This is a genomic window from Pseudomonas syringae group sp. J248-6 (assembly GCF_032586995.1).
Lineage (GTDB): Bacteria > Pseudomonadota > Gammaproteobacteria > Pseudomonadales > Pseudomonadaceae > Aquipseudomonas > Aquipseudomonas amygdali.
The window spans coordinates 490,641-582,636 of the sequence record NZ_JAWHOP010000001.1; the positions used below are offsets into that span (position 1 = coordinate 490,641).

Here is a 91,996-nt window from a genome sequence, read left to right on the forward strand (position 1 = left end):
GCGCGCAGCATCCAGGGGCCGAAACTGCGTTTGCGCGGCAGGCCGTTGTGCGGATCGCGTTTTGCCAGCCATGACGGTGCCAAGTGGAATTCCAGTCGATAATCGCCTTCAAACTGCGCTTCCAACTGACGGGTGAACTCGCCGTTGCTGTACAGCCGCGCTACTTCGTACTCGTCCTTATAGGCCAGCAATTTGAAGTAGTTGAACGCAACCGCCTCAGAGAGCATCGGCTGCTGACCGGGGAACACCCGTGATTCGGTATCGCGCACACGTTGCACCAGCTCCACATAGCGCTTGGCATAGGCGCCGTTCTGATACGCCTTCAAGGTTTCGACATTGCTCTGAATACGCTGATCCAGGTCCATTGGCTGCGGCTCGCTGACCTTCTGCTGCGGATTGACGAAGGCTTCGACCGCCGCAGGATCATGGGCGGTACGACGGCCCCAGAGAAACGCCTGCTGGTTGAGATTGACTGCCACCCCGTTGAGTTCGATCGCCTTTTCGATGGCCGCCGAGGTCAGCGGAATCAGGCCTAGCTGAAACGCGTAACCGAGCATGAACAGGTTACTGGCGATGCTGTCACCCATCAGCCGGGTGGCCAGCGATGTGGCTTCGACAAAGTGGGTTTTCGCAGCGCCGACCGCCTCGATGATGGTCTGCTTCATGGCCTCGGCCGGAAACACCGCATCCGGGTTGCGCGTGAACTCGGCGGTCGGCGTTTGCTGGCTGTTGACCACTGCGTGGGAAATCTTGCTGTCGAGCTTGGCGATTGCATCCGGACCGGCAGCCACCAGTAAGTCACAGCCGAGCAGCAGATGCGCCTCGCCGGCTGCGATACGCACCGCGAACAAGTCCTGCTGGCGCGCTGCAATACGGATATGGCTGACCACCGGGCCGAACTTCTGTGCCAAACCGGCCTGATCCAGCACGCTGCAACCCTTGCCTTCCAGATTAGCGGCATAACCCAGCATTGCACCGACGGTGGTCACGCCTGTGCCGCCAACCCCCGGCAACAGAATATTGAACGGCCGCTCCAGCGACGGCAGTACTGGTTCGGGCAAGCGAGCGAACGCCTCGACCTGCGTGGGCAATGCAGGCTTGCGCAGCTTGCCGCCATGCACGGTGACGAAGCTTGGGCAGAAACCTTCGACGCAGCTGAAATCCTTGTTGCAGGCGCTCTGATCGATTTCGCGCTTGCGGCCCTGCGCCGTTTCCTTGGGCAGCACGGACAGGCAACCGGATTTGACCCCGCAGTCGCCGCAGCCCTCACATACGGCCGGGTTGATCAACGCACGCTTTTCCAGATCAGGCATGGTGCCGCGTTTGCGACGGCGACGCTTTTCAGTCGCACAGGTCTGGTCGTAGATGATCACCGACACTCCTTTGAACTCACGCAGCTCGCGCTGCACGCTGTCCAGATCACGCCGATGATGAAAGGTAGTAATCGGCGCGAAATCCTGTCGACTCGGGTACTTGTCCGGCTCGTCGGAGACCAGCGCAATACGCTGCACGCCCTCGTTGAACACCTGGCGGCTCAGTTGATCGACGCGCAGTACTCCGTCGATTGGCTGGCCACCGGTCATGGCAACGGCATCGTTGTAGAGGATCTTGTAGGTGATATTGACCTTGGAGGCCACGGCTGCACGCAGCGCCAGATGCCCGGAATGAAAGTAAGTACCGTCGCCCAGATTCTGGAAGACGTGAGGTGTTTCGGTGAACGGTGCCTGACCGATCCAGGTCACGCCCTCGCCGCCCATCTGGGTGAAGGTATCGGTTTCCCGATCCATCCAGATGGTCATGTAATGGCAACCGATCCCGGCCAGGGCGCGACTGCCTTCCGGCACACGCGTCGACGTGTTGTGCGGGCAGCCGGAACAGAAATGCGGGGTGCGCTGGGTGTTGAACAGCGGTGCCTGAAGCGCCTGTTCCTTGTCGCTGAGAAACTGCAGACGTGCCTCGATCTGCGGGCTGCTGTAGAACGGCGCAAGACGCTTGGCGATGACCCTGGCGATCATCGCCGGGGTCAGCTCGCTGAGGTTTGGCAGCAGTGAGCGGCCCTGTTCATCGAACTCACCGACCACCACCGGGCGGCGGTCCACGGGCCAGTTGTAGAGCTGCCCGGTCAGTTGATCTTCGATGACACTGCGTTTTTCCTCGACCACCAGAATTTCGTCCAGCCCTTCGGCAAAGTCGTGCACCGACACCGGCTCCAGCGGCCAGCTCATGCCGACCTTGAGCACGCGAATCCCGACCCGGTCGCACAGCTCCTGATCGATACCCAGCTCTTCAAGTGCCTGACGCACATCCAGATAGGACTTGCCGGTAGTAATGATGCCCAGCCTGGGCTGTGCTGAATCGATAACCACCTTGTTAAGCTGATTGGCGCGGGCGAAGGCCCTGGCCGCATAGATCTTGTAGGTGTTGAGCCGCGCTTCCTGGGCCAGCGGCGGGTCCGGCCAGCGGATGTGCAAACCGCCTTCCGGCAGTGCGAAATCTTCCGGAATGCGCGTTTTGACCCGCAACGGGTCAACCTCGACCACGGCCGAAGAATCCACGTTTTCGGCAATGGTCTTCATCGCCACCCAGCAACCGCTGTAACGCGACAATTCCCAGCCGATGATGCCGTAGTCGAGAATTTCCTGAACGTTGCTGGGGTTGAGTACCGGAATCATCGAAGCAATAAAAGCATGTTCGCTCTGATGGGCAATGGTCGATGATTTGCAGCCGTGGTCATCGCCCGCAAGAATCAGCACACCGCCATTGGCTGCAACGCCTGCCGAGTTGCCGTGCTTGAAGACATCCCCGCAACGGTCCACGCCCGGGCCTTTGCCGTACCAGAGGGCAAACACGCCATCGTATTTACCGTGGGGGAACAGGTTGACCTGCTGACTGCCCCAGACGGCCGTAGCCGCCAGTTCTTCGTTGATGCCCGGCTGAAAATGGATGGCGTTTTGTTGCAGGTAGTCCTTGGCGTCCCAAAGGCTTTTGTCCAGATTGCCCAACGGCGAGCCGCGGTAGCCGGAAATAAAACCGGCGGTATTCAGGCCCTGCGCTTCATCACGTTGTTTTTGCAGCATCGGCAGGCGAGTCAGGGCCTGTGTGCCGGTCAGGTACAGATTACCGGTGGCAAGCCGGTATTTATCATCCAGACGAATATCAGCCAGAGACATGCGGATACCTCTCTTGTTCTTATAAGTCAGGTCATTTGCACCGGGACGGTCCTGCCCGGCAGCCTTGCAACTAGACTGCCAGCAGCAAAGAGGCTTTTTCTTTCTAAATGCGTGCAAATCTGCTGATATTGAGCATGCTTTTTTCGACCAGAACAAAAAACAAGGTCAATTCATGCAGCCTAAATTGAGCCCCATCGATCGCAAGATTCTTCGTCTTCTGCAACATGACGCCAGCCTGTCTGCGGCAGAAATCGCCGAACGGGTCGAGTTATCGCAATCGCCCTGCTGGCGGCGCATTCACCGGCTTCAGGAAGACGGAGTGATAGAACGCACTGTCGCCCTGCTCAGCACTCAGAAGCTCGGCCTGAGCATGACCGTGTTCGTCGAGGTCAAGCTGTCGGGCCATGGCCGGCGCTATCTGGCCGAATTCGAAGAGGCAATCATCGGCCACCCGGAGGTGCTGGAGTGCTACACCATGGCCGGAGGGATGGATTTCATGCTCAAGGTGGTTGCTCAGGACATCGCCAGCTATGAGCGCTTCCTGCGCGATCATTTGCTGCAGTTACCGCACGTACATGAGGCCCATTCGAACATTGCCATGAGCACGGTTAAACGCACCACGGAGTTGCCGCTGGACTAGAGGGTGTCGGGTGGGAACGAAAAAGAAAAATCCGCCGAGCAGGCGCTGGCGGATTATCTGGGTCGATGAGGGCAATAAAAACATTTGACTTGCAAATGATAATGATTATTATTGCATCAGCGGGTCGCGAGATCCGCTGGATAACCTGGAAGTCTTAGGTCGGCTTCCTGATTATCTCCTCATCAGGCTAATCACGGTTTTTGACCCGGCTTTTTGCCGGGTCTTTTTTTGGTTCTTTCTTTTGGTTTCGCTGCTTCAGGCTAATGAAGTCTGGGTGCTGCGCAGGTGTGTAGCAATGCCGCAGATCATAGCAAAGCAACCCTGATACGGGTCATGTTTTTGCAGCGAAAATGCCCGAATAAGGCATATAAAAAGTAAATGCTGCAACTTTTCACTTGAGAATGATTCTCGTATTCACTAGTCTACCCTTGTCACGGACGATGCCTGTCATTGCAAGGAACAATCCCCATGGAAGATCAGCGAGCGATACATCATGAGTAATCAGCTCCCTTCTTTGCTGCACCTCCCCGCCCGCCTGCCTGAGCCGCAAGCCACGCCGCAGGTCATCGAACTCGGCCACCGGCTGGGCAAGCTTTCGCGCCGTACCCGGCAAATATTCCTGCTCAGCCGGCTTGATGGTCTGGCGTATGCCGACATCGCTCGCTTCATGGATGTCGATATCGCCCGGGTAGAGCGCGCGATGCTTCGCGCACTGGGCAAGGCGTATCTTCAGAGCACCGATGACAGCCGTGCCATTCAGGATCAGGCCAGCCGCTGGTACGTGCACTTGCAGAGCCCTGCTGCAACGGCCAGCGAACGCATCGAATTTCGCCACTGGCTGGACGCCGATGCCGCACACCTTTCAGCATTCCAGAACAGCGAGCGCATGTGGCGCCAGTTGCAGGCCCCCGCCTTGTTGCTCGGAGCGTCCGGCTGGCATCGGCGCAAGCGTCGTGCCTATCTGGTGTGGTGCCTGCTGACGGCATTCATCTGCAGCCTGATGGTCACCGCCGAGGCTATTTCCTGACACGGGATGACCGTTGCGATGAAGTTTACGTCGCAAGGTGCCCGGTTGATCGGTGTACAGTAGCTGCCTGAAAAGGCATCTACGTACGCAGGCACCCATCTTGACCCTCACGATCAGTTCAGATTTCGACAGCGGCAATATTCAGGTTCTCAACTCCAGCGACCCGGCGCATATAAGCCTGGCGATCCGGCCAGACACGCAAAGTGCGCATTTCCAGTGGTTTCATTTCAAGACAGAAGGCCTGAACGTCGGCCAGACCTATGGTTTCAGCCTGACCAATGCCAGCGAGTCCACCTTCAACAGTGCCTGGACCGGCTACCACGCCGTGGCGTCCTACGACCATGAGAACTGGTTTCGGGTAGCGTCTGATTTCGACGGCAAGGCACTGAACTTCAGCCTTGCGCCTGATCAACCGCAGGTCTGGTTTGCGTACTTCGAACCCTACAGCCGTGAACGCCATGACTGGCTGATCGGGCAGGCCCAGCAAAAGGCCGGCGCACACTTGCTGGCTGTCGGCAAAAGTGTCGAAGGTCGTGATATTCAGTTGCTGCGCAAAGGTGACGGCGCCGAAGGCAAGCGCAAGATCTGGATGATTGCCCAGCAGCATCCCGGCGAGCACATGGCTGAATGGTTCATGGAAGGCGTGATCGAACGCCTTCAGCAAAAAGACGACGCAGTGCTGCAGCAATTACTCGCCAATGCGGACCTGTATCTGGTGCCCAACGTCAACCCGGACGGCGCCTTTCATGGCCACTTGCGTACCAATGCCAACGGCAAGGATCTCAACCGCGCTTGGCAGGACAGCACTGAAGAACAAAGCCCGGAAGTCTTCTTCATCAAGCAGCAGATGGAAAAATACGGCGTGGACATGTTCCTCGATGTGCATGGTGACGAGGAAATCCCGTACGTATTCACCGCCGCGTGTGAGGGCAACCCGGGGTATACCGCGCATCAACGCCAGCTTGAAGAGCGCTTCCGCAGCCGTCTGTGCGAGGTCAGCGAGAACTTCCAGACGGTCTACGGCTACCCGCGCAGCGCGCCCGGCCAGGCCAATATGAACCTGGCGGCAAATGCAGTGGGCGAACGCTATAAATGCCTGGCGCTGACGCTGGAGATGCCGTTCAAGGACCACGATAACGCGCCGGACACGGTGACAGGCTGGTCGGGCAAACGCTCCGCGCAACTGGCCGGGGATGTATTGACCGTACTGGCCGAGATGGTTAACGACCTGCGCTGAGGGCTCCTGCCTGTCGGCGAACCGAAATGCCCACTCAAACGTGGGCATTTTTGTTTTTGCTGGCCGTACGGCGCACGATCAAACTCGCCAAGGCGATCAATGCCAGCGTGATCACCACTGCTCCGTAGACATTGCTGGTCATCACCAGCCCTGCCGAGTGGGCAAAGAACCCGGCAACCAGTGCAGGTATGCAGAAGGCCAGGTAGCTAAGCACCAGAAAGGCCGACATCAGCCCTCCCCGCTCATGGGCATGCGCGGTTGGCATGAGCATCCGCAGTGCACCGAGAAAACTTGATCCGAAACCGATGCCCGCCACCACCGCACCGACGAAGAACAGCCACAACATGCCCAGGTTCACCGCCAGCAGAATGACCGCCACACCGAGCGGCAAAAAGCTTGCACCTACCCACAAGCCCAACACCGGCTCGCGCTGACGCAAGCTCAGAATTGCCAGTGCGCCGCTGAGCGTCAGCGCCGCAACCGCCAGGCCACCGTTGAGTGGCGAGTTCGAGCCAGTCGCCGCTGCCAGCAAGGATGGGCTCAGCGACAGAAAAAAGCCGCCCAGTGCCCAGGCTGCTATATCCACCGGCAGTACCAGCCATAACATGCGCCGCGACTGCTGCGGAACGTGCAGCGATGGCTTGAGGGATTGCCAGACGCCTGGCTGGCGGCTGACGGTTTCTTCCACTCGGCCAAGGTAAATCGCTTGCGCCACAAAGGCGGCCAACAGGAAGCAGTAACCCAGCACCAGTGGTAACGGCGCGAACTGCACCAGCAGTGCCGTGCCCAGCGCCCCCACCGCCATGCCGAGCATGGGCGAGATGCTGTTGATCAGCGGCCCTTTGACTGAATCGCTGTCCAGCAAGGCAGCCCCCAATGCACTGGCAGCAAGTCCTGTAGCAAACCCCTGCAACAGACGCGCGGCCATCAGCCAGCTAACATCGCTGGCAAAAATGAACAGCAACATCGAAACGATTTGCAGCAGCAAGGCACCGAAAATCACCGGACGCCGCCCCAGGTAATCAGACAACGAGCCACCGATCAGCAAGGCGGCCAGCAGGCTGAATGCATACACTGCAAAAATCAGGGTGAGCACGCCGGACGAGAAGCCCCATGCCTCCTGATACAGATGATAAAGCGGCGTGGGTGTGCTGGACGCAGCAAAGAAGCACAGTGTGGTGAAGGCCAGAAACCCGAGATGGCTTCGCGCCCGGCTATCAGACTTGAGGTCTGATAGCGTCGAACCTTGTGAAGGAAGGGACATGAATACGCTCTCCGCCAATGCAACCTGTTAAAGCCATAAATTAGCTTTTGTGGAGTGTGCGACGCAGGAGCGCTTAAAGCAAATACTTTGTGTTAAGGTCCGCCGTATGGCTATCAAAGAAGCAGTACGCACCGGAGGCCGCAGCGCCCGAGTGCAGGAATCCATTCATCGCGCGGTCCGCGACTTGTTGCTGGAGCATGATCGTTCGGCGCTCAGCGTGCCAATGATCGCGCTCCGGGCGGGCGTTACGCCGTCGACCATTTATCGCCGCTGGGGTGACTTGACCACCTTGCTGGCAGACGCCGCCATTGAACATCTGCGCCCTGATGCGCCAATAGATCAAGGCAGTCTGCACCAGGACCTGCTGACCTGGAGCGAAATGTATCTCGACGAAATGTCTTCGACCCCAGGTCGCGCCCTGATGCGTGATGTGGTTGCCAGCACCTCTGGCTGTGTCGGCAGGTGCGCGGCAATGGTCCGTGAGCAATTGCAGGTCATGATTGACCGTGCGACTGCTCGCGGCGAAGCCTCGCCAACCGCCGACGACCTGATTGATGCCATTGTTGCGCCGATGATCTACCGGATTCTTTACTCCGAATCGGCCCCCACGCCCGAACGCGTGCGTCAATGGGTGGAGCGCTGCCTGAGCTGAGGCAACGCTTGCAGCAGTCAGTGGCTGAAACACCCGTTATGATGCGCGCCTTGTACGATATCCATGACCGAGCCTATTCATGCACACCCTCGCAGATCTACGCGCCGGCAAGCTGGCAGGTATCAAACGGCTTGACCTTTCCTGCGGCCTGAGCGAATTCCCGGTCGAGGTATTCGACCTGGCGGACACCCTGGAAGTATTGAACCTCAGCGGCAACTCGTTGACTTCGCTGCCTGACGACCTGTGCCGCCTTACCCGGCTGCGCGTGCTGTTCGCTTCAGACAACGCCTTCACGCACCTGCCGGAAAGCATCGGCCAATGCCAGCAGCTGCAGATTGTCGGCCTCAAGGCCAATCGCATTGAGCAGGTCAGCGCCGCAGCACTGCCGCCGCGCCTGCGCTGGCTGATACTGACCGATAACTGTATCGAGTACCTGCCTGATGAACTGGGCCGTCGCCCGGACCTGCAAAAGCTCATGCTCGCTGGCAACCGCTTGCGTACGTTGCCCGCGACCCTCGCTGATTGCCACAACCTGGAGCTGATCCGCATTGCGGCCAATCGCCTGACCGAGCTGCCGGACTGGCTGCTGAGCCTGCCTGCCCTGGCATGGCTTGCCTATGCCGACAATCCACTGTGCGCCGAGCACCGGCCCGAGCCGATCCGTCAGATCCCGTGGCATCAGTTGAGCATCGGTCAGCGCCTGGGCGAAGGCGCTTCCGGGATCATTCAGCAGGCGCTCTGGCAGGATGTAAACGATGAGCGAATGACGGCGGTCAAGCTGTACAAGGGCAATGTCACCAGCGATGGCTCACCGCTCAATGAAATGGCCGCCTGCATCGCCGCTGGCCGTCACGCCAACCTGATCGAGGTGCTCGGGCAAATCAGCGGGCATCCCGATCAACAGCGTGGCCTGGTCATGGAACTGATAGCGCCTAACTTCGGCAATCTTGCCGGGCCGCCGAGCCTGGAATCCTGTACCCGCGATGTCTATGCCCGCGAAACACGCTTTTCGCTGCCGGTGCTGTTACGTATTGCCGAAGGCATCGGGTCGGCCACTGCGCACCTGCATGCCAACGGCATCACGCATGGCGACCTTTATGGCCACAACATTCTTGTGCAAGAGGATGGCAACTGCCTGCTGAGCGACTTCGGCGCGGCGTCGTTTCACCCGTCAGCGGTACAGGGAAAGGCGCTGGAGCGCATCGAAACACGGGCATTCGGTATCTTGCTGGGAGAATTGCTGGAGCGCTGCGATGTAGATGAGCAGAACCAGAACGTCATCAAGGGGCTAAAGGCGCTTCAGGCGAGTTGCGTGCAGCCTGATTGCCAGCGACGACCGTCACTGGCGGAGATTCTTCTACAGATAAAAGCATGGAGCGCATAACGCGCTCCATTACACAGTGATCAGCCTGCAAGACCCACGTAAACGTTCTGCACGTCATCGTGATTGTCGATGGCTTCGAGAAACGCTTCGACTTCGGCCATCTGCTCCTCGGTCAGGCCGTCCACGGTGCTTTTCGGGCGATAACCCAATTGCGCCGACTGCACGGTGAAACCAAACTCAGGGAGCGCCTTGCAGACCGCATCCATGTCCGTGGATTCGGTGAGGAACAGCGTTGCGCCCTCTTCACCTGGCTCGAAATCCTGGGCACCGGCTTCGATTGCCGCCAGCTCTGAATCTGCGTCCGGTGAAGCCGGTACGGCCTCGATCATGCCCTGGTACAGAAAGTCCCACGATACCGAGCCCGCAGCACCCAACTGGCCCTTGCGGAACAGCACGCGAATTTCCGAGACCGTACGATTGATGTTATCGGTCAGGCACTCGACGATCACCGGCACGCGATGCGGCGCAAAGCCTTCGTAGGTCAGACGCTCGAAGTTGACGCTCTCACCCAGCAGGCCTGCGCCTTTCTTGATGGCACGCTCCAGGGTTTCGCGCGGCATCGAAGCCTTTTTGGCCTGTTCCACTACCAGCCGCAGACGCGAGTTCATGTCCGGGTCTGCGCCAGCCCGTGCGGCGATCATGATCTCCTTGGACAGCTTGCCAAACGTGCGTCCCTTGGCATTGGCTGCCGCTTCTTTATGCTTGACCTTCCACTGTGCGCCCATGTCTGCTCTCTTGATTCGCTAGGCACCTCGCCGCCTGCGTCTGCACGACTGACAGAACGCGGCGCTGGCAAGGCGCTGAAAAAGGGTCACCGGCAAATACCCTGTCCGGCGCGGCGCATTTTATACGCGATCACGGCAGATGAAACCCCCGCCGCGCACATTGCTCGAACGAACTCGCCAAGATGGCTGCCAATCGGGCCGACGGCAATCATCCGCTTTCCATCACTGCTTGTAGTCTTTTTCCGAAAAACCTTGCAGCAATGCTTTTAGGCCAAGGTATTCCGTAACCTGCGCACCCTGATTTTGAAGGTAGAGAGCCCCGCAGATGCGCAAGGACCTGCAAATGCCAATCATACTGGCGATTACCGACTGCCAGACGGATCTGCATGTCATCAGCTTCACCGGCCGTGACGCTCTCAATGAAGCGTATCGCTTCGACATCTGGCTGATCGGCGACCCTCTTCTGGATGTGCGCAGCCTGCTGCACCGAGAAGCGTTTTTGAGGTTCGGTGAGCTGCGCAGCGGCGTGCATGGCCAGATCTGCCATGCGGCCCGAATCCACAACGGGGCTCGCGTGAGCCTTTATCACCTGATCCTGATGCCCAGCCTTGGCAAGCTTGCAGCCCATCGGCACCGGCGCATCTATCAGGATATTGCGCCTCCTCAGTTGATCGCTCAGTTGCTTGAAACACACGGTATTGGCGCAAACGCTTACTGCTTCGAGCACATGAACGGTCTTTACCCGGCCAGACCGCTGCATATCCAGTACGACGAAAGCGATCTGCACCTGCTGCAACGCCTGTGCGAAGAAGAAGGCATTCATTTCCGTTTCGAACATCGTCAGAGCGGCCATCGGCTGGTGTTCTCGGATGACTCTGCAAGCTTTCCGGCACAGCCCGTACCCTTTCGCTTCAAGCCCCAGGAACAGTCAGGCGCATCGACCGGGACGCTCTTGCACATGGCAGAAGTACTGACGCTTCCAGACGTTTCGCGACAACCCGCCCCAGGCCTGAAGCAGACGCAGCCCCCCTCGTCAAAGCACGACGAGAACGCCACAACGCCCGCAGCCAATCATGCATTTCAACCGTCAGGCGTTCGCGGCCCAATCAGCCAGGAAGAGGCGCTGGGTCGCCAGCGCGGCATGCGCGAGCTGGAGCGCCTGCGCTGCGAACGGCGCGACGTCAGCGGGCGCAGCAACCGGTCTGGCTTGCGCAGTGGCGAAGTCATACAGGTGCTTGATCACCCGGAGCCATTGCTTAACGATCAATGGTTGCTGACCGAAGTGCTGCACGCAGGTCGGCAATTACAGGTGCTCAGAGGTGCAGTCGCCCATGATGCCCTGGCAATCCTGCGCATCCTCACCGACGAGCAGCGCACATCGCCCGCAGCCGCACAGCTATCAGGCAATGGCTATGGCAACCGTTTCAAAGCCATCCCCTGGGCGATGCCGTTTCGCCCCTCAGCCAGACATCCTCGACCGGCCGCCACAGGCGATCATATAGCCACGCTGCAAGACAACGACACGCACGCAAAGCAGCCCGGTTATCGACCGGTTCGTTTCGACTGGCAAGCACAACACCACGCAGACCGACCCAACCCGCGCTGGGCGATGGCGCTGGTCGCCTGCCGCGAGATTCATCAGTTGCTGCCTGGCTCACGCGTACTGGTCCGTTACCTGGACAATAATCCCGAGCGCCCGGTCATCTGCGCAGCCCTGTCACCAGCTGAACACGCGTCGCAAGAAAGTCTGTGGCACGGCGACCAGTCTGCAAAACCAGCCGATTGCATTCGACTTGCGAGCGGCGAGGACCTGCGCGTTACAACAGATAGCGAGTTGATTGTTCGCGGGCAGACGGCCGAGCTGCATATTGATGCGCAGCACATCCAGATTCTGGGTCGCGTAGATCAGCAGTCCTTGAAATCCGGCTGGCGCTTGTCGATAAACGCGTTCATGCCCTCCTTCTGATCGTGACTGGCGAAGGCTGCGTGAAACACCCGGCGCTCGAACCGGATGCCTTCGGCCAGACTGACCTCGAACGCGCGGTTGACGCTCTCCTTGACCATCATCGCCACCGGCAGGGACTTGCCGGCGATCACCGCCGCTACCGCGAGGGCTTCCGGCAGCAACTGTTCAAGTGGCACTACCCGCGCAACCAGCCCGGCACGTTCGGCTTCGTGAGCATCGATCAGGCGACCGGTCAGGCACATTTCCATGGCTTTGGCCTTGCCGACGGCGCGAGTCAGACGCTGCGTCCCGCCCATGCCCGGCAATACACCGAGATTGATCTCCGGCTGCCCGAATCTGGCGTTTTCAGCCGCCAGAATGAAATCGCACATCAACGCCAGCTCACAACCGCCACCCAACGCAAAACCGGCCACTGCCGCCACGATGGGTTTGCGACGCGCGGCCACCCGGTCACTTTCACGAAACAGGTCGTCAAGGTAGATCTGCGGGTAGGACAGGTCGACCATTTCCTTGATATCTGCACCGGCAGCAAAGGCTTTTTCCGAACCGGTCAGCACGATGCAGCCGATGGCACTGTCTGCTTCGAACTGGTCGAGTGCATGGTTCAGCTCGTCAATCAATTGAGCATTCAATGCATTCAGTGCCTTGGGACGGTTCAGCGTGATCACGCCAACCTTACCTATAATCTCACTTAGAATTGTCTCGTAAGACATTGATAAATATCCTTTTAAATTAATAACCACGCACAGCCATAAAATCTAGAATCTACATTTAAAAAACTCGTAAGTCTTTGAATAAATTACCTAATCAATGATTTCTATGGCGACAGCAGTGGCCTCTCCGCCACCGATACAAATAGCCGCCATCCCGCGCTTGAGCTGCCTGCGCTGCAGGGCCGCCAATAGCGTCACAATGATCCGCGCGCCCGAAGCGCCTATCGGATGCCCCAGCGCGCACGCCCCGCCGTTGACGTTGACCTTCTCGTGCGCAAGGCCCAGCTCACTCATCGCTACCAGCGGCACAACTGCAAACGCTTCGTTGATCTCGAACAGATCGACGTCGTCAAGCGCCCAGCCTGTCTTGCTCAGCAGACGCTGAATGGCACCTATCGGTGCGGTTGGAAACAGGCCCGGCTGGTCGGCAAATGCCGCGTGTGCGTAAAACACTGCCAAGGGCCGCAACCCTCGCCGCTGCGCTTCGGACTGACGCATCAACAGCAGTGCTGCGGCGCCATCGGAAATTGAGCTGGAGTTTGCTGCCGTAACCGTACCGCCCTCGCGAAAAGCGGGTTTGAGCGTCGGGATCTTGTCCGGACGCGCCTTGGGCGGTTGTTCATCGTGAATGATCTGCCTGGACTCTTTACCCACGGTGACCTGCACCGGAACGATTTCGGCGTCGAAATGACCGTCAGCAATGGCCTCCTGCGCGCGGGCCAGTGACGCCAGAGCGAAGGCATCCTGCGCCTCGCGACTGAAACCGTTCAACCCGGCACAGTCTTCGGCGAAGGTACCCATCAGCCGACCCGGTTCATAGGCATCCTCAAGGCCATCCAGAAACATATGGTCCAGCACCTTGCCGTGCCCCATGCGGTAGCCATTGCGCGCGCGGTCCAGCAGGTAAGGTGCATTGGACATGCTCTCCATCCCACCAGCCACTACCACCGCCGTGCTGTCTGCCATCAACAGGTCATGGGCCATGATTGCGGTCTGCATACCGGAACCGCACATCTTGTTGACCGTGCTGCACAGCGTCGCATTGCCTAGCCCGGCCCCCAGTGCAGCTTGTCGAGCGGGCGCTTGACCGAGGCCCGCCGGCAGCACACAACCAAACAGCACATGCTGCACGTCTGCACTTTCAATGCCTGCCCGCTCGACGGCTGCGCGGATGGCGATCGAACCCAGTTCTGTGGCACTTAGGCTCTGCAGATCACCCTGAAAACCGCCCATGGGCGTGCGCGCAACGCTGACAATGACCACTGGGTCTTGATGAAGAGGTGTCCTTTCGATGGACATGATTATCTCCAGTCTTGTTTTTATAGGAACGGTCGAATCATCAACCTGCGGCCTTGCGGACGCAATGGTTGAAACAGGCAGATTAGCGGGTATCCCGGCATTGCGCCCGACAGGACGAATCTCTCATGGCAGACGAGGTCTGAAGATGACTGAACCCGACGCTGGAGCACACGAATGTCGCTACGCCCGATCCGCGCCCTGCTCTCAGGCCTGCTTATCCTTGGTCTGAGCGCGTGTGCACTCATCCCCCATCGAGACCCGCTGACGATCAACGTCGTCGGTATCGAACCCGTCCCCGGGCAAGGACTTGAACTGCGCATGGCGGTCACATTGCGGGTGCAGAACCCGAACGAAACCGAGATCAACTACACCGGTGTGGCGTTGGATCTGGACGTGAACGGCAAGCTGCTCGCCTCTGGTGTGAGCAACCAGAAAGGCACCGTAGGACGCTTCTCCGAGGCAGTGCTGGTGGTGCCGGTCAGCGTGTCGGCGTTCGCCGCCTTGCGCCAGGCGCTGGGGCTCAGTCAGAGCCAGCGTCTGGACAATCTGCCCTATACGCTTCGCGGCAAACTGGCTGGCGGCCTGTTCGGCACGATGCGTTTCAGTGACAGCGGCACGCTGGATTTGCGCCAGGCCGAGGGAGATCCCTGGTAACAAGTGATTATGGGTGGCAATGCCTGTCCGGGTTCTGGCAGGGTAAACGGGAAGATACAGATGGCATGCTTTCTGCTGGCTGACTGCTGCGCATGCCCTGCGTCTCCCCACCCTCAAGGAAGATTTGCCAATGACTCCGCAGAACCCGTCAGCACGCTTTTTCCCGACCTTTCTGGCCCTTGTGATGCTGATGCTCAGCCTGTGCACGGCACCGACATGGGCTGCAGAAAAAAGCGCCAAGCGCGGCATTGCCTACGACGTCGCCCTGCCCGCCGACCTGAGTGCATTATCTTCGGGCGTGAGCTGGTGGTACAACTGGAGTCCCAGACCCCATGACCGGCTGGCATCGTACGATTATGCGTCGATGTACGGTGTGGATTTCATCCCGATGGTATGGAACGGCAACGTTGACGACGGTCAGTTGAAGCAATACCTGCTGGCCCATCCCGCCATCCGCTATTTGCTGGTGATCAATGAGCCGAATCTGCTCGACCAGGCCAACATGACGCCCGAAGCGGCGGCCAGCTTCTGGCCGAGGCTGGAACAGATCGCGGCTCAGACCGGCGTGAAACTGGTGGGGCCAGCGATGAACTGGGGAACCATGCCGGGCTACGGCGACCCGGTGGTGTGGCTCGATGCCTTCTACACAGCCTATAGATCAATGAATCAGAATCGGGACCCGCGCATCGATTACCTGGCTTTTCACTGGTACGACTATGGTTTACCGGGAATGCTCGATCGGCTGTCGAAGTACGGAAAACCCTTCTGGGTAACCGAGTTTGCCAATTGGCACGCCCTGGATGACGGTGCGCAGATTGATACGGTCGAAAAGCAGAAGCAGCAGATGGCCGAGATGGTCGCCACGCTTGAACAGCGCCCGGACGTGTTCAGGTACGCCTGGTTCACCGGCCGGATGAACCCGGACCCGCACTTTTCCAGCTTGCTGGACGCTGAGGGCAAGCTGACCGAACTGGGCCAGTACTATCTCTCGCTGCCGTATAGCGAGTGACACTGCGCTGATTGACTACAGGGTCTTCACAGCTGGCAAGCGAGGCTGCGCCGATCTCGGTCAGGCCGCTGATGATGTGCTGGGTATAAGGAAATGACTGATCGGGCTCCAGGACTCTTGCCGAGATCAGAAGCCCCTCCCTGACCAGCGTGTCGACCGCTCCAACACAAACGTGGATGGCCGGCGCACGAGCGTACGCGCGCACCAGCTCCCGGTAGATCTGACCAAACGTAAGTTTTTGAGGTTTGTTCGAGCACGATCGCTTGACGATGCTCAAGATCGCGAGGTCAACGCGTGGACATTCGTAACTCACCGCATTTGCCTTTAACGTAATGAAGCCTGACGCGCAAAACAGTGGACACCCGATACCGTTCTTCCCGACCTGCACAATACACGCTTAACCCTAAATAAAGCTGTTCACAAAGCGTCATTTCTTGCGCACTTCGCAGAACACTCTATTTATTGAAACGCATTAAAAAACAACCATTGAGCCCATCAATAGTTTATAGGAACGACCTGAACAGACTGTAAGTCGCTTATGTTTGACGCACGCAAAAGCGTTAGATTGCAAAGCTTACCAGATCACTAAACCTAACGACAGTTAGGTTTATTAAAAAGCAATTAAAACCTAAAAATCATGATATTTATAACCAATAAAACCAGTTTAAACGACAAAATAGCTATTTATCCCTATAAAAATCGTCAACCCACTTGCTTTTCCTCAAGAAAACTCTTATGAGGGCCAACTGACATCATTTAATAAAAACAGGGTTAGTAATACTTTATCCACCGGTGAACTTTTTACTGTCTCGCTGGACTTACTGTTCAGCCAAGCGATGTGTCATTGCGACAGCCGTCTGTTTTTCTCCTGCAAACCATTAATCGAGATGCAATCGATGACTAGAACCATGCTGTCTGTTTTCAGTGCAGTACTTTTGTGCGCGCACAGTGTCTGCGCACTGTCAGCGGACTCAACTTCCAGCACAAATACCGCTGTGTCCGATCAACAGATCCGGACGCAGGTGGAAGCCAAGCGCGACCAGTTATCAGGCGCCGACAAGATCAACCCGGCTCAACAACAGAGTTCGTCGTCCCTGCTCGAAGCGCCGGTGGACACTGACGACGCCCCTGCCCAGGCACAACGACCATGAACAACCTCAATCAACCGATCACATCGACCGGAAGGACACTTGCCTTGTCAGCCTTCAAACAGACCCTGGGCCTGAGCCTGCTGACGTTCAGCGTCATGCAGGCCAACCTTGCGCTCGCCGCCGTGACCCCGGCGACCGGTAATGCAGTCGAAGCGCGCGTCAGCTCGATTCTCGACAACATGAACCAGTCGGAAAAGATCAACTTCACCCGCGTCGATGACGGCCACATGATCCCTTCCCTGCTCAAGTGGGGCATCAAGGGCACAGTGGCGTATGACTCGTCCATGGGCGTGCACGTCAACAATGCCACGTTCGGTGCTCAGTACCCTTCGCAGTCCGCGCTCGCAGCGACCTGGAGCATCAACCGGGCCAAGGAATTCGGCCTGGCCATCGCTTATGAGACACGCATTTCCGGCGGCCAGCAGATGCTTTCGCCAGGCGTCAACCTGTACCGCACGCCCTACAACGGTCGTTCGGCAGAGTATGTCAGCGGTGAGGACCCGTTCCTCGGCGCGGTACTGGCACCGGCCATTGTCAACGGCATTCAGGCCCAGGGTATCCAGGCCAGCGGCAAGCATTACCTGGCCAACGAGCAGGAAGCCAATCGTCAGGCAGTCGACATAAAGGTCGATGAGCGCACCCTGCGTGAACTGTACTTGCCGGGCTTCGAGTCGATGGTGAAGAACGCCAATGTCGCCTCGATCATGTGCGGTTTCAACAAGGTCAACGGCGACTATGCCTGTGAAAACCATCACCTGATCACTGAAGTGCTCAAGGGCGAATGGGGCTATCAGGGCATGGTCATCAGTGACTTCAACGCCATTCACGATGCGTTCAAGGGCGCATGGGCCGGTACTGACATCGACATGCCATCCGGCCTGCAATTTACCGAAGCCAAACTGCTGCCTTACCTGTGGAGCGGGCAACTGACCCAGAACGTGATCGACGACAAGGTCAAACGTAACCTGCGCGCCATCGTCAGCTACGACCTCCAGGAAAACCTCAACACCGCCAAGACCCTGGAACATCCCGAGTACGGCATGCGTGCTGCGCTGAATACCGCGCGCGAATCCATCGTATTGCTGCGCAACGAAAACACCGCGGCAGGCAAACCGCTGCTGCCGCTGGCGCGCTCGGCGAAAATCGCCGTCATCGGCAACTGGGCCCACGATGTCCCGGCATCCCCTTTCGGCACCGCTAACTCGCCGCCCAACAGCTATGTAACCGAGCTGAGCGGCCTGCAGCAACTGGCGTCCAGCAGCTCCGATGTCACCTACCTCTCGGAAATGAGCCTGAATCCGGCCAGTTCAGTGTGGTATCAGCCGGCAACCGGCGACAACGGAATCAGCAACACCGGGGTAAAAGCCGAGTACTTCTCCAACACCAGTTTTTCCGGCGACCCGGTGCTGACGCGCGTGGAACCAGGCTTGAACCTGAACTGGACCACCGGCAGCAACGTCACCAACGCAGGCAGTACTGCGGTGTCTGGCTTCAGCCCGTCACCCGGCGCATTCTCGGCGCGGTTTACCACCACCATCAAACCAACCGTCTCGGGCGCTCAGGTGTTCAAGGTGCGGGCAGACGGCCCGTACAAGCTGTGGGTCAACGATGAACTCGTGCTGCAGAGCGACGGCGTGCCTTACTCCGGTGACGTAGTGAACGCGCTGACAACGTCGGGGAAAACCGCAGCATTGTCGGCTGGCAAGACCTACAGCGTGAAGCTGGAATACCAGCGAGTACAAGGCAACTTCATCCCGGTACTGGGTAGCCTGACGGGCGTGCAGATGAGCTGGGCGTCGTTGCGTCCGCCAAAAGACCTGTCGAAATACGATGCGGTCGTGGTTGCTACAGGGAACACGTCCGAGAACGAAGGCGAAGGCTCTGACCACGGCTTCGATCTGCCCGATCAACAGGCTGAACTGATCAGCTTCGTCGCCAAGGCCAACCCCAACACCATCGTCGTCATGCATGGCGGCGGCGTGGCCAATATGCAGCCTTGGGCAAACAAGGTGGGCGCTACGCTGCAAGCCTGGTTCCCGGGCCAGCAAGGCGGTCAGGCGCTGGCCGAGATCCTCTATGGCAAGGTCAACCCGTCGGGCAAGTTGCCGGTCACGATCGACAAAAAAATCGAGGATAACCCAAGCTACGCCTCCTATCCGGATCCGGCTGCCTATCGCGGCAGCAACCCGTTGACCGAAATGACCTACAGCGAAGGCCTGTACATGGGTTATCGCGGCTATGACAAGAAACACGCCAAGCCGCTCTACCCGTTCGGTTATGGCCTGTCCTACACCACGTTCAGCTACAGCGACCTGAAACTGTCGACCAACGTGCTGACGCCGGGCTCGACAATCGACGTTAAATTCACCGTGACCAATACGGGTGACAAGGCAGGCTTCGAAGTGGCACAGCTGTATGTGCAGCCGGTCAAACCTGCGGTGGACCGTCCGGAGAAAGAGCTCAAGGGCTTCACCAAGGTGTACCTGCAACCCGGCGAGAGCAAGACTGTCAGCGTACCGATAGACTCCCGCTCGCTGGCCTACTACGTCGACAAGACGGCAAGCTGGGACGTGGACGCCGGGAAGTTCAAGATTCTCGTGGGTGCAGACTCGGAGAACCTGACCCTCAACAGGACGCTGATCACCCTGTACCCGGAAAAACTGACCACCCGTGACAGCAACCCGCTGCCACTGCCACTGCGCAAGGCAGTCCAGGTCAGCGCGGCACAGACTTACTGATGCACCCCGTCAAGGCTCAGGGATGAGCCTTGATATCCCTGCCCAGACGCTGAACGTAGATATCAAAAACCGCCATGACGTCGACGTCTTGCGGGCTTCTCAGCCACTGAATCTGCAAACCGTCCATGACCGAGAAGATTTCCTGGGCCAGGGCTTTGACATTGATGTCGGCACGCACTTCCCCCGCCTCTATCAACGCCTGCAAATGGCCGCGTGCATGCTCATGGGTCAGCTGGAATCGCTCGCGATGCCATTCCCATGCGGGATGCGACTTCGACAGGCTCTCGGTATTCATCAGCAGTGCCGCCTGACACTCGTCGGCATTCTCGATACTGAAGCTCATGCTCAGCTTCAGAAATTTCAAAAACCCTTCAAGCGTCGGTTCGGTCACCAGATCCTGAAAGCGTGACGTAACCCGCTGATCCCTGCGCTCCAGCAACGCAGCGAGCAAGGCTTCCTTGTTGGGGAAATGGTGCAGCAAGCCGACGGTGGTGATGCCGGCAAGCAATGCAACCTCGCGCATTGATGCACTCGAATAGCCGTCCCTGGCGAAAACAACCGTGGCGGCATCCAGCAAGGCCTTTCTGCGCATGTCACCCTTGGGCGCACGACGGCGCTTGGGCGCAGCTGTTTCTTCGGATTCATTCCCTGATTCTTCGATAACCATAAAAACCTGATAACGCCTTGATTCAATGTACCCCGATGCTGGTTACCGGGGCCCTGCTGGTAAAAAACCGCTTCGCTGTCAGTGAAGCTGTGGTGATGGAGATCAGCGCAATGATCGCATTACCGGTAAACATGCCAGGCAATGCACCACTGCTGCCGAACCAGTGAATACCGGCGAATACGAAGGGCACTGTACCCGCTGTTGCCCTGAGCCAGGCAAACACCGCCACCCACCATGACTTGTTCATGGTTATGAATACGGCGATGGCGACGAAATCCAGACCAATCAAAACCCAGAGGCCGCCGCCCCACAAGCAAAAGGCCATGAACACAGCGCGGGCCTCGGCTCCCAACTGGTAGAGATCGGCAATCATGCCGCTACACAGCACCAGCATCAACCAGACTACCAGCCCGTAACAGACCACCAGCCGCCGGGTAAAGATGACCGCAGAACGTACGCGATCATCGCGGTTCGCACCAATATTCTGGCCAAGCACCGGGGCCAGCGCGCCGGGCAAAGCAAAAAAGGCGCAATACGAAAACTGCAGGACCCGATCCAGCACTGCCATGGCGGCCAGGGCGGAGGTGCCGAATGCCGAAAGCGAGGCGACAAGATAAGCCAAACCGACCGGTGTCGCCAGATTCGCCGCCATGGCAGGAAGCGCAAGCCTGAAGGTACGCACGGCATGCAGGCGCAGCAGTTTCAGATTGCGTGTGAAGACCATCCCTATGCGGCTGCGCACCCAATACAGGCCGATGGAAGCGGACACCGCTGCCGATATGGCAAAGGCGATGCCTGCGCCGTTCAGCCCCAGGTCCAGCACAAAGATGAACAGCGGGTCTGCGACCGCCAGCGTGGCGGCCGCTGAGAGCACCACTGCCAGCGCCCGACGGTTATCACCGGTGGTTCTGAGCATCTGCGCCGACATCTGCATCACGGCCTGTAGCACGGTAAAAGGCAGTGTCAGCCAGATGAAACTGCGCGCCGCCTCGTAAGTGGCTGCCTCGGCCCCCAGCCAGTGGGTAATCGGCACCACCAGCGCCAACTGCGTGACAGACGCCAGAGCGGCGACCGTGACTACCATCAGCATGAGGCTGCCGGTCAATCGAGGGATGGACTTCACCGCACGATGACCGATGCGCTCCGACAATACTGAAGTCGCAGCGATGATCACGCCGGTCACCAGCGCGCTGTTGAAAAAAATCAGCACCTTGGCGATGCCGACCGCAGCCAGAAGCACAGGGTCATGCAGCATCGAGACATAGACCAGCGTCAGTATGTCAACGAGAAAAACCGCAAACAGGCTCAAGGCACTGGTACTGGCGGTGACGACGATGTGGCGCGCTACGCTGCCCTGGGTGAATCTTGCGCTGGCTTGGGCCATCAATGTTCTCAAAAGGCCTGGTCAGCCCGGCATGCAAGGCATTCCCATGCAAGTGCATGAGGAACGGAAGTTTGTAACCGTCATGCCAACGCTGGCACGAGCAACGATCACCGCCAAATGCGAGGGTCGCTGTCGCGGGCTACTTGCTCGCCGCCACCAGACGATTCACTTCACTGCGAACCATGTTGGCGTATTCCGGCGGGCTCATCGTGTCCAGTTCGGAACGTACCCATTCGGACCACTTGCCCTTGCGCTTGGCGCGCTCGCCCATCAAGCGTGCAGCCTCACTCTTGGCCTTGCCCAGATTGCTCTGCCAGAGGTCGAACAAACGGGATTTCTCGTCTTCAAGAGCGGTACGTTCGGGGAGCGGCCGATTGGCCAGATTGAAACTCATCACAGTCACCTACGGCTAAAAACGGCTGCATCTTACACCCGTAAGGGGCGTTACCTGCAGAGTCTTGCGTCGGGTCATTCAAGCAATTGCAACTTTTCAGGATGCGCGAGACTCCATTGATCACTGTTGCCATCACTTGAAAGGAAGATACCCATGGCTCGTAAGACCCCTGCTCAACAAGCTGCCGATCAAATCAAGGATCAGGCATTCAGTGACCTGCAGGCACTGATCGAAGAATCCGACAAATTGCTCAAGGAAAGCGCTGCGCTGGTTGGCGAAGAAGCAGAAACACTGCGCGCACAACTGAGCCTCAAGCTGAAGCAGGCACTGGATTCGATGGCCAGCGTGCGCGACCGCACCAAACCAGTCGTTGAAGCGACCGAAACCTACATCGGTGGTCACCCGTGGCAAACCGTGGCTATTTCTGCAGGCTTCGGCCTGGTAGTCGGCCTGCTGCTGGGTCGTCGTTGATCGACAGCCGCTGATGAGACGCATCGCGGGCCTGGACACGGGCCCGCAATGCCTGATGCTGCTGCAACGATGGTGTAGGTCTGATGAATTACCTTAAGCGGGCGTGCTGTACCACCGACGGCTCGGCAAACCGGTGGGATTTGCTCACTTTGGCCTGCAACAACACGCGCTGTTCCTCGGCCTGGGCCTGGCTTTCATAAGGTCCGATCAATAATTGCTGTTTACCGTCGATATCCACGATGACGGGGGCGTAGCTGCGTTCCAGCAGCCAGGCGCTGGTATCGCTCACCGCCTCGCGCGAATTCATCTGAATGAACCACTGTGGCGTGGAGACCGGAGCAGTAAGAGCCGCATCCTGGGCTTTTTCCCTGGCGGGCGCACGCGAGCTGCCTGCATCGCATCCGGCCAGAGCCAGTACCACTATCATCATTACCGTCTTGCGCACGTAGGTCTGCTCCTCGTCTGAAGTGGCGCGAGTCTAACATTCCCGCAACGCCCGTTGATGGACTGTGTCGAGGTGTCGCATGCCCGACCAAAGGGCATTGGGCACTGGCCATGCGCTGTTCTCGCAACAATCAGTTATATTTTTTGCGATCACTGGTCATGTGATCAGCTATTTCTTTGCATATAAACGCAACATGAAGTGTCAAACGCCTGCGACCATGTTGACCGATGGCTTGCCGCCGTTGGTGCATTAGAACAGGAGTTCATCATGTGCGACGACCGTAACCCCCTGCATTGCTTCATTCCGCCTTATATGCTCGAGCGTATGGCGCAGTCCCCCAAGACTCTGGTCAGCGCCCGGGCCATTGCCAATCTGACGAGCAGCTCGGCGTTCCTGGCATCAAGACTTTCAGCCCGAACCATGCCCTCCATGCACGCGATCAAATCGCCTGACGGTCGAAAGCACCGCGTGATTCACGATGCCAAGGGAACCGACGATCTTCCCGGCGCTGTGGCTCGCAAGGAGGGCCAAGCCCCGACTGGCGACAAGGCAACCGATGAAGCCTACGACGGTTCCGGCGATGTCTACGATTTCTACGCGGAACTGTTCGAGCGCAATTCGCTGGACGACAGTGGCATGTCCCTGGTGTCTACGGTGCACGTCGCCGAGGTGGACTTCAATGGCGACCATGTACCGCTGAGCAACGCCTACTGGAATGGCAGCCAGATGGCGTATGGCGACGGTGATGATCTGGTCTTCAAGCGCTTCACCGGCAGCCTGGAAGTAATAGGCCATGAACTGACCCACGGGGTGCAGAGTTTCACCTCGAACCTGGACTACCGCGGACAGTCCGGAGCCCTCAACGAGCATTTCGCCGATGTCTTCGGCATGCTGGTGCGTCAATGGAAACAGGGCACCAGCGCCGCCGAGTCGGACTGGGTAGTCGGCAAGGAATTGTTAGTTCCTGCCCCTACACGACGGGGCATTCGCGATATGGAAAAACCGGGCACCGCCTACTCCAACGATCCAGACCTGGGCGATGACCCGCAACCGGCAACGATGGCCGACCTGTACACTGGCGCCAAGGATCGCGGCGGCGTACACATCAATTCGGGCATCCCCAATCGGGCGTTCGTGCTGGTTGCCAAGGCGCTGGGCGGAAATGCCTGGGAAGTGGCGGGCAGAATCTGGTATGAAACGATGCTGGAGCTGGCGTCTGACAGTCAGTTTGTCGACTGCGCCAGAGCCAGCATAAAAATCGCCTCGGACTCACGCTTCGGCCCAAAAGCCAAAAAAGCCGTACAAGCGGCCTGGAAGGAAGTCGGGGTCAAGGTTTAGCCGAAGTGCAACCACCACAAAGGTGCTTGAAATGAAGGTCTGTCTAGTGCAATCCGGCGGCTTTGCGGGTGCCGTCAAACGCTGTGAAGTCGATACGTCCACCCTTGAGCAGCCAGAAGCCGAGCAACTGCAGCGGCTGGTCAGTGACAGCGGCCTGAATCAGTCCAGCAGCGCGTTCAATGATCAGGCGCGGGATCTGAATCAGTACGAGATCACCATTGAGGATGAGGCCAGAGAAATCTGCCTCACGTTCGACGAACACAACGTGCCAGCGTCCGCCCGCCAGTTGCTCGGGTTCCTCAAGCAACGCGTAAAGCCCGGCAAGCTCTAGGACAGGCCTGCCCGAAAAAAATCCGGCGACCGATGCCTTGCAGATGACTGTCAAAGGCATCGGTTGCCGACATATTCGCCAGCCTTGTTCCTGCATGTGCTCCTGCATGGAATAATGGCGCTATGACATGTGAACCACCCACCGCCGCCGCGGTCAATGACGTGTACCGATTCGTTGGCGTGGACTGTACAAAAAAAAACGCTTCACACTGCCATTAACGAGGTATCTTTTCGTGCTTCGCGTTCTCACCCCTTACCTCTGCAGCAATGGCGTCGATGAGCACTGTGCATCCTACTGAACACTCTTCTGGCCTGATCATTTGCGAGCATTGCGACTCGCTGTACGAAGCGCAACCGCTGAAGCCCGGTGAAGCAGCGTTCTGCCTGCGTTGCGAGGCACTGCTCGGTCGCGGCCACCGAATGACCATCGAGCAGCTACTGGCGCTGACCGTCGCTGCGGCCATGCTTTTTGTGTTCGCCAACCTGTTTCCCGTGATCAGCATCAGCATGAAAGGCCTGACCAACGAGGTCACGCTCTGGCAATCGGTTGAAGCCCTTGCTCAAGGGCGGATCACAATCATTGCGCTGGTCGCCGGCCTTTCGATTATCTTTGCGCCGCTTTTACAGATCGCTCTGCTGTTCTGGGTACTGGTACACGCGCACAAAGGCGTCATCGCCCCCGGCTTCAGGGCCTGCATGCGCGCGCTGGAACACCTGCGGCCGTGGAGCATGCTCGAAGTGTGCATGCTCGGTATTCTGGTGGCGATCATCAAGCTGTCCGGAATGCTCGACGTGCACCCCGGCGTCGGCCTGTGGGCCATGGCCATGCTGATGGTGCTGATTCTGCTGATCGCCAACAAGGACATCCGCAGGTTGTGGGATGAACTGGGAGTGCCGCCGCAATGAACGGCATTCCCTTCGCCCATGAACACAAGCTCTGCCTGTGCCACACCTGCGGTTACGCCTGCCAGGAGGACGCTACGCGCTGCCCGCGCTGCGACTCACCGGTGCACAAACGCAAGCCCAACAGTATCAGCCGCACCTGGGCCTACCTGATTGCCGCACTGATCTTCTATATCCCGGCCAATGTGCTGCCGGTGATGTACACCAATCTGCTGGGCAACCGCAGTGAAAGCACCATCATGAGCGGCGTACTGGAGTTCTTTGAAAGCGGCTCCTGGGACATTGCCATCCTGATCTTTGTCGCCAGCGTTCTGGTGCCCTGTCTCAAATTTCTGGTGCTGGGCATGCTGCTGATCACGTGTCAGCGCCGCAGCACCTGGGCGATGCGCGAACGCGCACGTCTTTACCGTTTCATCGAGCTGATCGGCTACTGGTCGATGCTCGATGTGCTGGTTGTGGCCCTCGTGGCGTCTCTGGTTCAGTTTCGCGAGCTCAGCACCATCGAGCCGCGGATCGGTATTCTGTTTTTTGGCTTGGTAGTGGTGATGACGATGTTCGCCGCCATGAGTTTCGATCCCCGGCTTATCTGGGACGCAGAGGTTGAAGATGTCTGACAATACCCTCCCCCCGTCTGCTTCAGTGCCACGCCCTGAAGTCAAACGTCGTCGCCTGCGCGTCTCGCTGATCTGGCTGGTGCCGATCGTTGCCGCGATCATTGGTGTATCCATGGCCTTGCATGACTGGATGAACATCGGCCCTAAAATCACCGTGAGCTTCCTGACCGCAGAAGGCCTTGAGGCCAACAAGACCCAGGTCAAATACAAGAACGTGATTATCGGCATGGTCACCGATATCACCCTCAGTGAAGACCGTACTCATGTACTGGCCAGCATCGACCTGAACACCAGCGCCGCGCCGTTCACGAGAATCGACAGCCAGTTCTGGGTGGTGCGACCACGCATCGGCGCACATGGCGTATCGGGCGTCGACACGTTGCTGTCAGGCGCTTTCATTGGTGCCGACGCGGGCAGCTCCGAAGAGACCAAAACCAGCTTTACCGGTCTGGAAACGCCGCCACCGGTCACTTTTGGTGAAAAAGGCAAGCGCTTCAAACTGCATACCGATGACCTGGGCTCTCTGGACATTGGCTCACCGATCTACTATCGACGCATTCAGGTCGGTCAGGTGGTTGGCTACGAGTTGTCCAAGGATGGTCGCGGGGTCGATATTCAGATCTTCATCAACGCACCAAATGATCAGTACATCACCACCGACACACGCTTCTGGAACGCCAGCGGGGTCGACATCACGGTTGGCGCGTCAGGGGTGAAGGTCAATACCCAGTCGCTGACCTCGATCATCTCCGGCGGCATTGCCTTCCGCGAGCCCAACTGGAGCCCGGACTCGAAACTCGCCGATGAGAACGCCGAGTTCAAGATATTCGATGATCAGGCCACCGCACTGGCACCTCCCGATGGGGAGCCACGCTACATCCGCATGCGCTTCAATCAGTCGCTTCGCGGGTTGACGGTCAACGCAGCGGTGGACTTCCTGGGCGTCAATATCGGCAAGGTGGTGTCGGTCGATCTGGATTACGACCCGGCGACCAAGACCTTCCCTGGTATCGTGGGCGCAGTGATTTACCCCAAGCGCCTGGGTGCGGCCGAGTCGAAACTGCAGGAACTCGGCGGCAAGGGCGATGAAGAAGAACAATCCGCCAGAGTGCTGGGAGCGTTTGTCGCCAATGGCCTTCGCGCTCAGGTGCGCAACGGCAACCTGTTGACCGGCCAGTTGTACATCGCCATGGAATTCGATCCAAAGGCACCGAAAGTGGCATTCAATGCCAAGGCCCGTCCGCTGGAAATCCCGACCGTACCGGGCAGCTTCGACAAGTTGCAGGAGCAATTGCAGGCGTTCGTCGAGAAGCTCAGCAAACTGCCGATCGACGACCTTGCGAAGAACCTGAATGGCAGCCTCAGCGAACTGCAGAAAACCCTCAAACAGGTGAACGGCAGCGTGCTGCCGCAGATGCGTGGCACCTTGCAGCAGGCTGAAAAAACGCTGGGCACCGCCAACGATTCATTCGCTGAAGATTCGCCTGCGCGTCAACAGCTGGGCCAGACGCTGGATGAAGTGCAGCGCACCGCTCGTTCGGTACGGGTATTGACCGACTTCCTCAGCCGCCATCCAGAATCGCTGATTCGCGGTCGCACGGGCGATGCAGCCCCACGCTCGTTCAACGCCCCGTCCTCTTCCCGAGCCATTGATCTGGAGCCAAAACAATGACCTTGCGCCTGAAACTGGCGGTACTTGCCGCAGCCCTGGGCCTGGGTGCCTGCACATCGACGCAGACCCACTATTACACCCTGATTGCGCCCATGGGCGCGGCCAGCAGCGTAGCGGCCAGACCCATGCCGTTCCAGTTCGAGATGCTGCCGGTACTGATGCCGGTTCAGGTTGACCAGCCGCCACTGGTGGTTCGCCAGGGCAACGGCAGCCTCGCGATTCTGGACACCGAACGCTGGGGCTCGCCGCTGGGCGACGAGTTTCATGATGCGCTGACCCCGCAACTTGAACGTCATTTCGGCAGTCGCGACATGGCTGGCCTGCCGAAAAACAGCGATCAGCCGGTGCTTTCGATCCGTACAGATGTACGCCGCTTCGAATCGATGCCTGGCAATTATGCGTTGATCGATGTGGTCTGGACGCTCGGGCTTCGCGATGCAGGCGCTACCGCCGGGAGCAAGCGCAAGAGCCTGACTTGCAGCAGCGTGATTCGTGAACAGGCCGGGGAAGGCATGGAAAGTCTCATTATCGCCCACCAGAAAGCCGTGTCCCGACTGGCTGACAAGATCGCCGCCACTGCCGCGAGCTGGACCGCACAGCCCGCCTCTCACTGCCTGTAAGCCTATCGGGAGGTCCATTAAAGACCTCCCGGTTTCAGGCAGCATCGCTGCAGAAAGCCTTGCAAAACCGCCGCTTAAAAGCGTTCAAGTCCGTACAAAAATGTATCACCCTGTTTAATTCCTACGTACACTCCGAGGTCTGTCTGGCACGTTAGTACCTGATCGACCCGAATGCTCGGTTTCCGGGTCTGTTGGAATGCCTTATCGGTCAATGCCAGTAACGCTTGTTAACCCTGATGTGTGGCAACAAGCCTTTGGCTTGCAGCGGACAGTCTATCGAGGACAAACGGATGACAGGGATCGGACCACGGCTGAAAAAGGAGCGCCTGCGCCTCAAACTTTCGCAAAGCGCACTGGGTGCGATAGGCGGCGTGGAGACCAACGCTCAGGGCAACTACGAAAATGGTATTCGCTCTCCCCGGGCAGACTACCTTTCAAGTATCTCGAATGCGGGCGTAGATGTAGCCTACGTGGTGACCGGCCTTGGCTCACCCGCCGTAGCGGCTCAGAACAGTCAGGCCTGCGCGCCGCTCAACCGTGTTGTTGCGCGTTTGCACGGCAACCTGCACGAAGTGACTCAGAACCTGTACCACGTGACCCGTTTGATTGAATCAAACGCAGGCGACAGCAACGTGGACAGCGATCAGTTGGAAAACATCAAGAACGACGCAGAAGCCATTACCGTCGCGACGGTCCGGCTGATCTACATGACCTCGAAATTGAAATGACCCAGAGCATGCAATGTGCCGCCACGGCGGCTCATTGCGCGGGAAACGCCTTGTCCCTGAGTTTCTCCATCACCAACGCTATGAATGCCGACACCGCAGGCGGCAGATGTTGCCGACTGGGATAAAGCACATGCAGACCATGACTGGTACGCTGGTACTGCGTCAGTACTTGGACCAGTCGCCCATCACGCAGATCCGAGCGGATAAGCGTCGCGGGCAACAGCGCAATACCGAGCCCCGCCAGGGTCGCTTTACGCAATGCCTGCGCGGTGTTGGCATTGAATCGGCTGGCAATCTGCACCTCATGCATCTTCGCGTCCGGCCCGAGCAAGCGCCAGACAGTGCTCCCGCCGGGATGCGCCGGGCTGACGCAGTAATGCCCGTGCAGGCTCGGCAGGGAATCAGGCATGCCGTGAGCAGCGATATAAGCCGGGCTGGCGACCATAGTGTCATGCCCCTCTTCGATCAGTTGTCGCCCTACGTAGCCCGAATCCTGCAAGGGGCCGCCGCGGAACGCGATGTCCAGCCGGTCAGCGATCAGGTCGGCGCGCTCATCGCTGAGCACGAACTCCACCTGAACCCGTGGGTATTTGGCAAGAAAATCAGCCACCCACTCCATCGAAAAGAAATCGAAAAAATCCGCCATCGCGGCGATGCGCAGTCGGCCGCCAGGCTCTTCACGGCCTGAAACAAGCTGCTCTGCGGCATCCATCAAACCATCGACAGCGCCCACACAGCGTTCGTGGAAGTCTTCTCCTGCCTGGGTAAGGACCAGCTTGCGTGTCGACCGCTGCAACAATCGAGTGCCCAGCTGTATTTCCAACTGCTGAACCCTGCGGCTGACCGTATTGGAAGGCATGCCCAGGTGCCTTGCCGCCTGCGCAAAGCTGCCGCTGCGCACGACCTGCACAAACAGAGCGACATCATTGAGATCAAGCGCCACGAGACTGATTCCTTCTATTTATGGATGAGTCCAAACCAACTATACCGGCTAATCAAGTAATCCACAGAGGCTTATTCTTTGTGCTCAGGCATCAAGGCCCAGAGGACAACGCTATGAACACCATCGTCAACATTCAGCCACGCGCCATCACCCATCGCACCAGCGGCAAAAGCCGAGGGCCTATTACTCGCCTGATGAGCCCGGGCGATCTGGGTCAGTTATTGAAGCCTTTCGTATTTCTTGATCAATTCGGCTTCAAACCCGAGCCGGGGAAAAAAGGTTTCGGCATGCACCCACACTCAGGGATTGCAACGCTGACCTATATGATCGAAGGCGAACTGGCCTACGAAGACACCACCGGTAAATCAGGCATATTGCCCAATGGCGGTGTGGAATGGATGAGCGCAGGCAATGGCGTGTGGCATGACGCCCAGCCGGTCAGCGATGCGCCGATTACAGGCTTCCAGCTATGGATAGCCCTGCCCGCAGCGCAAGAGAACGGCCCCGCAAACAGCGTTTATCTGGCGGCGTCCCAGGTAGCCCAGCAAGGCCCGGCAAAGGTGCTGCTGGGGCGTTACGGTGCAGCACAAAGCAGCATACCTGCACCACAGGGCATGAATTATCTGGCCGTAAAGCTGAAAGACGGCGAGCACTGGCGCTACACGCCGCCAGCAGGTCATAGCGTCGCCTGGCTGGCGATCAACACCGGACACCTCGATGCAGGTGGCCCGATCAGCGCTGGCGAACTGGCGATTTTCGAGGAATCGGATCGCCCTATCGACTTCGTCGCAAAAGGCGATACCCATTTCGTGCTGGGGTCGGCAGTCAAGCACCCGCATGATCTGGTCACCGGCTACTATTCGGTGCACACCAGTAAGGCCGCGCTCATTCAGGGCGAACTGGAGATAGAGCGAATCGGCGCATTGCTGCGCGAACAAGGCCGGCTCTGACTGCGCAGCACGGCAGTGCGCTACGCCACGCTATCAAGCTCGGCAAGCAGCTCAGGCGCGATGACCAGTTCACTGGCGTTAAGGTTTTCGCGCAAATGAGCCAGCGAGGACGTACCGGGGATCAGCAGAATATTCGCTGCGCGCTGCAGCAACCACGCCAGGGCGACACACAGTGGCGAAGCATTCAGGCGACCAGCCACTCGGGTCAGGGTTTGCGATTGCAGGGGTGAAAATCCGCCCATCGGGAAGAACGGTACATAGGCAATGCCCTGCTCGCCCAGCTCTGCAATCAGCGCTTCGTCAGTGCGGTGGGAAAGGTTGTAATGATTCTGTACGCAAACAATGTCAGCGATTTCCTGCGCCTGTCTGACTTGTCTTGCAGTGACGTTACTCACCCCAAGGTGCCGGATCAAACCCTGGCGCTGCAAGTCGGCCAGCACGGTCAAGGGTTCTTCGATGGATCCTTCTGCCGGCGAGTGCTGGTCTCCCCATGCCCGAAAGTTGACGACATCAAGTACATCGAGGCCGAGGTTGTTCAAATTGTCATGCACCGCCCCGGTCAATTGCGCCGGGCTGAACGCAGGATTCCATGAAGCATCCGGGCCACGTACCGCGCCAACCTTGGTGACGATCAGCAGGTCCTTTGCATAAGGATGCAGTGCCTCACGAATCAGCTTATTGGTGACATGCGGGCCGTAGAAGTCTGCCGTATCGATATGGTTAACCCCCTGCGCGAGGGCTTCACGCAATACCGCAACGGCTGCCTGGGGGTCCTTCGCAGGGCCGAACACGCCAGGCCCTGCCAGTTGCATCGCCCCATAGCCCATGCGATTGACGCGATGGCTGCCCAATAGAAATGTACCCGCCTTGCTTGCATGACTCATTGTGTGCCCCTTGATCCCAATGTGTGTACCTCACTATAGGCATTGAGCACTGCGCTGATAATCAGGTGTAATCGGCACAACCTGTACGGCTCACAGAACACTGAACAGGACATGATGGGGAAGGAAGAATGACTACCGATATTCAGGACCTGCTGGCATTCGTCGCAGTGGTCAATGCCGGAGGGTTTCGCGAGGCAGCGCGGACCAGCGGCAAATCCGCCTCCAGCCTGAGCGACGCCATACGCCGCATGGAGGCGCGGCTTGGGGTGAGGCTACTCAACCGCACCACCCGCAGCGTGGCCCCGACCGAGGCTGGCGCCAAACTGATGGAGCGCATCGTGCCCGCGCTTGGCGCGGTTGAGTCGGCCCTGGATGTGGTCAACGACTTTCGTGATCGCCCGTCAGGAACGCTGAGATTGAACGTCCCCGTCAGCGCCGCCAGGCTGGTGCTGCCGTCGATCATCACGCCATTCCTGCAAACCTACCCCGACATTCGCCTGGAGGTGGTCACCGAAGAAAGCTTTGTCGATATGCTCGCCGCCGGCTGTGATGCGGGCATCCGCTACGATGAGCGTCTGGAGCAGGACATGATTGCCGTCCCCATCGGCCCGAGGTTTCAGCGCTTTGCTACGGCCGCGTCACCCGCGTACCTGAACGCCAGAGGACGTCCTGTACACCCGAAAGACTTGCTGGAACACGCCTGCCTGCGAGGCAAATTCCCCAGCGGGGTAATACCGCTGTGGGAATACGAACGCGATGGTGAAACCGTCAAGGTCGACCCGGCAGGCCCGTTGACCGTAAGAATAGGCGGAGCCTTTGATCTGACGGTGCAGGCCGCCATCGACGGGCTGGGTGTTGTCCACCTGTTCGAGGACTGGTTACGGCCTCATCTGGACAGCGGCGCACTGGAACCGATACTTGAGCCCTGGTGGCAGCGCTTCACCGGGCCGTATCTGTACTATCCAGGACGCCGCTACCTGCCCTCGCCGCTCAGGGCCTTCATCGACTTTATCAATGCCCGCGACATCAGCCCATAGCCGCAATCGGGCCTACGCCATGACGCGCCGGTGCTGCCATGGCGAACAGCTCATCAACGCGTCTGGCCTCCTCCGCACTCGGCTTGATTGCAATGGCGCACGCGACAAAAATGCCCGCATTGAAGATCAGGCCGATGATGCCGCTGGTCAACGACCCCAGTGCCGGAATGTCATCGGGGTAGATGGTGGTCAGCACAATGGCGATCACAATGCCCACCAGCATGCCGGCAATCGCGCCTTGCTTGTTGCCACGACGGCTGAAGACCCCGAAGAACAGCGGCACGGCCAGCTGGATGATGCCCTGATAGGAAATCTGCGCCAGCAGTTGCAGGCGCGCGTAATCGAAGGTCAGGTACGCCAGCAGCGACGCCGCCGCGATGAAAACCACCATGCCCACCTTGGCGAGAACGGTCTTCTCGCGATCACTGCGCGGCTTGCTCCAGGTCGCCAGGTCATTGGCAAACTGTGTACCGCACACCTGAACGCAGCCGTCGACATGGCCGATGCTGGCCGCCAGGACAATCATGATTGCCAGCCCAAGCAACCACGGCCCGCCGATATCGAACAGTGACAGGAACCAGCCATGCTGCGGATGCGCGGCCACGTTGGGGTCCTGACTGATTGCCGCGGCGAACAGCATCAGAATGCCGTAGAAGCCACCCACCAGCATGATGGTCAGGAGTGTGCCCTTCTTCACCGAACGCACACCGCTGGCGGTATAGATACGCTGAAAGCTCATGGGCCAGCACATCGAGCCGATCACCCCGGTAAAGATCAGGCTGAACATGTACATCGGGCCATACGTGCTGCCTGCGCCGCCCGGAATCACCAGCATGCTGGCGGGCAGTTGCGACAGGTTGGCGAACGACGCCTGAGCACCGAACAGCAGGAAAATGCACAGCGCGGCACACAGCACGTAGGCAATCAGCCCCTGATACATGTCGGTCATGATCAGGCCGCGCATGCCCATGCTCACCGTCCAGTACTGCCGAATCAGGATCACCACCACCCCGACCAGCAGGCAAGTGGTCACGCCCCAACGGCAAAGCTGGCGAACTGAAAAAGCGTCGCGAGGGCCTGAATGCCCATCACCACCCAGGGAAATACCGAGATGATGCCAATGATCGAGGCAATGCGTTTGACCACCGGGCTATTGAAGCGCATGCCCAGCAGATCCGGCTGGGTGGTCAGGTTGAAACGCTTGCCCCAGGTCCAGGCACGATTGGCCATCAGGTACATGGCGGTCACGCCGAGCGTGGCGTAGACCATGCCGTAAAAGCCCAGCGCGCCACCGACAGACAAGGCAAAGAATGCGGTAAAGGTTGCACCCGGCCACCACGAGTTGGTGTAGCACATGGCGATGAACCAGGGGCCGTAGGAACGACCGCCCACCGCGTAGTCGGAAAAGCTCTCGCTCTTGCGATTGGTCCCGTACAACACGGCAATCATGCCCGCCAGGAACACGCCGATCAGGCCGAAGGTGATGTAAAGGTCCGAAACCGTAGTCGTGCTGATCATTGCCCGTCCCCCTCTTGTGGAATTTCACCCAGCAGAGACTCGACCACGTACAGCATCCACAGGCCCAGCCCCATGAGCACGGCGATCAGAATCCAGTAGAAGATCGGCAGTGGCACACCGAGCACCAGCGCGGTGCTGCCACTGACCTTGAGGTAGAACGGCGGAAACAGCGCCATCATCAACAGCGCGAAGAAGTACAGGGCAAACACCAGATTTTTCAGGCGGCCGGGATTTTCAGAAGACGGAACGTTACTCATGGAGTGCTCCTTGAATTTCAGGATCTGGCTATGGATAAGTGATCGGATAAAACTCAAGCAGGAAAAGGAACACGCGGTCACCCGCTACTTTTTTATTATTGGAGTGCTTGTTACAGGTATGCCTGGAGAGGACGGGTCATGCCTGTCGCAACCAGGTTTCCCATTGCGAATCATTGATGATGCTGCGCGCGCGCATGTGCTTCCAGGTGCCGTACTTGTAGAAGTCGAAGTCCAGTTGCGACACGGCGTGCTGGACCATTGCCCAGGTTGACCATTTGATATCTGCCAACGCCTTGTTCAGCTTGATCCGCGCTACGGTTTGCGCGCTGACCTGACCGAAGTAGTCCTCGATGAGCGCCAGCTCCATCTCGTCACTGAAAAACATCTCGCCGAACCACAGCGCCAGTTCGTAATGGCGATCGTTATTGGAGGCGTACTCGAAATCCACCAGGCGAATCTGACGCTCCGCGTTGAGCATGAAGTTGCCTGCCAGCGTGTCATTCATGCACGGTGCCAGATCAATTCCGGAAGCTTGCAGCGCAGCTTTTGCGCGCTGATATTGCAGGCACAACCAGTCGTCATCCTGAGGCTTGATGCCCTTGAGCTCGGCCACCTGGCTCTGGTGCTCGGCAATCATGTCGAACACGGTCTTGGTCTGTTTCAGCAACGGCTGATCGTTGAACGCCTTGAGCCCGTGCAGAGCGCCGTGGCGTATGTCGCGCTGCAGGAAGTCATGATTGGACGATGCCCGCCAGCCCTCCATGAACTCGAACACTTCGACACCGAACGCTTCGAGGAACGCAAACACCGGCGCGCCGTAGCCGGTTTGCGCCGCTTTCACACTGGCCTCGTGGGCCGTGTGGCGGTCGATGAACATCTCTGTGCCGGCGCCCGGCACCTTGAAGAAGTACGCCGTGTCGGCTCCCTCGACCTCGACCCGCCAATTGGTGTTTGAGATGCCGCCGCTGACCGGCTCGTAGCCGACGCGCCGCCCCTGCCAACTGTCGATACTGCGCACCGCAGCTTCAAGTTGTCGTTCCTGGGTACTGACAGACTGCCCTAACGTTTTCATGCTCTACCCTCCTGAACCTGACGCATCCAGCCTTCCAGGCGCGGGTCCTGAACACACTGCCGACAACGCAGCAACGTCCATTGCCCGACCTTGGAAAACTCCAGTGGCCGCACGGACGTCGTACCCGCCCAAAGCCCCCACAATGTCCAGTACCAGTCGTTGATCAGCGCATACAAGCGGCAGACGGCATAGTCGACTTCCAGACACTGCCCCGCCCATGCGCTGATCCCTTCGCGCCACTGGCTTTCAAACGAATAAAGCTCATTGAGGGTAATCGCAACGTCGTACCACGGGTCCATGCAGCCGCCGTAGTCGAAATCCACCAGGCGCAACCGGCCATCGCGTGACACCATGACATTGCTGGCCACGCCGTCACCGTGCAGCGGCACCGCCTGCACAGAGCGGGTCTCCAATGCCTGCCAGACCATGTCAACGCAGCGGTCAATCCATTGGTGCTCTGCCGGCAGTGCAACGTTGTCACGTTCGCAGAGCGTGCGAAGGCGCTCGATATCCATCATCGGCGAGCGCACAACATCAGGCACAGGCCCGGCATGCACCAGCCGCTTGAGCGCCCACAGCGCCTGAAGACGGCCCGGCGCGAGCAGGTCATCAAGCCGGGCAGCACGCCAGTCCAGACCCAGGTCCTCGAAAATCAGCACACTGCAGGCCGCGTCTGCGCCAAGCAAGCGCGGTGCCGCGCCGCTGCGGCCTGCGCATTCACTGGCCTGCGCCGCCTGTTCGAAATCAATCAGTTGCGCCATGTCGGCATGCAGCACCTTGGCGTAAACAGCGCCCTGTGCAGCGACCACTCGAAACCCCGTCCACTCGGTCGACAGCCTGGAAGGCGATGCCACACCCTGCGTAACGACCTCAGTGGGCGCGTTCGCATCCAGCCCGCAGCTTGCCAATGCACCGCGCAGGCGTGTGGTCAGGTCGTCGGCATATGACATGGTCAGTCCTCAACGAAACGAAGCGGATGAGGTGCAAGCCCGATACAACAGCCCGGTCAGCATGCGCAAACCGTTGCGCATGTCCTGATCGCTGGTGTATTCGGCCTCGTTATGGGAAACGCCATTGCTGCTGGGGATGAACAGCAGGCACACCGGGTAATGGCGGTTGATGCTGATTGCGTCATGGCCAGCGACCGTCATGCTGTCGGCGGTCGACAGGCCCAGTTCGCCGCCTACTGCGTGCGCCAGCTCCGCAAAAACGTCATGCAGCCTGGCGGGCGGGCGCAGTACGCTGCTTTCCACCTCAAACTCCGTCATGGTCCTGTCGGCGATGGTGTGCAGCGTTGCGTCCAGTCGTTCACCTGCCGCGCTCAGCAGACCGACATCGCGGGAGCGGTACTCGATAAGCAGGGAGACCCGGGAAGGCACGACATTGGGTGAATTGGGATACACCTCGATACGCCCTACCGAGCTGTGCATCTGCAAGCCATGTTGCCCGGCCTCGTCGCGCACCGCCGTGATGGTGTGTGCGGCAGCCAGCAACGCGTCACGGCGGGCGGCCATGGGCGTAGGGCCGGTATGATTCTGCTCGCCATCGAAGCGCACCCGGCGTTTCAACGCGGCCCAGGTTTCCCGGACTACGCCGATTGCCGTCTGGCTGCTCTCCAGACCAGTGCCTTGCTCGACATGAATTTCGACGTACCCGGCAATGTTCAAATCAACCTGATCATTACCCAGATAACCTATCGCCTGCAGCGCATCCTTCAAACGGATGCCATCGCCATCACGGCTTTCCCAGGCATTTTCCAGGGCCAGTGCCCCGGTAAATACACCACTGCCGATCAGGCTCGGCTGAAAGCGGGCGCCCTCCTCGTTGGTCCAGTTGACGACGGCCAGATTGCAGGCAGGTATTTCACCGCGTTCACGCAGTTGTCTCGCCAGACTGGACACCGCCACGGCACCGGCAAGCACGCCGTATACACCGTCGAAACGACCCGCGCTCGGCTGGCTGTCCAGATGTGAACCGCACAGCAGATAAGGTGCCTGGGGATCAAACGTCATGAGGCCGAACAGGTTGCCGATCGAATCGACACGCACTTCAAAGCCGTGCTCTTTCAGCCAGTCCCGAAACAGGTCGCGTACCCGACCGTCTTCAGCCGATGCTGCCAGCCGGTGCAAGCCACCCGCAGGTGTTGCACCAATGGCCGAGCTTTGCCGAAACAGTGCTTCGAATGCCGCCAGATCAATTGCACCTGGCTCGATCAGTTCAGGGATAGAGGGTGTCGACATGATCTTTCTCCAGGCGTGTCACAAACTCGTCGGATAACGCGCGATTGGTGACCAGGGTGGTGATCGCGGCGAACGGAAGAGTATTGATAAAGGTGCGATGACCGAACTTGCCATCATCAGCCAGCACAACACTGCGCGTGCAGTGCCTGACCAGCGTTCTGCGCAACATGGCTTCCGGCTCCTGGTAATCCATCAGCCCCAGGTCCAGATCAATGCCGCCGATCCCCATGAAGGCGATGTCGTAATGGAACTGTCGGGCGAACTCCAGCGTATGCGGCCCGATCAAGGCGTTGTCGGTACGCCGCACATCGCCGGGCGCAACCAGCACCTGATTGTCGCTCTGGTGCGATATCAACTGAGCGATGTCCAGCGAGTTGGTGATGATCTTCAGCTGGCTGAACCGCGTCAGTTGCTGGGCCAGCGCCAGCGTCGAAGTACCGGTGTCGAGGAAGATCGCCATGCCTTCGCTGACCAGTTGCGCAGCGCGGGCAGCAATACCCGCCTTGGCGCGGGGCTTGAGCCTGCTGCGCTCCTGCAAAGGCAGTTCTTCGCTGGATCTGGGCAGAATCGCGCCACCGTGAATTCGCCTTAATCGGCCCTCTTCTTCCAGATACTTGAAGTCACGGCGGATGGTCTCTTCGGACACGAACAGCAATTGTGCAAGGTCCGACGCCTTGACACGCTGCTGTTGGGCGAGCAGGCGCATGATTTCGTCCAGGCGCGGCTGATTGAGCATGGGGGTGGCATTCCGTTGCAAAGTAAGAACTCCAGTGTCCGGGCCCGTTGGCCGTTGATCCGCAAGCAAGAGGGACATGGCTACTGCCCCAAAATCGGTGGCAAGTGTTGATCCCATGGCGCGATGGCTTCCACAGCGGCACAGAACTGCAGCACCTGAGCGTCGGCAAAGCGTGGCCCGACCACTTGCAGACCAATGGGCAGCCCGCCGGAACTCCACCCGCAGGGCAGGTTGGCCGCCGGGTTGCCGGTAATGTTGAAAGGGTAAGTAAATGGCGTCCAGCGCGCCCACGGCACAGCGCCGTCCTGCCCGGCATAACCGGCCGGTGCCACGTCGTCGGCAGTAAACGGCAGAATCGGCAACGTGGGCATGATCAGCAGATCGTAATCTTCAAACAGCGCATGGACCTGATTGGCAAACGCAGCGCGCTGTTGAAGTGCCTGCAAGTAATCACTCAGGCTGTACTGGGCAGAACGCCTGATCAGATCGGCAAAGCCAGGGTCAAGCTGATCCAGTTGCTGCGCAAGCGCCTTGCCATAGGCGATACCGCGTCCGGCGACCCACAGGGTTTCGAACGTCGCCAGCGGGTCCTGCCAGGCTGGTTTGAGCGTACTGACCGTGACGGGCAGCGACCTGGCGATATTGCCCACAGCAGCTTCAACCGCTGCGGCGATTTGCGGATCGACCGGTGTGTCAAACAGCGTCGGGCAGAAGCCGATACGCAACGGGTTCAGCGGTTGGTCACACCGTGCCAGAAAGGACTCGTCAGGGGCTGGCAGCGCCTGGTGATCCAGCGGATCCGGCCCCGACAGGATATCGAACAGCAACGCGCTATCACGCACGGTTCGGGTAATCGGCCCGGCATGACTGAGCATTTCGGTGGCCGACCAGGGCCAGGTCGGAATGCGTCCCAGGGTGCCTTTGAGGGCGAACGCGCCACAGAACGAGCCAGGTATGCGCACCGAGCCGCCACCATCGGAGCCCAGTGCGGCCGGCACCATGCGCGCGGCCACCGCAATCGCCGAGCCGGAACTTGAGCCACCACTGGTCAGTGTCGGGTCCCACGGGTTACGTCCGTTGCCGAACACCCGCGACGTACTCGCGCCGGTCCAGCCGAACTCGGTCGTCGCTGTCTTGCCCAGAATGATCGCACCGGCATTCTTGAGGCGGCGAATGATCGGTGCATCCTGTACCGGCACCGAGTCCAGAGCAGTCAACGAGCCACGCGTGGTGCGCAGTCCCGCTGTGGAAAAGAGATCCTTGATGCCAAAGGGTATGCCGTGCAGCGGACCTCGTACCTGACCACGCTGCAGTTCGGCAGTCATCGTCCAGGCCTGTTCAAGCGCGACATCGGCGTATACATCACCAAACGCATTGAGTGTGGAATTGTGGGTTTCAATCGTTGCCAGACATAACTCGGTCAAGCGTATCGGCGTCATGCAGCCTTTGCGGACAAGCGCGGCAGCTTCAATCACGGCAGGCATGGACGATGGCTGTGGCTCAATCAATGTAGATACCTCTTTTTCATCAGTGAGATACTTCTGCGCGATGCCCAATGCCGACGACTGTCGGCGCATTACATTCAGCAGGGGCTGGCGCGTCAAGTGGGTTTTGTTGGATATATTGAATTTGTGGTTTTAAATTTTGTAACAGCACCGTCACGGTGCCAAAAAAAGCTCAAAACCCTGCGTCGCCCAATTGCGGTGCGCAGTTAAAACGGCGGGAAGAGGCAGGAGGAAGAAAGAAGGAGGCGATGGGCAAGCAGATAGAACGGCGCCTGTCCGTGGCGCAGTCCTGTCATTGAAACCGGTATTTCAAGTCAGCGATCAAACCGCCAGATCGTGAGCATGGAACTCGGTTACACCGACCAGCTGGATTTCAAAGTCAGCATGCAAATCACCATTGACGTTGCCGGACAGCACGTGGTCGGCGAACCGCAGCTGGCCCGCGCCGGTGAACTCGCCGCTGCCAATGAAGCTGAAAGCATCAAGGGCTTTGGTGTCCACGTTGGCATCCATCTTCAGGAAGCTCAGCTTGTCGCCCTGCTGGCTGTTGAAGTCGGTAATCACGTCGCTGGCCTGGCCTTTGCCCATTTCTGCAAGGTCATTGAACACAAAACGGTCAGCGCCGCTGCCGCCGGTCATGATGTCTGCGCCCAGACCGCCAACCAGCTTGTCATTGCCCGCGCCGCCGAACAGCACATTGTTCGCATCGTTACCGGTCAGGGTATTGTTGCGATCATTGCCCAGCAACGTGAACTCGCCCTCACCTTTGAGGTGGACGTTTTCAAAGTTGGCCAGTGGGCCGGCATTCAGGTCGATCACTGTGGCAACCGGCGATGTATTGTCATAGGTGATCTTGAGTGTATCGATGCCCTCATTGGCCTTCTCTTGCACCAAAGCGAGCTCACCAGCCTGATCAATAACGTAGGTGTCGTTACCCAGACCGCCAATCATGGTGTCCAGACCGCCACGACCATCAAGCACGTTATCCAGGCTGTTGCCGATCAGCGTGTCATTGAAAGCAGAGCCAATGGCGTTTTCAATGTGCGCACCGTAGGCAATCGCCAGCCCTGAGTTCATCAGCGTCGGGGCATCAGGGTTCTGGTTGTAATCGAGGAACGCCTTGCCGATGGTGCTGAACTCACCCTCGTTGAGGTTGATCTTCACAAACGATGCCTGATTGCTGGCATCGATCGTATCCTTGCCACCAGCGTCCCAAATCGTCTCGAACACCGACTGATCGGGTGCCCATTTGTAGACGTCATTACCGCTGTGATAGCTGGTGTTGGCACCGTATATAAACTGCATGGCCGCCACATCGAGCAACATCGGCGTGGTGGGTTTGAAACTGTAGTTGTTGGTGTAGCTCATGATGGTGTAACGGGCATCTTCGAACTTGGCATCGAGCAAAACATCGTTGTATTGCGAGGCTTCAAACGAATGCTTCAAACCCAATGCATGACCCGTTTCATGCATGAACGTCAGGTAATCATCCGTGCCTTTGGCAGGATCAGCCGCATTGACTTTCGGACCGATCCAGACATCACCGGACCGGCCCAGTGTGCCTGGCGCGTAAGCCTGGCCATACTCAGTACTTTGCAGACTCTTGAAGCCGCCAAAACGAATGTCTCCGACATTGTCCGGGGTGTCCTGAACCTCGGTAAATTTGATGTCTGCCACTGCACTCCATGCACCCAACGCACTTCTTGCCGCCGCTGCCTGGGCATCGGTCAGTGAATAGGCATCGCTGGGCTCCTGAGAGCGACTGTAGTCAGTGGCATAGACGGAGTTGGCAGTATGAAAGCTGTAAGTGAGATGAGTACCGGTTGAATCGCCTAACCAGAACGGCCCCCACAACAGGCTGGTGACTCTGTCGTCGGGAGACCCTTCGGGCAAAAGTTCGGCAGGACTTGAATCATTTGGGCCGGGCATCAGCAATGCTCCTGAAGAATACACACGTTAGTGATTAACCAACGATCTTTGCCCACGCAAAAATCGCCAGGCAGCTTATTACATAACAGGCACACTATGGGCACAATACGTTACAAGCAAACTACTTACGGATGCCGGACACGCATTGCCAACATCCGCAGACTTCTTATTACGAATATACTTTTATAGTTATTATACGCCTCCTACTAATAACGCTACATGAAACCTTCTTTAAACCCACGATTCCAACTGACCGGGTTCATTGCCCAAGCCGCCAATGAGCATTCACGGCAAAACGCGAGAACCCGATCAAGGCCGGCAACGAAGAGGGTGCAGTTGAGCTATCGTGTAACGGCTGTCGACGCGCTGGACGGTTCAGCGTTCGCGACAGGTAAAGAACCGAAGCCTGACGCATCCGGCCGGATCGCGCGCATTTATACGCTGGGTACCTTGCTGCCCCGTATAAATCATAGGCATCATAAGACCTTATCTCATCTGATCGCGGTGCGCCCATGACCCACCACCCTGCGCCACTTCCTGCCAACGAAGAAGAACGAGTCCTGTCTCTTGAGCATCTCAGGATACTGGACAGCGCTCCCGAGCAGGACTTCGACGACATTGTGCTGCTCGCTACCACGCTGTGCGACGCGCCCATCGCTCTGGTCTCGCTGGTTGACCGGGAACGCCAGTGGTTCAAGGCCTGCATCGGCCTGGACGTCAAGGAAACCCATCGCGATCTGGCCTTCTGCGCACATGCAATCCTGCAACCTTCCGATGTGCTGGTCGTAGAAGATGCCACCACCGACCCTCGCTTCAAAGAGAGCCCCCTGGTGCTGGGCCCTCCTTATATCCGGTTTTATGCAGGCGCACCGATTCGCACCGATACGGGCCATGCGCTCGGCACTGTATGTATAATCGATATCTGGCCGCGTGTTCTGACCGAACAACAACGTCTGGCCCTGCTGGCACTGGCCCGCCAGACCGCAGCCTTGATGCAATATCGCCTGCTTACCCAGCAGCGCGACCACCATGCCGCAGAATTGGCTTTGGGGCTCGAAAGCGCGCAGAGTCAAAGCCTGGCCGTGGAACGCAACCTGCGCCAGTCACAGCGGGTGTCGTCACTGGGAATGCTCACAGCGAGTATCGCCCACGACTTCAACAACCTGCTCCAGGCGCTGAGCGCCAGCCTGCAACTTGTCCGCATGCGCTCACGCCGCCCGACCGATGTCGAGACGCTCAGTGACACCGGCCTGCGGGCTGTGGATCATGGTCGACAACTGGTCACCCGTTTACTCGACAGCGTTCGTCAGGACGGCCCCGAACTGATCTGCATCGATGTCAGCGAAAGGATCGATGCCGCCCGTGATCTGCTATTGCGCTCGGCAGGCGACAATCTGGAACTGTCATTCGACCTTAGCGCACAGGGCTGGGGCGTCCTGTGCGCCGAAGCGCAGTTGCACGCCGCCGTATTGAACCTCCTGGCCAATGCCCGTGATGCAATGTCAGGGTCTGGCAAGGTACATATCGCCACTCGACTGGAGTCAGTCAAGGAAGATCCACGATTGCCGGAAGGCGATTATTTGGTACTCAGCGTGGCCGACAATGGCCCTGGCATGGCCGCCGATCTCAAGGAACAGATATTCGAACCCTTCTTCACCACCAGACGCTCCGAACCGGGTGCCGGCCTGGGCCTTGTTCAGGTGCAGGAGTTTGCGGTGAACGCAGGCGGAGGCGCACGCGTCGAAACAGCACCTGAAAACGGGACAACCGTGCATCTCTATCTGAGAATACTGGGGCCGATCAATTTAACGAACTAAGTGTTCAACTACTTCACGAGCGCCGCACGCAGCCTTGTTATTCACTAAATGAATAACGGGCTGCGGAAGACGCATTCAGCGCATGAATTACACCACCATCACGGCAACAATAGCTATGTACTTATTGCGCGTTAGATGCGTGTAGAAAATAAAAGGCATTGGTTCTCTTTTACAAAAAAATACACACGCAACACTGCCGCTTTCCGATTCAGGACTATATTCAATCGACAGCAAACATTCTGTTTGCGCTACTGCCTTGGCAACAGGATGTTTGCTGTGGGACACGCAGTTGCAATGACTGCAAGTTGTACACACATTAATCAAGGAATAGATTATATGTTGAAGCCTCATGGTTTTACGCCACTCGCATTGACGGGCGGCATTCTTGTATCGCTATTGTCTGTCAGCCTGTCTGCCCACGCCGATATCGCCACCGATGTTGCCACTACCGGCTGGGCGACGCAGAACGGTGGCACCAAGGGTGGTTCAAGGGCAGCAGCGAATAACATTTATACGGTGAAAAACGCCGCCGAGCTGAAAGCCGCGCTGGCTGCGTCGGCAGGCAGCAACGGCCGGATTATCAAGGTGACGGGGGTTATTGATGTCAGCGAGGGCAAGCCGTACACCAAAACCTCTGACATGAAGCAGCGCGCCCGCCTGGACATCCCCGGCAAAACCACGATTGTCGGCACCTCCAGCAGTGCCGAGATAAGGGAAGGGTTTTTCTACGCCAAGGAAAACGACGTCATCATTCGCAACCTGACCATTGAAAACCCCTGGGACCCGGAACCGGTCTGGGACCCGGAAGATGGCAGCGCCGGTAACTGGAACTCGGAGTACGACGGTCTGACGGTCGAAGGTGCCAGTAATGTATGGATCGATCATGTGACGTTTACCGACGGCCGTCGTACCGATGATCAGAACGGCACGGCCAATGGCCGTCCAAAACAACACCATGATGGCGCACTGGACGTCAAGAACGGCGCCAACTATGTCACCATCTCGTATTCCGTATTCCGGAATCACGAAAAGAATAACCTGATCGGTTCAAGTGACAGTAAAACAACCGATGACGGCAAACTGAAGGTGACCATTCATAACTCGTTGTTCGAGAACATTTCCTCTCGCGGGCCGCGCGTGCGATTTGGTCAGGTTCATCTTTACAACAACTACCACACTGGAAGTACCAGCCATAAGGTCTACCCGTTTGTGTATGCCCAGGGCGTCGGAAAAGGTTCGAAAATCTTCTCTGAGCGCAATGTGCTCGATATCAGCGGCATCAGTGGTTGCAGCAAGGTTGCGGCCGACTATGGCGGCAGTGTCTACCGTGATAGCGGGTCGCTGGTAAACGGCAGTGTCATCAGCTGTTCCTGGAGCACCAGCATTGGCTGGACCCCTCCGTACAGCTACACCCCTCTGGCGGCTGACAAGGTTGCGGCCGATGTCAAGGCCAAGGCCGGCGCTGGCAAAATCTGATACGCCGGTTGTACAGGACGATAAAAGACCCTCTCGATGAGGGTCTTTTATTGAGCAGGTTATCGCCGGGCGATGAAACTGCTTTCGTCAGGATCGAGCCCCTCAGTTGACCAGTTGATTGATCTCGATGATCGGCAACATCACAGCCATCACGATCACCAGCACTACGCCGCCCATAATCACGATCATCAAAGGTTCGAGCAGCGCAGTCATGCCCAGGGCGCGGCGCTCGATATCGCGGGAAAGGGTCTGCGCAGCACGATCAAGCATCGGCGGCAAAGCCCCGGTTTTTTCGCCGCTGGCAATCAGGTGAATCAGCAGCGGCGGAAAGACCTTTTCCATCCGCAGCGCCACCGCCAGGTTGACGCCTTCACGGACCCTGGACGTGGCTTCGTTCACCGCCAGACTGAGGCGATCGTTGGACAAGGTCTGACGCGCTGCGTCCAGCGCCCGCAGCAAGGGCACACCGGCAGCACCGAGAATCGCCAGGGTCGATGCAAAGCGTGCGGTGTTCAGCCCCAGCACGAATCGACCGATCAAGGGCAAGCGCAGGATCTGGCTGTGCCATCTCAGGCGCGTAGCCGGGTTGCGCAGGCAGATTCGCCAGCCCCACAACGCCGCCAGCAATACGCCCAGACACACCAGACCCCAGGCACGGATGAAATCACTGGCGGCCAGCATGGCCAGTGTCAAACCGGGCAGGTCCTGACGCGCCTGAGAAAACGCACTGACTATCTGGGGCACTACGTAGCTCAGCAGAAAAATCACGATGGCAATCGAGACCAGCCCCACTACGCCGGGGTAGATGAACGCCGTGAGAATCTTGCCTCTCAGGCCGTTGCGCTCTTCTATGTAATCGGCCAGTCGCTCCATGACCCGGGCCAGGTCGCCGGACTCCTCCCCCGCCCCGATCAAGGCCCGGTAAATGTCCGGAAAGTCTCTGGGGCGGGCGGCCAGCGCTTCGGCCAGACGCATGCCACTGCGAACATCGGTGCGTATCGCGCTCAGGGTCTGAATAATGTGTTGGCGTTCGGCCTGCTCGACCGTGGCCCCCAATGCTTCATCCAGCGGCAGCCCGGCACTCAGCAGGCTTGCCAGTTGTCGGGTCACCGAAGCAAGGTCAGCGTCCGAGAGGCGCATACTGAAGAGCCCCCCTGCCCCATGACTGCTGGCCTGGCTGTCGATCTTTACCTGCAATGCAGTCAGCCCCCGCTGGCGCAGATCAGCCATCACAGCGTCCTGACTGTCAGCGTCCAGATGGCCGGATTCGATCCTGCCCTGCGCATCGGCAGCTTCATAGTGATAGCGGCTCATCAAGCGTCCCGTGTCACACGAATGATTTCTTCCGGAGCGGTGGTGCCATCGCGAACCCAGCGCTGGCCATCCTCGCGCATGCTGACCATGCCGGCATTGCGCGCCGCAGCCCTCAGTGCCTGCATGTCGGCACCTCGATGGATCAGACTGCGCACCTCATCATCAATGCAGAACAGCTCGTGAATGCCGGTGCGGCCGCTATAACCGGTACCACTACAGCGCTCACACCCCTGCGGGCGCCAGCAGCCTGACGCAGTCGGGTCGGGTTGTCTGCACTGCGGGCACAAACGGCGTACCAGGCGCTGCGCCAGTACGCCAAGCAGAGAAGACGCGAGGAGAAAGGGTTCGACGCCCATGTCGACAAGCCGGTTGATCGCCGATACCGAGTCATTGGTGTGCAGGGTGGCAAGCACCAGATGTCCGGTCAGTGAAGCCTGCACCGCGATCTGGGCGGTTTCCAGATCACGGATTTCACCGATCATGATGATGTCCGGGTCCTGACGCAGAATGGCGCGCAATGCCAGGGCGAAAGTCATGTCGATTTTGCTGTTGACCTGAATCTGACTGATACCCGGCAGGTCGTATTCCACCGGGTCCTCCACGGTCAGGATATTGCTGGTGCTGGCATCCAGCCTTGCCAACGCGGCATAAAGACTGGTGGTCTTGCCACTGCCGGTGGGCCCTGTGACCAGCACAATGCCATGGGGCTGGCGTATCAGGTTGTCGAGTCTGGCCAGCACATCAGGGGCCATGCCCAGGGTTTCGAGGCGCAGACGACCGGCCTGCTTGTCGAGCAGGCGCATTACCACCCTTTCACCGTGGCCGGTAGGCACGGTCGAGACGCGAATGTCGATGGGCCGGCCGGCCACCCGCAAGGCGATTCGACCATCCTGAGGCAAGCGCTTTTCGGCGATATCCAGCTGGGCCATGATCTTGATCCGTGACACCAGCGAGCCATGCAACGCCTTGCGCGGCGATACCACATCACGCAGGCTGCCATCGACCCGATAGCGCACCACCGAATGGCTTTCATAGGGTTCGATATGAATATCGCTGGCCTCGTCGCGAGCTGCCTGGGTCAATAATGCATTGATCATGCGGATCACCGGGGCACCGTCCTGCGCATCCAGCAGGTCGGTGATTTCCGGGATATCCTGCATCAGCCGATTCAGGTCAGCTTCGTTTTCTGCAGCGCCCACTACCGCCGCCGCGCTGCCGGTGTCGGCGTAGGCTGCGGCCAGAAGCCCCTCCAGTTGATGCGTGCCGACCTGTTCCAGACGCGCCGGACCGAACTGCCGCCGGGCCTCATTGATTGCCCAGCCTGGAGTAGCGTCGCAAACGATCAGCAGCGCCCCCTCGTCAGTCTCACGCAAGAGAATGCGTTGCGCCCTGGCCCAGGCATAAGGCAACGCACTCATGGCACAGGCACTGCGCGAATGACCGCCCGCGGCATCTGACCGGCAGCAGGCTGCAGGTCAGGAATCGCCTTTGCCGCAGAGGGCAACTGCGGCGCCTGCATGTCCGGCAGCATCCAGTTACGCTCGGGACGCAAATTACCCTGTGCGCGGCGCATGAATTCGTAACGGTTCAGCGTGATGTTGCGCCCTGTGCCGCTGTCACGAATGATGTAGGGACGCAGGAAGACCATCAGATTGGTTTTTCTGGTCGAACGCGCTTCGTTTCGAAACAGTACGCCGAGAAGCGGAATCCTCGACAGCCAGGGCACCGCTTCATCGCTCTGGTTGTACCCGTCCTGAAGCAGGCCGCCCAGCACCATGATCTGCCCGTCGTCCAGCAGGATGCTGGTATCGATGGCGCGCTTGTTGGTGACGGTGCCTGACGCCAGCGAGGCGCGCTGATCGACGTTGCTGACTTCCTGATAGATGTCCAGCTTGACCGTACCGCCTTCGGAAATCTGCGGCCTGACATTCAGTTTCAAGCCGACTTCTTCCCGCTGAACCGTCTGGAACGGATTGTTGCTGGTGCCGCCACCGCCCGTTACATAACTGCCGGTGACAAACGGGATGGTCTGGCCGACGAAGATACTGGCCGCCTCGTTGTCCAGCGTCAGCAGGTTGGGCGTGGACAGCACATTGCTGCCACCCTTGCTCTTCAGAGCGCGCGCGAGCACCTTCAGATCCAGCACCTCGCCAATGCCCGGAATGGTCACCGCGCCCCTCACCACGCCGACATTCAAGCCAGGGGGAAGTACGTCGATGCTGGTGCTGCCACTGGTATTCAAACCGCTGCCGCCAAGGTTCACTCCGCCAAAGCCGCCGCTACCATTCAGGTTGCCGGTTTGCCACTGCACGCCGAACTGGTTCGCATCGTCCTCGCTGACCTCGACAATCAGGCTTTCGATCACCACCTGAGCACGGCGCTGATCCAGTTGATCGATGACTTCACGCAAGTTGCGATACAGCGGCTCCGGAGCGGAAATCAACAGGGTGTTGGTGGTCGAATCAGCCTGGATGGTCACCCCGGCTGCACTGAACGCGGTGTTCTGTTCGGCTTGCTGACTACCGGCTGTGGCAACCGAAGGCGACGCGCTACTCTGGCCATAACCGCTTCCGGCTACAGTCCCGGAGACAGGGCCTGCGCTGCTGTTGCCTTGCACGTCGTTCTTGTTACCGGTGCTGCCCATGCCGCTGAGCATCGTCCGGGTGGTATCGCTGGCACCGCTGTCACTTTCACCGGTCAGCAAGCCCCGCAAGGCCTGAGCCAGCTTTCCCGCCTGGGCATTGCGCAGGTACACAACATGCAGATTGCTCGGGTTGCTCTGGGCGTTGTCCAGCTTGTAGATCAGATTGCGCGCCAGCTCGGTACGCTCCGGGCTGCCGGCGCGGATAATGATGGCGTTGGAGCGGGGGTCGCCAATCACGCTGATCTTCTGGGTCGCGTCGCCGCCCTGAGTATCCAGCAATTCGCTGACCATGCTGGCGATATCTACCGCGATACCGTTGTGCACGGTCACCACGTCGGTATCGATGGCACTGGGCGTGTCGATACCGTCGATGATCTGCGCCACTCGCGTCAGGTTATCGGCATAGTCGGTGACGACGATGGTGTTATTGCCGGGGTAGGCGTTGATCGGGTTGTTCGGCGAAACGATAGGCCGCAGCACCGGAATCAGATTGACCGCATTTTCGTACTGCAAACGAAACGTACGGGTCAGCATGCCGTTCCCGGAAGGTTTGTCGGCACTGTAGACAGGACCGCCAAGCAGTCTGGCATCGGCTTCAGGCACGACGTGAGCCACACCGCCGACATCCACCACACTGAAACCCTGCATGCGCAGCGCGGCCAAGAGCATTTCATAAGCCTGAGAGGCCGGCACCGGCCCTTCGCTGACCAGCGTCAGCGTGCCCGTGACTTTTGGGTCCAGCAAAAACTGCTGACCTGTGGAGCGTGACAACGCCCGCACGACCGATTGAATATCGGCTTCGACAAAATTCAATTGTATGGGCTGGTCACCCAGCGCGCCGTGCGCAGCCACTGTCTTGTGGGCTGGCGTATGGCCGCGTGCGGTGTTCGACAACGTGTGTTTCTGTCCCGGCGCGACGCCCGGTTGCGCGCGCTGGCGATCATGTGCGTCGCTGGCGGGCAAGGTTCTGGCCAACGGTTGACCCAGCTCGCTCTCTAACAGCTCAGGCGGCGCAGGCGATGTGGTGCTGCACGCGCTCAGCGCCAGCAGGAAAAACGGTGCGACGCTGCGACAGGGCAACGTGTAGGTAAAGGCATTCCACTTCATTAAGCTTCCTTTGCGCTCGGCGCCTGATCCATGCGAACAACCCCGGACAGATGACCTGTCAGGTCCTGAGCGTCTTCGCCTGCACGTTGCAGGCTGGCGTCCTTGATGTGTAACGAAAACAATTGCGGCTGCTCCAGCAGCCAACCGATCACTGCGTCAGCTGGCGCGTGATCGAAAGCCAGTTGCCAACTGCGCTCAGCCCCTTCACCGTCATGCTCAAGCTGGCAATACGACCACAACCCGAAGGCTTCAAGGCTGCGCTGCAAGGCTGGCTGCAGATCCTGCGGGCCTGTTCGGCGCTGCGGCACGCTCACCTGCTTGAGCAATGTTTCGAGCGTCTCGGCCTGGGCGCTCAACACAGGGGTTTGCGCCTGCCAATACGTGATTTTCTTCAGTGCAGGCTGAACCATCAGTAGCCACGTCACCAGGCAGCACAACACCAGCGCGCCTATCGACAGGAGACGCGTCTCCCTGATCGACAGACCGGCCCTGACAACACGCACACGCCCACTCAGTCGCCGCCAGCGGTCGGCGTATGGCTGCCACACTCGGCTATTCAACGTCGCTCTCCAGCGTAGCGCCGGGCGCATCGGCCGCTTGATCAGGCATCTGGCTCAGGGTCCAGGTGAGATGATCGCGACTGGCTGCCAGACCCACCTGCGCCAGCGAACGCTGCAACGTATCGTCAACAGAAGGCTGGGCGTTATCGGGCAACAGTTGCAGCTGCAGGCGGCCATCCGAGTACGTCAGGCGCTGCACGCTACCCGCCAGGAACGGCAAAGCTTCAGCGGCGCTTTTTACCAGTTGTTCGAATCCGCTGTCGGTGCCGGCGGCTGAACCGCTTTCGAGTGCCGCCACCTGCTGCCGGGCCTGTTGCAGAGGATTGAGAATGACCGGCAAGTGAGGAAAGGCCTGGCTGACCCGCTGCACCATACCGGTCTTGAGTTGCTGTCCTCGGGCAGCCTCGCGAGCGGCGTACAGATTCAAGCCCAGCGCCCATACCCCGACAGCCAAACCGCAGCAGACCCATGCTGCGGTCCAGCCCGATGTTTTGACTTTCGCCGCTCCCGTTCCTGCATGCAGGCTCCAGCCGGGTGACGGCCCGCCCAGGAGCAGGCCAGCCGATATTTCCGGGCCTGCCGTGCCCTCGCCGTCCAGCCGGTGCAACTCGCTGCCGTTGGCCAGGTGCACATCAGGGGTCTCGGTCAGACGCGGATGCACGCTGCCTTGACCAGCACTGTGACGTAGCAGCCAGTGCTCATCCCGCAGCACGACACTGACTTGACCCGGTGCAGGCACAGGCAGGCCATAGGGCGCAGGGTAAAGGCCGCGCAATGACAGACGCGACTGACTCAGCAATCGGCTCAGACGTTCCAGCGCAGTTGACGGTAACCAGCCCAGATAAACGGCCCCGTCGGCATAGCGCGGGCTGCTGGCGATGTGCATCAGCTCACTGCCGCCCAGTATCAGTCCCTGGGCGGCTAACAGTGCAGCGCTTCTAACCCGCGACGCAGGCAGCGGCGGCGTTTCGATCCGGGCCAGCAGACTGTCCAGCGGATGCAGAAACGCTTCCACCGACTGCAGTGCGCCGCCCTGCTTCAAGTCCAGCAAACTGCTCAGGCCGCTTTCAACAACCTTGCCCTGGCTGTCCAGCCGGGCGAATAGCAGTGGCGTCTCCGGGTTCAGTTGTTCCAGAGCAGGCAGGGCAATCCGCAACCGGCTCATGCGCCGATCCGTGACCAGATAACACGAGGCACGCTGTCATCGCGCATATACAGCAAGGCCTCCATGCGGGCCTGGCGTCCATCTCTGCGCGCCTCGCCACGGAACACAAACCACTCGCTTGCTACACCGATTTCAAGCCCGTCAGCCGCCTGGGTCGGCACCTGCATGCGAGCGATGATTTCCAGACGGTAGGCAAACCACTGTCCCTTGTCGCGCTCGGCCACCACCGTTTGCGCACTGGGCAATGACAAACCGGGCACCACCGCTGCCAGTACCTCCGCACTCGCTGTATTGCTGTTGACCCAGGTATTGGCTGGCAGAATGCACACGTAGCGTTTCAGCCGCTCCAGTACCTGATCGCTCAAACCCTGCATCCCTTGCAGATCATCCAGGCTGCGCAGTGTCACCGATGATGCCGGGATGGGCTTGCGCATCGCCGAAGAAGTCTCCCGCCCGCTCGCGAATGTCCCGCTGACCGTGCCTGTTACCGGAGTCGAAAAACGTGTGTATGAGCCAAGCACCCGCTGGCTGATGCTCTGGCAGAGAACATCACTGATGGAAATCATCTGACACAAGCGTTCGAAACTGCGCAGTTGACCGATTTCCAGCTGACCATTGCGCAGCAGGTTGCGCAGGTTGAATTTGCCCTGCTGGTCTTCCAGTCGTCCGTGAAAACCTTCTTCAGGTCGATCGGATGGACTCTGGCCTAGGGGCTGCGCCCACGCCTGGCCAGGATGAGTCGCCCGGCTCTTGCGACGTGAATCCCACAACAGCATGCGGCTTGCGTCCAGCCCGGCCATCAGCGCTGCGCTGTTCTGGATACGCGACTGCTCGGCTTCTACCGTGCGAATCATGACGCTCTGACGGGTCAGCATACCGGCAGCGATGACCGCGACAATCGCGACGGTCAGCAGGGCACCGATAATTGCCGAGCCGCCTTGCCTGATTGCGCTTGACGGGTAAGTGCTCAGCGCCATATTCAGAGCTGCCATGAGCCGATATCGGCATTGACACCCTCGCCATCGGGCTGACCGTCGGCACCCAGAGAAAAAAGATCCACCTCGCCATTAACGCCGGGGTTCAGATAATGATAGGGGCGCCCCCACGGATCGTCGGGTAGCCGCTCGATATAGGCGCGCCAGTTGTTTTTGTTGACGTTGACCGGCCGCTCGACCAGAGCTTTGAGGCTCTGAGCCTGATTGGGGTAAGTGCCGTGGTCGAGGCGATAGAGCTTGAGCGCCTGCATCAGCCCTGCGATATCCTGTCGCGCAGCAGCAGCCCGCGCCTGGTCCGGACGATCAAGAACCCTGGGCACCACAACAGCGGCCAGAATGCCGAGAATAACCACCACCACCATGATTTCGATCAGGGTAAAGCCGTCCTGGCCGCGACGGCCTCCAGACCGAGGCTTGACGCGTGCGACATCCATATCCATATCCATATCCTTGATGATCCTCATCTGTCCCGCAGTGTAGACGCCGCAACGGCGTGACACGATAAATCTGCTCAAACCTTATGGTGAGCCATTCATGAATAATCAGATGTTGGTCCGGTGCTATCGTTTTGTTGCCTGTATGGAGCAGGAGGATTTGCCAGGAGGCACCCATGCTGCAACCGCACAAGGAGAAAGGCTTCACCCTGATCGAAGTGTTGGTGGCGCTGTTGATCATCACCGTGGCAATGGCGGCGGCCGTGCGCTTGAGCGGGGTAATGACCTTCAACAACGGTGTGTTGCGCGACCGCGCCATTGCGCTGCTGGAGGCGCAGAACCAACTGGCCGAATTACGCATGATGGCAAGGCTCAGGCCTGGTTTCACAACCCGCAAGTGCGACCAGGGCAGGCTCTCGCTGACCTGTGAACAGACACTCAAAGCCAGTGCAGACGGAATGTTGATGCGGGTCAGTCTGCGAGTATTACAGCGGGACAATAAAGCGCCACCACTGGCCCGCCTCGATACCGTTATAGCGATCCGACGCCCGCCGAAAGAGTCTCCATGAGCGTTTCAACGACGCAGCAGGCTGGGCAACTCCGGCAGGCCCGCCAGGCTGGCGACCTTGAATCGTGTGCGCTCGGTACCCTGCTCGATCACTACTCCATCACTCTCGACAGCCACCAGCCGTACATCCCTGGCGAGCAAATCGCCCGCCAGATAGCTGCGCGGCGGTCTATCGTTGACAGTGAGAATCGCCACAGCGCCTTTGATCCCGGCCATGACCCCGCTGACCTTGATCCGGACCTGAAGCGGCTGGTTGGCGAACCACTGTCGGGCAGGACTGCCGACATCCGCAGCGGGAGCGGCGCTTTCCGGCAAGGGTGCACGTACAGGCTCGGGAGCAAGCAACAGCGACGACCAGAGTGCGATACCCGCCAGTGCTGCAATCAAGGCCGCCGATTGCACCAGGCGCGGCGCTGATAATGGATGAAACGAAAATGCCATGACTGAACCTCCTGTTCGTCTGCCGGAGCAGTCTACATCACTGCATCAGAATGCCTGGCACCCGCTTTGATCAGTATGCAAGCGTCATCAGGGAGCCACCGATCATGAGTATGGACACACAACGGGGTTTTACCCTGATCGAGTTGATGGTGGTTCTGGTCATCATTGGCATCGTCAGCGCAACGGTGGGCATGAGCATCAAACCCGATCCTGCCGCTTTGCTGCGCAAGGACGCTGAACGCCTTGCACATATGCTGCACATCGCACAGGTCGAGGCCAGGGTCGACGGTCGGCCAATCACCTTGCTGGTCGATGGCAAAGGCTTTGGTTTCGCACGACGTGCCGAGCACGGCGTGGGCTACGACCGCTTCATGAACGACCCGCAGCTGCGTTTCAGAGCCTGGGAAACACCCTCCATACGCATCAGCGTAGACCCGGCGCAGCGAGTGGTGTCAGGTCCCGAATGGATCGTCGCACCGCTGCGCATCCAGCTCTCTGACGGTGAACGATCCTTGAGCCTGCAGCGTAGCGCGCTGGGTCAACTGCAGGTGGTCAGCCCTCCATGAATGCAAGGCAAAACGGCTTCACATTACTGGAAGTGATGGTGGCTATCCTGCTGATGATCATCGTCAGCCTGATTGCCTGGCGTGGGTTGGAGAGCATCACTCGCACCGATATCCAGTTACGCGAAAGCACCGGGCACACCGAGTCGGTACTGCGAGCGCTGAACCAGCTGGAGCGCGACGTGGCCATGCGTGCAGGCGTCGAGCTGCAAAAACCGCTGCCTGGCGAAGAAACCGATCCGCAGGCAAAAACGTTGATGCCCATCAGTATTCGCATTGCTGAAAGGAACGGTATGCGCCTTGACGTCATTCGCAGTGCGGCCACGGCCGGGGAAGGACTGCAGCGAATCCGCTGGTGGCTAAAGGACAACAGGCTGTATCGCGCGGCCGCAGACAGCAGCAATCTCTACCCCCTACCCGCTCCCGATGAAGGAATAGCGGTGCTCGACCAAGTCGTCGAGACAAAAATAAGGGTCTGGAGAACTGTCGGAGGCTGGCAACCGCTCGACAGCCACAAGGAAGACAATCCCGACGGGCTGGAAATTGTGCTCACGCTACGTACCCGTAATGGCGACGAGCGCTATCGAAAGGTGCTGGGGCCGCTGAATTAGCGAGCATTGCTTACAGGCGACTGAGGGACGATGGGTTGAATCCATTCTGGCGTCACGTCTTCAAAAAGGCCTGCTTCTACGCCTCAAGACGTCTCAAGCCCCAATGACGCCTTATCACTGCGCTGACCACCGGCTGGGCGTCGACCTGTAACAGCAGCTCATGAAAATCAGGCCGGGTGGTATGCAGATGCTCGCGCGCACCGCCCCATCTGGTCACGATGCAAGCCAGAATCTCAACTGCACCGGGATCATCACAACGCCAGAAGCCTGCATTAGCGAACAGATCCGCAAATGTCTCCCAGTTTTCATGCAACCGCGCACGGGTGCCGGTTTCGAGTAGCGTAGCCTGCGTTTCGTCGGAGCCCGACAGCCAGCGCTGCGGGTAATCGATAATCCCGATGGGGGCGTAGCAGTTGGCGGCGATGTAGACCAGCGCGCGAAGGGCTTGAGCGCGCAGGGCAGGCTTGCTGGGCAGCAGCCCGGATTCGGGATGCTCCAGTCCCAAATGAATCAGAATTGCAGCGCTTTCGGTGAGCACCGTGCCATCGGTCAGGACCAGCGTGGGCACCTGCAGCAATGGGTTGACCCGCCGCAATGCTTCCTTGCCTGGCCCCTCCTCCCACGCGCAGGCCCTGAACAAGGTAAAAGGAACCGAGCAGCGCCAAAGCGCTATCTCGATGGCTGCGGATCCCGAACCCTCTGTGCCAAAAAGCGTGTACATGCCAATGCTCCTTGTCAGGTGCTACATGCTCGGTCCGCGCGGTCACACAGACGCAGGAGCAAACAAATGGGCGTGCATAAAGTCGATGAATACCCGCAGGCGCAGGGAAAGGTGCTTGCTCGATGGCCAGAGCAACCTGAAACTTCCGGTATGCACCGTGTAGTCGGTCAGTATTGGCACCAACTCGCCATTGCGAATGGCCGATGAAATCATGAAGTCCGGCAGGCAGGCAATTCCCAACCCCGCCCGCGCAACATCAACAAGAATTTCCGTCGTGTTGCACACCATCACCTGGGGCAAATCGAGATCATCGGCACCGGCCTCGCGACGTAACGGCCAGTGTTCAAATTTGCCCGAAGAGGGAAACTTGTGCAACAGACAGGCGTGCCGACTCAAGTCTGCTGGATGTTGAGGTGTCCCGCGCCTGGCAAAATAGTCCGGAGCGCCGACGATTTTCAATTGAAAGCCCCCCATCCGCCTCGACATAAGGCCCGAGTCGCCAGGGTCTCCCGTGCGCAGGACGATATCAAAGCCTTCCTCGATGATATCGACCATGCGGTCGGAAAAATCGATGTCCAGTTCGATATCGGGATAGGTGCGCATGAACTCGATGATAACCGGCATGACCAGGCCGCTGACCAAGGGCAGGCTGATGCGCAATCTGCCTCTGGGCAGATCCCTGGCATTGCTCAACTCCATTTCTGCCGTTTCAAGCTCCGACAGAATACGGCGACAGCGCTCCAGAAATATCGAGCCCTCCAGGGTCATGGCAATACTGCGCGTACTGCGATGAAAAAGCCTGACACCCAGGCCCTCTTCCAGACGGCCGATACTCTTGCCTACCCCCGACGATGAAATACCCAGCCGCTTTCCAGCCTGGGTAAAACTCCGTGTTTCCGCGACCAGAACAAACACCGCAATGCTACCGAGCGATTCCAATACCCACTCCTATTAAGGACAGCCCTGTCCTATACCTTCGGAACATAAGCCTGTTTTTGTTTGCAGACGCAACCCCTAATCTCCCGACAGGGCAACTGCCCTTGGATAAACGCGTGCAATGCACCGAAAACTGCGCACGCTTCACAGGGAAATTGCACATGACTTCAGCAAGCCAGGTTCAAGCATCGTCTGCTACCAGACGCTGGGGACAATTGTTTGCCGCCTGCCTGACAGGCATCCTGATTCCGTTGTGCTTCACTGGCCCTGCCGTGGTTCTGCCCTCGATAAACAAGGCGCTGGGCGGATCAGCCGTCGAGCTCACGTGGGTCATCAACGCTTACATCCTGACTTACGGCAGCGCCATGATGGCCGCTGGAAGCCTGACGGATATCTACGGCAGGAAACGCGTATGGCTGATCGGACTGGCGATATTCGTGCTGTCCACCTTCGCCATTCCGATGGCCTCATCCGTCGTGCAGATTGATGTACTTCGCCTGATTCAGGGGCTGGGCGGTGCAGCAGCGTTCGCTGGCGCAATGTCATCGCTTGCCCAGACCTTCCATGGGGCTGACCGCACCCGAGTGTTCAGCCTGCTCGGTACCACGTTCGGGATAGGCCTGGCTTTCGGCCCTCTTGCGGCAGGCTCGCTGGTCGACTCGGCTGGCTGGAAATGGTCATTCCACGCAACGGCTCTTATTGGGGTTGCGGGATTCTTTCTGGTGCTTTTCAGCGCTACAGAATCCAGAGACCCTAATGCCACTGGCATGGACTGGCCGGGCGCTATCAGCTTTACCGCGGCACTGACGCTGTTCACTTACGCAATCCTGCTCGCCCCTGAAGACGGCTGGACCCATCCACTGGTCTTGGGCGGGATCGTCGGTTCACTGTTGCTGTTCTGGATCTTCATTGCAGTGGAACGGCGCGTGGCCAGACCCATGCTCGATCTGTCGTTATTCAAGAGCGCGCGCTTTGTCGGCGTGCAGATTCTTGCGGCCAGTCCGGCATTTTTCTTTGTCGTGCTGATCATCATGTTGCCAGCACGCTTCATTGGTATCGACGGACTCAGCGCGCTGGAAACCGGACAGATGATGACCGCACTGGCCGCGCCCCTGCTGATCGTACCGATGCTTGCCGCACAACTGGCACGTCGCTTTACCTCCGGGCTGCTGTCCGGTATCGGTCTGCTGCTGGTGGCTGTCGGCCTGCTGTGGCTCGCGCTGGCGCTGGACAGCGGAGCAATCAAAACCGCCTTGCTGCCGATGGCCTTGATCGGCATCGGCATCGGTCTGCCCTGGGGGCTGATGGATGGCATGGCGATCAGTGTGGTTGAAAAGGAACGCGCCGGTATGGCTACCGGCATCTTCAATGCCGTGCGCGTTTCTGCCGACGGCATAGCCATTGCGATCGCAGGCGCACTGCTGGCCACGTTCATTCAGTGGGGCCTGTTCGATGCCCTGACGGGTGTCGCGCCTGATGTGGTGACAAACGCTGCCAACCGCGCCGCATTGGGCGATCTGCAGAATGCGATCAGCCTACTGCCCGGTCAGGCAGAACTGCTGCACCAACAGTACGCCACCGCGTTCCGCAATCTGCTGTTCATTCTCAGCGCCGCCACCGTGCTGACGGCAGTGGCAGTCTTTGTCCTGCTCGGTCGCGTGCGCGCTCATGACGAGCCGCCACTTGAGCCATCCGACACGCTTGATCTGGCGGGAGAGGCCAAGTGAGTCCACATGAAATGACCAGCACACAGCGGCATCCTGCCTTTGCAAAGGTGTTCGCACCGGGCCATCTCACCTTCGGTCTGATTGCGCCGCTGGAGGGCTATCCCGACGCAGCAGCGCCGACCATGAAAAATCACATTGCCCTCGCAAAACAGGCCGACAAAGCCGGTTTTGCAGCACTCTGGCTGAGGGACGTACCGCTTCTCGACCCGGGTTTTGGCGACGCAGGCCAGATATTCGACCCTTTCGTGTATGCAGCACTGCTTGCTGCGGTGACCACACAAATCTGCATCGGTACAGCCGGCATCGTACTGACGCTGCGCAATCCGCTGATGGTCGCCAAACAGGCCTGCAGCGTTGATGTGTTGCTGGAGGGACGCTTCCTGCTGGGGGTGTCGACGGGTGACCGGCCCAGCGAATACCCTGCATTCGGCGAGAATTTCGACACACGCGCAGAGCGTTTCAGAGAGGGTGTCGAGATGCTGCACGCGGTGACCGAGCACTCTTTTCCGGCCTTCACATCGCGCCACTACGGGAAACTCAATGGCACGCTGGACCTACTGCCAAAACCTTTTTTCGGGCGACTGCCTATGATCGCCATCGGCCGCTGTCAGCAGGACATCAAATGGCTGACCAACCATATGGACGGCTGGATATGGCATCAGAGTGGCTTCAATACCTTGCCCGACGTGATCAATCATTGGCGCGATGCCAATGAGCAGAAACGGTTCAAGCCCTACGGTTATGCGACGTTCTTTGATCTGGAGGACAACAAGGACGCACCCATGAAAGTCGGCCGTGGCATCAGTACCGGGCGCAACGCCCTCATCGAGCTGTGGCAGCGTCAACGGGAACAGGGGGTTTCGCATGTTGCGCTGAACCTGAAACCACTGAGACGTCCGGCCACGGAAGTGTTACAGGAGCTGGAAGAGTATGTGCTGCCGTATTTCCCGACCCGACGCAGTGAGCATGCCTGAGCGAGTATTTCACCTGCACGGCCACTGTCGGCAAAGGATCTAGCAGGGAAGAACGACATAAAACCGACCTGGGAGGTCATCATGCGCACTGAAAAAGCTTATCCGATAAAACCTAACCCGATGCGCAGCAGCCGCAACAAGATGCAGCTGGGTGTTTTCTCCACTAACACCGAGGGCGGCTGCACCGTCACCAATGCGCCGGAACGCCTTCGCGGAGACGATTGGGCAGGTAATCTGGAAATCGCCCGGGTGGCCGACGATGCGGGGTTTGAAGCCTTCATACCGGTAGGCCGCTGGAAAGGTTTTGGCGGCACCAATAACACCGGCGGTGTCTGTTTCGAAACCTACACCTGGGCTGCCGGTATTGCCGCCCTGACCAACCAGATTGCCGTGTTCACCACATCGCACCTGCCCACGGTTCATCCGCTGTTTGCAGCCAAGCAGGCGGTGACCATCGATCACATCAGCAGCGGGCGCTTCGGGCTGAATATTCTGTGCGGCTGGTACGGCGCGGAAATGCGCATGTTCAACGGCGAGATGATGGAACACGACAAACGCTACGACTACGCAGAAGAGTGGCTGCACATTGCAAAAAATGCCTGGGAGCAGAAAAAACCGTTCGACTTCAAAGGTGAGTATTTCAACATCTGCGCTGCTATCTCGCAGCCCCAACCCCTCAACACCCCCTATCTGATCAATGCCGGCGGGTCGCCGCGCGGCAAACTGTTTTGCGCCAAACACTGTGATGCGGCCTTCCTGATCGTCAAACACCTGGACGGTGAAGACGCCGTGCGTCAGCAGATTGCATCCTACAAGGACCTGGCGAAGCAGGAGTTCGACCGCGATATAAAGATATGGTGTTACGGCTATGTGGTGCAGAAGGACACGCAAGAACAAGCGGACGAATACCTGGACCATTACGCCAACCAGCTGGGTGACGATGAGGGCTGCGATATCATCACCCGCGAGCTGGGCATTCAGACCGGTATTTTCACTCCGGAAGACGCGGTTCGTTTTCGCTTTCATTTCAAGGCAGGGTTTGCAGGCGTGCCGCTGGTAGGTACTCCGGAGCAGATCGTGGAACTGTTCAAGAAATACTCTGACTGGGGGATCGATGGCATCGCACTGACATGGCTGGATTACCACGAAGGCATAAAGGATTTCGTCAGAGAAACACTGCCATTGATGGAACAGGCGGGCCTGCGCGAAGCAATCACTGTCGAGACAATCACTCCGAGAGTAGCCGCCGAGGTAGCCTGATGATGAGGACGCCCTGGCGTAGTTAGCCAGGGAGTCCTACCCGAACGGTTTAAATGGCCAACATGCGTTGTGGATTCAAAAGCGTCATCTCGGCACGGCGCTCGCAACTCAAACCGAACGCGTCGAACCACTGCCCGCTCATCGACAGCCACTCGTGCACGTCGATCTGACTGGTCTGCCCAAGGTCCGAGCTGTAGACCACATTGGGAACATGACTCAACACCTTGGTGAAATCCTGCCGGTCCTGATAGCCCAACAAGTAGGTCAGCGCCGTCTGTTCGATGTAGACCGAGGGTTCACTGCCAATCACCGCAAGCTCGGCTGCTTTCAGACCGGTCAACGGGTTGGCAGGCTGATTGAGCATCAGCCTTGGCACACCGATGCGCAGTGACTCCTCGATCAGCATCCTGACTTCATCGGCGTCGGCATGCCCTGTCGAGATGACCAGCGGATAGTCACGGGCCATTTTGAGAATATCCAGCGTCTGCGGTGTAAGACGTCCGTTCTGCGCTGTCACTCTGGCAGGCTTGATGGGCTTTTCGCGCAACAGAGGATGGCTCAGGTTGCGGGCCAGCGTGCTGGTATGCGTTCTGCCCGTGACGGTTGGCAAGTGCACAATGAAACGTCCAGGTTCATCGCCGCGCAAACACAGACTGCGCTCGACCACGCGGTAGTCGATGCCGCCAGCGATTTCGTTCAGAACCACTGAACCGCTGACCGGAAAACCCTGATTGCGTGCTTCCCATGCCTGGGCCGCCGTGCAACCCAGGTGATTTTTCAATACGACCCGGCCCTGCACCGCCGCGTAGCGCCTGCCCGCCTCTATCGCGCCATGACGGCGAATGAACGCATCAGGATTGGCGTGGTAATGCACATCAATGAAGCGTGGCTCCTCGATCTGGCTCATTGCACACACTCTGCACTGGCGATCAGAAATGTGTCGATGCTCTCCAGCACCCGGTCCAGATCATCCGCCAGCGGACGCATCCCGCCATCCGGCACACACAGTGAGCGTTGTTTGTAGCCGTTGGTACGCAGCACATGACCCGCCCCCACCAGTTGCGACTTCCCGCCAAACACGCTCAGCACACGCCCTTTGTAATCGAGCAGGCACTCACTGATATCCAAACCACTCAGTAGCCGGAACCCCAGGGTCAGACGCTGCCCCTGGGTTGAAAGCGTTGCGTCATTCTCGCTGCCGGGCCAGTGCTCGTGTTTCTCGCCTTCAGGCAATACCAGATCGTCCAGCAGGCGTTTGGCTTGCTCGACATGCCCTTGTTCTGCCAGATCCGCCATACGTCCCAGCCTGGAATCCAGCAGCGCATCGGCTTTGGCGGGAGAAGAAAGCAGCAACAACGCAGGTGTCGAACGCAGTAATGAAGTGCCTGCCAATGCCTGTACCAACGCACCACCCAAGGCCACGCCGACGAGTACATCCGGCACACCCCAAGGCTCTAGCGCGCTGCCCCAGCGCTCGGTAAACCCGTCAAAGTCTTCACCCGCCTTGACCGGCAGGGACAGGGCATCAAAAACCGTAACCTGATAACCCGCCGCAGTGAAATGCTCGATCAGCGGTTTGGCGAAGCCACCCGCGTCCCAGACCGGCATCACCGGTGAAAGAATGAATACGCTTGATTGCCCGACACCGAAGGTCTGGCAGGTGATGCAATGACTCATGGCTTTTGCTCCTGCAAAAATGACAAGACCCGCTGTTTCGAGCGGGTCCGGTCGTTGATCCATCCTGACGGGTCAGCGGGTCGTGCGCAGACGTTCAACACTGGTGGCATAGCCGCGCAGGGTTGATTCGATAATCAGTTGTGCGGGCAGCACCTCCTTGATCAGGTCCGCGACTTCACCCGCCCAGATGGCCCTGATACTCACATCATCGGCCGCCAGTGCAGCTTCATAGTCCAGGCGCAGTTGACCGGCCGACGCAGCGAAAGCCTGCTCTTCACCCACCCAGCTATCGGAAAAGTCATTGCCGATCACTCGTCCGCTGTAGCCCTGCGGCCAGTCGATGCCGCGTACCTCATCGAAGATCCGGGTTCGCACCGTATCGCTCGCAACAGCCTGCACCAGGCGCTGTTTTACCCGTTCGGAAGGCAGTGCCTCCTGCGAAGCCAGAAAGCGCGTCCCCATCATCACGCCATCCATGCCGAGCGCAAGCGCAGCGGCCATGCCACGCCCATCGGCAATCCCGCCAGCACCGATAAGCACAACATCGTCACCCACCGCGTCGCGAACTGCCGGAAACAGCGGCAATGACGAACGCCGCAAACTGTGACCACCCGCTTCAGCCCCTTGCACGATCAGCGCATCGGCACCGGCGTCCAGCGCATAAAGCGCCTGTTCGACGTCATGCACCTGAACGATGACTTTGGCATTGGCCTGTTGAATGGGCCGGACGAAAGGACGTACATCACCAAACGACAACGCAACCACTGCCGGGCGGTACTCGAGAGCCAACTGAAGCAATTCGAACTGCTTCGCTACGGTAAACATGACCAGGCCCACACCCCATGGTTGCTGCACGTCCTGCATCATCTCCAGTTCACGCGCCATCCATTGCGGATCGCCGTAACTGGCACCCACCAAACCCAGACCACCGGCCCGGGAAACTGCGGCCGCCAGACGCCCTCCGGACGCCCCACCCATCGGTGCCAGAATCAGAGGATGTTCAATTCCAAGAAGAGAAGTCAGTGCTGTATTGATCGTGGCCATCGCCTGATACCTGTGAAAATCCGAGTGAATGTCAGACGAAGGCGACGTCTAAGCAGCCTTCGTCTGCAGCTAATGGATCAACCCGCTTTTTGTAATGCAATTTCAGGGGTGATGTACTCGGCCACGTTATAGAGGTGGTATTCCCAGGTACCGGTTTCCTTTAACCGGGAGTATCGCGATAGAAACTCTTCGTCGGTAAACAGCGACTCAAACTGACTACGATCACTCCATTGCGCCTGATTGATGACGGTCTTGCCGTCCGTGCTCTTCATCAACCGGCTCCATTTGAATGCACTGTAAGTCCGTGCGACATAACTGACCGTTTCTTCGAGAATCTCGATAGCCAGATCCTGAGCACCTTCATTGACCTGCACAACATTGATCAGATACACCGCCTTGTCATCGGTGACGGAGTGAGCGTCGAACAATTCCATTTTCATAATCAGTTCCATTTATAAAAAGAAGTATAAGAACACGTAGTCAAGCCAGAAGCGGTGTTGAAGCCGCCGGTTTACCGTCTTGCCAGAGCAGCGGTGAAATCACCTCGGCCACTGCCGTTTTCTCGACCAGACCGATAATGATCTCGTGAGTGCCGCAGGTCATTCGTTGGGTCACCGAACAGAAAAGCGTCGCCTGGGCGGTACGCAGATAAGGCACCCCCTGGTCCTGCTGCCAGTCTCCGCTTTCAAACCGCGCAGGCCCGTTGACTGCTCCGCCAAACACGCTGACCAGTTCGGCCTGCCCGGTTTGCAACAGATTGACCGAGAACTTTCCCCGCTCAAGCAAAGGCAGGTAAACACTGGCGCTGTGATTGATGCACACCAGAATGGACGGCGGGTCACTGCATACCGAACTGACGGCAGTGGCTGCCATACCGTAAGGCGTGCCCTCATGTTCGGTTGCCACAAGGGTGACGGTCGACGTCAGGCGGCGCATGGCTTTCTTGAAGGCAGCGATATCAATGTCGGGAGACTCGAGTGCGCTGTGTCGAGTGTGAGGTTCTGGCACATTTGCGTGTGCTGCCAATCGGGAAGCCTGATTCATGGCCGTTCTCCCATGCTGACTTTTTCAGCGTCCGTCAGCCAGGGCTGGTCGTAACGATAGGTGCTGCGGGCATTCTCCAGTGTCGAGCCCGTGGATATGGCCTCGATAATGCTGCGCTCAGTCTGCTCGACCGCCTGAGCACGGCGTACAACCTCGGCGGCCAGTTGCTGTGGAATAACCACGCAACCACTGCCATCACAGACCAGAAGATCACCGGGCCGGACAGTAACCCCATCAATGACCACAGGCACTTGTACCGCTTTGAGTTGTGCGCGGTTCTTGGCTGACTGCATGAAACGCCCACGACTGAACAACGGATAGTTGCACCTGATAACGGTATCGATATCACGTGCCACGCCATCGATAACAGTGCCTTTGATGCCATTGGCCAAGGCGAAGTGGGTCATGATATCGCCCCATACCGTGCAGTCATGACGCCCGGCGTTGGAGGAAACAATCACCGCGCCGCAAGGCACCTGATCGATGTAGTTGGCCGCCCCCTTGAAGGTTGTTGGCGCATCGACCGCTTCGTACTGCACGGTGAACGCAACACCGACACAACGAGTGCCCGGCACTTGCGAAACAATACCCGGCAGCCCTCCATTGATCCCGAGACTGTCCAGTGCATCAGACAGCGAAGCGGTATCCAGATGTTCACATGCGTCCAGCACGGTTTGCGTAATTGCCACCGTTTCAAAGTGCACTGACATAACGTTCTCCCTGAACTGAGGCCTGTTCGGCGCGGTAGCCGACAGAGCTGGCCTGCAACTCGATGCACTGCAGGACAATCGCTTCGCCCACCTGGTCAGTGGTGTGGGAACCGCCAAGGTCGTAACTGCGAACGCCAGATTGTGAAACCAGGCTGACGGCGCGGGTAATAAATGCCGCCTGGGCCGGGTATCCCAAATGTTCCAGCATCAGTGCAATGGCCATGAACATTGCGCTGGGGTTGGCCTTGTTCAACCCCGCATGAGCAGGCGCACTGCCATGTACAGGTTCGAAGTAAGCACCTGAATTACCAAAGTTGCCGCTGGGCGCAAAACCCAGGCCACCCATTACGCCAGCGCCCAGATCGGAAAGGATGTCGCCGAACATGTTCTCGGCAACAATCACCCCGAAGCGTTCAGGCCGTTGCACCATCCACAAGGCAACCGCATCGACATTTTCGATGACACCGATTATGTCCGGATAACGCTGTGCAATTTCTTCAAAAATACCCCGTGCAAACGCACTGCTGTGTCGCAGCACCATCGGCTTGTCGACAAACGTGACCCGGGTGAAGGTGTTCTTGCGCGCGTAATCGAATGCGTATTCAAAAATACGAGTCAAACCACTGCGCGTCTGCAGGCGCAACGTGACGGTCGCATCCTCCTGCCCTTCCCGCTGCCACGGCGCGCCAAGTGCTTCGCGCTCTTCAAGCAAGGGCACCAGCGCATCCGGGACATGCCCGAAGTCCAGCCCCGCATAAAGACCTTCGGTGTTTTCTCTGATCACGACAAAGCGAAATCTGTCTTCACCGGTCATGTCAGTAACCGGGCGTACATTGGCGTACAGGTCCAGGTTCTGCCTGAGCTGAATGACCGGGCTGACGTAGCGGCGGTTCTGGCCCTGAAGTGCCAGGGGCAGCTCTGCTTCCGCCTCTGCCAGCGGCTTGCTGGTTATTGCCCCCAGCAACGTTGCGTCACAGCTGGCCATGACTTCCCAAGTCTGGGCAGGAACCGTTTCACCCTCGCGCTTCCAGCATTCCCAGCCGATATCCGCCGGTATCAGATCAAACGGCAGGTGCAACGCAGCAATCACCGGAAGCGCCGCTTCCATAACCTCAATGCCGATACCGTCGCCGGGCAGAATGCATATACGCTTGCGGGATATGTGAGCGGTCATAGCGCAACTCCTTTTACGCCTTTCGAAATGTCGCTGAAGATATTCGACAACGCCGCTCGCGGAGCAAGGCGCGCCACTTTGTCCTGTTGATGCATGACCTCGATCGCTCGGTACTCGGAGGTCAATTGAAACCGTTCAAGGGTGTCTGCCACCCGCTGACTGACATCGTAGGGGAAGTTGTAAGTGCCCAGAATGATATCCATCAGCGGGCTGGGCATATTGTTATGCGGTATCGAGTTGGCTGTGACAGCGGACAATTCGATCACCTTGACCAGGTCAAAACCGTGGCTGACGCCTATACGCTCCAGATAAGCCACCAGCATGCTCAAGTGAAGATTCCCGGCGCCTTTACCCATGCCGCAGATGGACGTGTCGATGTATTCAGCACCGGCCTCGATAGCCGCCGATGCATTCGCCAGCGCCAGCGACAGATTGTTATGGGCGTGAAACCCCAGTGGCACCAGCAACCGGCTTGCGAGGCGACTGAACAGCCGATGCACATCGGCTGGCAGCATATGACCGTTGGAATCCGCACAACAGATGATGTCCGCACCGGCACCCTCTGCACGAGCGGCCGTATCGAGCACGGCTCCCGGCGTCTGCGATGTCACATGCGTTACATTGGCGCTGACACTGAAGCCGTGATCCCGGGCCAGTGACAAGGTCGCCAGCCCTTCATCCAGTTGATCGCGGCGCAGACAGACGCGGATCATCGAAACACCCTGCTCCTTGAGCATGGCGAAGTCATCTGCCGTGATGTTTTTCGGGTGAACCATCACTGCCAGCTCAATGCGTCCATCGGCGGCCTGCGCAATGTTCTCAATAAAGCGTGCGCCTACATCACTGGTCAGCCCGTGCTCGCCCTTCGGCGCAAATGATCCCTTGCAGTAACCAATTTCACAGAGGTCGACGCCTGCATCCGCCAGGCCTGAAGTAATAGCCCGAGCCTGGTCTTCCGTGAAGTTGAAGTTGTTTCGATAACCACCGTCACGCAATGTAACGTCGAGAATCTTTATGTCGGCCATGAGAATCTCCGGCTGTCCTTAGGGTGTAAACAGGGTGCTTGAGATGATCTTGCCACTGCCTTTATTCTTGTCGTTATCCAACAGCGCCGCACCTGCAAACATTGCCGAGCCGACACCTGAACGTCTCGGAGTTTCGAATCATTAACTTCTTAACTCGACATTGATCCTCGTCAAAATCGACCGCATTGTAAATTGTCGATATTTGATCAGGGGATGGGAATTTTTTCACCGTCACCTTATTTGTCTGCCGAAATAACGACTTCTGGCACTGGCCCGACTAGCGATAACAGCTTTCTACATAATTCATCGCGGCCTGAATGGAAGCCACCGCGCGCAAGTCTTCATGCACGCCCAGCCAGACATCAACCTCCAGCGGTGCCGACAGCTCTACCCGGCACAGACGAGAGTTCGCCTCTACCGCAAAACTTGGAAGCAAGGCAATGCCCACACCGGTTTCCGCGGCACGAATTTGCAGTTCTACTGTTTTGGCTTCCAGCACGAAGGGGCGTTCACCGACAATATTTCTGAGCCAACCGTTCTGACTATCGCTCATCAGCTCATTGTCGTAGGCAATAAACTCATAGTGCTCCGGGTGCCGCTCCTCCAGATAAAAACGTGCGCAATAAAATGAGAATGAGGCGGTACCGATACGTCGTGCGACGATGCCACTTTCAACCGGTCTGGAAAACCGTATGCACAAGTCAGACTGGCAACTGGATAACGACGAATACTGATGATCCCCCAACAAGCGCAGCACAATGCCGGGGTGCATGGCACGAAACGCCCCCAGTTGCGGCACCAGCTTCTCAACTGCCACCGATGGCGGCGCGCTGATGGTCACTTCCACACCCTGCGCTACCTGCGCGGCAACAGCGAGACGGCCAATGGCCTGGGTCTGCGCCTCGATCTGCCGCCCGATAGCCGCCAGACGCCGCCCTTCATCAGTCAACTCGTACAACCGCTTGCGACGGTCGACAAGCTTTACATTCAGGGATTTTTCCAGCGAAGCGATACGCCGCGAAACAGTAGCGTGCTCCACACCCAGCACCCTGGCAGCGCCGCTCAAGGAACGGATGGCGGAAAACATCACAAAGTAATGCAAGTCCTCCCAGTCAAAACAGACTTTCGGTTTTCTGAACAGGTTATTAACGTCAAGGGAAACTGATCCATCCAATGGAGTCATTGTCATTCAAGTCATGTCCTTATACGGTTCGCGCGAATAAAAGTCTTCATTACGTATCGACGATGAGTAGTGGCCGACGTGCAGAACGATAAGGATAATGCTGATAACTTCCTCAGGCCCGAAGAGCGAGCGGGTGCCACTGGGTAGTTTAGATTATTGGCGGGTGGGTATTACGGAGAGGGGTTCGGATGATTTGGGACGGGGGTGTCCGGAATGGGCTTTTGCTAGGTGAACACTCTTAAACATAGGTAAGGCAGAATCATTTCAGGCACTGGAATTGATCACATTAACTTATCAAAGCATACTCACCCACTTATACGACTTAGAGATCTGTGCATATGTGGTAGCCACTTTATAAAGAACGCTCATTCCTAGCAAGCCAAGGTTAAGCACCTAACGCCTCGACACCGAAGAACAAAAAGTCCTGAAATACGAGATGATAGATACTACTCATCAACTCAAAGCCTATATTTAATTATCAGTCCAACCACCTCATCAGCTTTATCTGGCTCTTTATCAGCAAAGGCAAGCAAGGACTCCTTTAGGGCTTCGCGAACAACTTTAGCTTCATAGCATCTAGTCACAGGCTCTATTCCACTAAAATTGAAATCAGCCGAGAAGCAGTAGCAATCATTACCGTCTGCATCTCTCAGGCACTCAAACTCCCAACCTGGATCCCCTGTAAGTCCGTTGCCCGAGGTAAGAAAATCTTTTAAGAACTTATTCAAGTCAACATCAGAATAATATTCAACAACAAAAAATAGCACCCAAAACAACAAGTCTCTTTCATCTCCCGGAAGCCTCCCCCACTTCACTTAACGATACCTATCGGAAAAGCCGTCGGAACATACATTTGCTCACCTCTAATATTTACTGGAAACTGAAATCTCACTTTACCCACAACAACCTCCTGCAATGCATTGCCTGTTAGCTGATACTGGAGCAATGCTTTATAAGCGGCTTCATTAGCCATATTCGGCATATCAGGATATACTTTCGGGTCATACACCGTCTTCACTGTGTCCCTTGTAGATTTTGGCAGCTGATATTCTACTTTATAAATCCCAGGTGCAACTTCGACTTTCGATGAAATAGCCCCTGAAGACTCAGTCAGTTCCTTCATAAAAATTTCCATATTATGTCTTCCCGATTTCCCTGAGCGTGTCGCATCTACAAGATGATCTTTCAGGTCAGTTCGAACAACACCACGACCAACAAAATCTGCATCTGGTAAAAGATTATCTGCTAGCCCAAGGTTGCTACTGCCTTTCACGCTCCCTTTAGCCTGAACCCACTTCCCTCCAACCCACTTGACCGCAAATCCACCAATCTCTGCAGTGATCAAACCACTGACGACGTCAAATATCAACCCACCCGCCTGCTGGTCGGATTGCGCCAGTAATTTATCCCCTGCACGCTCAAGTCCTTGAGCCGGTATAGGGCTGGTCGCCCAATCTACCCCAGAGCCTGCCGCGGACTAAATATTTTGACCAATCCCTACCACCGTGTAGTACGGGCGACTAGCAAAATTTACGGCGCTGGCAGCAGCCTTAGTAGGCCATTCCAAGGCCTGATTGACACTGACAAGGCCCCGTTCGGAAAGCATATAACCCAAAGTTTTCGCAGGGGCGTACCCATCAAATTTGACCTGACTCTGATCTACACCTTTGCTGGCAAAATAATCGTCGAACAGAGCCTTATTGTATTCGCCCAGAGTCCAGCCGCCATCTTTAAAAGATTGGAGCTGAATTGCACGTTTACGCTCTTTCAGTTCGTAGTCTCGTGCCTTGTCCAGTTCATCCGTTTCACGAGTGACATTCGCTTGGCAAGCACCAACGTCACCACCAGCCGTCGCATAGGCAGCCCGAGCCTTATCAGCATCCCGAATCTCAGCGTGTGATAGCCAGTTGTACCGGGTAGCATTAGCGGAGAGGTACAGCGTTGTTTGGTCATCAGCCCCCCTGTCTGGCAATATTCTCGCCTAAATGAGTGTCCGAATTCATTAGACCACTACAAATTCTCAAGACGCTCAACCCGGTATGTAAGGTTTAAAGTCTTCAATACTTTTTCTCTTCTCCTCCAGAAGAGACACAACAAACTGGGAATCAAACTCCACAAGAAATTCGATCGCGTCATATATCTTCCATCGATGAACTTCTGGGTTATCAATTATCGACATGAGATAACTCTTAATGAGCGGGAGATATTCAAAATAATGCTCGCGCTTTATAAATGATAACACATCGATTATCTCGAAAGGATTGCTAGCTGCCAACTCTATTATTTTGGACAGCAGGGGATAAACCTCCGCTCTTGCTACGTCTTTTTTCCCCGCGCCAGCCATATTGGCATAAAACATAACCACGGCCATAAGAACCTGGCGAAAAGTATCATCGTACCCATGCAACCTATGAGGATAGACATTAGCTATAATAGTAGACTTTTTCTCGACAAACTCCTTCAATACACTAAACCCCTCAAAAACCCCCCAACTGGCCAACAACCTCGCAGCCAAGAATTTTACTACTTCATCATCTGCGTTACGAAGCAGATGAATTACTGCGTCCATTCTTTCTTGTGGAATATCTTCTAAATCCAAGTCACCCGCATCAGCAGCATAATCTGCGCCTTCTGGAATATTGCTAAGCAAAAAATTTATTTTATGGTCCACAATAAACACCTGCTTATCGATAAATTTATATAAGTGACTGGAACGCAATCTTTGATCAGACACTCACCATCGCGAACAGTATTACCCAGATCAGACTCTGCCCCTAGCTAAAGAAATTTTATTTTTTGGCGAAGGGTTAATAATATATTTTTCACGTGCTGCATTTACTCTCGCTTGCAGCTCAGCTACGACTTCAAGATTTGTCAAAATTCTCGTATCAAGCAAACAGGTGTTTGAATACTACCGGTACCATCTTGATTTGGAGGCACCAATTCCGCATCTTCATTTATGTGCGCCTTCGGTTTACCGTTACTTCCGATCTGCGAAGAGAAATCATCATCGCTGCGCACTACGACATTATCATCTAAAGCCTTTGAACCTGCATCAATCTGTCTATCTACCAGTGCTTCACCGCTTTTTTCAAGCCGGAAAGGTATGCTTTCGTTTGTCGACGTGCTCCGCGTCAGAAAATGCCATACATTTCATCGAAAACTCAGCAGCTGTTTTCGATAAACTTTTCCAAAACGGTAGATTTTTCAGAGCTTTGTCACGCTAAAAAATCATCAAAATCGCTTCCAACTTTAGAAGCTTTATACTTCAAAGCCTTTAAGCCAATCATTCCTTAAAATCAAATCTTTCGGCCAAAAATTTCTTGAAAATCATTCGCTAAATCACGAATTCCCATATCAGGATTAAGGCTGAAAAGCTGATCCCTAGTGACCGTCAGCGATAAAAACACCTCCTCAATCACTTTGTAATCGATTTCCTTTTCATAGTACCTCTCAACTAAAGACTCATATGGCTTGCATCCACCCACTAAAAAACCTAATAACGGATATTCCTCAAGATTATTAGGAGACGCGCTCCAGCCTGACTGCTCGACGCCTCGCCAAAAAAACAAACTTGCATTATCATTAGAAAAAGCAGGCTCATCTTTGAATTTTTCAAAAGCCTTAGGAATTAAACTCAAGTGCTCAAATGCGTTAGATAACGCTGAAGAAAATAGAACCTTTCCTGCAGCGCCTTCATTAGTAAAGTGTAAAAAAAACTCGCCACCTGAGCCGTCTCTCATCGACGCCATCATTTCTCTCTCATTCCCATCCCAATTAGAGTTGAATGAAAAATACCTATACTCCCACTCAGGCATGATTATGGCATCCAGGAGTGCCAAGCCTTGGGCTGCGCATTTAACACGATCAATAGATGGCAGATCGCTTACATCCCGTATGGAGTTATTCATCTATTATCCTCTGATTATCAGATTTAGCTCTATTTTCTTGCCGAGACAAGATTTGAAGATTTGAACTGCAGTTACTCCCGTCGCAACTTTTCGGCTTTACATGATAAAACTGCCACTCGTTAAGATATGGAGTTACTCCACACTGGCTTTTTTGCGGTCGAACTAATTCTACACCACTGGCATCTGATCTAACCACACCATCGTTCGCTGCCTTATTCAACTCCAGCACCTCTTGCTTTTGTCGCAATGTAAAATCTTTACCGGGCCCAACATTCGGTGGATTCTCAATACTTGAATAATCAACTTTTGCAGGAGCTCTCGCTTTTTGCGCCCCGGATTCGATAACCGGGTTGCTCAAATCAACATGATTTTCTACCAGTGCTTCACCGCTTTTTTCAAGCCGGTTTGACGCTTTCGCAAGCACCCTGCGGAATGAGCCCCCCCATTAGAAGCCGCCAAACTAGCAATTATCATACCAAGATCAACTGTTTGTTCGGGCGTTAGCTTTAACGTCGCCTGGAGTCTCTCAGCTATGGCTTGCGCGCTAGCACCGGTCGTCGCAACTGCCAAGGTCTCCTGAAACTCCAGGTTCTCATTGATCAGGATCTGCAGCGTGTCCTTGGCATACTTAGAACCATCACCCAAATTGAAAGGTCGGCTACCGTGTTAGCAACATCCCTTGAGGACGGTTTACACAGAGAAACGTCGAACCTGCAATTGATGATCGCTTCAAGCGTTTGATCTTCGCTCACTTTTTTGTAAGCGGCCACAATCGAATCGCACTCGGCAGGGGCACATTTCCTTAACTTTTCGGCTGCCTCTTTCAACTGGTTATGGGCAAGGTAGTTGTACTGCGTACTGTTAGCCGTCACCATCGCCGCTGCCGATGCATCCCCGCCCATTGCAGCAGCAGTCAGAGCACCGATCAACTGCGAGGCAGTCATCAGCTTGCTGACACCTGCCTGGTTCAGTTTCTCCTTGCTGACGATGGCGTTAGAAACGGCACCTCCAGCTTCATCTGATTATCGGTAACTACGCCCCCCACAAGCATGCCGCAGTGAAAGCCTAGACGGCGAATCATCCACGTTTTCATATTCATTTAACACTAACCCCCAGCTCCTGAATGAACATGGTCGAGTGCTTCTTTCGAAACATCACCGTGTACATGCGCGACGGCAGCTTTGCCTCCGTGGGCAAGTTAGAACGCCAACGTTCGTGGCGTTACGCAATACTCAGCCGACCCGGTACGCTTGGAACGCAAAGGGAGAGGATATTTTGAAAAATATCCAACGTGTGTGTGAGGTGCTTAAAGCTGCGAAAGAAAAATAAGCTATTTCGAAAAAAGAACACTAGCAGCAGCTTTCTTCGTCGCTTAGAAAATCTCTAACGCATGCCATTGTATGGATCTGAAACCGAAGGCCCTAGCTCAGATAGAGCAAGTGAAACCTCATTGAAAACTTCCAACGACACCCCTTGTGGTGAAAGCGAGCCAAGGAAGTGACTTACGTCCTCAAGCCCTAATCTCACCATAATATTAATCACATTTTCAGCCATATCTAGATCATAGCCATCCCATAATGATATCAAGCATCGTTCGACTCGCCCCCTAATACCAACCTCTATAACGCTATAAGTATGCCATTGCCTATCACTTAGCTCCAATAAACACCTTACAAAATCAGACCTATCTACATCGCCAGACTCAAGACCTTCTAACAACTCTCTAAATTCAGAATCAAGCTCGCTATTAGTCATAGTCTCTGGCAACGCAGCGTAGTAAGCAAAATTTTTCATGTCTAGAGATCCACCGGTATATGCGTAGAGTTGGAGGGCTTTCTATACAGCAAACCATCTTGCCCCAGCATCTAAACTCTAACTAGTACAAACTCCATCAAAATACCACTACCACTCATGCTTTCAATAATTGCTCGACTCGCGCCTATCGACTTCAAAGCGAAATCCATTTTATTTAATGAAGAGGAAAAGTCAACAATACAATCCATGTCTGGAATTCTCTTATTTCCCTTGACTTTAAAACTCTCAATACCAAGAATTGTAATATTGTTATTTTTGCAGTAGTCGACCAGCCTAACTCCATCGCCAACATCAAACAAAGAAATGCCACTCCACATCAATGTAGGTGTAATAGGTAAATCCTCAACGGATACTTCAACTGTAATCAGTCCCATGGTGCAATCCACTCAGGATCTTTTTTATTGGAGGTTTCCCACCAGAACCAGCTAATTCTCCTGTCGCTTTTGCACCAGCTAATCAAGCGAGAATGATGAGAAGTAAAACGATAACTTTTTATCCTCAAGATCACTCAGTTGATAACGCATCCTATCGAAGCCAGAATCCAGCTTATTAACATTCATGTGCATCAGCTGAGTTAATCCGCCGCCAAAATCACGGGACGTAAATTGGCTAATATCAATGAACCTGATACTCACCACATCGGTCCCTACCTTTTCAGAGGCCGAGATCGATAAGGATAAATCATAAACCATCCCGTCAACATTCAGCTGAATACTAATCGCATGCAGACAGTTGTGAGCAACAAGCAATTCATTCAATTCCGGAAGACTAATCATTATTGATCCTCGTCTCTTTCCCATTGGAGCCATAGCCTGGACCATATTCATAGGTATGCGTGTGGGCGTCTGAATGATATTCCGCAGGCTTTTCTTGGTTTCCATATCCGTGATTAGTGTAATCCGTTCTTTTAACCTGCCGGCCATACTGGTCGTATTCGATCACAGATTCTTCCAGTTTTCCAGTCGCGGGGTTGTACCTCTCCTGTGTCACACTCCCTATTCCAGGATGCAGGATTTCCCACCAGTGTCGCATCAGTAGCAATAGAGCAGTTGACACAGTTATGAGTTCGACCCGCTTCTGGATAACCCGGATTGACCTTCTTTATTTATCCGGCAGTTTGATCGGCCACACTTGTCGCTTTTGCACCGTTTCAACCCGGCAACAGGACGTTGCTTCTTATTAAATCACACACTAGAAAGCTTCCACAGTATCGCGTAAGGCAGCTCATCATCAACAATATCATGCAAGCGAAAATAATAAACAGCCAATGAACTTTCTAAGCCCTTATGAACAAATGAACCATCAGACATAACACGATAAGAGGCGTACTCCATAAACTTGTCCGAACCAAGAGAGCTAAGAGAATTTTTAATCTGACTATAGGTCCCCCCCGCCCCAACTGGAAGCAATTCAGGCGGCGGCCGGCATACGGCCATGTCATGATCTTCAACATCCCTGTAGTAGGCTCTTCTAAATGCAGGCTCACTGCAGGCCCAGTAGAGGGATAGCAAACGAAGTTTTTCCTCACCCTCATCAGAAAAAGCGTCAGCTAAAAAATACTGATCGTCTGAAATTTTGTATGCGCCGTCGTCCATAGCGATAACGCATTGCTCCCGCACATCAACGGCGTCCCCAACCTTCGACTTGCACAGCGATGACCATTCTTTCATCTTAAATACCTCAGTTGAGTCCTTACCCGCCGTATCACTGCGCACCACCACATCGCCTGCACCCACGGTGCCTCGGACGATCTGTTCACGATCCTTGTTGTAGTTCCAGCCCTCGACGCTCCAACCGTTTTTCTGGTCATCGCCTTTGCTTACCTGAGTCGAGTCCTGCGTGGTACTGCCGCTGGTACCGTACGAGCCACCAACGCTCAGGTAGTAACCGTGTTCCTTGTCCTTGCCCGCGATGTCGCTGTAACCCAGTGTGTTGGTATCCAGCTTGAGATTGCCGCTGTCGGAGGCGATCAGTGCGCCGTCGAGCTGGGTGTGGTTCTCGGTGCGGATGTCGACCTTGTCTTTGGCCGTGATGCGGGTCTGTTCCTCGATCCAGTTCTTGGAGCCGTTGGTCTGACCGTACCCGACCGAGCCATTGACGCTGCCGCCAAAGCCAGCCACGACGGTTGCGCTGAGGTCGAATTCCTTGCCGTCGACTTTCCCGGTGTCCGGCAGGGATGTGACGTTCAGGTCGCGACCTACACGTCCGACGACATCGTTGCCACGCAGCGTGGCTCCGGCAATGTTGGTGTCCTGACCGCTGGTGAAACCGAGCTGATTACCGGCATACAGGTAAACTTCCTGCTGCTGTTTGCCTTCGCGCTCCAGGTCGCCCTTGCCAATATTGACGCTGGCGTAAACACCGAAACCTTCTGGGCCGATGGCGATATCGGCTTCTCCGCCGACATTTTTTCGGGTGTTCTCGATGAAGCTATTGTTCTGGGCTGCCTTGCAAACCTTAACAGTCTCTCGCCAACTATACATGATGCGTAATCATCAAACTTAAGACAATTGATAAAAAGTAACTATCGGCCCATAATCTTGGTCTGTAATTGAAATATCTACAGAAAATTTTCTTTCTGGAAACTTATCTTTCAGGACAAGCCTCCAAGACAGTGCAAGCACGTTTGCCAATTGTTCAAATATACGGTCATCAATATCACCTGAGCATGAATCGAACACATCGTATAAATGAGTATGATTTAACATTTTCTCTGTTGCTTGAAGATCACCATTAAAGTGCTTCAACCAAGAAACAAAAATATCAGCATCATATTTCCCTTCTAAGAAAACCCCCTCTTGAACAACAACAAAATCAGGAAATAGAAGTTTGCATGACAATAATAAATCCTCAGGATTGCATACATTGCTTATGTATGAGAATTCGTCAATTTTATCTTTATCAACCCACCCATCCTTCCAAGCCTCATATCGCGCCAACCCAACGAAAGGAGAAAGTGTATTAACTTTTATCATGGTATCTCATCCAAATTGGCGGGACGTGGTGCGGATTTAGTCGAAGGCGATTGAACTCTAACAGTTCCATCAGGCAATGTATTTCTTCCGTACTCTATTACATGTGGAGTAGGCACATTTGCATGGGCTGCGCCAGTTACATCTACTCGTTTAACGATCAGCCCCTCTGAATCATATACGGCATAGCTTGTGATATTACCTTGATTATCTGCCCTGTAGACAGTTCCCTTGGATGGCCCGCCATCGTTTTTGAAGCGCCCGCTCACCTGAGTAGCATGCTCAAGTGGCCCACCTGCAAGATCCTTTGCGTTACGAGGTCCGGAGGGTGATTCCGCAGCTTTTCCAGCACCGCCTTTCGCCTCACCACCACCTTTAACAACATCCGCTCCAACACCCCTGTCAGTCCCGGTATAGTTCTTCCAGTCCGGGTGATAAGGATCAGCCTTCATCTCGGCTGAGATAGTCCTAGACTTGGCTACAGATTTACCGCTTACCAGCATACCAGTCAAGATGCCGGCTGTAAGCACTCCGCCACCGATCAGGTAGGCACCGGTGTTGTCATCCTTGTTAATCTTCTCGCCTTCCATGGCATTGGCAACCTGCTCTCCCAGTACTTCACCGTACTCAGCCAGCCTTTGTCCAATATTCTGACCCAAGGGCGTCTCGGAAACTGCGTTGAAAACCGCCAGTTGCACAAGACCTTTAGGCCCCTGCGCCACTGCCACCAACACACTCACAGCCTCCTGCTGATCTGGATGCTCCTGGATGTATTGGTTGATCGAAGCCATCGATCGCAGTGTGTCTTGAGCAGCAGTAAGTTTTTCTGCGTCACTCGCATTCACAGGAGTGGCAGGTAACTCGATTGATCCTGGGCTATTAGGCTTGTTGTCCGTCTGAAGTGTCTGATCAAGAGCTCCGAGCGATGTCAGGTCGATCCCGGCGAGGCGTGCAATTTCGGCCACAACCTTTTCCTGAAACGCAGGGTCGGCCATCGTATTCATCGCCTGGCTGCGCGTCATTCCACCCTGAAGCAACGAGTCCATGGTGTTTTCAGCAAAATCAGCACCCATCAGACTGGCGGCCCCTGCATCCATCTTGCAGCCCAGCGTGCTCTCGATTTTGTTGACTGCGCGCGTCAGACCTCGGGTGGCCTCTTCGTAGTTCTGTTTGGCGGTTTCGTTGTAAGTCAGGAGTTGGTTTGCCCACTGAGTAGCAGTGACTATCGGCTGGCTGGCTGCCTCCAACGAACTCTTCGTCACATACAAATCAGTCCGGTGCTCGTCATCACGCGTGATCTCGTATGCCTTGTCGACATCACGATTCAAGCCCGCTGTTGAGTCCTTACCCACCGTGTCACTGCGCACCACCACATCGCCTGCGCCCACGGTGCCCCGGACGATCTGCTCACGATCCTTGTTGTAGTTCCAGCCCTCGACGCTCCAACCGTTTTTCTGGTCATCGCCTTTGCCTACCTGAGTCGAGTCCTGCGTGGTACTGCCGCTGTTACCGTACGAGCCACCAACGTTCAGGTAGTAACCGTGCTCTTTATCCTTGCCTGCGATGTCGCTGTAGCCCAGCGTGTTGGTGTCCAGCTTGAGGTTGCCGCTATCGGAAGCGATCAACGCGCCGTCGAGTTGGGTGTGGTTCTCGGTGCGGATGTCGACCTTGTCTTTGGCCGTGATGCGGGTCTGTTCCTCGATCCAGTTTTTGGAGCCGTTGGTCTGACCGTACCCGACCGAGCCGCTGACGCTGCCGCCAAAGCCGACCACGACAGTTGCGCTGAGGTCGAATTCCTTGCCTTCGACTTTCCCGGTGTCCGGCAGGGATGTGACGTTCAGGTCGCGACCTACACGTCCGACGACATCCTTGCCACGCAACGTGGCACCGGCAATGTTGGTATCCTGACCGCTGGTAAAACCGAGCTGATTACCGGCGTACAGGTAAGCTTCCTGCTGCTGTTTGCCCTCGCGCTCCAGGTCGCCTTTGCCGATATTGACGCTGGCGTAAACACCGAAACCTCCTGGGCCGATAGCGATCCCGGCTTCACCGCCGGCATTTTTTCGGGTGTTCTCGGTGGAGCTGTCGTTCTGGGCTGCCTTGATGTTGAGGGTGTTGCCGGCATTCAGACTGATGTTCCGCTCTGCCTGGGCCTGCGTGCCGATCAGGTTTAGGTCATTGCTGGCCTTGAGGTTGACGTCACGACCTGCCTGCAACGTAGTAACGGTCGAGGCCTCCTGACTCTGATCACCCTTGGCGATGCCGCTGCTGCCGCCCACGCCGATTTTGAGCCCGCCACTGCTGCTGCCGTGGATACCACTCCAGCTTTTCTGCTCGCTGGTTTCCTGGCTGTAGCTGCCTTTGGCGGCATCAAGCGTGACATCCCGGCCTTTGATGTTTATGTCGCGGCCAGCCTGCAATTGGCCACCGCTGATCTGAACATCATTGCTCGCAGAAATGTTCAGGTTGTTGCCTGCGTCCAGCGTCGAGGCGCGGTTGGTCGTTTCGACCACTTGCTGGCTGGTGCCCTGCTTGCTGTTACCGAACTTTCCATCGCCCGTCGGGCCAGACAGGAACTGCGAGGTGCTGTCTACTGCCTTGAGCGTGCTCGATCCCTTGCTCGTGGCGTCCTCACCCTTGCCTGCGCCGCTGATGGCGTCCTTGGTGCTGCCATAGTTGTGATCAATGCTCGCACTCAGGCCATTGCGTGAGTTTTCACGTTGTTGTTCAACTGTCCTGGATTCACGTGCGGCATCAATCTTGATGTTGCGCCCGGCAGTCAGATTGATGTCATTGAGCGCCTGAAGGTCAGAACCTACCTGATTGATGTCGCGCTTGGCGTTGACCGTGAGGTCTTCACCCGCGCGGACCTGGCTGGCGGCAGCGCTCTGTTGCTCAAGGCGGTTGTTTTCCTTGGTGCGATCAACGCCTGCGAAGAACGTCACGCCATTGGCGTTGGAAGACACGCCAATGCCAGACTGCCTTTTCTTCTCCCAGTCCTGATTGGAGTTGGTGCTCTGTGCGGCCAGAATGTTGACGTCCTGACCCGCATTCAGACTGACGTTTGCACCTGCGTTGACGCTGCTGCCGATAACATTGATGTCGCGCTCGGTCTGCAGACTTACATTGCCTGCAGCATTGATCTGGCTGCCTACACTGGTGCTGCTCTGCGCTTGGCCACCAGCTTCTTTAGCCGATGAGATGGACAGGAATCCGCCAGACACTGAAAGACCGGTTTTCTTCTTGTACTCGTCGCTGTGGCTGGAGGCTTCGTCGTTGGCAGAGAGCAGATTGATGTCGCCGGTTTTATCCAACAGCCCGGCTCGGAGGTCCACATCATTGCCTGCGCCGATGTTGCTGGCACGCAGTGTGATGTCCTTGCCTGAAGCCACTACCACATCGTTGCCGGCATTCAGCTCACTGGCGACTTGGGTAGAGCTGGTCTTCAGCTCGCTTTTTCCACTTTTGGACACGCCAAAAGAGCCGGATTTACTTTTCTGGCTGTAAGCACCCTGCTCATCGACACCCGAGAGTACGGTCACATCGTTAGTGGCGCCGAGAATCAGGTCATTGCCTGCCGAAAGACGGCTGCCAATGACACTGACGTCATGCCCACCGTTGATGCTGACGCTGCCGTCAGCAGCCTTGGTGGTATTGATGGTGAGGTCTTGCCCTGCATTGATGACCGACGCTATGTTGCTGCTGTCGTAGCCTTCCTGCTGTTTGCTGCTACTGCGTCCGAACGAACCCTTGCTCTTTTTGGCATAGAAGTACGAGCTTTCGTCCTGAGCTGATGCAATGGTCAAATCTTGCGCAGCATCAAGAGCAACGTTGCTGCCCGCATTGATGCGGCTGGCGATGATGTCGAGATTCTGCCCTGCCTGCAAAGCCACACTGCCGCCCGCTTTCAGGTCCGCAGACACCTGGCTGACATGATCTTCCTGCTCGGTCACCTTCTTGCTCTTGCCGTAAGAATGCTGTTCATCAGCCGCCGAGGACAGGGTCAGGTTTTCCGTCGCGGCCATCGCGATGTCGCGCTTGGCGTCGATGCTGCTGGCGATCACGTTGATGTCGCGGCCGGCCTGGGCCGTCAGGTCGCGTCCGGCGCTGACTGTGGAGCCCAGTTGCGTGATGCTGGAATTACTGGAGTTCACGCCGCGTGTCTGGCCGTTCTCGGTCTGGGCCGAGTCGATAGCGACGTCACGGCCCGCGGAAATGCTCAAATCACGACCAGCCTGCAATACGCTGCCGGTGTTTTTCACGTCACGACCCGCTTGCAGGGTCATGTCGTTAGCCGCTTCGATACGTGCCGCGCTGTCAGCGAAATCCTTACGCCAGGTCGCATCATCCGCAGCGCTCTGATGGCTGGTCACCGTGCGTTCGTTGATGACATCGCCGCGCAGGGCGGTCAGTGTCACATCACGTCCGGCGATAATGCCCCCGGATTTGTTGATCAGGTCGTTACCTGCCAGCAAGTCCAGACGGTTGCCAGCTTCTATCAGGCCGCTGTTGACCAGGTCATTTCCAGCGGCAGCCGACAGGTTGTTGGCCGCACGCAAGGTGCCGACGTTGTCGAGGTTTTGCCCGGCAATCAGCGAGACGTCGTTACCGGCAATCAATGCCCCGGTCGGACCAAGGCGATTATCGGCCTGAGCCAGATACAGCACTGGCACCAGCACTTTCTCGCCATTCACTTCGTGCTCTTCGAGCCAGACGATGTCGTGGGTCAGTGCAGCGACCTGTTGTGCACTCAGCGACACACCCACCGCCAGGTTCAACTGCTGCTTGCTGGCGATGGCGTTGTTCATCAGGTACTTGAACTGCGCCTCGTTGGAGGTCTGACCGTCGATAAACGCCTGACCGGTTCTGGCCACAACGGCTTGCTGAACAAGGCGTTGTTCTTACAAGCCGTCACCCAGACGCTTGGCGCTGACTTCCGGGTCGTAACCCAAGCCTGCGAGCAGGTAATCCGAACTCATGAACTGCTTGAGTTCGGTGAGCACCGGGTTGGTTTCGATCAGGTATTTCTGTGGTTTGGAAACGAAGTTGCTGCTGGGCAACCCTTCTACTCTGGTCACCGTTTGCGCTGCGGCAGAAACGACCGGCGTGATCGCGCTGGCCTGTGCCACTGAGTGCTGGAGCCGATGATAGGGCTATTCTGCGTAACCATCGAGTCGCAGTTACAGGACTGCCCTGAGCAAACTGGCAGCATAGCACCGCCACCGGAGACCATTTATCTCTTTTCCAAGCATACATCCATGTATCTAAATCCGTCTCAGATGCCTTATAAAGATCTGAGTCATCGCTAGCAACTCTCTACTTAGGACTTCTACCGCCAAATGTGCCCCACAATATTGGAAGCCTTACAATAAATCCACGAACAACCACTAAACACTTAAAGAACATTTTTCCAACGCTCATTCAGAATACTTTAAAGTACCTTACTTAATGTAAGACTGAAATATTCCACCGCCTTCATCTACATGAAGTCGCCTGCATTTCGGACAGCGATAAACTGTGCTCACCCCTAGAGCTATCACATCATAGAACTCATCTTCAGATACATTTCCACGCGAAATTAAGATACCTAAATCATCAATTATCCTTTGTCCTTTCTGAAATCAAACTCAACTCCACCTCAGAAGCCCTATTGGACAAGTTTATTACACGCTCACATACACAGGAAAATTTTGACACTGAAATTGCCCTCCTCCGGATCGATTATAGCGAATAATAGAGCCGTCAGACTTCTGGAAAAATATTGTTTTTATGCTCTGAGCATTCGACTTACCCCACATTTTAGCAGCTATTGAAGACATATCTGAGCTGGATATATCCGCTTGAACGAGTACACCTCTTGCTTGATCTGCCTTTTTTCAATATTTTTAACTATGCTTGAAGGGGACAAATTTTGAGGGGTGTAAACATCAACCGCTCCTAATCCGGAAATATTCAAATCGGCAGTCCGCTGCCCCTGAACACCTTTTGACGATGCTGTGTCGACCAGCTACCTAAAAGCCAACAGAAAATTCGTTGCGCAGATGCTCGATGCCTTGATCGCTCAGGCAACGACCAAGGCGAGCAGCGAAGGAAGGAAGATTTTGCAGTAAGCAGATAAAACAACACCGGCGCGAGGCAGGTGTTGGGAGAATGTCATCACTGTACAGTCAACTTAACTCAATTGATTTCAGCTGCCCCTCTCCGTCGCACAAAATAACAACCGTACCGTAAGGGCAATCAAGAGTTATCACTTTATCCTTGTACTCATCATCAACAACCCCAGATGCCCTTCGAGTAGAGCTATCGAAACTAATCTCAGCTAACAGGATGACCCTCGCGCGGCGACCGTCACGCTGACTGATGGTGGCTGATCGTGTGCGACGGCTCAGCTCGGCACTTTCTTCAGGACTCAGGACGATATCTTGTGCGCTCATTTCTTCGCCTCCAACGGTGTAATCAACGAGCAAGCATAGACGATTTCACAGAGCATTATTTTTGCGAAAGCGCACTAGTGCCACACTCATAAAATCAAATAAAGCCACTCTTATCTATTCTCACAGAAAAACTTAAAGGTAGCATATGGATAATATCTTTAACATCCTGCGGCAAAGAACTAAACTCCCTGTTTTTTTTTGGCCTAGCAATTAATTTGTACCCCCCATCATTACTAACATCGTAGCTCAATAGACCTCTCCTTGCCATATCGACAAACGATAGCAAGTAACGCTCACGTTGAGCGTCACCGCTAAACGTAGGTAGATTCTCCTCAATCACGTCAAAATCGGCGCTATCATCTACAGAAATAAAATAATTATAAATAGCCTCGTTTTTTGATATTGACTTTCTTACGGCGAACGGTACGAGACCTCGCCCTCCAGTTGTAAAGTGCGCTAAAAATCCATCTTGACAAGAGGCAAACCAATCCAAATCGTTTACCTCTAAAAACTCATCATCCATTTCCATTACTCAGCTCCAAATATACTAGTGCAATTATCGCAACGAGGAACTACCTCCCCCGTCCTAGGACGAATTGCCGGAGTAAATTTAATATCTTTCAACTTTAGACCAGGATTGCTTAAAAGCAATTCATTCGCAGCTCTAAACTCAGCACAGCGACCCAACGTATTACCGCAAGCGGTCTTGACCCCTAAACCACCTAAACTTTCAGCATACGCAGCCAACTCAGGTGCAATCACATCCGGGACAGCACCGCTGGATGTCGTTACTATTTTCCCTGTTAGAGGATCCACAGCACCAATTACAGTTGGCGGCTTGTATTTACCGAAAGTCGCAATGTAATCGGCTAGCTGCTGACCAGCGTCTTCAAGTAGTTTACCAGTATCTACCTCCGCCTTTGCGTCATCAGTTTTTTGATACGAAGCATCTAGGGCAGTGCCCGGCTGGTTACCCGCCAGATCAGACTCTTTACGCGTCTGATCAACACTATCACCAACTTTTTGAGGCTGTGCATCCAGCGCCGCACCGGACTGTTTACCTGCCAGATCAGACCCTTTAGGCGTCTGAGCAATGCCATCAAGCTCGGCCTTCCCGGCAGCTACCGCGCCAGCATCAACAATACCAGCAGCCGCCGCACGCTTAGCCAACAACGCCCTTAGTACCGCAGGTGCACCGGTCAACGCAAGCGCTGCGTCCAGATCCCAGGTAACACGATCAACTCCGCCCGACAATACACCTGAAACCCGTTGCACCAGATCATCAAGCTCGCCTTGGCTACTCGATACCTTGGCCAGCTCTCTTAGGTAAATCGCAGCGTTTTTATCGCCAAACTGCTCTTGCCAAGCAGCAGGAACGACTGAGGGTTCATCAGCCCAGTTATTGGCGCCACTTTGCGACCATTGGGAGGCGGTGTTAAATAAGCCAGCATCCTTGAACTGACTGGTGGTCGACTGGAACGCATGTACCGCTTCACCATCTGCAATGATCGTACTGCCGTCGTCCCAAGTCAGCACGATGTTCTGTGCAGCGAGGCGTCCAACGCTTGTCTTCGCAATCAGCAGCTCTTCTGCAAAGCGTGCGCCCTCTGGGTTACCTGCTCCGTAGCTAGTCAGCAGAGCCTGTAGACGAGCATTTTCTTTTGCGTCCAGTTCTGCACTGGATGCAAGCAAGAGAAGATCACCCCAAGATACACTGGACGAGGGTTTACCCAAACGACTTTCGAGGGCCTTGGCTTCCTCAGTCAAGACTCGCTTTTCTGTACTGTGAAGCAGCCGATTATAGGACGTAGCACTACCGGCCACCCACGATCCTGTCTGTAAGCTTTTGCCGTCGCCACCTTGAGCAGAAGCAGCCAACACCCCAATCAGCTGGGAATTCATGATCAGCAACTTGCTCCGCTGATCTTTATCCATCTTGCTGTACTGGTTAGCCAGCGAATCTACCAGCGCTTCGTTTACCCCTCCAGCGAGCGCGCCAGTCTTGAAATCACCCCCTGCTGCCTCTGCTGCGAGGCCACCCATTATGGCGTGTAGGGCTATTTTGGCCGCGCCGCTTTCAGGGAGCTTATTGACATCACTGAAGGTGCCTACCCAGTTGAAGCCAACCGCTGCGAAGGTATTAGCCAAACTGCTGCGTAATGCGTCGCTGAATTGACTGTCGCCACCCAAGGCACGATCCACTATGGTCGATGTCGTGTTCTGGAGGACTTGGTTCGCGGCAAAACGGCCAGCTCCTTCAATCGAAGACAGTCCACTACTAGTTACTACCTTGCCGCCGTTTGGCAGAGCGCCGGACGTGCCAGTGTGAGTACTTGTCCACTGATCATAAGCGGCAGCCGTTAGGCCAGCCGTAATACCTGAAACGGCATAGCCGCGAACGGCGTCCTTGGACGTGACGTCCTTGACGACTTTTCCAAGGTTTCCACGGTTGTTGATGGTACTGATGGCAGCATTGCTGGCAGCACCTGTTGCGACCGCCGTCAGTGCTACGTTTGCCCAGCCCGCTGCGACTGTTGATCCAACCGCCGCACCGCCTGCCACTGCCGAGGCAGATGCCGTACCAGCTGCCGCCATAGCGGTGCCCGAACCGAGAGTCGCGCCGGCTCCGATCAAGCCACTGGCGAGGCCTGCGGTAAAGTACGTCACCAATATTGCTATAACCAGTTGTGCCCCGGCGCCTAATCCAGAATTGCTGTACTTGAATGACTCATGTGCTTCTTTGACTTGACGCCAATCCACATCACCGCGCTGCTCAGCATCCTTAAGCCACGCCAGTTGCGGGTCGGCCTTGACCATTGCATCAATAGTCTGGCTAACGCTTTGCTGGTCGACTTGTTTGATGTCGATTTTCAAGCCTTCAACAGCGCGGATCGCTACTTCACCTTTGGCCACCAGCTCACTCTGGCGCAGGGTTTCGTCGGTGTTTCCCTTGCCTTTACTCGAATTCCAGGCAAGGTCACTTTTGCTCTTCTCATGACTCTCCTGATGCAGGTCCTTCACGCCCTCAAACGTAACTGCACCACCACTTTCAATCGTCAGGTCCTTACCGCTCTCCAGCTTCGCAGCTTGATATTTCTGATCGCCCCCACTCGCCAGCAAAAGATCTCCACCGGTGGTAATTTCACTACCAATGTTTTTCACATCAGTAACTTCGTCTCGCTTGGTTTTCTTCGCCCCAAAACTCCCCTTCTTCTTTTTGTCATACAGCGAATAATCACTGTCCTGCGCCGCCAAAATGTCCAGATTCTCACCAGCAACCAGATACGCCTCTTTCCCGGCTGTAATACGGCTGGAGATCACGGCGAGGTTCTGGCCAGCCTGCAAGGCAACGCTGCCTCCCGCTTCAAGATCGGCGGCAACCTGGCTGACGTGGTCTTCCTGACGGGTCAGTTTTTTGCTTTTCGACAGGGAGTGCTCTTCGTCCGCCGCGGAGCTGATGGTGAGGTTTTCGGTCGCGGCCATGGCGATGTCGCGTTTGGCATCGATCTGGCTGGCGATGACGGAGATGTCGCGTCCAGCCTGAACGGTCAGGTCGCGTCCGGAACTGGCGGTGGAGCCCAGTTGGGTGATGTCGCTGCTGTTGTGTTTGCTGTCCGAGAACAGGCTGTTGGTGACTTCGGTCGGGGCGATGGTGACGTCGCGTCCGGCCTGGATGGTCATGTCACGACCGCTTTCCAGCACACTGCCTTTGTTGATGACGTCGCGGCCTGCCGAGATGCTCATGTCGTTGGCGGCTTCGATGCGCGCGGCGCTGTCGGCGAATTCGTTATGGCGCTGACCGCGTGCGCTGTTGTCCATCGAGGTGATGCTGCGTTCGTTGATCACATCGCCATTGATCGCGGTCAGTGATACATCGCGACCTTTGATGATGCCCCCAGCGGTGTTGATCAGGTCATTACCCGCGAGCAGATCGAGCCGGTTGCCGGCTTCTATCAGGCCGGCGTTGACAAGATTGTTACCGGCAACTGCTGACAGGTTATTGGCCGCATGCAAGGTGCCAACGTTGTCGAGGTTTTGCCCAGCGATCAGTGAGACATCGTTACCGGCAATCAATGCGCCGGTCGGGCCAAGACGACCGTCGGCCTGGGCCAGATAAAGTACCGGCACCAGCACTGTCTCGCCGTTCACTTCGTGCTCTTCGAGCCAGACGATGTCGTGGGTCAGTGCTGCGACTTGCTGTGAACTCAGCGATACGCCGACAGCCAGGTTCAGTTGCTGTTTGCTGGCGATGGCGTTGTTCATCAGATACTTGAACTGGGCCTCATTGGAGGTTTGTCCGTCGATGAAGGCCTGACCAGTGCGGGCCACGACTGCCTGCTGAACGAGGCGCTGTTCATACAAGCCGTCGCCCAGGCGCTTGGCGCTGACTTCCGGGTCGTAGCCCAGACCTGCAAGCAGGTAATCCGAACTCATGAATTGCTTGAGTTCGGTGAGGACCGGGTTGGTTTCGATCAGGTATTTTTGCGGTTTGGAAACGAAGTTACTGCTGGGCAGGCCCTGCACTCGGGTAACGGTTTGTGCTGCGGCAGCAGCGACCGGGCTACTAACCGTTGCAGTTACCGGGCGGCCCTGAGCGTCGGTTACAACCTGACCGGCACTGTTGATACGCGAGCCCTGCACCATGCCGGCATTCTGGGCCGCCGAACTACCTGATCCTGTGGCAGTTATGACCGGAAGACCTGTCGAACCTGCATTTTGCACAGGCAGCAAAACACCACTTCCCTGATTACCCGTCGCTATACCGGTGACGCTATCGACGCTGGCTACACCTGTGGAATCAGACGTATGGCCTGGTAGTACAAATCCGCCAATAGGCGAGGCACTTGGCGCGCTGGCGTCGAAGGAGGATGCATTGGCGCTTACGCCCGTGCTTTGCCGTGTAACCGAAGCAAGCTGACGAGTAGCGTTGGATATCTGGCCTACCGAACCGATCTGGATGGTGCTTGCCTGCGCATCAGAAACGGTTTGCTCGCGTTGAGCGACGGAGACCGCTGCGCTGCCCATGGTCCAGCTTTGAGGCAGGCCGATGGGTTGGGCAACAGCGGCTGCGGTACCGGTCTGGCCGCTCAGACGGAACAGTCCGTTCTGGCCGGTGGGCAGGCTGAAACCTGGCAGGCTTAGTGGGTTGACTTGTTGCTGGGCCAGATCCGGGGGTAGCTGGGCGTTGATTCTAATGACTGTGGTACTAACACCAGAAACGCTTGTATTTTGTACTTTGCTGGCACCCGCGCTGACTATGTAATCTTGATGGATAACGCTGTTTTGCAATTCTTGGGTAGCAGTGATGGACACATTTCCGCCGGCCTGAATTACCGCTGAGCGACCCGAGTTGCCGGAGCCGTCTATTGCCACTTCGACATCGCTGAGCAGATTCATTTTAAGGATCGCCGACGGTAACTGCAACAAATTCGAAGGGTCATACTGTGAGGTAGGGATTTTTCCTTCCTCATACCCAGTGTATATCGGCGGACCGAAATAATCGCCATAGACCTTGCCCGTCTCCACATCTTTCAAAGTCATGAACGAATAAGTATGGTCTATCTCGCGACCACCTTTGTAATATAAATCCCAGCGAGGTTTTCCTAATCTAATATCACCATCAGGCCCCACAAAATATACATTTGGAAAATTTGGATTATTACGTTGGTTATAGTCGAAAACCGTCGACGGAACCCCCTCTTGAGGGTCTGCCGCTGTATACGTTCTGGTTCTTTCAATGGATCCGCTAACCGCGCCTATATTTTTTAAACTGTTTGACTGGATGGAAATATTTCCGCCGACACTGACAGTGCTTTTTGCGTTCAGGAAAGTTCCGCCTGAGAAGATAAAATCTGATCCTGCACCGATGAGTGAAGAGGCAGTGGAGTCGCTATCTTGCCCCCCTTGAAACGTCTCTCTTGCAATATAGTTAAATTTATACTTGTACTTACTGTCAAAAGCTATAGCTTCCACCGCAATAAAGCCGGACACCAACGTTCGGCCAACCGCAAAATTACTCTCCGAGCCGCCACCCTCTGTACGGTTTTCGAAGTTATCGGCATTGATCGTAAGTTTCCCGCTGCTCTCGATCGAACCGGATATATTCAGTACTTGATTCGCTTGCCGCCTATTAAGACCCTGAAAGGCAACGTCGCCGAGCGCGTACACACTACCTTGTTGGTTGATAAAACTGGTTGAGTTCGACGCAAAGTCTGCGCCGCTGAATATCAGGCCCTTATTGACGACGCTCGGCGTGTTGATAGTGAGCTTTTGTCGAGAGCCTAGGGTGCCGTCGTTTGTCAGTCCGCCTGCGGTGACAATAAGATCCGCGGCCGAGGTCAGCTGCCCTTTGTTCTCCAATATCCCATCAATATCAATGTAAGTTCGTCCACCCCCAGCCAGGCTGGCAGGCGCGGTCAAAGTCAGGCGATTAGCCTTCAGGTCAAAAGCGCCCAGGCTGGTCGCCCGCCCACTTCCTGAATAAGCTCCCCCCAAGGTCAAGCTCATCGTTCCATCACTGCCCAGCAACCCATCATTCGTCCAGTTCCCGCCACTCCCACTGAACGAATTCGACGCCAGCAACTGCCCGCCCGCCGTCTGATTCAAGGTGCCGACATTCACCGTCAATCGCCCGGCCTGAATAACGCTGCTGTTGGTCCAGTTGTCAGCCGTCAGCGTCAAACCACCACGGGTAACAATGCTGCCGCCAGCATTGGTGACGTTGGCCGTAGAAATATTAAACGTGCCATTACCCGTATGCAGCAGCGAACCGCCACCATTGAGGAAGTTGCCAGCGTTGAGAGTCAGGTCGCTGTTGGCGCTTTCCAGAGTGCCGTTGCGGTTGTCGAACAGGTTGCCGATCTGGAAGTTTGTGGCACCGCCACCGCCCAGCGCACGCAGTTGTCCGGTCTGGTTGTCCAGACTGGCAGCGGTCACGGCCAGGGTGCTGTCGCTTTCGATGATGCCGAGGCGGTTGTTCAGCGCCCCGCTCAGGTTCAGCTCGACCTGGCCACCAGCGATCTGGCCGTCGTTGTCGCCGCTGTTGTCGAAGTTGCCACCGTTGACCCGCACCAGGCCTTTGGCGTACAGGCCGCCGTTGCGGTTGTCGAAGCCGGGGGTAGTAATCAGCGCTTCGCCGGTGCGTGCGGAGACTCGCCCGCCGTAGTTGTCGAAGCCGCCCAGCGCGGTCAGGTTGAGGCGTTGCGCCTGGATGACACCGCCCTGGCGATTGGCGTCATAGCCATTTTTCAGCACGCCGGCCAGTTTCGCGGTGAACAGACCTTGCAGGCTGGACAGTACTCCGCCCTGACTGTAGAGGTTGGCGCCGGTCAGGTTCAGGTCGCCGCCCTGGGCGATGATCCGGCCGTTCTGGTTGTCGACGGTATCAGCGACATCGACAACCAGTGCGCCGACGCTCTGGACCGCGCC

General features: G+C 56.7%; 79 protein-coding genes and 6 pseudogenes (1 of these 85 running past the window's edge). 29 read left to right on the top strand and 56 right to left on the bottom strand.

Annotated elements, in window-relative coordinates:
* Positions 1-3,170, bottom strand: partial view of an indolepyruvate ferredoxin oxidoreductase family protein gene (locus RYC17_RS01650; RefSeq protein WP_122280821.1) — the 5' portion only. It extends 313 nt beyond the left edge of the window; the window shows 3,170 of its 3,483 coding nt (coding positions 1-3,170); it begins with the start codon at positions 3,168-3,170; its stop codon lies beyond the left edge, outside the window.
* Between the two features lie 172 nt (positions 3,171-3,342).
* On the opposite strand from RYC17_RS01650, the gene RYC17_RS01655 reads away from it, so the two are divergent.
* The 3 genes from RYC17_RS01655 to RYC17_RS01665 all read left to right on the top strand — a co-directional run bounded on the left by RYC17_RS01655 (position 3,343) and on the right by RYC17_RS01665 (position 6,074).
* On the top strand, positions 3,343-3,810 hold the full coding sequence (locus RYC17_RS01655; RefSeq protein WP_002553253.1) for an Lrp/AsnC family transcriptional regulator: 468 nt from the start codon (positions 3,343-3,345) through the stop codon (positions 3,808-3,810).
* Between the two features lie 493 nt (positions 3,811-4,303).
* Complete coding sequence (locus RYC17_RS01660) at positions 4,304-4,837, top strand: DUF4880 domain-containing protein (RefSeq protein WP_058402255.1); 534 nt, start codon at positions 4,304-4,306, stop codon at positions 4,835-4,837.
* A gap of 100 nt (positions 4,838-4,937) precedes the next feature.
* Positions 4,938-6,074, top strand: a complete 1,137-nt coding sequence (locus RYC17_RS01665; RefSeq protein ID WP_122280822.1) for a M14-type cytosolic carboxypeptidase — start codon at positions 4,938-4,940, stop codon at positions 6,072-6,074.
* A gap of 34 nt (positions 6,075-6,108) precedes the next feature.
* On the opposite strand, the gene RYC17_RS01670 is transcribed toward RYC17_RS01665, so the two are convergent.
* Positions 6,109-7,338: an MFS transporter gene (locus tag RYC17_RS01670; protein WP_316902346.1), complete on the bottom strand. Its 1,230-nt coding sequence runs from the start codon at positions 7,336-7,338 to the stop codon at positions 6,109-6,111.
* A 106-nt stretch (positions 7,339-7,444) separates the two neighbouring features.
* On the opposite strand from RYC17_RS01670, the gene RYC17_RS01675 reads away from it, so the two are divergent.
* Both RYC17_RS01675 and RYC17_RS01680 read left to right on the top strand, forming a co-directional pair.
* Positions 7,445-7,990, top strand: coding sequence for a TetR/AcrR family transcriptional regulator (locus tag RYC17_RS01675; RefSeq protein WP_002553247.1), 546 nt, complete (start codon positions 7,445-7,447; stop codon positions 7,988-7,990).
* A gap of 79 nt (positions 7,991-8,069) precedes the next feature.
* Positions 8,070-9,374, top strand: a complete 1,305-nt coding sequence (locus tag RYC17_RS01680) for a leucine-rich repeat-containing protein kinase family protein (protein WP_122280824.1) — start codon at positions 8,070-8,072, stop codon at positions 9,372-9,374.
* 20 nt (positions 9,375-9,394) lie between these two features.
* On the opposite strand, the gene RYC17_RS01685 is transcribed toward RYC17_RS01680, so the two are convergent.
* Positions 9,395-10,099 carry a YebC/PmpR family DNA-binding transcriptional regulator gene (locus tag RYC17_RS01685; RefSeq protein ID WP_122259478.1) on the bottom strand — a complete coding sequence of 235 codons (705 nt, stop codon included), beginning with the start codon at positions 10,097-10,099 and terminating at the stop codon, positions 9,395-9,397.
* Positions 10,100-10,424: 325 nt separating this feature from the next.
* Between RYC17_RS01685 and RYC17_RS01690 the strand changes: the two genes are divergently transcribed.
* Positions 10,425-12,065, top strand: a complete 1,641-nt coding sequence (locus RYC17_RS01690; protein ID WP_316902348.1) for a type VI secretion system Vgr family protein — start codon at positions 10,425-10,427, stop codon at positions 12,063-12,065.
* Here RYC17_RS01690 and RYC17_RS01695 read toward each other — a convergent pair.
* Both RYC17_RS01695 and RYC17_RS01700 read right to left on the bottom strand, forming a co-directional pair.
* Positions 12,005-12,778 carry an enoyl-CoA hydratase gene (locus RYC17_RS01695; RefSeq protein ID WP_044319972.1) on the bottom strand — a complete coding sequence of 258 codons (774 nt, stop codon included), beginning with the start codon at positions 12,776-12,778 and terminating at the stop codon, positions 12,005-12,007. The two genes, RYC17_RS01690 and RYC17_RS01695, sit on opposite strands and share 61 nt — an antisense overlap.
* A gap of 90 nt (positions 12,779-12,868) precedes the next feature.
* Positions 12,869-14,077: an acetyl-CoA C-acyltransferase gene (locus RYC17_RS01700; RefSeq protein ID WP_316902350.1), complete on the bottom strand. Its 1,209-nt coding sequence runs from the start codon at positions 14,075-14,077 to the stop codon at positions 12,869-12,871.
* 174 nt (positions 14,078-14,251) lie between these two features.
* On the opposite strand from RYC17_RS01700, the gene RYC17_RS01705 reads away from it, so the two are divergent.
* Positions 14,252-14,731 carry an LEA type 2 family protein gene (locus RYC17_RS01705; protein ID WP_002553242.1) on the top strand — a complete coding sequence of 160 codons (480 nt, stop codon included), beginning with the start codon at positions 14,252-14,254 and terminating at the stop codon, positions 14,729-14,731.
* A 184-nt stretch (positions 14,732-14,915) separates the two neighbouring features.
* Positions 14,916-15,740: a glycoside hydrolase family protein gene (locus RYC17_RS01710; protein WP_404944499.1), complete on the top strand. Its 825-nt coding sequence runs from the start codon at positions 14,916-14,918 to the stop codon at positions 15,738-15,740.
* 37 nt (positions 15,741-15,777) lie between these two features.
* Here the strand turns inward: RYC17_RS01710 and RYC17_RS01715 are convergent.
* A pseudogene (locus RYC17_RS01715) lies at positions 15,778-16,095 on the bottom strand (hypothetical protein); the annotation flags it as partial.
* A 553-nt stretch (positions 16,096-16,648) separates the two neighbouring features.
* Between RYC17_RS01715 and RYC17_RS01720 the strand changes: the two are divergent.
* Positions 16,649-16,891: a hypothetical protein gene (locus RYC17_RS01720; RefSeq protein WP_002553239.1), complete on the top strand. Its 243-nt coding sequence runs from the start codon at positions 16,649-16,651 to the stop codon at positions 16,889-16,891.
* Positions 16,888-19,629, top strand: coding sequence for a beta-glucosidase (locus tag RYC17_RS01725; protein ID WP_058402245.1), 2,742 nt, complete (start codon positions 16,888-16,890; stop codon positions 19,627-19,629). Before RYC17_RS01720 ends, RYC17_RS01725 begins: the two co-directional genes overlap by 4 nt.
* 16 nt (positions 19,630-19,645) lie before the next feature.
* On the opposite strand, the gene RYC17_RS01730 is transcribed toward RYC17_RS01725, so the two are convergent.
* The 3 genes from RYC17_RS01730 to RYC17_RS01740 form a co-directional block, all read right to left on the bottom strand.
* Complete coding sequence (locus RYC17_RS01730) at positions 19,646-20,296, bottom strand: TetR/AcrR family transcriptional regulator (RefSeq protein ID WP_058402244.1); 651 nt, start codon at positions 20,294-20,296, stop codon at positions 19,646-19,648.
* Between the two features lie 22 nt (positions 20,297-20,318).
* Positions 20,319-21,680 carry an MATE family efflux transporter gene (locus RYC17_RS01735; RefSeq protein ID WP_058402243.1) on the bottom strand — a complete coding sequence of 454 codons (1,362 nt, stop codon included), beginning with the start codon at positions 21,678-21,680 and terminating at the stop codon, positions 20,319-20,321.
* A gap of 139 nt (positions 21,681-21,819) precedes the next feature.
* Positions 21,820-22,074, bottom strand: coding sequence for a hypothetical protein (locus RYC17_RS01740; protein ID WP_002553235.1), 255 nt, complete (start codon positions 22,072-22,074; stop codon positions 21,820-21,822).
* 153 nt (positions 22,075-22,227) lie between these two features.
* Between RYC17_RS01740 and RYC17_RS01745 the strand changes: the two genes are divergently transcribed.
* Complete coding sequence (locus RYC17_RS01745) at positions 22,228-22,545, top strand: YqjD family protein (RefSeq protein ID WP_002553234.1); 318 nt, start codon at positions 22,228-22,230, stop codon at positions 22,543-22,545.
* A gap of 88 nt (positions 22,546-22,633) precedes the next feature.
* On the opposite strand, the gene RYC17_RS01750 is transcribed toward RYC17_RS01745, so the two are convergent.
* Positions 22,634-22,990 (bottom strand): hypothetical protein, encoded by a 357-nt coding sequence (locus RYC17_RS01750; protein WP_058408180.1) that lies wholly within the window; start codon positions 22,988-22,990, stop codon positions 22,634-22,636.
* Positions 22,991-23,257: 267 nt separating this feature from the next.
* On the opposite strand from RYC17_RS01750, the gene RYC17_RS01755 reads away from it, so the two are divergent.
* The 7 genes from RYC17_RS01755 (at position 23,258) to RYC17_RS01785 (ending at position 29,195) form a co-directional block, all read left to right on the top strand.
* Positions 23,258-24,328 carry a M4 family metallopeptidase gene (locus tag RYC17_RS01755; protein WP_005745200.1) on the top strand — a complete coding sequence of 357 codons (1,071 nt, stop codon included), beginning with the start codon at positions 23,258-23,260 and terminating at the stop codon, positions 24,326-24,328.
* A 31-nt stretch (positions 24,329-24,359) separates the two neighbouring features.
* The gene (locus tag RYC17_RS01760) at positions 24,360-24,659 is read left to right on the top strand and encodes a protealysin inhibitor emfourin (protein WP_002553232.1); all 300 of its coding nucleotides are present in this window, start codon (positions 24,360-24,362) and stop codon (positions 24,657-24,659) included.
* 275 nt (positions 24,660-24,934) lie between these two features.
* Positions 24,935-25,564 (top strand): paraquat-inducible protein A, encoded by a 630-nt coding sequence (locus RYC17_RS01765; RefSeq protein WP_058402240.1) that lies wholly within the window; start codon positions 24,935-24,937, stop codon positions 25,562-25,564.
* Positions 25,561-26,175, top strand: a complete 615-nt coding sequence (locus tag RYC17_RS01770; RefSeq protein ID WP_058408182.1) for a paraquat-inducible protein A — start codon at positions 25,561-25,563, stop codon at positions 26,173-26,175. The genes RYC17_RS01765 and RYC17_RS01770 overlap by 4 nt, the downstream gene beginning before the upstream one ends.
* Positions 26,168-27,847 (top strand): intermembrane transport protein PqiB, encoded by a 1,680-nt coding sequence (locus RYC17_RS01775; protein WP_316902353.1) that lies wholly within the window; start codon positions 26,168-26,170, stop codon positions 27,845-27,847. The genes RYC17_RS01770 and RYC17_RS01775 overlap by 8 nt, the downstream gene beginning before the upstream one ends.
* The gene (locus RYC17_RS01780) at positions 27,844-28,467 is read left to right on the top strand and encodes a membrane integrity-associated transporter subunit PqiC (RefSeq protein ID WP_058402237.1); all 624 of its coding nucleotides are present in this window, start codon (positions 27,844-27,846) and stop codon (positions 28,465-28,467) included. The genes RYC17_RS01775 and RYC17_RS01780 overlap by 4 nt, the downstream gene beginning before the upstream one ends.
* A 290-nt stretch (positions 28,468-28,757) precedes the next feature.
* Positions 28,758-29,195 carry a helix-turn-helix domain-containing protein gene (locus tag RYC17_RS01785; protein WP_058408183.1) on the top strand — a complete coding sequence of 146 codons (438 nt, stop codon included), beginning with the start codon at positions 28,758-28,760 and terminating at the stop codon, positions 29,193-29,195.
* A 31-nt stretch (positions 29,196-29,226) separates the two neighbouring features.
* On the opposite strand, the gene RYC17_RS01790 is transcribed toward RYC17_RS01785, so the two are convergent.
* The gene (locus RYC17_RS01790) at positions 29,227-30,138 is read right to left on the bottom strand and encodes a LysR family transcriptional regulator (RefSeq protein ID WP_058408184.1); all 912 of its coding nucleotides are present in this window, start codon (positions 30,136-30,138) and stop codon (positions 29,227-29,229) included.
* 113 nt (positions 30,139-30,251) lie between these two features.
* On the opposite strand from RYC17_RS01790, the gene RYC17_RS01795 reads away from it, so the two are divergent.
* Positions 30,252-31,088, top strand: a complete 837-nt coding sequence (locus RYC17_RS01795; protein ID WP_058408185.1) for a pirin family protein — start codon at positions 30,252-30,254, stop codon at positions 31,086-31,088.
* Between the two features lie 20 nt (positions 31,089-31,108).
* On the opposite strand, the gene RYC17_RS01800 is transcribed toward RYC17_RS01795, so the two are convergent.
* Positions 31,109-31,972, bottom strand: a complete 864-nt coding sequence (locus tag RYC17_RS01800; RefSeq protein WP_122259486.1) for an aldo/keto reductase family oxidoreductase — start codon at positions 31,970-31,972, stop codon at positions 31,109-31,111.
* 128 nt (positions 31,973-32,100) lie between these two features.
* Here RYC17_RS01800 and RYC17_RS01805 point away from each other — a divergent pair, with 128 nt between their 5' ends.
* Positions 32,101-33,009, top strand: coding sequence for a LysR family transcriptional regulator (locus RYC17_RS01805; RefSeq protein ID WP_316902354.1), 909 nt, complete (start codon positions 32,101-32,103; stop codon positions 33,007-33,009).
* Here the strand turns inward: RYC17_RS01805 and RYC17_RS01810 are convergent.
* The 8 genes and pseudogenes from RYC17_RS01810 to RYC17_RS01845 form a co-directional block, all read right to left on the bottom strand.
* Positions 32,999-34,527 (bottom strand): annotated as a pseudogene (locus tag RYC17_RS01810) (sodium:solute symporter family protein). The gene RYC17_RS01805 and the pseudogene RYC17_RS01810 overlap by 11 nt on opposite strands.
* Positions 34,524-34,784: a hypothetical protein gene (locus RYC17_RS01815; RefSeq protein WP_058408189.1), complete on the bottom strand. Its 261-nt coding sequence runs from the start codon at positions 34,782-34,784 to the stop codon at positions 34,524-34,526. The pseudogene RYC17_RS01810 and the gene RYC17_RS01815 overlap by 4 nt, the downstream one beginning before the upstream one ends.
* A gap of 136 nt (positions 34,785-34,920) precedes the next feature.
* A complete protein-coding gene (locus tag RYC17_RS01820; protein WP_002553222.1) occupies positions 34,921-35,856 on the bottom strand; it encodes a choline kinase family protein in 936 nt (311 codons plus the stop codon).
* Positions 35,853-36,806, bottom strand: a complete 954-nt coding sequence (locus RYC17_RS01825; RefSeq protein ID WP_122259490.1) for an aminoglycoside phosphotransferase family protein — start codon at positions 36,804-36,806, stop codon at positions 35,853-35,855. The genes RYC17_RS01820 and RYC17_RS01825 overlap by 4 nt, the downstream gene beginning before the upstream one ends.
* Positions 36,807-36,815: 9 nt before the next feature.
* Positions 36,816-38,096: a M20 family metallo-hydrolase gene (locus RYC17_RS01830; protein ID WP_316902358.1), complete on the bottom strand. Its 1,281-nt coding sequence runs from the start codon at positions 38,094-38,096 to the stop codon at positions 36,816-36,818.
* A complete protein-coding gene (locus RYC17_RS01835) occupies positions 38,074-38,832 on the bottom strand; it encodes a DeoR/GlpR family DNA-binding transcription regulator (protein WP_058402227.1) in 759 nt (252 codons plus the stop codon). Before RYC17_RS01835 ends, RYC17_RS01830 begins: the two co-directional genes overlap by 23 nt.
* Positions 38,833-38,912: 80 nt before the next feature.
* Positions 38,913-40,316 (bottom strand): amidase, encoded by a 1,404-nt coding sequence (locus RYC17_RS01840; protein WP_316888725.1) that lies wholly within the window; start codon positions 40,314-40,316, stop codon positions 38,913-38,915.
* Positions 40,317-40,658: 342 nt separating this feature from the next.
* Positions 40,659-42,266, bottom strand: coding sequence for a M10 family metallopeptidase (locus RYC17_RS01845; protein ID WP_058408193.1), 1,608 nt, complete (start codon positions 42,264-42,266; stop codon positions 40,659-40,661).
* Between the two features lie 512 nt (positions 42,267-42,778).
* On the opposite strand from RYC17_RS01845, the gene RYC17_RS01850 reads away from it, so the two are divergent.
* The gene (locus RYC17_RS01850) at positions 42,779-44,083 is read left to right on the top strand and encodes a sensor histidine kinase (protein WP_058402224.1); all 1,305 of its coding nucleotides are present in this window, start codon (positions 42,779-42,781) and stop codon (positions 44,081-44,083) included.
* Positions 44,084-44,419: 336 nt separating this feature from the next.
* Positions 44,420-45,559 carry a polysaccharide lyase family 1 protein gene (locus RYC17_RS01855; protein WP_058402223.1) on the top strand — a complete coding sequence of 380 codons (1,140 nt, stop codon included), beginning with the start codon at positions 44,420-44,422 and terminating at the stop codon, positions 45,557-45,559.
* A gap of 102 nt (positions 45,560-45,661) precedes the next feature.
* Here the strand turns inward: RYC17_RS01855 and gspF are convergent, their stop codons facing one another.
* Genes gspF through gspG form a run of 7 tightly spaced genes read right to left on the bottom strand, consistent with a single transcriptional unit; the run spans position 45,662 to position 53,778 of the window.
* The gene (gspF, locus tag RYC17_RS01860) at positions 45,662-46,873 is read right to left on the bottom strand and encodes a type II secretion system inner membrane protein GspF (RefSeq protein WP_058402222.1); all 1,212 of its coding nucleotides are present in this window, start codon (positions 46,871-46,873) and stop codon (positions 45,662-45,664) included.
* The gene (gene gspE / locus RYC17_RS01865) at positions 46,873-48,291 is read right to left on the bottom strand and encodes a type II secretion system ATPase GspE (RefSeq protein ID WP_058408194.1); all 1,419 of its coding nucleotides are present in this window, start codon (positions 48,289-48,291) and stop codon (positions 46,873-46,875) included. The genes gspF and gspE overlap by 1 nt, the downstream gene beginning before the upstream one ends.
* Positions 48,288-50,624: a type II secretion system secretin GspD gene (gene gspD, locus RYC17_RS01870; RefSeq protein WP_058402220.1), complete on the bottom strand. Its 2,337-nt coding sequence runs from the start codon at positions 50,622-50,624 to the stop codon at positions 48,288-48,290. The genes gspE and gspD overlap by 4 nt, the downstream gene beginning before the upstream one ends.
* Entirely contained in the window at positions 50,624-51,172 is a 549-nt protein-coding gene (gene gspM, locus RYC17_RS01875) for a type II secretion system protein GspM (protein ID WP_058402219.1), read from the bottom strand. Before gspM ends, gspD begins: the two co-directional genes overlap by 1 nt.
* 4 nt (positions 51,173-51,176) lie before the next feature.
* Positions 51,177-52,349: a type II secretion system protein GspL gene (gene gspL / locus RYC17_RS01880; protein ID WP_058402218.1), complete on the bottom strand. Its 1,173-nt coding sequence runs from the start codon at positions 52,347-52,349 to the stop codon at positions 51,177-51,179.
* Positions 52,346-53,341, bottom strand: coding sequence for a type II secretion system minor pseudopilin GspK (gene gspK / locus RYC17_RS01885; RefSeq protein ID WP_058402217.1), 996 nt, complete (start codon positions 53,339-53,341; stop codon positions 52,346-52,348). Before gspK ends, gspL begins: the two co-directional genes overlap by 4 nt.
* On the bottom strand, positions 53,329-53,778 hold the full coding sequence (gspG, locus tag RYC17_RS01890) for a type II secretion system major pseudopilin GspG (protein ID WP_058402363.1): 450 nt from the start codon (positions 53,776-53,778) through the stop codon (positions 53,329-53,331). Before gspG ends, gspK begins: the two co-directional genes overlap by 13 nt.
* Before the next feature lie 176 nt (positions 53,779-53,954).
* On the opposite strand from gspG, the gene gspI reads away from it, so the two are divergent.
* Positions 53,955-54,347 (top strand): type II secretion system minor pseudopilin GspI, encoded by a 393-nt coding sequence (gene gspI, locus RYC17_RS01895; RefSeq protein WP_058402216.1) that lies wholly within the window; start codon positions 53,955-53,957, stop codon positions 54,345-54,347.
* Positions 54,348-54,352: 5 nt separating this feature from the next.
* On the opposite strand, the gene RYC17_RS01900 is transcribed toward gspI, so the two are convergent.
* Positions 54,353-54,787: a hypothetical protein gene (locus RYC17_RS01900; RefSeq protein ID WP_058402215.1), complete on the bottom strand. Its 435-nt coding sequence runs from the start codon at positions 54,785-54,787 to the stop codon at positions 54,353-54,355.
* A gap of 104 nt (positions 54,788-54,891) precedes the next feature.
* Here RYC17_RS01900 and RYC17_RS01905 point away from each other — a divergent pair, with 104 nt between their 5' ends.
* Both RYC17_RS01905 and RYC17_RS01910 read left to right on the top strand, forming a co-directional pair.
* The gene (locus RYC17_RS01905) at positions 54,892-55,353 is read left to right on the top strand and encodes a prepilin-type N-terminal cleavage/methylation domain-containing protein (RefSeq protein WP_058402362.1); all 462 of its coding nucleotides are present in this window, start codon (positions 54,892-54,894) and stop codon (positions 55,351-55,353) included.
* Positions 55,350-55,961 (top strand): type II secretion system protein J, encoded by a 612-nt coding sequence (locus RYC17_RS01910; RefSeq protein ID WP_058402214.1) that lies wholly within the window; start codon positions 55,350-55,352, stop codon positions 55,959-55,961. The genes RYC17_RS01905 and RYC17_RS01910 overlap by 4 nt, the downstream gene beginning before the upstream one ends.
* 76 nt (positions 55,962-56,037) lie before the next feature.
* On the opposite strand, the gene RYC17_RS01915 is transcribed toward RYC17_RS01910, so the two are convergent.
* The gene (locus RYC17_RS01915; RefSeq protein ID WP_058402213.1) at positions 56,038-56,682 is read right to left on the bottom strand and encodes a glutathione S-transferase N-terminal domain-containing protein; all 645 of its coding nucleotides are present in this window, start codon (positions 56,680-56,682) and stop codon (positions 56,038-56,040) included.
* A 42-nt stretch (positions 56,683-56,724) separates the two neighbouring features.
* On the bottom strand, positions 56,725-57,621 hold the full coding sequence (locus RYC17_RS01920; RefSeq protein WP_058402212.1) for a LysR family transcriptional regulator: 897 nt from the start codon (positions 57,619-57,621) through the stop codon (positions 56,725-56,727).
* Between the two features lie 158 nt (positions 57,622-57,779).
* Here RYC17_RS01920 and RYC17_RS01925 point away from each other — a divergent pair, with 158 nt between their 5' ends.
* The 3 genes from RYC17_RS01925 (at position 57,780) to RYC17_RS01935 (ending at position 61,579) form a co-directional block, all read left to right on the top strand.
* Entirely contained in the window at positions 57,780-59,345 is a 1,566-nt protein-coding gene (locus tag RYC17_RS01925) for an MFS transporter (protein ID WP_316902361.1), read from the top strand.
* Between the two features lie 11 nt (positions 59,346-59,356).
* Positions 59,357-60,319, top strand: a complete 963-nt coding sequence (locus tag RYC17_RS01930) for an LLM class oxidoreductase (RefSeq protein WP_316902363.1) — start codon at positions 59,357-59,359, stop codon at positions 60,317-60,319.
* An 81-nt stretch (positions 60,320-60,400) separates the two neighbouring features.
* Positions 60,401-61,579, top strand: a complete 1,179-nt coding sequence (locus RYC17_RS01935; RefSeq protein WP_058402209.1) for an LLM class flavin-dependent oxidoreductase — start codon at positions 60,401-60,403, stop codon at positions 61,577-61,579.
* Positions 61,580-61,628: 49 nt separating this feature from the next.
* On the opposite strand, the gene RYC17_RS01940 is transcribed toward RYC17_RS01935, so the two are convergent.
* The 16 genes from RYC17_RS01940 to RYC17_RS02015 form a co-directional block, all read right to left on the bottom strand.
* Positions 61,629-62,486, bottom strand: a complete 858-nt coding sequence (locus tag RYC17_RS01940) for a DUF6282 family protein (protein ID WP_058402208.1) — start codon at positions 62,484-62,486, stop codon at positions 61,629-61,631.
* Positions 62,483-63,256, bottom strand: coding sequence for a hypothetical protein (locus RYC17_RS01945; RefSeq protein WP_058402207.1), 774 nt, complete (start codon positions 63,254-63,256; stop codon positions 62,483-62,485). Before RYC17_RS01945 ends, RYC17_RS01940 begins: the two co-directional genes overlap by 4 nt.
* A 72-nt stretch (positions 63,257-63,328) precedes the next feature.
* Positions 63,329-64,300, bottom strand: coding sequence for an NAD(P)H-dependent flavin oxidoreductase (locus tag RYC17_RS01950; RefSeq protein ID WP_058402206.1), 972 nt, complete (start codon positions 64,298-64,300; stop codon positions 63,329-63,331).
* A 77-nt stretch (positions 64,301-64,377) separates the two neighbouring features.
* Complete coding sequence (locus RYC17_RS01955; protein WP_054096793.1) at positions 64,378-64,740, bottom strand: antibiotic biosynthesis monooxygenase; 363 nt, start codon at positions 64,738-64,740, stop codon at positions 64,378-64,380.
* A 40-nt stretch (positions 64,741-64,780) separates the two neighbouring features.
* Complete coding sequence (locus tag RYC17_RS01960; RefSeq protein WP_316902402.1) at positions 64,781-65,263, bottom strand: flavin reductase family protein; 483 nt, start codon at positions 65,261-65,263, stop codon at positions 64,781-64,783.
* A gap of 77 nt (positions 65,264-65,340) precedes the next feature.
* Complete coding sequence (locus RYC17_RS01965) at positions 65,341-66,054, bottom strand: RraA family protein (RefSeq protein WP_057401110.1); 714 nt, start codon at positions 66,052-66,054, stop codon at positions 65,341-65,343.
* On the bottom strand, positions 66,038-67,228 hold the full coding sequence (locus RYC17_RS01970) for an isocitrate/isopropylmalate dehydrogenase family protein (RefSeq protein WP_316902369.1): 1,191 nt from the start codon (positions 67,226-67,228) through the stop codon (positions 66,038-66,040). Before RYC17_RS01970 ends, RYC17_RS01965 begins: the two co-directional genes overlap by 17 nt.
* A complete protein-coding gene (locus RYC17_RS01975; RefSeq protein ID WP_316902371.1) occupies positions 67,225-68,253 on the bottom strand; it encodes a nucleoid-structuring protein H-NS in 1,029 nt (342 codons plus the stop codon). Before RYC17_RS01975 ends, RYC17_RS01970 begins: the two co-directional genes overlap by 4 nt.
* A gap of 277 nt (positions 68,254-68,530) precedes the next feature.
* On the bottom strand, positions 68,531-69,442 hold the full coding sequence (locus tag RYC17_RS01980) for a LysR family transcriptional regulator (protein WP_005746904.1): 912 nt from the start codon (positions 69,440-69,442) through the stop codon (positions 68,531-68,533).
* A 452-nt stretch (positions 69,443-69,894) separates the two neighbouring features.
* Positions 69,895-70,251, bottom strand: a complete 357-nt coding sequence (locus RYC17_RS01985; protein WP_058408205.1) for a hypothetical protein — start codon at positions 70,249-70,251, stop codon at positions 69,895-69,897.
* Positions 70,248-70,805: a CdiA family toxin C-terminal domain-containing protein gene (locus RYC17_RS01990; protein WP_147466534.1), complete on the bottom strand. Its 558-nt coding sequence runs from the start codon at positions 70,803-70,805 to the stop codon at positions 70,248-70,250. The genes RYC17_RS01985 and RYC17_RS01990 overlap by 4 nt, the downstream gene beginning before the upstream one ends.
* 108 nt (positions 70,806-70,913) lie before the next feature.
* Positions 70,914-71,408: a hypothetical protein gene (locus RYC17_RS01995; RefSeq protein WP_058408206.1), complete on the bottom strand. Its 495-nt coding sequence runs from the start codon at positions 71,406-71,408 to the stop codon at positions 70,914-70,916.
* Between the two features lie 57 nt (positions 71,409-71,465).
* Positions 71,466-72,107 (bottom strand): hypothetical protein, encoded by a 642-nt coding sequence (locus RYC17_RS02000; RefSeq protein ID WP_058402200.1) that lies wholly within the window; start codon positions 72,105-72,107, stop codon positions 71,466-71,468.
* A gap of 628 nt (positions 72,108-72,735) precedes the next feature.
* On the bottom strand, positions 72,736-73,347 hold the full coding sequence (locus RYC17_RS02005) for a hypothetical protein (protein ID WP_058402199.1): 612 nt from the start codon (positions 73,345-73,347) through the stop codon (positions 72,736-72,738).
* A complete protein-coding gene (locus RYC17_RS02010; RefSeq protein ID WP_316902376.1) occupies positions 73,340-73,771 on the bottom strand; it encodes an HNH endonuclease signature motif containing protein in 432 nt (143 codons plus the stop codon). Before RYC17_RS02010 ends, RYC17_RS02005 begins: the two co-directional genes overlap by 8 nt.
* A gap of 175 nt (positions 73,772-73,946) precedes the next feature.
* A complete protein-coding gene (locus RYC17_RS02015; protein ID WP_058402198.1) occupies positions 73,947-74,291 on the bottom strand; it encodes a hypothetical protein in 345 nt (114 codons plus the stop codon).
* A 56-nt stretch (positions 74,292-74,347) separates the two neighbouring features.
* On the opposite strand from RYC17_RS02015, the pseudogene RYC17_RS02020 reads away from it, so the two are divergent.
* Positions 74,348-74,676 (top strand): annotated as a pseudogene (locus tag RYC17_RS02020) (IS630 family transposase); the annotation flags it as partial.
* 54 nt (positions 74,677-74,730) lie between these two features.
* Here RYC17_RS02020 and RYC17_RS02025 read toward each other — a convergent pair.
* From RYC17_RS02025 to RYC17_RS02070, 10 genes and pseudogenes are all read right to left on the bottom strand, one after another.
* Positions 74,731-75,141 carry a hypothetical protein gene (locus RYC17_RS02025; RefSeq protein ID WP_144439834.1) on the bottom strand — a complete coding sequence of 137 codons (411 nt, stop codon included), beginning with the start codon at positions 75,139-75,141 and terminating at the stop codon, positions 74,731-74,733.
* Between the two features lie 71 nt (positions 75,142-75,212).
* Positions 75,213-75,536 (bottom strand): hypothetical protein, encoded by a 324-nt coding sequence (locus tag RYC17_RS02030; RefSeq protein ID WP_219169319.1) that lies wholly within the window; start codon positions 75,534-75,536, stop codon positions 75,213-75,215.
* 78 nt (positions 75,537-75,614) lie between these two features.
* A complete protein-coding gene (locus RYC17_RS02035; protein ID WP_257605614.1) occupies positions 75,615-75,938 on the bottom strand; it encodes a hypothetical protein in 324 nt (107 codons plus the stop codon).
* 906 nt (positions 75,939-76,844) lie between these two features.
* A pseudogene (locus tag RYC17_RS02040) lies at positions 76,845-77,612 on the bottom strand (hemagglutinin repeat-containing protein); the annotation flags it as partial.
* Positions 77,613-77,663: 51 nt separating this feature from the next.
* On the bottom strand, positions 77,664-78,137 hold the full coding sequence (locus RYC17_RS02045) for a hypothetical protein (RefSeq protein ID WP_063682150.1): 474 nt from the start codon (positions 78,135-78,137) through the stop codon (positions 77,664-77,666).
* The gene (locus tag RYC17_RS02050) at positions 78,134-79,231 is read right to left on the bottom strand and encodes a polymorphic toxin type 24 domain-containing protein (protein ID WP_316902404.1); all 1,098 of its coding nucleotides are present in this window, start codon (positions 79,229-79,231) and stop codon (positions 78,134-78,136) included. The genes RYC17_RS02045 and RYC17_RS02050 overlap by 4 nt, the downstream gene beginning before the upstream one ends.
* 134 nt (positions 79,232-79,365) lie before the next feature.
* Positions 79,366-83,333, bottom strand: a pseudogene (locus tag RYC17_RS02055) (hemagglutinin repeat-containing protein); the annotation flags it as partial.
* Between the two features lie 1,118 nt (positions 83,334-84,451).
* A pseudogene (locus RYC17_RS02060) lies at positions 84,452-84,568 on the bottom strand (IS630 family transposase); the annotation flags it as partial.
* A gap of 94 nt (positions 84,569-84,662) precedes the next feature.
* Complete coding sequence (locus RYC17_RS02065; RefSeq protein ID WP_316902381.1) at positions 84,663-85,097, bottom strand: hypothetical protein; 435 nt, start codon at positions 85,095-85,097, stop codon at positions 84,663-84,665.
* Positions 85,097-91,996, bottom strand: a 6,900-nt coding sequence (locus tag RYC17_RS02070; RefSeq protein WP_316902383.1) for a DUF637 domain-containing protein, incomplete at its 5' end; no start/stop codon positions are given. The genes RYC17_RS02065 and RYC17_RS02070, both read right to left, overlap by 1 nt.

What these genes read in the sequence shown, in the direction of transcription:
- RYC17_RS01655 (WP_002553253.1), top strand. Translation starts at nt 3,343, where the DNA reads ATGCAGCCTAAATTGAGCCCCATCGATCGCAAGATTCTTCGTCTTCTG.
- RYC17_RS01660 (WP_058402255.1), top strand. Translation starts at nt 4,304, where the DNA reads ATGAGTAATCAGCTCCCTTCTTTGCTGCACCTCCCCGCCCGCCTGCCT.
- RYC17_RS01670 (WP_316902346.1), bottom strand. Translation starts at nt 7,338, where the DNA reads ATGTCCCTTCCTTCACAAGGTTCGACGCTATCAGACCTCAAGTCTGAT.
- RYC17_RS01675 (WP_002553247.1), top strand. Translation starts at nt 7,445, where the DNA reads ATGGCTATCAAAGAAGCAGTACGCACCGGAGGCCGCAGCGCCCGAGTG.
- RYC17_RS01680 (WP_122280824.1), top strand. Translation starts at nt 8,070, where the DNA reads ATGCACACCCTCGCAGATCTACGCGCCGGCAAGCTGGCAGGTATCAAA.
- RYC17_RS01685 (WP_122259478.1), bottom strand. Translation starts at nt 10,099, where the DNA reads ATGGGCGCACAGTGGAAGGTCAAGCATAAAGAAGCGGCAGCCAATGCC.
- RYC17_RS01690 (WP_316902348.1), top strand. Translation starts at nt 10,425, where the DNA reads ATGCGCAAGGACCTGCAAATGCCAATCATACTGGCGATTACCGACTGC.
- RYC17_RS01695 (WP_044319972.1), bottom strand. Translation starts at nt 12,778, where the DNA reads ATGTCTTACGAGACAATTCTAAGTGAGATTATAGGTAAGGTTGGCGTG.
- RYC17_RS01700 (WP_316902350.1), bottom strand. Translation starts at nt 14,077, where the DNA reads ATGTCCATCGAAAGGACACCTCTTCATCAAGACCCAGTGGTCATTGTC.
- RYC17_RS01705 (WP_002553242.1), top strand. Translation starts at nt 14,252, where the DNA reads ATGTCGCTACGCCCGATCCGCGCCCTGCTCTCAGGCCTGCTTATCCTT.
- RYC17_RS01710 (WP_404944499.1), top strand. Translation starts at nt 14,916, where the DNA reads ATGCTGATGCTCAGCCTGTGCACGGCACCGACATGGGCTGCAGAAAAA.
- RYC17_RS01720 (WP_002553239.1), top strand. Translation starts at nt 16,649, where the DNA reads ATGCTGTCTGTTTTCAGTGCAGTACTTTTGTGCGCGCACAGTGTCTGC.
- RYC17_RS01725 (WP_058402245.1), top strand. Translation starts at nt 16,888, where the DNA reads ATGAACAACCTCAATCAACCGATCACATCGACCGGAAGGACACTTGCC.
- RYC17_RS01730 (WP_058402244.1), bottom strand. Translation starts at nt 20,296, where the DNA reads ATGGTTATCGAAGAATCAGGGAATGAATCCGAAGAAACAGCTGCGCCC.
- RYC17_RS01735 (WP_058402243.1), bottom strand. Translation starts at nt 21,680, where the DNA reads ATGGCCCAAGCCAGCGCAAGATTCACCCAGGGCAGCGTAGCGCGCCAC.
- RYC17_RS01740 (WP_002553235.1), bottom strand. Translation starts at nt 22,074, where the DNA reads ATGAGTTTCAATCTGGCCAATCGGCCGCTCCCCGAACGTACCGCTCTT.
- RYC17_RS01745 (WP_002553234.1), top strand. Translation starts at nt 22,228, where the DNA reads ATGGCTCGTAAGACCCCTGCTCAACAAGCTGCCGATCAAATCAAGGAT.
- RYC17_RS01755 (WP_005745200.1), top strand. Translation starts at nt 23,258, where the DNA reads ATGTGCGACGACCGTAACCCCCTGCATTGCTTCATTCCGCCTTATATG.
- RYC17_RS01760 (WP_002553232.1), top strand. Translation starts at nt 24,360, where the DNA reads ATGAAGGTCTGTCTAGTGCAATCCGGCGGCTTTGCGGGTGCCGTCAAA.
- RYC17_RS01765 (WP_058402240.1), top strand. Translation starts at nt 24,935, where the DNA reads ATGAGCACTGTGCATCCTACTGAACACTCTTCTGGCCTGATCATTTGC.
- RYC17_RS01770 (WP_058408182.1), top strand. Translation starts at nt 25,561, where the DNA reads ATGAACGGCATTCCCTTCGCCCATGAACACAAGCTCTGCCTGTGCCAC.
- RYC17_RS01775 (WP_316902353.1), top strand. Translation starts at nt 26,168, where the DNA reads ATGTCTGACAATACCCTCCCCCCGTCTGCTTCAGTGCCACGCCCTGAA.
- RYC17_RS01780 (WP_058402237.1), top strand. Translation starts at nt 27,844, where the DNA reads ATGACCTTGCGCCTGAAACTGGCGGTACTTGCCGCAGCCCTGGGCCTG.
- RYC17_RS01785 (WP_058408183.1), top strand. Translation starts at nt 28,758, where the DNA reads ATGACAGGGATCGGACCACGGCTGAAAAAGGAGCGCCTGCGCCTCAAA.
- RYC17_RS01795 (WP_058408185.1), top strand. Translation starts at nt 30,252, where the DNA reads ATGAACACCATCGTCAACATTCAGCCACGCGCCATCACCCATCGCACC.
- RYC17_RS01800 (WP_122259486.1), bottom strand. Translation starts at nt 31,972, where the DNA reads ATGAGTCATGCAAGCAAGGCGGGTACATTTCTATTGGGCAGCCATCGC.
- RYC17_RS01805 (WP_316902354.1), top strand. Translation starts at nt 32,101, where the DNA reads ATGACTACCGATATTCAGGACCTGCTGGCATTCGTCGCAGTGGTCAAT.
- RYC17_RS01815 (WP_058408189.1), bottom strand. Translation starts at nt 34,784, where the DNA reads ATGAGTAACGTTCCGTCTTCTGAAAATCCCGGCCGCCTGAAAAATCTG.
- RYC17_RS01820 (WP_002553222.1), bottom strand. Translation starts at nt 35,856, where the DNA reads ATGAAAACGTTAGGGCAGTCTGTCAGTACCCAGGAACGACAACTTGAA.
- RYC17_RS01825 (WP_122259490.1), bottom strand. Translation starts at nt 36,806, where the DNA reads ATGTCATATGCCGACGACCTGACCACACGCCTGCGCGGTGCATTGGCA.
- RYC17_RS01830 (WP_316902358.1), bottom strand. Translation starts at nt 38,096, where the DNA reads ATGTCGACACCCTCTATCCCTGAACTGATCGAGCCAGGTGCAATTGAT.
- RYC17_RS01835 (WP_058402227.1), bottom strand. Translation starts at nt 38,832, where the DNA reads ATGCTCAATCAGCCGCGCCTGGACGAAATCATGCGCCTGCTCGCCCAA.
- RYC17_RS01840 (WP_316888725.1), bottom strand. Translation starts at nt 40,316, where the DNA reads ATGCCTGCCGTGATTGAAGCTGCCGCGCTTGTCCGCAAAGGCTGCATG.
- RYC17_RS01845 (WP_058408193.1), bottom strand. Translation starts at nt 42,266, where the DNA reads ATGCCCGGCCCAAATGATTCAAGTCCTGCCGAACTTTTGCCCGAAGGG.
- RYC17_RS01850 (WP_058402224.1), top strand. Translation starts at nt 42,779, where the DNA reads ATGACCCACCACCCTGCGCCACTTCCTGCCAACGAAGAAGAACGAGTC.
- RYC17_RS01855 (WP_058402223.1), top strand. Translation starts at nt 44,420, where the DNA reads ATGTTGAAGCCTCATGGTTTTACGCCACTCGCATTGACGGGCGGCATT.
- gspF (WP_058402222.1), bottom strand. Translation starts at nt 46,873, where the DNA reads ATGAGCCGCTATCACTATGAAGCTGCCGATGCGCAGGGCAGGATCGAA.
- gspE (WP_058408194.1), bottom strand. Translation starts at nt 48,291, where the DNA reads ATGAGTGCGTTGCCTTATGCCTGGGCCAGGGCGCAACGCATTCTCTTG.
- gspD (WP_058402220.1), bottom strand. Translation starts at nt 50,624, where the DNA reads ATGAAGTGGAATGCCTTTACCTACACGTTGCCCTGTCGCAGCGTCGCA.
- gspL (WP_058402218.1), bottom strand. Translation starts at nt 52,349, where the DNA reads ATGAGCCGGTTGCGGATTGCCCTGCCTGCTCTGGAACAACTGAACCCG.
- gspK (WP_058402217.1), bottom strand. Translation starts at nt 53,341, where the DNA reads ATGGCAGCTCTGAATATGGCGCTGAGCACTTACCCGTCAAGCGCAATC.
- gspG (WP_058402363.1), bottom strand. Translation starts at nt 53,778, where the DNA reads ATGGATGTCGCACGCGTCAAGCCTCGGTCTGGAGGCCGTCGCGGCCAG.
- gspI (WP_058402216.1), top strand. Translation starts at nt 53,955, where the DNA reads ATGCTGCAACCGCACAAGGAGAAAGGCTTCACCCTGATCGAAGTGTTG.
- RYC17_RS01900 (WP_058402215.1), bottom strand. Translation starts at nt 54,787, where the DNA reads ATGGCATTTTCGTTTCATCCATTATCAGCGCCGCGCCTGGTGCAATCG.
- RYC17_RS01905 (WP_058402362.1), top strand. Translation starts at nt 54,892, where the DNA reads ATGAGTATGGACACACAACGGGGTTTTACCCTGATCGAGTTGATGGTG.
- RYC17_RS01910 (WP_058402214.1), top strand. Translation starts at nt 55,350, where the DNA reads ATGAATGCAAGGCAAAACGGCTTCACATTACTGGAAGTGATGGTGGCT.
- RYC17_RS01915 (WP_058402213.1), bottom strand. Translation starts at nt 56,682, where the DNA reads ATGTACACGCTTTTTGGCACAGAGGGTTCGGGATCCGCAGCCATCGAG.
- RYC17_RS01925 (WP_316902361.1), top strand. Translation starts at nt 57,780, where the DNA reads ATGACTTCAGCAAGCCAGGTTCAAGCATCGTCTGCTACCAGACGCTGG.
- RYC17_RS01930 (WP_316902363.1), top strand. Translation starts at nt 59,357, where the DNA reads ATGACCAGCACACAGCGGCATCCTGCCTTTGCAAAGGTGTTCGCACCG.
- RYC17_RS01935 (WP_058402209.1), top strand. Translation starts at nt 60,401, where the DNA reads ATGCGCACTGAAAAAGCTTATCCGATAAAACCTAACCCGATGCGCAGC.
- RYC17_RS01940 (WP_058402208.1), bottom strand. Translation starts at nt 62,486, where the DNA reads ATGAGCCAGATCGAGGAGCCACGCTTCATTGATGTGCATTACCACGCC.
- RYC17_RS01945 (WP_058402207.1), bottom strand. Translation starts at nt 63,256, where the DNA reads ATGAGTCATTGCATCACCTGCCAGACCTTCGGTGTCGGGCAATCAAGC.
- RYC17_RS01950 (WP_058402206.1), bottom strand. Translation starts at nt 64,300, where the DNA reads ATGGCCACGATCAATACAGCACTGACTTCTCTTCTTGGAATTGAACAT.
- RYC17_RS01955 (WP_054096793.1), bottom strand. Translation starts at nt 64,740, where the DNA reads ATGAAAATGGAATTGTTCGACGCTCACTCCGTCACCGATGACAAGGCG.
- RYC17_RS01965 (WP_057401110.1), bottom strand. Translation starts at nt 66,054, where the DNA reads ATGTCAGTGCACTTTGAAACGGTGGCAATTACGCAAACCGTGCTGGAC.
- RYC17_RS01970 (WP_316902369.1), bottom strand. Translation starts at nt 67,228, where the DNA reads ATGACCGCTCACATATCCCGCAAGCGTATATGCATTCTGCCCGGCGAC.
- RYC17_RS01975 (WP_316902371.1), bottom strand. Translation starts at nt 68,253, where the DNA reads ATGGCCGACATAAAGATTCTCGACGTTACATTGCGTGACGGTGGTTAT.
- RYC17_RS01980 (WP_005746904.1), bottom strand. Translation starts at nt 69,442, where the DNA reads ATGACAATGACTCCATTGGATGGATCAGTTTCCCTTGACGTTAATAAC.
- RYC17_RS02005 (WP_058402199.1), bottom strand. Translation starts at nt 73,347, where the DNA reads ATGAATAACTCCATACGGGATGTAAGCGATCTGCCATCTATTGATCGT.
- RYC17_RS02015 (WP_058402198.1), bottom strand. Translation starts at nt 74,291, where the DNA reads ATGACTGCCTCGCAGTTGATCGGTGCTCTGACTGCTGCTGCAATGGGC.
- RYC17_RS02025 (WP_144439834.1), bottom strand. Translation starts at nt 75,141, where the DNA reads ATGAAAAATTTTGCTTACTACGCTGCGTTGCCAGAGACTATGACTAAT.
- RYC17_RS02030 (WP_219169319.1), bottom strand. Translation starts at nt 75,536, where the DNA reads ATGGGACTGATTACAGTTGAAGTATCCGTTGAGGATTTACCTATTACA.
- RYC17_RS02035 (WP_257605614.1), bottom strand. Translation starts at nt 75,938, where the DNA reads ATGATTAGTCTTCCGGAATTGAATGAATTGCTTGTTGCTCACAACTGT.
- RYC17_RS02045 (WP_063682150.1), bottom strand. Translation starts at nt 78,137, where the DNA reads ATGATAAAAGTTAATACACTTTCTCCTTTCGTTGGGTTGGCGCGATAT.
- RYC17_RS02050 (WP_316902404.1), bottom strand. Translation starts at nt 79,231, where the DNA reads ATGGATGCAGGGGCCGCCAGTCTGATGGGTGCTGATTTTGCTGAAAAC.
- RYC17_RS02065 (WP_316902381.1), bottom strand. Translation starts at nt 85,097, where the DNA reads ATGGAAATGGATGATGAGTTTTTAGAGGTAAACGATTTGGATTGGTTT.